The 115,343-nt window shown below is 35.3% G+C and carries 96 protein-coding genes and 15 pseudogenes; 88 read left to right on the top strand and 23 right to left on the bottom strand.

Annotated features, from left to right (window positions below; genetic code table 11):
• Positions 1–7 precede the first annotated feature (7 nt).
• On the top strand, positions 8–340 hold the full coding sequence (locus HUW50_RS23340; RefSeq protein WP_066339007.1) for a hypothetical protein: 333 nt from the start codon (positions 8–10) through the stop codon (positions 338–340).
• A 149-nt stretch (positions 341–489) separates the two neighbouring features.
• On the top strand, positions 490–960 hold the full coding sequence (locus tag HUW50_RS23335; protein WP_185653394.1) for a hypothetical protein: 471 nt from the start codon (positions 490–492) through the stop codon (positions 958–960).
• A gap of 296 nt (positions 961–1,256) precedes the next feature.
• Here the strand turns inward: HUW50_RS23335 and HUW50_RS23330 are convergent, their stop codons facing one another.
• The gene (locus HUW50_RS23330) at positions 1,257–2,075 is read right to left on the bottom strand and encodes a carbonic anhydrase (RefSeq protein ID WP_066339003.1); all 819 of its coding nucleotides are present in this window, start codon (positions 2,073–2,075) and stop codon (positions 1,257–1,259) included.
• 407 nt (positions 2,076–2,482) lie between these two features.
• Here HUW50_RS23330 and HUW50_RS23325 point away from each other — a divergent pair, with 407 nt between their 5' ends.
• The 11 genes and pseudogenes from HUW50_RS23325 (at position 2,483) to HUW50_RS27270 (ending at position 10,216) form a co-directional block, all read left to right on the top strand.
• Positions 2,483–3,148, top strand: coding sequence for an HAD family hydrolase (locus HUW50_RS23325; RefSeq protein ID WP_066338999.1), 666 nt, complete (start codon positions 2,483–2,485; stop codon positions 3,146–3,148).
• A gap of 266 nt (positions 3,149–3,414) precedes the next feature.
• Complete coding sequence (locus tag HUW50_RS23320; protein WP_066338995.1) at positions 3,415–4,236, top strand: squalene/phytoene synthase family protein; 822 nt, start codon at positions 3,415–3,417, stop codon at positions 4,234–4,236.
• Positions 4,237–4,625: 389 nt separating this feature from the next.
• Positions 4,626–5,102: a DUF2975 domain-containing protein gene (locus HUW50_RS23315; protein WP_066338991.1), complete on the top strand. Its 477-nt coding sequence runs from the start codon at positions 4,626–4,628 to the stop codon at positions 5,100–5,102.
• Positions 5,103–5,112: 10 nt separating this feature from the next.
• A complete protein-coding gene (locus tag HUW50_RS23310) occupies positions 5,113–5,331 on the top strand; it encodes a helix-turn-helix domain-containing protein (RefSeq protein ID WP_066338987.1) in 219 nt (72 codons plus the stop codon).
• 27 nt (positions 5,332–5,358) lie between these two features.
• A complete protein-coding gene (locus tag HUW50_RS23305) occupies positions 5,359–6,150 on the top strand; it encodes a DUF817 domain-containing protein (protein WP_185653393.1) in 792 nt (263 codons plus the stop codon).
• A 135-nt stretch (positions 6,151–6,285) separates the two neighbouring features.
• Positions 6,286–6,867 (top strand): hypothetical protein, encoded by a 582-nt coding sequence (locus HUW50_RS23300; RefSeq protein ID WP_260445588.1) that lies wholly within the window; start codon positions 6,286–6,288, stop codon positions 6,865–6,867.
• 352 nt (positions 6,868–7,219) lie between these two features.
• On the top strand, positions 7,220–8,689 hold the full coding sequence (locus HUW50_RS23295; RefSeq protein ID WP_083964779.1) for an FAD-binding oxidoreductase: 1,470 nt from the start codon (positions 7,220–7,222) through the stop codon (positions 8,687–8,689).
• An 11-nt stretch (positions 8,690–8,700) separates the two neighbouring features.
• Positions 8,701–9,222 carry a hypothetical protein gene (locus tag HUW50_RS23290; protein ID WP_066338985.1) on the top strand — a complete coding sequence of 174 codons (522 nt, stop codon included), beginning with the start codon at positions 8,701–8,703 and terminating at the stop codon, positions 9,220–9,222.
• 117 nt (positions 9,223–9,339) lie between these two features.
• Positions 9,340–9,744, top strand: a complete 405-nt coding sequence (locus HUW50_RS23285) for an HIT family protein (RefSeq protein ID WP_185653392.1) — start codon at positions 9,340–9,342, stop codon at positions 9,742–9,744.
• Positions 9,745–9,808: 64 nt separating this feature from the next.
• Positions 9,809–10,081: pseudogene (locus HUW50_RS27675) on the top strand (hypothetical protein); the annotation flags it as partial.
• Positions 10,082–10,084: 3 nt separating this feature from the next.
• Positions 10,085–10,216 (top strand): hypothetical protein, encoded by a 132-nt coding sequence (locus tag HUW50_RS27270; RefSeq protein WP_260445587.1) that lies wholly within the window; start codon positions 10,085–10,087, stop codon positions 10,214–10,216.
• Positions 10,217–10,225: 9 nt separating this feature from the next.
• On the opposite strand, the gene HUW50_RS27670 is transcribed toward HUW50_RS27270, so the two are convergent.
• A complete protein-coding gene (locus HUW50_RS27670; protein ID WP_083964777.1) occupies positions 10,226–10,462 on the bottom strand; it encodes a helix-turn-helix domain-containing protein in 237 nt (78 codons plus the stop codon).
• Positions 10,463–10,561: 99 nt separating this feature from the next.
• Between HUW50_RS27670 and HUW50_RS23270 the strand changes: the two genes are divergently transcribed.
• The 5 genes and pseudogenes from HUW50_RS23270 (at position 10,562) to HUW50_RS27260 (ending at position 14,282) form a co-directional block, all read left to right on the top strand.
• Entirely contained in the window at positions 10,562–11,206 is a 645-nt protein-coding gene (locus HUW50_RS23270; protein WP_083964776.1) for an extracellular solute-binding protein, read from the top strand.
• 75 nt (positions 11,207–11,281) lie between these two features.
• On the top strand, positions 11,282–11,446 hold the full coding sequence (locus tag HUW50_RS23265) for a hypothetical protein (RefSeq protein ID WP_157094508.1): 165 nt from the start codon (positions 11,282–11,284) through the stop codon (positions 11,444–11,446).
• Positions 11,447–11,485: 39 nt separating this feature from the next.
• Positions 11,486–12,436 (top strand): annotated as a pseudogene (locus HUW50_RS27665) (beta-L-arabinofuranosidase domain-containing protein); the annotation flags it as partial.
• Positions 12,433–13,137, top strand: a complete 705-nt coding sequence (locus HUW50_RS27660; RefSeq protein ID WP_185653390.1) for a glycoside hydrolase family 127 protein — start codon at positions 12,433–12,435, stop codon at positions 13,135–13,137. The pseudogene HUW50_RS27665 and the gene HUW50_RS27660, both read left to right, overlap by 4 nt.
• Positions 13,138–13,242: 105 nt before the next feature.
• Positions 13,243–14,282, top strand: a pseudogene (locus HUW50_RS27260) (glycoside hydrolase family 125 protein).
• Here the strand turns inward: HUW50_RS27260 and HUW50_RS23235 are convergent.
• Positions 14,192–14,989 (bottom strand): GxGYxYP domain-containing protein, encoded by a 798-nt coding sequence (locus HUW50_RS23235; protein WP_066338964.1) that lies wholly within the window; start codon positions 14,987–14,989, stop codon positions 14,192–14,194. The pseudogene HUW50_RS27260 and the gene HUW50_RS23235 sit on opposite strands and share 91 nt — an antisense overlap.
• 623 nt (positions 14,990–15,612) lie before the next feature.
• Here HUW50_RS23235 and HUW50_RS23230 point away from each other — a divergent pair.
• From HUW50_RS23230 to HUW50_RS23170, 13 genes and pseudogenes are all read left to right on the top strand, one after another.
• Positions 15,613–16,788 carry a GntR family transcriptional regulator gene (locus tag HUW50_RS23230; RefSeq protein ID WP_066338959.1) on the top strand — a complete coding sequence of 392 codons (1,176 nt, stop codon included), beginning with the start codon at positions 15,613–15,615 and terminating at the stop codon, positions 16,786–16,788.
• A gap of 705 nt (positions 16,789–17,493) precedes the next feature.
• The gene (locus HUW50_RS23225) at positions 17,494–19,551 is read left to right on the top strand and encodes a GxGYxYP domain-containing protein (RefSeq protein WP_066338956.1); all 2,058 of its coding nucleotides are present in this window, start codon (positions 17,494–17,496) and stop codon (positions 19,549–19,551) included.
• A gap of 151 nt (positions 19,552–19,702) precedes the next feature.
• Positions 19,703–21,880 carry a hypothetical protein gene (locus HUW50_RS23220; protein ID WP_185653387.1) on the top strand — a complete coding sequence of 726 codons (2,178 nt, stop codon included), beginning with the start codon at positions 19,703–19,705 and terminating at the stop codon, positions 21,878–21,880.
• Positions 21,881–21,952: 72 nt separating this feature from the next.
• Positions 21,953–22,915, top strand: coding sequence for an ABC transporter permease (locus HUW50_RS23215; RefSeq protein WP_066338950.1), 963 nt, complete (start codon positions 21,953–21,955; stop codon positions 22,913–22,915).
• 16 nt (positions 22,916–22,931) lie between these two features.
• Positions 22,932–23,828 (top strand): carbohydrate ABC transporter permease, encoded by an 897-nt coding sequence (locus tag HUW50_RS23210; RefSeq protein ID WP_066338948.1) that lies wholly within the window; start codon positions 22,932–22,934, stop codon positions 23,826–23,828.
• A 60-nt stretch (positions 23,829–23,888) separates the two neighbouring features.
• Entirely contained in the window at positions 23,889–25,544 is a 1,656-nt protein-coding gene (locus HUW50_RS23205) for an extracellular solute-binding protein (protein WP_066338945.1), read from the top strand.
• A 103-nt stretch (positions 25,545–25,647) separates the two neighbouring features.
• Complete coding sequence (locus HUW50_RS23200) at positions 25,648–27,693, top strand: glutaminase family protein (RefSeq protein ID WP_185653386.1); 2,046 nt, start codon at positions 25,648–25,650, stop codon at positions 27,691–27,693.
• A 96-nt stretch (positions 27,694–27,789) separates the two neighbouring features.
• Positions 27,790–31,641, top strand: coding sequence for a GH92 family glycosyl hydrolase (locus HUW50_RS23195; protein WP_185653385.1), 3,852 nt, complete (start codon positions 27,790–27,792; stop codon positions 31,639–31,641).
• Positions 31,642–31,850: 209 nt separating this feature from the next.
• Positions 31,851–32,051 carry a hypothetical protein gene (locus HUW50_RS23190; RefSeq protein ID WP_066338928.1) on the top strand — a complete coding sequence of 67 codons (201 nt, stop codon included), beginning with the start codon at positions 31,851–31,853 and terminating at the stop codon, positions 32,049–32,051.
• Positions 32,052–32,096: 45 nt separating this feature from the next.
• Positions 32,097–34,484, top strand: coding sequence for a beta-L-arabinofuranosidase domain-containing protein (locus HUW50_RS23185; protein ID WP_185653384.1), 2,388 nt, complete (start codon positions 32,097–32,099; stop codon positions 34,482–34,484).
• A 479-nt stretch (positions 34,485–34,963) separates the two neighbouring features.
• Positions 34,964–35,194: pseudogene (locus HUW50_RS23180) on the top strand (IS3 family transposase); the annotation flags it as partial.
• A 246-nt stretch (positions 35,195–35,440) separates the two neighbouring features.
• Positions 35,441–36,661 (top strand): annotated as a pseudogene (locus tag HUW50_RS23175) (amidohydrolase); the annotation flags it as partial.
• A gap of 17 nt (positions 36,662–36,678) precedes the next feature.
• A complete protein-coding gene (locus HUW50_RS23170; protein WP_066338913.1) occupies positions 36,679–37,899 on the top strand; it encodes an amidohydrolase in 1,221 nt (406 codons plus the stop codon).
• Between the two features lie 300 nt (positions 37,900–38,199).
• On the opposite strand, the gene HUW50_RS23165 is transcribed toward HUW50_RS23170, so the two are convergent.
• A complete protein-coding gene (locus tag HUW50_RS23165; RefSeq protein ID WP_066338901.1) occupies positions 38,200–38,961 on the bottom strand; it encodes a phytanoyl-CoA dioxygenase family protein in 762 nt (253 codons plus the stop codon).
• 118 nt (positions 38,962–39,079) lie between these two features.
• Between HUW50_RS23165 and HUW50_RS23160 the strand changes: the two genes are divergently transcribed.
• The gene (locus HUW50_RS23160; protein ID WP_066338899.1) at positions 39,080–39,994 is read left to right on the top strand and encodes an AraC family transcriptional regulator; all 915 of its coding nucleotides are present in this window, start codon (positions 39,080–39,082) and stop codon (positions 39,992–39,994) included.
• Positions 39,995–40,226: 232 nt separating this feature from the next.
• On the opposite strand, the pseudogene HUW50_RS23155 reads toward HUW50_RS23160, so the two are convergent.
• Positions 40,227–40,659 (bottom strand): annotated as a pseudogene (locus HUW50_RS23155) (MBL fold metallo-hydrolase); the annotation flags it as partial.
• 77 nt (positions 40,660–40,736) lie between these two features.
• Here HUW50_RS23155 and HUW50_RS23150 point away from each other — a divergent pair.
• The 22 genes and pseudogenes from HUW50_RS23150 to HUW50_RS23045 form a co-directional block, all read left to right on the top strand.
• Positions 40,737–40,847 (top strand): annotated as a pseudogene (locus tag HUW50_RS23150) (hypothetical protein); the annotation flags it as partial.
• Positions 40,848–40,916: 69 nt separating this feature from the next.
• Complete coding sequence (locus HUW50_RS27255; RefSeq protein WP_311774059.1) at positions 40,917–41,264, top strand: alpha-L-rhamnosidase-related protein; 348 nt, start codon at positions 40,917–40,919, stop codon at positions 41,262–41,264.
• Positions 41,265–41,525 (top strand): alpha-L-rhamnosidase C-terminal domain-containing protein, encoded by a 261-nt coding sequence (locus tag HUW50_RS27250; RefSeq protein WP_260445721.1) that lies wholly within the window; start codon positions 41,265–41,267, stop codon positions 41,523–41,525.
• A gap of 302 nt (positions 41,526–41,827) precedes the next feature.
• On the top strand, positions 41,828–42,613 hold the full coding sequence (locus HUW50_RS23140; RefSeq protein ID WP_066338876.1) for an arylamine N-acetyltransferase family protein: 786 nt from the start codon (positions 41,828–41,830) through the stop codon (positions 42,611–42,613).
• A 70-nt stretch (positions 42,614–42,683) separates the two neighbouring features.
• A pseudogene (locus HUW50_RS23135) lies at positions 42,684–43,229 on the top strand (DUF402 domain-containing protein).
• A gap of 209 nt (positions 43,230–43,438) precedes the next feature.
• The gene (locus HUW50_RS23125; protein ID WP_396652558.1) at positions 43,439–44,551 is read left to right on the top strand and encodes a GntR family transcriptional regulator; all 1,113 of its coding nucleotides are present in this window, start codon (positions 43,439–43,441) and stop codon (positions 44,549–44,551) included.
• 167 nt (positions 44,552–44,718) lie between these two features.
• A complete protein-coding gene (locus HUW50_RS23120) occupies positions 44,719–46,029 on the top strand; it encodes a glycoside hydrolase family 125 protein (RefSeq protein WP_066332987.1) in 1,311 nt (436 codons plus the stop codon).
• Positions 46,030–46,404: 375 nt separating this feature from the next.
• A complete protein-coding gene (locus HUW50_RS23115) occupies positions 46,405–47,160 on the top strand; it encodes a glycoside hydrolase family 76 protein (protein ID WP_066332989.1) in 756 nt (251 codons plus the stop codon).
• Positions 47,161–47,271: 111 nt separating this feature from the next.
• The gene (locus tag HUW50_RS23110; RefSeq protein ID WP_066332992.1) at positions 47,272–47,454 is read left to right on the top strand and encodes a hypothetical protein; all 183 of its coding nucleotides are present in this window, start codon (positions 47,272–47,274) and stop codon (positions 47,452–47,454) included.
• A gap of 129 nt (positions 47,455–47,583) precedes the next feature.
• A complete protein-coding gene (locus HUW50_RS23105) occupies positions 47,584–48,735 on the top strand; it encodes a glycoside hydrolase family 76 protein (protein WP_185653382.1) in 1,152 nt (383 codons plus the stop codon).
• Between the two features lie 204 nt (positions 48,736–48,939).
• Positions 48,940–49,929, top strand: a complete 990-nt coding sequence (locus tag HUW50_RS23100; RefSeq protein WP_083964633.1) for an ABC transporter permease — start codon at positions 48,940–48,942, stop codon at positions 49,927–49,929.
• A gap of 18 nt (positions 49,930–49,947) precedes the next feature.
• On the top strand, positions 49,948–50,856 hold the full coding sequence (locus tag HUW50_RS23095; RefSeq protein WP_066332996.1) for a carbohydrate ABC transporter permease: 909 nt from the start codon (positions 49,948–49,950) through the stop codon (positions 50,854–50,856).
• A gap of 213 nt (positions 50,857–51,069) precedes the next feature.
• Positions 51,070–52,671 (top strand): extracellular solute-binding protein, encoded by a 1,602-nt coding sequence (locus HUW50_RS23090; protein WP_066332999.1) that lies wholly within the window; start codon positions 51,070–51,072, stop codon positions 52,669–52,671.
• Positions 52,672–52,959: 288 nt separating this feature from the next.
• Positions 52,960–53,928: a Gfo/Idh/MocA family protein gene (locus HUW50_RS23085; protein WP_066333003.1), complete on the top strand. Its 969-nt coding sequence runs from the start codon at positions 52,960–52,962 to the stop codon at positions 53,926–53,928.
• Between the two features lie 33 nt (positions 53,929–53,961).
• Positions 53,962–54,831, top strand: a complete 870-nt coding sequence (locus HUW50_RS23080) for a sugar phosphate isomerase/epimerase family protein (protein WP_066333006.1) — start codon at positions 53,962–53,964, stop codon at positions 54,829–54,831.
• Positions 54,832–54,958: 127 nt separating this feature from the next.
• Positions 54,959–56,008 carry an oxidoreductase gene (locus HUW50_RS23075; protein WP_066333009.1) on the top strand — a complete coding sequence of 350 codons (1,050 nt, stop codon included), beginning with the start codon at positions 54,959–54,961 and terminating at the stop codon, positions 56,006–56,008.
• Positions 56,009–56,047: 39 nt separating this feature from the next.
• Complete coding sequence (locus tag HUW50_RS23070; RefSeq protein WP_185653381.1) at positions 56,048–56,881, top strand: sugar phosphate isomerase/epimerase family protein; 834 nt, start codon at positions 56,048–56,050, stop codon at positions 56,879–56,881.
• Between the two features lie 43 nt (positions 56,882–56,924).
• The gene (locus HUW50_RS23065) at positions 56,925–58,682 is read left to right on the top strand and encodes a glycoside hydrolase family 2 protein (RefSeq protein WP_185653380.1); all 1,758 of its coding nucleotides are present in this window, start codon (positions 56,925–56,927) and stop codon (positions 58,680–58,682) included.
• A 55-nt stretch (positions 58,683–58,737) separates the two neighbouring features.
• Positions 58,738–59,154, top strand: coding sequence for a hypothetical protein (locus HUW50_RS23060; RefSeq protein ID WP_066333019.1), 417 nt, complete (start codon positions 58,738–58,740; stop codon positions 59,152–59,154).
• A gap of 59 nt (positions 59,155–59,213) precedes the next feature.
• Positions 59,214–59,375 carry a hypothetical protein gene (locus HUW50_RS23055; RefSeq protein WP_185653379.1) on the top strand — a complete coding sequence of 54 codons (162 nt, stop codon included), beginning with the start codon at positions 59,214–59,216 and terminating at the stop codon, positions 59,373–59,375.
• A gap of 471 nt (positions 59,376–59,846) precedes the next feature.
• Complete coding sequence (locus HUW50_RS23050; RefSeq protein WP_185653378.1) at positions 59,847–60,989, top strand: enolase C-terminal domain-like protein; 1,143 nt, start codon at positions 59,847–59,849, stop codon at positions 60,987–60,989.
• Between the two features lie 250 nt (positions 60,990–61,239).
• A complete protein-coding gene (locus tag HUW50_RS23045; RefSeq protein WP_066333025.1) occupies positions 61,240–62,187 on the top strand; it encodes an aldo/keto reductase family protein in 948 nt (315 codons plus the stop codon).
• Positions 62,188–62,235: 48 nt separating this feature from the next.
• Here the strand turns inward: HUW50_RS23045 and HUW50_RS27655 are convergent.
• A pseudogene (locus tag HUW50_RS27655) lies at positions 62,236–62,699 on the bottom strand (DDE-type integrase/transposase/recombinase); the annotation flags it as partial.
• 824 nt (positions 62,700–63,523) lie between these two features.
• Here HUW50_RS27655 and HUW50_RS23030 point away from each other — a divergent pair.
• The 8 genes and pseudogenes from HUW50_RS23030 to HUW50_RS27245 form a co-directional block, all read left to right on the top strand.
• Positions 63,524–63,994, top strand: a complete 471-nt coding sequence (locus HUW50_RS23030) for a RidA family protein (protein ID WP_066333130.1) — start codon at positions 63,524–63,526, stop codon at positions 63,992–63,994.
• A 208-nt stretch (positions 63,995–64,202) separates the two neighbouring features.
• Positions 64,203–65,344, top strand: a pseudogene (locus tag HUW50_RS23025) (IS3 family transposase).
• A gap of 216 nt (positions 65,345–65,560) precedes the next feature.
• Positions 65,561–66,043: an NUDIX hydrolase gene (locus tag HUW50_RS23020; protein ID WP_066333032.1), complete on the top strand. Its 483-nt coding sequence runs from the start codon at positions 65,561–65,563 to the stop codon at positions 66,041–66,043.
• A 301-nt stretch (positions 66,044–66,344) separates the two neighbouring features.
• Positions 66,345–66,884 carry a histidine phosphatase family protein gene (locus HUW50_RS23015; RefSeq protein WP_311774005.1) on the top strand — a complete coding sequence of 180 codons (540 nt, stop codon included), beginning with the start codon at positions 66,345–66,347 and terminating at the stop codon, positions 66,882–66,884.
• A gap of 196 nt (positions 66,885–67,080) precedes the next feature.
• Complete coding sequence (locus HUW50_RS23010; protein ID WP_185653377.1) at positions 67,081–68,016, top strand: phosphotransferase; 936 nt, start codon at positions 67,081–67,083, stop codon at positions 68,014–68,016.
• Between the two features lie 114 nt (positions 68,017–68,130).
• Positions 68,131–68,268, top strand: a complete 138-nt coding sequence (locus HUW50_RS27450; protein ID WP_311774004.1) for a hypothetical protein — start codon at positions 68,131–68,133, stop codon at positions 68,266–68,268.
• The gene (locus HUW50_RS23005) at positions 68,265–68,969 is read left to right on the top strand and encodes an aminoglycoside 6-adenylyltransferase (RefSeq protein WP_311774058.1); all 705 of its coding nucleotides are present in this window, start codon (positions 68,265–68,267) and stop codon (positions 68,967–68,969) included. The genes HUW50_RS27450 and HUW50_RS23005 overlap by 4 nt, the downstream gene beginning before the upstream one ends.
• 116 nt (positions 68,970–69,085) lie before the next feature.
• Positions 69,086–69,244: pseudogene (locus HUW50_RS27245) on the top strand (MFS transporter); the annotation flags it as partial.
• Positions 69,245–69,502: 258 nt separating this feature from the next.
• Here the strand turns inward: HUW50_RS27245 and HUW50_RS23000 are convergent.
• Both HUW50_RS23000 and HUW50_RS22995 read right to left on the bottom strand, forming a co-directional pair.
• Entirely contained in the window at positions 69,503–69,910 is a 408-nt protein-coding gene (locus HUW50_RS23000) for a CBO0543 family protein (protein ID WP_185653376.1), read from the bottom strand.
• 705 nt (positions 69,911–70,615) lie between these two features.
• Entirely contained in the window at positions 70,616–71,836 is a 1,221-nt protein-coding gene (locus tag HUW50_RS22995; RefSeq protein ID WP_185653375.1) for a sugar efflux transporter, read from the bottom strand.
• A 238-nt stretch (positions 71,837–72,074) separates the two neighbouring features.
• Here HUW50_RS22995 and HUW50_RS22990 point away from each other — a divergent pair.
• Positions 72,075–72,404: pseudogene (locus HUW50_RS22990) on the top strand (DNA replication protein DnaD); the annotation flags it as partial.
• 184 nt (positions 72,405–72,588) lie between these two features.
• Here HUW50_RS22990 and HUW50_RS22985 read toward each other — a convergent pair.
• Positions 72,589–73,443: a DegV family protein gene (locus tag HUW50_RS22985; RefSeq protein WP_185653374.1), complete on the bottom strand. Its 855-nt coding sequence runs from the start codon at positions 73,441–73,443 to the stop codon at positions 72,589–72,591.
• Between the two features lie 945 nt (positions 73,444–74,388).
• On the opposite strand from HUW50_RS22985, the gene HUW50_RS22980 reads away from it, so the two are divergent.
• Complete coding sequence (locus tag HUW50_RS22980; RefSeq protein ID WP_185653373.1) at positions 74,389–74,550, top strand: hypothetical protein; 162 nt, start codon at positions 74,389–74,391, stop codon at positions 74,548–74,550.
• A gap of 187 nt (positions 74,551–74,737) precedes the next feature.
• Here the strand turns inward: HUW50_RS22980 and HUW50_RS22975 are convergent, their stop codons facing one another.
• On the bottom strand, positions 74,738–76,303 hold the full coding sequence (locus tag HUW50_RS22975; protein WP_185653372.1) for an MIR domain-containing protein: 1,566 nt from the start codon (positions 76,301–76,303) through the stop codon (positions 74,738–74,740).
• Positions 76,304–77,142: 839 nt separating this feature from the next.
• On the opposite strand from HUW50_RS22975, the gene HUW50_RS22970 reads away from it, so the two are divergent.
• From HUW50_RS22970 to HUW50_RS22960, 3 genes are all read left to right on the top strand, one after another.
• Positions 77,143–77,619 carry a hypothetical protein gene (locus HUW50_RS22970; RefSeq protein ID WP_066333057.1) on the top strand — a complete coding sequence of 159 codons (477 nt, stop codon included), beginning with the start codon at positions 77,143–77,145 and terminating at the stop codon, positions 77,617–77,619.
• 332 nt (positions 77,620–77,951) lie between these two features.
• Positions 77,952–78,347, top strand: coding sequence for a hypothetical protein (locus HUW50_RS27445; protein ID WP_185653371.1), 396 nt, complete (start codon positions 77,952–77,954; stop codon positions 78,345–78,347).
• 642 nt (positions 78,348–78,989) lie between these two features.
• Positions 78,990–79,367 carry a hypothetical protein gene (locus tag HUW50_RS22960; RefSeq protein WP_066333066.1) on the top strand — a complete coding sequence of 126 codons (378 nt, stop codon included), beginning with the start codon at positions 78,990–78,992 and terminating at the stop codon, positions 79,365–79,367.
• A 190-nt stretch (positions 79,368–79,557) separates the two neighbouring features.
• On the opposite strand, the gene HUW50_RS22955 is transcribed toward HUW50_RS22960, so the two are convergent.
• Positions 79,558–79,704, bottom strand: a complete 147-nt coding sequence (locus HUW50_RS22955; protein ID WP_157094400.1) for a BH0509 family protein — start codon at positions 79,702–79,704, stop codon at positions 79,558–79,560.
• 371 nt (positions 79,705–80,075) lie between these two features.
• On the opposite strand from HUW50_RS22955, the gene HUW50_RS27650 reads away from it, so the two are divergent.
• Positions 80,076–80,168 carry a putative holin-like toxin gene (locus HUW50_RS27650; RefSeq protein ID WP_396652654.1) on the top strand — a complete coding sequence of 31 codons (93 nt, stop codon included), beginning with the start codon at positions 80,076–80,078 and terminating at the stop codon, positions 80,166–80,168.
• Positions 80,169–80,647: 479 nt separating this feature from the next.
• Here HUW50_RS27650 and HUW50_RS22950 read toward each other — a convergent pair whose 3' ends face one another.
• On the bottom strand, positions 80,648–81,127 hold the full coding sequence (locus tag HUW50_RS22950) for a hypothetical protein (RefSeq protein ID WP_185653370.1): 480 nt from the start codon (positions 81,125–81,127) through the stop codon (positions 80,648–80,650).
• A gap of 100 nt (positions 81,128–81,227) precedes the next feature.
• Between HUW50_RS22950 and HUW50_RS27440 the strand changes: the two genes are divergently transcribed.
• The 4 genes from HUW50_RS27440 to HUW50_RS22935 all read left to right on the top strand — a co-directional run bounded on the left by HUW50_RS27440 (position 81,228) and on the right by HUW50_RS22935 (position 83,439).
• Entirely contained in the window at positions 81,228–81,536 is a 309-nt protein-coding gene (locus tag HUW50_RS27440) for a VWA domain-containing protein (protein WP_311774003.1), read from the top strand.
• Between the two features lie 12 nt (positions 81,537–81,548).
• On the top strand, positions 81,549–81,818 hold the full coding sequence (locus tag HUW50_RS27435) for a hypothetical protein (protein ID WP_311774002.1): 270 nt from the start codon (positions 81,549–81,551) through the stop codon (positions 81,816–81,818).
• 116 nt (positions 81,819–81,934) lie between these two features.
• Entirely contained in the window at positions 81,935–82,387 is a 453-nt protein-coding gene (locus HUW50_RS22940) for a hypothetical protein (RefSeq protein ID WP_066333072.1), read from the top strand.
• A gap of 602 nt (positions 82,388–82,989) precedes the next feature.
• The gene (locus tag HUW50_RS22935) at positions 82,990–83,439 is read left to right on the top strand and encodes a S1 domain-containing RNA-binding protein (RefSeq protein ID WP_066333074.1); all 450 of its coding nucleotides are present in this window, start codon (positions 82,990–82,992) and stop codon (positions 83,437–83,439) included.
• Positions 83,440–83,862: 423 nt separating this feature from the next.
• Here HUW50_RS22935 and HUW50_RS22930 read toward each other — a convergent pair whose 3' ends face one another.
• From HUW50_RS22930 to HUW50_RS22920, 3 genes are all read right to left on the bottom strand, one after another.
• Positions 83,863–84,675 (bottom strand): glycerophosphodiester phosphodiesterase, encoded by an 813-nt coding sequence (locus HUW50_RS22930; RefSeq protein ID WP_185653369.1) that lies wholly within the window; start codon positions 84,673–84,675, stop codon positions 83,863–83,865.
• Positions 84,676–85,320: 645 nt separating this feature from the next.
• Positions 85,321–85,809 (bottom strand): CBO0543 family protein, encoded by a 489-nt coding sequence (locus HUW50_RS22925; protein ID WP_066333078.1) that lies wholly within the window; start codon positions 85,807–85,809, stop codon positions 85,321–85,323.
• A gap of 494 nt (positions 85,810–86,303) precedes the next feature.
• Positions 86,304–86,720, bottom strand: coding sequence for a DUF1284 domain-containing protein (locus HUW50_RS22920; protein ID WP_066333080.1), 417 nt, complete (start codon positions 86,718–86,720; stop codon positions 86,304–86,306).
• Between the two features lie 879 nt (positions 86,721–87,599).
• Between HUW50_RS22920 and HUW50_RS22915 the strand changes: the two genes are divergently transcribed.
• Together HUW50_RS22915 and HUW50_RS22910 are read left to right on the top strand one after the other, a co-directional pair.
• Positions 87,600–87,773 (top strand): hypothetical protein, encoded by a 174-nt coding sequence (locus tag HUW50_RS22915; protein WP_185653368.1) that lies wholly within the window; start codon positions 87,600–87,602, stop codon positions 87,771–87,773.
• Positions 87,774–88,897: 1,124 nt separating this feature from the next.
• Positions 88,898–89,482, top strand: coding sequence for a YdhK family protein (locus HUW50_RS22910; protein WP_185653367.1), 585 nt, complete (start codon positions 88,898–88,900; stop codon positions 89,480–89,482).
• Positions 89,483–89,850: 368 nt separating this feature from the next.
• On the opposite strand, the gene HUW50_RS22905 is transcribed toward HUW50_RS22910, so the two are convergent.
• The 3 genes from HUW50_RS22905 to HUW50_RS22895 form a co-directional block, all read right to left on the bottom strand.
• Complete coding sequence (locus tag HUW50_RS22905) at positions 89,851–89,997, bottom strand: hypothetical protein (RefSeq protein ID WP_185653366.1); 147 nt, start codon at positions 89,995–89,997, stop codon at positions 89,851–89,853.
• Positions 89,998–90,176: 179 nt separating this feature from the next.
• Positions 90,177–90,866 carry a response regulator transcription factor gene (locus HUW50_RS22900; RefSeq protein ID WP_066333086.1) on the bottom strand — a complete coding sequence of 230 codons (690 nt, stop codon included), beginning with the start codon at positions 90,864–90,866 and terminating at the stop codon, positions 90,177–90,179.
• Positions 90,841–92,238, bottom strand: coding sequence for a sensor histidine kinase (locus tag HUW50_RS22895; RefSeq protein WP_066333134.1), 1,398 nt, complete (start codon positions 92,236–92,238; stop codon positions 90,841–90,843). Before HUW50_RS22895 ends, HUW50_RS22900 begins: the two co-directional genes overlap by 26 nt.
• Positions 92,239–92,365: 127 nt before the next feature.
• Here HUW50_RS22895 and HUW50_RS27645 point away from each other — a divergent pair, with 127 nt between their 5' ends.
• Positions 92,366–92,749 (top strand): AbrB/MazE/SpoVT family DNA-binding domain-containing protein, encoded by a 384-nt coding sequence (locus HUW50_RS27645; protein WP_066333089.1) that lies wholly within the window; start codon positions 92,366–92,368, stop codon positions 92,747–92,749.
• Between the two features lie 607 nt (positions 92,750–93,356).
• Here the strand turns inward: HUW50_RS27645 and HUW50_RS22885 are convergent.
• Positions 93,357–93,854, bottom strand: coding sequence for a hypothetical protein (locus HUW50_RS22885; protein ID WP_066333092.1), 498 nt, complete (start codon positions 93,852–93,854; stop codon positions 93,357–93,359).
• A 465-nt stretch (positions 93,855–94,319) separates the two neighbouring features.
• Between HUW50_RS22885 and HUW50_RS27235 the strand changes: the two genes are divergently transcribed.
• The 3 genes from HUW50_RS27235 to HUW50_RS22875 all read left to right on the top strand — a co-directional run bounded on the left by HUW50_RS27235 (position 94,320) and on the right by HUW50_RS22875 (position 95,660).
• Entirely contained in the window at positions 94,320–94,448 is a 129-nt protein-coding gene (locus HUW50_RS27235; RefSeq protein WP_260445586.1) for a hypothetical protein, read from the top strand.
• Between the two features lie 211 nt (positions 94,449–94,659).
• On the top strand, positions 94,660–95,127 hold the full coding sequence (locus HUW50_RS22880) for a hypothetical protein (RefSeq protein WP_232329037.1): 468 nt from the start codon (positions 94,660–94,662) through the stop codon (positions 95,125–95,127).
• Complete coding sequence (locus tag HUW50_RS22875; RefSeq protein WP_066333095.1) at positions 95,127–95,660, top strand: hypothetical protein; 534 nt, start codon at positions 95,127–95,129, stop codon at positions 95,658–95,660. The genes HUW50_RS22880 and HUW50_RS22875 overlap by 1 nt, the downstream gene beginning before the upstream one ends.
• Positions 95,661–96,189: 529 nt before the next feature.
• Here the strand turns inward: HUW50_RS22875 and HUW50_RS22870 are convergent.
• Complete coding sequence (locus tag HUW50_RS22870) at positions 96,190–96,534, bottom strand: hypothetical protein (RefSeq protein WP_066333098.1); 345 nt, start codon at positions 96,532–96,534, stop codon at positions 96,190–96,192.
• A 460-nt stretch (positions 96,535–96,994) separates the two neighbouring features.
• Here HUW50_RS22870 and HUW50_RS22865 point away from each other — a divergent pair, with 460 nt between their 5' ends.
• The 3 genes from HUW50_RS22865 (at position 96,995) to HUW50_RS22855 (ending at position 101,249) form a co-directional block, all read left to right on the top strand.
• Positions 96,995–97,516 (top strand): DUF4871 domain-containing protein, encoded by a 522-nt coding sequence (locus HUW50_RS22865; protein ID WP_185653365.1) that lies wholly within the window; start codon positions 96,995–96,997, stop codon positions 97,514–97,516.
• 996 nt (positions 97,517–98,512) lie between these two features.
• Positions 98,513–99,199 carry a response regulator transcription factor gene (locus tag HUW50_RS22860; RefSeq protein ID WP_185653364.1) on the top strand — a complete coding sequence of 229 codons (687 nt, stop codon included), beginning with the start codon at positions 98,513–98,515 and terminating at the stop codon, positions 99,197–99,199.
• Positions 99,174–101,249 carry a sensor histidine kinase gene (locus HUW50_RS22855; RefSeq protein WP_066333106.1) on the top strand — a complete coding sequence of 692 codons (2,076 nt, stop codon included), beginning with the start codon at positions 99,174–99,176 and terminating at the stop codon, positions 101,247–101,249. Before HUW50_RS22860 ends, HUW50_RS22855 begins: the two co-directional genes overlap by 26 nt.
• A 145-nt stretch (positions 101,250–101,394) precedes the next feature.
• Here HUW50_RS22855 and HUW50_RS22850 read toward each other — a convergent pair whose 3' ends face one another.
• Positions 101,395–101,886, bottom strand: coding sequence for a hypothetical protein (locus HUW50_RS22850; protein WP_083964638.1), 492 nt, complete (start codon positions 101,884–101,886; stop codon positions 101,395–101,397).
• A 621-nt stretch (positions 101,887–102,507) separates the two neighbouring features.
• On the opposite strand from HUW50_RS22850, the gene helD reads away from it, so the two are divergent.
• Together helD and HUW50_RS22840 are read left to right on the top strand one after the other, a co-directional pair.
• Complete coding sequence (helD, locus tag HUW50_RS22845; RefSeq protein ID WP_260445585.1) at positions 102,508–104,808, top strand: RNA polymerase recycling motor HelD; 2,301 nt, start codon at positions 102,508–102,510, stop codon at positions 104,806–104,808.
• A gap of 338 nt (positions 104,809–105,146) precedes the next feature.
• Positions 105,147–106,025 (top strand): choline/ethanolamine kinase family protein, encoded by an 879-nt coding sequence (locus HUW50_RS22840; protein ID WP_185653363.1) that lies wholly within the window; start codon positions 105,147–105,149, stop codon positions 106,023–106,025.
• Between the two features lie 297 nt (positions 106,026–106,322).
• On the opposite strand, the gene HUW50_RS22835 is transcribed toward HUW50_RS22840, so the two are convergent.
• Positions 106,323–107,423 carry a GerAB/ArcD/ProY family transporter gene (locus HUW50_RS22835; protein ID WP_185653362.1) on the bottom strand — a complete coding sequence of 367 codons (1,101 nt, stop codon included), beginning with the start codon at positions 107,421–107,423 and terminating at the stop codon, positions 106,323–106,325.
• Positions 107,424–107,686: 263 nt separating this feature from the next.
• On the opposite strand from HUW50_RS22835, the pseudogene HUW50_RS22830 reads away from it, so the two are divergent.
• Positions 107,687–108,953 (top strand): annotated as a pseudogene (locus HUW50_RS22830) (transposase); the annotation flags it as partial.
• Between the two features lie 216 nt (positions 108,954–109,169).
• Positions 109,170–110,446: pseudogene (locus HUW50_RS22825) on the top strand (IS110 family transposase).
• Between the two features lie 518 nt (positions 110,447–110,964).
• On the opposite strand, the gene HUW50_RS22820 reads toward HUW50_RS22825, so the two are convergent.
• The gene (locus tag HUW50_RS22820) at positions 110,965–111,846 is read right to left on the bottom strand and encodes a DMT family transporter (protein WP_066333119.1); all 882 of its coding nucleotides are present in this window, start codon (positions 111,844–111,846) and stop codon (positions 110,965–110,967) included.
• Positions 111,847–111,974: 128 nt separating this feature from the next.
• On the opposite strand from HUW50_RS22820, the gene HUW50_RS22815 reads away from it, so the two are divergent.
• The 3 genes and pseudogenes from HUW50_RS22815 (at position 111,975) to HUW50_RS22805 (ending at position 115,145) form a co-directional block, all read left to right on the top strand.
• Positions 111,975–112,574 carry a helix-turn-helix domain-containing protein gene (locus HUW50_RS22815; RefSeq protein WP_396652557.1) on the top strand — a complete coding sequence of 200 codons (600 nt, stop codon included), beginning with the start codon at positions 111,975–111,977 and terminating at the stop codon, positions 112,572–112,574.
• 207 nt (positions 112,575–112,781) lie between these two features.
• Complete coding sequence (locus HUW50_RS22810; RefSeq protein WP_185653361.1) at positions 112,782–113,648, top strand: PhzF family phenazine biosynthesis protein; 867 nt, start codon at positions 112,782–112,784, stop codon at positions 113,646–113,648.
• Between the two features lie 224 nt (positions 113,649–113,872).
• Positions 113,873–115,145: pseudogene (locus tag HUW50_RS22805) on the top strand (IS110 family transposase).
• Positions 115,146–115,343: the final 198 nt, after the last annotated feature.

Here is a 115,343-nt window from a genome sequence, read left to right as displayed (position 1 = left end):
AGATTTTATGAAAAAAATTAAATTGTGCACTTTAATTTTAATTTTGACAATGACTTTATTTGGATGTAATTCAGCATCTTTAAAGGGATTACTTTCAGAAAAGGAGGACCAGTATTCGCTTTATGTTATTGGAGATGAATTGGATGGTTCAGAATTTGAAGAAAGAGATATAAATAATGTGTATTCTATTTTGAACGCATCTTCTTTAGAAGTTGCACAAAAAAATTACCCGTCTTTAAAAATTGAAACATCACCCGAATATATAGTATTTGATCATAAAGAATTAAAGTATAGAACTAGTCATTTTGAAGAACTAGTTAAGTTTTTGGAATACAATTAGCAGCAACCGATCTACAACAAAACGAAGCGCGAATGTGTAATAACGTTCGTATCTTTTTTATGTAAAGGGATAAATAATTGAATAAAATGGATAGTCTAAGGAATTTCGGGAAAGGTATAACAAGATAAATTTAAAAGGAGACTTCATATATGGTAAAACTCGTCTTATGGGCTTTCTTTTTATTACCATGGCTTTCCTTATTCTTTTTAAAAAATTCGGCTATTCGTAGGTATATGCCTGTTGCTTTATTTGCAACGGTGATAAACACAATAATTTATCAAATTGCTTGGACGTATGATTGGTGGAAGTACAAGGAGACTCTTTTTTCGTGGGATAAAGTAGTACAAATACATACTGTTTATGGAGTTTTTTTGGTAGGGACTATTTGGATATTTTATTTCACATTTCGTAAATTTTGGCTTTATGTTATTGTTAATCTGATTGTAGATTGTATCTATTCATTTGGTTTCAGGGCTTTATGGAAAAAACTCAAAATTACAACTGCTACGGGAAACTTATCGCCTCTTGAAGGGATTTTAATAATGACAATAATTGCTATAACCCTTTACATTTATCAAATGTGGCAAGAAGGACTGAATGGTGGAAAAAATAAAATTTAAAAAAATAGAGTTCTTATTCACAAAAGGGGCTAGAGTTCAATAAATGCGAGCCAGCTTCAACAGACTTTGATCTTCAACAATCTAAGCGCGATTGCGGAATAAGGTTGAAAATGATCAAACATTTTTATAAAACGAAACTTAAAACTGCTAGATGAGAAACCATTTTGATCAATCTCTTTTTCAAAATGGATTCTCTTATTTACCCTAAAATATGAGTTTGTGAGGTATTTTCCTTCGAAACAAGATAATGACCACTTATTTTTATTTAGGTGGTCATCAATACATGAAATCATCATTTATTTAGTTTCATATAATTCACGCTCATTTATAGATTGAACAGGACGATGGTTGTCGGGGAAGATTTGCTGGAATGCCTGAATTTGTTCTTTAGACATTTCAATCGGATGCTCAAATATGACCCATTTCACCTCTTCTGTACAAGGAGGAGTTGTTAGCGATCCATTATAATGAAAAGACGTTTGTTCTTGAGGAAGTATACCCTGTAAATCAATCGGTTCTTTTACGGAAATATCTTCTCCTGTTTGTTCCTTGGGTAATACATCCCAAATAGATGCAAGTTTTTCATTTTTTTCCCCTTCTTTTATCATCACTCCAAGGACGGCAATTCTTCCATTCTCGTCTTTATGTACAAGGTGTAGCTCCATATCAAAATTCTGACCATTAAATTGATGTTCACTCGGAGTATGGAAATGAAATTGAGCGAGCTTGTACTTATTTCCTTCAACTAATATACTGTTGCTTTCTGTTGTGGCATTAGCCTGCACGGTATGACCGTTGTTTACAAGTGTAAAAGGTGTTGGCTCATATTGAATCTGAATGTTTTCTATTTTTTCATCGGTTATTACCTGTGAGAATTCAATATTAATTGGAGATTGTTCACTTCCGTTGACACATGCTGAGTTCGCTTGGTCCAATTCTCCCCAGTGTTCAGATCCTGTTTCCCCTTCATAGGACCAATGAACAGTCTGTATACTGTGAGTTTCTTCTCCTTCACTTTCATTTGAAACAGGTGTTTCTTTAGTTTTTACCGAGCAAGAGCCTAATGAAAAGCATAAAGAAACAGCTAAAAACGGATATATGAATTTCTTCTTCATTTTTTTAAAAACTCCTTTTCTAATTTTTTAGTATTCGTATAAAATAAAATACCAAAAATAAGATAAAGACAAGACATTATTATCCAGATAGCGCTTACAATATGTAATTGAGGAAAACAGACTAACGGTATACGAGTAAAAAGAACCAGTATGATAAAATTTGTCATACTTACTTGTTTTCATTTAAGATAATAGGAGAAAAAAGTTGAGTTCATTGGAGACTGTGTAAATTTAAAGAGTACATCTGTTTTATTGGTGAATTTTCCACAATCTGGATCGATTGCTGAATAATGGAAACCACTTTTCTTATTCGGCTAACGGTGTAGTTTTGTTGAAGAAGAGTTTGGTATGTTTTGAAATTTTTATGATAAAATTAGGGAGGTATTAGATAAAGATAGGAGGTTAATATGGACAAATACAAAAAAATCTTATTTGATTTAGACGGAACACTTTCAGACCCCAAAGTTGGTATAACTAAATCGGTTCAGTATGCATTACAGAAAATGGACATTATTGAGCCGGATATTGATAAACTTGAGTGTTTTATTGGTCCGCCACTACAAGTTTCATTTGCTGATTATTACGATTTTAATGAGGTAAATACAAAAAAAGCGATTGATTTTTATAGGGAAAGGTTTAAGGAAAAGGGGATGTTTGAGAATGAGTTATATACAGATATTCCATTATTATTAAAATCGTTAAAAGAACAACAATTTACTTTAGTGGTTGCAACTTCAAAGCCTACTGTATTTTCTGAGCAAATTCTAAAGTATTTCAATATTGATCAGTATTTTGACCTTGTTGTTGGAAGTAATCTTGATGGAACAAGAACATCAAAAACTGAAATTATTCAATACATACTAGATAAGTATAATGACTATAAACTAGAAGACTATATTATGATCGGTGACAGGAAGCACGATATTATTGGTGCAAATAATACTGGTATTGACTCTATTGGAGTAACTTATGGATATGGTTCATTTGATGAACTAAGTCATTTTAACCCTACTTATATTGTCAAAAGTCTTAACCAATTAAAGGATATTTTGTTGGGAAGTCAAATCAAATAAATAACATTTTGTTCTTGAGCTAACGGGCTCTATAGTTCAATAAGCGTAGGCCGGATAAGTTGCATTATTAATCGTCCTACAATCGGGCATAAAAATTGAACTACGATAGACAGTTACAGCTGTCCATTTTTTCTTAGTCATCATCAGTAAATGGCAAGGGCGTAAACTTTGTGTTAGAACTTTATTATTAAATATTTGATATAGTGGGGATAATACAATTAAAATTAAAGAGATTAGCATATTAACAAAAAAGGGGATAATACCAGATGAGTGAAGCAATCAATTTACATAGAAGTGCGATAGACATGTTAATGGCGACAAGTCGGACCTTCTTTATTCCTATCAGTCAACTACCTTCTGGATTACAAGAAGCAGTTTCATCCGCCTACTTATGTATGAGAGCTATTGACGAGATTGAAGACCACCCCCAACTACAAATGGAAGCCAAACATAATCTATTACGTTCAATAAGCCTGCTTTTAAAAAAGCCCTACAATAATGAGGAGTTAATGACTTTATTACAGCCATACAACTCCCTCCTACCAGAGGTTACCTTACGATTTGGTGAATGGATAAAACTTTGTCCACCGGCTATTGTAGAGAACATTTCGAATGCCACATCTACGATGGCGAAGGGAATGGCGGACTGGGTTTTAAAAGAGTGGCGGATTGAGAATGAAGAAGATTTGAATGAATATACATACTATGTTGCAGGTTTGGTAGGAGTTATGCTCTCAGATATTTGGAAGTGGTACGATGATGTTGAAACGGACAAGGATCTAGCCATTGCTTTTGGTCGAGGATTGCAGTCTATCAATATTCTACGCAATCGTACTGAAGATTTAGAACGAGGTGTAGATTTCTTTCCCGATGGATGGGAGTTAGAAGATATGTATATGTTCGCACGACGTAACCTAGCATTGGCTGACGTCTATTTGAAGGATATTAAACCAGGCCCGATTTATAATTTTTGTAAAATCCCAGTAGCTCTTGCTCATGGTACACTTGATGCTTTAACAGATGGGAAGGAAAAAATGAGTAGAGCTACCGTAACTGAAATAGTTAGTCGAGTAGTAGATAGAAAGTAGATACCACAATTTGGAAATAAATTTTTATTGTTATCCTTATCAACTAACGGATGAATGGAAGAACGAAAGCAACTTTTTAAATGCAACTTTTGAGCCATATTCTGAGTTAATAATTTAACAATTATGTTTTTAAATTTGAATACTTTTACCTTATTCAACAACCGGGCACAATTCTGCAACAAGAATTGTGCTCTTTTTTCATGCTTATGGCCAGATTGTGTTACAAGTTATAAATTAAATAGTTTAAAGTTTTAAGCATTTCTTTGTAATGGAAATGCTTTTTGTCTAAAAATAACAATAAAAAAACAACAATAAAAAATAAAAGTTTATTGCAAAACGATAAAAATATGTTAAAATCAAATTTATAATAAATAAGTGAGGTGCTTTTTATGAAACATGGTTCAACACTCTTTTTAAAGATAGCTGTTTTTCTTATTGGAACTCCAGTGCTTGCTTTATGTATATATGGGCTGCCGTGGTTAGCTAATAATCCAGCAAATCCAGATTATGCCTATATACTATATCCCATTTTAATAGGTATGTATGTATCAGCGATCCCGTTTTACATTGCATTGTATCAGGCGTTTAAACTTTTAAGCTATATTGACAAGAACCAAGCTTTCTCTGAGTTGTCTGTTAAAGCTCTAAAGAATATCAAATTCTGTGCAATGACAATTAGTGGTTTGTATGTGGTAATTATCCCATTTGTTTATCTCGTAGCAGAGTTAGACGATGCCCCAGGTCTTATAATAATCGGAATGGTCCCTATCTTTGCTTCAATGGTAATCGCAGTATTCGCTGCAGTTCTTCAAAGACTTTTACAAGAAGCGATTGATATAAAATCGGAAAATGACTTAATAGTCTGAGGTGATAACAATGGCAATTATAATCAATATTGATGTGATGCTGGCTAAAAGGAAAATGAGCGTAACAGAACTCTCGGAAAAGGTTGGAATAACAATGGCTAACCTTTCTATATTGAAAAATGGCAAAGCAAAGGCGATTCGATTATCAACTTTAGAGGCGATTTGTAAGGCTTTAGAATGTCAACCAGGAGATATTTTAGAATACAGAAGTGATGAAGACACCTACTAAACAGGACCTATTTTGGAGGGGAAAGTCATGAGAGCACTAAAACAACTCATTCGTTTTGGTTGGGAGCAGGCCCTATCATGTTTGTTTCCTGTCGTTATTTTTGCCTCTTTGGCTATTACACAAATCATGTCACTTCCCGTACTACCACGGTATGACTGGCTGCTCATCATCTGCCTTCTGATGCAGTGGTGGATGGTGCGTTCTGGGCTTGAGACACGAGATGAACTAAAGGTTATTACCTTGTTTCACCTTATTGGACTTGCTCTTGAACTTTTCAAGGTACACATGGGCTCCTGGTCATATCCAGAGGAAGGTATTTTTAAAATTTTTGGAGTGCCTTTGTATAGTGGATTTATGTACGCAAGTGTAGCGAGTTATCTTTGTCAGGCGTGGAGGAGATTAAAGGTTGAACTAATTAAGTGGCCGCCGTTTTTGCTCGTTGTACCTCTTGCAGCTGCGATTTATTTGAATTTTTTCACCCACCATTATTGGATTGACGTCCGCTTTTGGTTATCTGGACTTGTCATGATCGTCTTTTGGCAATCATGGGTCACATACGAGGTTAATGGAAGACGTTACCGTATGCCACTCGCACTTTCTTTTGTGCTCATCGGATTTTTTATATGGATAGCCGAAAATATCGCAACGTTTTTTGGAGCTTGGGAATATCCAAACCAAACCGATGCATGGAGTCTCGTTCATCTAGGAAAGGTGAGTTCATGGCTTTTATTAGTGATTGTTAGTTTTCTCATAGTAGCGACGTTAAAACAGGTTAAGGGAAAAAGTTCCACCAAGATAGATACTAGTCAAGTTTTATAACTGTTATGAACTATCTTTAAAAAAATTCCGATCCTTAGCGTAGTAAGGAATTTAAGTTTTCTAAAGAATTTGATTAGGTCTTTCTTATGTTTTTTTCTTTATATTAATCGTTTAAAAAGATTTAAGGTGAGGATTATGATCAGAGAAAAAAAGATTTATATCCTTTTAACTGATACTGGAACAATTTTAAATAGACTGATTAAATCCTATACTAAAAAACCCTATAATCATGCCTCAATCGCCTTTGATACTGAATTAATTGAGGTATATAGTTTCGGGAGAAAAACAGCGAAAAACCCTTTTATTGGAGGATTCGTTAGAGAAGATATTCATTCCGTCTTATTTAACCAAGCATATTGTGCCATCTTTTCGTTAACCATAACAAATCATGAATATCAAAAGATGTATCAATATATCCAAGAAATAGCAGCCAAGAAGGAACATTATCGCTATAATTTTATAGGATTATTTGGTGTGCTGTTTAAAAAGCCGATAAAAAGAAAGAATGCTTTCTTCTGTTCTCAATTTGTGGCATCTGTCCTAAAGGAAAGTAAGGTCATTGACTATGATAAAGATCTTTCTCTGGTTGAACCAAGTGACTTGCCCCATTCAGAAAATTTTCAATTGATTTTTGAAGGTAGATTAAAAGATTATCAAAATAGTGTCATGTACGAAAGAGTCCATATTCCTTGTCAAATAGTTCCGATTGAAATGTGATTCCGTATTACGACTTTCAGCAATCGGGCGCAATTCTGCAGAAGGAAATGTGCACTTTCTCTATGTTGGGCTGATATGCTGGAATATGTGTGTGCAACCGAATTAATCTTAAAAAGAGCATTGTACTAATTAAGAATGACACGGATTTATTTCTTGATTTTTAGAGGGATCTATAATTTTATGTGGAAGAATTATATCAAATCAACCTCAAGTGTTATTGACACTTTTTCTCTAGGTAATGAAGCAGAATGAGGAAATAATCCTAATTAATGGTAAAATTATAAAGATAGAACATGATGTTCATTAAAAGGGAATTTTCACAAAACAATACAACTTATAAACAGGAGTTAATATGCAAACGATAACGGAATTATCTAAAAAACCATGGTTTCTTGGGAGTCTAGTTTTTGTTATTGTTGTCGTAGTCTTATGGAGCATACCGATTGAGAAAAGAAAATATGGTCTCTCTAAAAGTAATTTAGCAACGGACTATACTGGTCTTCTTCCAGTACATATTGATCGAGTAGTTAAAGCTAAAAATCGCATTGATTTACAAAAGATTGTAATTGAAGCAAACGAAAAAGGTCAGCAAATTTCAGTTGCTGGATTACAGCATTCGCAAGGCGGCCATACTTACTTCAAAGATGGTGTTGTTCTTGATATGCGGACATTCAATGATGTTTTAGAAATTGATGAGCAGAATAAAACTATCCGTGTAGAAGGTGGAGCAACATGGGATGATGTCCAAGAAGCGATAACACCTTATGGTTTAGCCTTAAAAGTGACCCAATCACAGTCGATTTTTTCGATAGGGGGGTCCCTTTCAGTAAACGCTCACGGACGAGATATTCGTTTTGGTCCAATGTCAGGAACGGTAAAGGAAATGACATTATTAACACCTACAGGAGAAATCAAGAAAGTAACCCGAGATAGCTCAGACGAATGGATGAAGTACGTTTTTGGCGGATATGGATTATTCGGTGTGATTTTAGATGTGACATTGGAATTAACGGAAAATGAGGTGTACACCATCCATACAGAAGAACTAAAAACAGAAGAGTATGAATCCTATTTTAATAATTTATTAGATCATAAAAATACAGCCATGCACTATGCAAGGGTAAGTGTTGCTCCAAGTACCTTTTTGGATGAAATGTATGTGATTGACTACAACTATACAGGAAAACAGGATCAAAATTCTCCACTCAAAGAAGAACAAGGTGTGCGTCTAAGTAAGCTAGCACTTGATCTGGGAAGACAAGGTGGATTCTTAGAGAATGTTTTTTGGGAAACTCAAAAACTATATATTGATTCAATCGACGGTAATACGATAAATAGAAATAACGCTATGCGCTCGGAATCCACCTTCATGGAATTTACGAAACCTGGTCGTGTCGAGGTCTTGCAAGAGTTTTTTATTCCAGTTCATTCTTACGAAGAATACATAAATGATGTAAAGCAATTGCTCCGACCAAACGACAAAAATGAAGATTTTAAAGTACATAATATTACGGTGCGATATGCAGCAAAAGACAACCACACAAGTTTGAACTATGCCAAGGAAGAGATGTTGGGTCTAGTTATTTTGATCCAACATGGATTAAAAGAAAACGAGATTGCTAATGCCGAAGCTATTATCCAAGATTGGACCAATTTAACCCTCAATCATGGAGGAACGTATTACCTCCCTTATTATCGTTATCAAACAAAAGAACAATTCATGAGGTCTTATCCTGAATGGAAAAGGTTCCAGGAAGAAAAATTACGAAGAGATCCAAATGAAGTCTTTCGAAATCTATTTTATGACTATTACATCAAGTGAAGGAGCACAACATGAAGAATAAAAGTGAACGGTATATCCCTCTTGTTGTAACAGTTGGACAAGTCGCTATTTTCCCATATTATATCGTTTGGTTAAAAGAAGTTTCTTTGACCTTCACCTTATTTGCATGGTTTTTTGCCGCATTTTCTTTTGCTGCTGCTTGGGGCTATCGTGTCTTTCAGTCGAAAAAGAATAAGAACAATACTTATATCTCTTTTATTTACTCAGGGATGGGATTTGTTTATATTCTCGTAGGCTGTATAAAAAATTCGCTTGAATTTCTTCCCTATGCTGCACTTCTATTACAAATTATCTTAGGATTTTTACAGGGTTACTTTCGGGCATGGCATATAGAGCAGAAGACCTATCGATTACATAATGTTCATCACTATTTAATTGTCGGTGTTACTATGATTGGGTTTTCTTTTGTTAAAATAATTTCTCCTGTTGTCTTTATAACTGTTTTTGGAATCGTGTTGTTTGTTTGTGGCTTTTGGAGTTTTATTCGAAACAAGATAGCTGAAGTTATCTAAGTGGCAGACTACGTGAAATTTATATCTCACCGTGGTTCAGGTACCTTAATTAGAAGTTGTCTCTTTTTTTAACATTCGGGCGCAATTCTTCAATATATGGGCAGAGGGGATAGAAAAATGAAAGATTGTGTATTTTGTCATCCAAATTTTGATTCAAATCAAAACATAATTATTAGCAATGATTATTGTATGTTTTTACAGCTAGAAGAAGCTCAAATAAAAGGTAAGCAACTTGAAGGTTCGGGTTTAATTGTACCAAAGGCACACAGGGAAACAGCATTCGATTTAACAGATGAAGAGTGGAGTGCAACATACACTCTTCTTAAAGAAGTAAAAAGATATTTAGATGAAAAATATAAACCCCAAGGATATAACCTTGGTTGGAATTGTGGCGAAATTGGTGGTCAACATATTTTCCATTCTCACTTTCATGTGATACCAAGATATAACGATGAACCGATGGCTGGTAAGGGGATTCGATATATGTTCAAGAGTACGGAGAATAAAAGAATAGGTAATTAAACTTAACGAGGACGTTACATGATGGTTTGAGGCGCTTTTTTATAATCACACTCACGATAAGGAAAATTATCAGAACTACATAGATCGTGTATTACGTATAGCGAATCCTGGTACATTGAATGTTGGGGATAATGTTTTACATCGTGGACAGGTTGCCGACGCTTATCACAATGATGCGTGTACTTATTCCATAAGACACTTTAATCAGCGAATGGCGAGTGATTCCAAAGTTGGAATCGATCAATTTCCGGTAGGAGATGGGCTATCGATTTGTCGGGTGAAGCGAGAGAAATATATTTTATACCTTATTCACCTAATTTTGACTGAAGGCACTTAAAAAATGACGTTGATAACTGATTTTCTAAAAAAGACGATTTCTAGTTCAAGTTTTGGACTGGAAATCGTCTTTTATGTTGACTTAATTTGGTCTGATATTGATCATTTCATGACAATCATGTCTGCTAAAATTTAAAGCTATCAGTTAACGATAATTATTTCTAAAGTGTGAAGGAGATAATCCAATCTCTTTTGTAAAAGTTTTAGAAAAGAAAGATAAACTATTAAAACCACTCCTAAATGCAATCTCTTCTATGGAATCGTTTTTTGAACTTAATAAAGTTTTTGAGTAATTAATCCGTAGTTTAAGTAAATATTTTTTCGAAGAAACACCATATACTTCTTTCATACAAAGTGAGATATAAGATGGATGAAAATTCATTACGTTGTCTAATTCAACTATTGATACATTTTCATGGAAGTGTTTATTTAACCAAATAGCAGAAGATTCCGCTATTTGAATGACCTTTGCTGAGATTGCCTGCGTTTAACACTAGTAGAGCAAAATGGTTCAACCTTTTTTAAAGAAAATGGAGAACCAAATTTTAATTCAAAGGAAATGAAAGAGGCAGTTCAATTTGAACATGATCTGATTCATAAATATAATATTACTCCTAAAAATGACTATGATACAGTTGGTAATTTTCTAAGAGGAAATGTCGCTATGATTTTTAAAGGACCATGGACCGCACCGACATTTATGGATACAGATTTGGAGTGGGGAATGGCTGAAGTTCCTCAGTTTTTCAATAAAAAACAGGCAGTTACTAGCAAATCCCATCAATTTGTTATTCCTGTAACACTTCAAGAGAGTAAGAAAGAAGGAGTTAAAGCTTTTTTGGAATTCATGAATGAAAATTCTATGGATTGGGCGAATTCAGGACAAGCACCTGCTTCTAAAAAAGTTTATGAAAGTGCGGAATTTCAAAAAAAGCCACAACTTGCTATGGCAAATCAATTTGATAGGGCAGTCTTTACACCTCAAATTGATAGCGTAAGTTTATACAGTCAAATGCTTTATGCCCAAGTTACTGACGTTTTATATAATAGAAAAACAATTGATAAGGCTCTAGTTCGAGCTCAAAAAGATGCAATGGGGATGTATGAAGCAGAAAATGTAGAATGAATTTAATAATACAGGTATATCGATTTGATTAAGAAAAAAGCATACAATAATACGTTTAACCAGGAGGAACTAATAATGAAAGTAGACCATATTTCTGAATTATTACTAAAACCATTGACAACAAATGAAATAAAGCCAAAAGGATGGTTATTACGTCAACTTCAAATTCAGGCAGAAGGACTAAGTGGAAATCTTGATAAATTTTGGCCAGATATTAAAGAAAGTAAATGGATTGGCTGAGATAAAGAGGGATGGGAACGTGTTCCATACTGGTTAGATGGTTTTATACCTTTGGCTTATTTATTAGATGATGAGGATATGAAAAAAAGAGCGAAAAAGTATATAGATGCCATCATAGTAGGACAAGAAGAAGATGGTTGGATTTGCCCATGTTCGAAAGAGGAAAGAGACAGATATGACATGTGGGCCTTATTTTTAATATTAAAAGTCTTAGTTGTCTATTATGAATGTAGTAAGGATGAGAGAGTAGAAGAAGTCATATATAATGCTACGAAGAATTTTGATAGACATATAGATACATTTACTATTTTTAATTGGGCTTCCACAAGATGGTATGAGATGTTAATTCCTATCTATTGGCTATATGAAAAAAGAAAAGAAGACTGGTTAGTAAACTTATCCATTAAAGTGAGAGCTCAAGGTTTTGATTATAAGTATTTATATGAGAATTGGCCTTATGAAAATCCATCATCATTTGGACAATGGAGTCAAATGAGTCATGTTGTAAATCAAGCAATGGCTGTTAAATCTTTAACTTTATTTAGTAGAATTAGCAAGAACGATGAAGATAAAAAATTTTCAGAAATGATGATTCAAAAATTACATGATTTTCACGGAACGGCTACAGGGATCTTTACAGGAGACGAATGTCTTTCTGGTGACAGCCCAATTCAAGGAACGGAACTATGTTCAGTTGCAGAATTTATGTATTCATTAGAGCATCTCATTCAAATAACTGGTGATGTGAAATGGTCAGATCAGCTCGAATATATCGCGTATAATGCATTACCGGCAGCGATTAGTCCTGATATGTGGTCACATCAATATGACCAACTCGTTAATCAGGTTGAATGCAGTAAAATAGAAGAAGGAAAGCAACCATTTAGAACGAACAATGGAGAGGCACATTTATTTGGACTTGAGTCACATTTTGGGTGTTGTACTTCCAATTTCAATCATGGCCAAAGTTTGCATTATCTACATTTATGACAACGGACAAAGGAATTGCTTGCACAGCAATTGCTTCATCAGAAGTGGAAACAGTTCTAAATGACGGAACTGTAAAGATAAGTTTATCTACAGATTATCCTTTTAATAATATATTGAAATTTACTGTTAGTGTAGATAAACCTCTTGACTTTAATTTTGATATTAGGATTCCGGGCTTTTGTTCGAGTGCTAGAGTAAATGGTGAAGAAGCTATCTCTGGGGAGTATTATAACCTATCAAAAACTTGGATTGGTGAAGAAATAATAGAAGTCGTACTGAATTATGAGACTGTATTTATAAATAGACCAGAAGATATGGTAGCGGTGAGAAGAGGTCCACTTTTATATTCCATCGCTATTGAAGAAGAATGGAATATGATTGATTATGGTAAAGATGAAGAGTTACGAGTATACCCTCATTGTGATTATGAAGTATTACCCCATTCACAATGGAATTATGGATATGTTGATAAAAATATAGAATACATGTTTAATGGCATTGGTGATATTCCTTTTAATCCAAAAGAATCGCCAATTGAAGCTAGTGCAAGCGTAGTCGAAATTAATTGGCCAAAAAATAACGGAATTGTTGCAAGAGTGCCAGTAGATCGAAAACCGATCAGCGAAGTGAAAACAGTAAAACTATTACCGTATGGATGTACAAACTTAAGAATGACTGAAATTCCATTTATAGAGATATAACATCGAATATACATTCACTATCAGTTAGCTAATTAATCGTTGATTTAATATAGTTTATTAAAGAATCATTATTTTTTAAAATTAATTTACAGAGGAGAAATATGAATGCAACTAATGACAAACTACGTACCTAAATCTTTAATGAAAATAATAGAGGATGTAGAAACTTTTTTTTCTGGAAATGATAAAGTACACCAATTGTTTAAGAACTGCTTTATGAATACCTATCAGACCACATTAACGGAAAAACAGGATGATACAACGTTTGTGGTAACAGGTGATATTCCAGCGATGTGACTAAGGGATTCTGCTTCTCAAGTCCGCCCCTATTTAATGGTAGCTTCTGAAGATCAACAAATTGCGAGTATGATTAAAGGCGTGCTACGGAGACAATTTGATTATATTTTAAAAGATCCGTATGCAAATACATTTAATGAAACAGCAAATGGAAGTGGATATCAAGATGATGAGACAGATATGTCTCCAATAGTATGGGAAAGGAAGTATGAAATAGATTCCTTATGTTTTCCAATCCAACTAGCATACTTCTATTGGAAAGAAACAAATGATCTTTCAATATTTGATAACACTTTCTTTAATGTGGTGAGGACAATCCTGAAAACTTGGAAGGTAGAACAAAACCATGATGAACAATCGTCATACAGATTTCATCGTAAAAATGTAAGTTTAATAGATACTCTACCCAATGATGGAAAAGGTTCTGAAACTGCTTGGACGGGGATGACTTGGACTAGATTTCGCCAAGTGATGATGCTTGTCTGTTTGGTTATCACATTCCCTCGAATATGTTTGCTGTTGTTGTATTAGAATATGCAAAAGAGATAAGTGAGATAATTGGAGAACAAGAATTGTGTAAAGAATGTGATAAATTTGCTATCGAGATTAGAAATGGTATTGAAAAATATGGAACGATCAATCATCCTTTATATGGAAGGGTTTATGTTTATGAAACAGACGGTAAAGGTAACTATGTAATTATGGATGATGCGAATGTACCTAGCTTGCTGTCTATCCCTTATCTGGGTTATTGCAACTATACGCACGAAACATATCTTAATAGAAGAAAATTAATTTTGAGCAGGGAAAATCGTATTATTATGAAGGGAAGGAAGCTTGTGGTATAGGAAGTCCCCACCTTCACGACCACTTCGTGAACAGCTGGTCCCCAGCCATCTTGAGTAAATGCATCGTTGAAGCGAAGATACACGGCCTCATTTCCCAAATAAGAAGACAAATCGAATTCATGCGTTTTCCGATTACTGTCATCCCGCACTTGTTCCTTCTCGATCGCTAAAGTTTGAAACGATTCGTAATTGTCTGGTGGGATCGGGATTGATGTGTTTGGACTCAACCCGACTAACATTCTCTTAGTTGTTTTGTTCCAAAGGTTCTCATACTGCCATGTATACGCTTCCAATCGATTCTTAAATTTGCTTTGGAAATCTTCGATCACCTCGAGGTTATATGGTTCAGCGGTCAATTGCTTCGCCAGTTCAGGACCTGCGACAACGGCATTTTCTAGTCCAGCTAGAGTAGTAGCAACGTTGATCGAGTCAGGAATTTCTGGATCGTAGACAATTATACCTTCAATTTCGTTCGCATAAGCCTTGAAGACATCCATAGCATCGTCATGAAGCTTATAAGGAACCTTCAGATTGTTAAGCCAAGGATCAACTTTATTCTGTTGTACATAAATCCGCGGCTTCTCACGATTGACAATTCCTTCAAGAGTGGTTAGAAGCAGCTTGATGTCTCCGGGTTTGTCATGAACATTGGCAACATCTAATACTTCACATTTGCAAAGGTGGGGAGTTCCTGATGCATTGGCCATATAATTGAGCCATTGTTAGGTTTAGAGTCTGCAGAAGCGGATACTCCAAACGATAATGAAAGTGTGCATATCAGAACTAGACTTAAGATAATAAGCTTTCGAATCACGATTTTTCACATCTCCTTATGATATGTTGTGGTAGAAAAGCTGACACCTTCCTTATTCACCTCCTACATCTCCCATAGCGCAGTTATTCTATAAAGCAATTACATAATACCATATTAAATATATTTATATATACATATATATAAATATATTGATTGTTTTGACAAACGTTATCAAAAAATATTTTTCTGTCATTGATTTAGATTGAAAGGGGTGTCGAAATCGCGCTATTTCTCATTCTTTGTGCTACCTGATCATTGGTATATCCTTTATTTGCAATTTATAATGGGTAAGCTTTTGTGACAAAGGGTGTTTTATAGTTAAAAAATATTAAATATATAGGGTGGTGTTGGGGATAAGTTTAGACCAACTGGGTGGAGATACACCAGATGTTTCGTATATAGCCTTCCTTTTCAAACAAAAACTAATAATTCAATGTAAAATTAGGGATTTCTTGAAATAAAAAACATAATTGATATAATGATATAAAGACTCGAGTAGGATAGGAGTTATACTAAATGCAAAATAATTCAAGAACACCACTATATTTGCAAATTCAAGAGTATTATAAAAACCAAATTTCTTCAAAAAAGTTGTCGGAACACGAAAAAATTCCACCAGAACGTGAGATAATGGAGAAATTTAATGTCAGTCGGATTACTGTTGCAAATGCATTAGCCGAATTGGCAAAGGAAGGTTGGATTTATCGTATTCCAGGAAAAGGGAGCTTTGTCCAGGAAGGGATACTTAGTTTAACTAATGAAAGCACTACTAGTGATTTGGAGGGTAATACTTTGCTAAATGTTTCACCCCAGATTCCAATCGGTCGCAAAATGATTGGGCTAATCATGCCTAGTGTTGAGGACTTTTTTGCTATACGCTTAATAAGTGGCATAAATAAGGTTTTGAATCAAACGGATTATTATCTTGTGATCATGTTGAGTCATAACTCAAAAGAAACCGAGCGAGAGGCTATAAGGGAACTACTTCGTATGCAAGTGGTTGGTTTGTTTATTTTCCCTATTGACGCAGAAACATACAATGATGATATTTTAGAGTTGAAGGTTCGTCACTTTCCATTCGTGCTGATAGATCGCTATTTACCGGGAGTGGAAACGAATTATGTTAATTCTGATAATGTATATGGCGCTAAACTTGCAGTTTCTCACTTATGGGAACTGGGACATCGAGATATTGCAATTTGTTCAGATTCTGCACTTCCAACCATTACAGTAGGTGACAGAATTAAAGGATATATGGATGTACTTAAAGAGAAGGGAGCTATGATTAATCCCTCCCTAATTCTCACTGATTTTAGAGTGGATTACGGAAACCTGGACGATGATCACCCATTGTATCGATTTATTGCGACTCGCTATGCCTCCGCTTATGTCACTTTGAATGCAAAGTTGGGTTTGCATATTTCGAGAGTGGCAAAGCGTATTGGGTTGGATGTTCCTGAAGATATTTCCATCCTTACTTTTGATGATCCATCGTCTGGATATGACGAATTTGGTGTTTACACTCACATATCCCAATCGGAACAGGAAATGGGTCAGGAGGCTGCGAAGGTGTTAGTCGAATTACTTGATGATCGAAAAAATAAAACATTCTTAGATTATAAAAAGATAAACCTTACTCCAAAATTAATTGTTAAGGAGACAACTGGGGTTTTTAATGAATTAAAAAAATAATGAAATATATGTAAAAATACCCGATAATATTGGGTATTTTTTTGTTTTTTTATTGAGGATCTCTCTAACTGTGGAAATATTTTTGACTTTATAGTAGACGACTAACATTCACATTAGAATTTCTTTCAATACTTTAAAATTTCAGTCTGTAAGTGATATTTCAATTATCGTTCCAGTAAAAGGAAAATATTTTAAAATGTTCTATTGACATAAATGAATTATTATATATAATAAATATATATTAAATGAATTATTAAATAATTCAGAATATATATTTCTAAGATTTTAAATTTCCTTTTTCCTACTAAGTATACCTTTCTAGAATAATCTCCTTCATTGTTATTGAATCCTACAAGCCTAAAGTTAATAGATTTCTAACTTTCTATATAACAAATGAGTCATATAATAAAAAGTCTCAATCTGCACTGATTTGTTTCTGTTAAGCAAAAGGTTGCAATAAATAACTAACAGGAAGTTTTAATCATGGAAATACATAATGCAAACAAATTTTAGAAAGCGCTACCATTTGATTTTTAAGGGATTAGATAAAGGAGGATAAGATTCATAAAATCACATATAATAGCTCGATTTAAGGAGGTGATTCATTTAAAGATACATATATTTCTAGATTGTTTTATTGCTAAACAGGATTGATGCTCGATTCGCCTTTTTAAGATTCAGTTATTTTTATAGGGGGAGGAAAATATGTTCCGAAAACTTTTATTGTTAGGATTGACAATGGTCTTAGTATTAACTTGTACTGCTGTCTACGCAAAAAAACCGAATTTAGAACCTGAGAAAAATGGAAAAATTCAATGGCCTGACAGTCAGGCTCTACCTACATTTGCTAAAGCGAAGCATCTTGATGTTATTGATTTAAGGGCAAATAGCGGGGATGAGAAGTTGTTGTTCACTACACTTCAAGGAAATGTGAATCGCGAAATACCGAGAATCTATTCCATCGAAGTAGACTATGAGGAAGGGAATTATACTTGGTTAAATGATTTGGACGTGCCTTATACAATGATTGAAGAACCATGGAATCTCCTAATGAAATATAAGAAAGAGATAGCAGGTATCATCATCTATGATCCTGAAGTGGAAGATTCAATCAATGTCGCAACAACAATGGCCGGCATAGAAAATGCAGTAGTTGCCAGTCCTGAACTCGCTGAGAAACTTACAAATGCACCTTACAATTTGAAAGTGATTGAAGACTTGCGCGGGCAATTCAAAGACGGATTGGATGCATATAAATGGCAATTTGAGAATCTCTGGTCAAAGACGACTCACCGTATGTTGGTTGGATTGAATCCAAGCAGAGGTGTGGCTTTGCCTGAAGACAATTGGGATGATTTTCAAACAATCATTCAGGAAGAAGAACAGATTAGGGATAGCGAAAATCGAGATGTATATGATCTGGATTTATCGAACTTCCTTGGAAAAGAAGCTGTCTACCTTCGTTTTCAGGACGCCTTTTCGAATGATGGCTGGGGCCCAGCAGTGCATGAGGTAACAGTTAAAGCAGATGGAAAAATCATTGCACAGTTTATACCTGGATCATCAGAAGAAGAGCCGTTTTTATATGATCGTAACCAGTCAAACTCAGATGAACGCTTTGATGGGCATAGATGGGCAGATGCTGGAAATTACTTTGTGTATAAATTTACCCCACCTGCAGGAACTCAAGATCTAGATGTTTCGGTGGATATGTGGAATCAATTCAAATTATCAGCATCAAATGTTCAGCCTCAATCGTCAGAAAAGACAGAACCTTATGGTTATTTGAGAGATTATGCTGTTGCTAACCGTGCAATGGTCTTCTGGCTTGAAACAAATGTTCCGGAAGAAAAAGAATTGTTTGAGAGAATCCTGTCAGATGTAGAACCAAATACACCTTACTTAGGTTGGTTTGGAAACGATGTTGCTGGAGAGTTTAGTTCAACTGAACTTACTTCAAAGCATAGTGTCTATGTAGTACCTGCCGATTGGTTCAACAATATGACCGTCTTCTCAGGCACAAAGAGAAATTTGAAAAAACAGAAGCCTTTACCTGCACCGGAACTTACTAATAAAATTTACGTTACCTTTACTCTTGGAGAAGGCGACAACTTGCAGTATAACCAACATAAATTAAGGCAACTTTGGGATGATGAAGCAAGAGGAAGTGTGCCAATAAACTGGTCAGCAAGTCCACTTTTATATGATGCAGCTCCTTCGATGCTAAGCCATTATCAACATACAGCAACCGAAAACGATCTCTTAATTGCAGGTCCATCGGGTGCAGGTTATATTTACCCAACACCTTGGCCTGATGACACTTTCGAAAAATATGCGAAGCAAACAAACAAGTACATGAAACGCACGGGCATGGACATTATATATGCACTTAACCGTGTTGATGAACAGAACGTACCGTTGTCTGAATCAGAAGCTCAGGATTATATCGATTATATCAATCCAAAAGGAATTTTCCTCAGTTGGGAAAATACCAGTGGAACATCCATATTAAATGGCAAACTCCCACAGTCGATTTTGCGAGGTGCTAGTAGTGTAGGAGAAGCAAAAGAAGCCATTGCAGAATTATCTGCAGAATGGGATGGAAAGTCACCATTATTCATCTCAATGGGAATGTTGTCTTGGTCAGTTACCCCTTCAGATATTGAGGAAATTGCCAATTCATTAGGTACGGAATATGAGGTTGTACGTGGAGATCAGTACTTTGAACTCGTTAAAGAAGCCAATGGGCTGTCTAGCAACTAAGATTTCCACTCTCTTTAATTAAAATGAAAATGATAAAACAGGTGAAATTCCTCTAAGAAGTGGTAAACAGATGGAGGTAGACCACTATTAGAGGTTCACCTGTCATACATAACACTAAATCGTATCTAAAAAATAGGAGGGATTAACACCTATGGTTATCAGGGATCGAAAAGAAGAGAGAATCGGTTTTCAGGAATCTGCATCTTTTAAGCCTTCTTTTGATTTACAAACTGATTTTGTAATGGTTTATGGAATAGATAAGACGATGACAAAACGAATAAAAGAGTGGAAAGAAAAAGGCTATGTCGTTCATTTAATGACTGGTGTTGCATGGGGAGAATACAAAGATTATTTGTATGGTAAATTCGACGGTCTAAAGCATTGGGATGAAGCTCAAAAAAATAAACAAGGATCATATATTCAACATGGGGAAGATGTTCCATATATGGTACCGACCATTGCTTATACGAATTTTTTGACAGAAAGAATTAGAGCTGCAGTAGATTCAGGTGTCGAAGCGATTCATCTAGAAGAACCTGAATTTTGGGTCGATGGAGGATATTCTAAAGCATTTAAAAGAGAATGGCAAATTTATTATAAGGAACCATGGAATCCGCCACATGAATCTGTAGATGCCCAATATCGTGCTTCACATCTTAAAGCGTATTTATATAAGCGTAGTTTAGATCGGTTATGCAGTGAGTTGAAAGAGTATGCGTTAGTTAAATATAACCGTTTTATACGATTTTATGTTCCTACTCATAGTCTTATAAATTATACACAATGGAGAATTGTAAGTCCTGAATCCATGCTAATTGATTTGCCGGCCATTGATGGTTACATTGCACAAATTTGGACTGGTACCTCACGGACTAAAAATGTGTATGAAGGTGTCCGAAAGGAACGAACTTTTGAAACCGCCTTCTTAGAATATGGGATGATGCAGGAGCTTGTAAGTGGGACAGATAGAAGAATGTGGTTTTTACATGATCCTATCGAAGATAATCCAAGATATACGTGGTCTGATTATCGAAAAAACTACTTTAAAACAGTGGTAGCTTCACTTTTACATCCAGATATTTCGCATTATGAAATTTCTCCATGGCCTTGCCGGATTTTTGAAGGGAAATACCCTAATCAAGAAGGAACGGGTTTTGAAAAAATCCCTGAAGACTATGCAACGACCTTGCTGACGGTTATGCATACATTAGGGAACATGAATCAACAGGACATTCATGTTCACGGAATGTCTGAAAAAATCGGAGTTCTTTTATCTGATTCGATGATGTACCAAAGAAAGATTATTTCTAATGAAGAAAATGATTCCGATTCTCGTTATGATGGAACCGATGCGGATTCAGTCCAAAAAGAACAAGATATAGAACTATTAAATTTTTCTTCCTTTTATGGATTGACACTTCCACTTTTAAAGAGAGGATTGTGGGTTAGACCAGTTCAGCTAGATAATATACGACGCTTTCCAAATTATTTAAAGGATTACCGCTTATTGATTTTAAGCTATGAATTTCTAAAGCCGGAATATCCTGATTTGCATAATGCACTTGCTCAATGGGTGAAAGAAGGTGGAGTACTAATCTATGTTGGTGATGACAGTGATCCATACCATAAAGTCAGAGAATGGTGGAATACAGGAAAACACCAATACCATTTTCCAAGAGAACATCTTTTTGAAAGCTTAGGAATAGCTAGTGGAATTGAACAGGGTATCTATCAAATCGAAAAAGGAGTCCTTGGTTATTTAAAGTTTTCTCCTGACGAATGTGCTAAATCTAAAATAAGTGCAGATTTGTTAAGGGATATGATTAATAGTAGCTTAGAAAACTATGATCAAGAAATTACTTTAGATGAGAAAAACTATTTTATGATGCAACGGGGTCCTTATCGAATTGCAGCTGTTTTAGATGAATCAATTAGCCAAGAACCGCTAGAAATAAAAGGGAACTTTGTCGATTTGTTTGATCCATCTTTAAAAGTTCTCCATCATATTCAGCTAAAGCCTGATGAAAATACGCTTTTGTATGATTTAGATTATAAACAGACAGTACAAGAAGTGAAGGTAATCGCGGCATCCTCAAGAATAGAGGAACTGAATCAAAATGAAAATGGCTTTGAAATGATTGTCAGAGGGCCAGAAAAGATGAAGGCAGTGGCTCGTCTATACTGTCTTAGAAAGCCGAATGAAGCAAAGCTTGTTATAGGAAATAAAAGTGAGGATATTAGTTGGGAATGGCATGAACAATCTCAAACGATTTTACTCAACTATATTCATAGTTCGACAGAGATAACGAAATTAGTTGTAAAGTGGTAGTCAATAAAACAGATGCCATGTAACAAAGCATCTACGTCTTCTTATGTCACATTCTTTAGGAGTGGAGGAAAAATGAAGAACCATATTGAATCAAAACTAGCTTCCCAGCAAGTATATGTAACGAAAAACAAGAAAAACATCTGGTTAAAAATATGGCAGCATAGAGTTTTCTATCTTTTTTTACTTCCAGGTATTGTTTGGTTCTTTATCTTTTCATATATTCCGATGTATGGAATAACAATCGCCTTTAAAGATTTTAACTTTGTAAAGGGAATCTTGGGAAGTCCATGGGCAGGTCTTAAATATTTTGAACAGTTTTTCAACTATTATCAAGCAGGAGAAATTATTCGTAACACAATAATCATAAGTTTAATGAAACTCATAATCGGATTTCCGATGCCTATTATATTAGCGCTTATGTTAAATGAAGTAAGAGTTGCAAAGTTTAAAAGAACTGTACAAACCATTTCGTATCTGCCTCATTTTATCTCTTGGGTTGTCGTTGTCACACTTATGCAACGGATATTAAGCCCATATGGAGGACCGATAAATGAATTGATTGCTGTACTAGGACTAGACAAAATTCAGTTTTTAGGCAATCTTAATTATTTTTATCAGCTTATAATTGGGTCTGATATATGGAAAGGTGTCGGTTGGGGAGCCATTATTTATTTAGCAGCAATTTCAGGAGTGGATCCTCAATTATATGAAGCAGCAAAAATGGATGGCGCAAACAGGTTCAGACAAATGTGGCATGTAACATTACCATCAATAAGTGGTGTGATGGTCATATTGTTTATTCTTGCATGTGGCGGTATTATGTCTGCAGGATATGAGCAATTACTACTTTTGAATACTCCTTCAACGGCCTCGATAGGGACTGTGTTAGATGTTTATGTGATCAAGGCTGGTTTGGAACAGGGTCGTTTTAGTTATGCAACAGCAGTAGGGTTATTCCAAGGAATCATTGGATTAATTCTTATTATTTCAGCTAATCGGATTAGCAAAAAAGTCAATGGGACATCCCTATGGTAAAGGAGTGGAGACTTAAATGAGTGGGAGAAAGTGGTCGATATTTTCTATCATTAATTATGCATTATTAGCACTTTTTGCTTTTAGTACTCTTTACCCCTTTATCTATATTTTAGCTTATTCACTTAGTGATGGGGTGGCGGCAATGAAGTACCCTATTTATTTTCTTCCGAAAGGGTTTACATTTGAAAACTATATTCAGATATTTCAAGATACTAAGTTTCTCGAAGCCTATAAAATTACTATTTTTCGTACAGTGATTGGAACGGCCTTACATGTGTTTTTAAGTGCATTATTTGCTTATGCTTTAACGAAAAAAACACTACCAGGAAGAACTTTCTTTACCTTTTTCATCTTTATACCAACCCTGTTTGGCGGAGGAATGATACCTACATTTGTTTTGTTTAGAGAATTGGGATTAATCAACTCATTTTGGGTTTATGTTATTCCATTTTTATATAATTTTTTCAATATTATTGTGCTTCGAACCTTTTTTCAGCAACTGCCTAATTCATTAGAAGAGTCAGCGAAGATAGATGGTTGTGGGGATTTTAAAGTTTTTATGAAGATTATTTTGCCATTATCTACACCTGTACTTGCCACAATTGGACTATTTATAGGTGTATTTCACTGGAATGATTGGTTTACAGGAACCTACTTTGTTACAAATAAAGATTTATTGCCTGTGCAGACCTTACTTAATGATCTTTTGAGTCAATCAATAGCACAAGCTGATGCAGCAAAGAATGCTTCACAAACAGGAACTTCGATCGGACTACAATCAGTAGCGCAAACTACGCCAGAATCATTGCGTATGGCAACTTTAATGGTGGCGACTTTACCAATTTTATGTGTCTATCCATTTATGCAAAAATACTTTGTCAAGGGCGTCATGATTGGTTCAGTAAAGGGATAGGTCTTCTCAATAGAGGAGTTTATTATATGAAAGAAAATATATCATTCTAGGGGGAGTAAGATGAAAAAGAAATTTAGGCTATTAATGACTTTGTTGTTAGTTTTGTTGCTCGCAATTTTAGCTGCTTGTCAGGAAAAGAGTGAGGAAACGAGTACTGATGGTAAGGAGGGACCTATTACAGTAAAGGTTTTGCATAACTGGGCTGGTTCAGATGGAAATGAACCTAAAGATGCTGAAAATAATCCTGTTGCCAAAAAGATTTTGGAAGAAACAGGAGTGAAAATGGAATTTGACTATCCAAAAGGATTAAGTGAAGTAGAAAAAATCACTCAAGTTTTTGCTACCGGAGAATTTCCAGACTTGTATACAGGTCCTGCTTGGGGAAAAGAAAGTGAAACATTGTTAAAGGCAGCGAACGAAGGGCAGCTTCATGATTTAACTGAGTATATTGAAAAATATCCAAATCTTGCTGAACTAGTAAAGAAGGAAAATATGTCAACTTCTTTATACGATAGTATTATTAGTCAACAACAGGGCGGTCAATTTATGCTGCATGCTAGTTTTCCAGCTACATCTGAAGATGTCATTAACTGGTTATATGGATTATATGTTAATAAAGACATCGCAGAAAAAGTAGGGATTGATCCACAATCTGTACGTACACCGGAGGATCTTTACAAATTTCTGCAAGCTGTAAAAGATGAGAATCTAGAGGTTAATGGTAAACCAGTTTTTCCTTTGGGAGCTGGGGGAACTGGTTGGCCTTTAGACATTATGTCTGAGATGTTTGTACCAGTTGCAGGATCTTCTAGTTGGATGATTGATGAAGATGGCAATGCTGAATTGAACTTTTTAACAAAAGAATATGAAGATTATATTTTATACATGCAAAAACTACGTAATGATGGATTACTTGATCCAGAGGCATATACACAAACCGGCGCTATTGCGGAGGAAAAGTTTACTCAAGGGCGTTATGCAGTAGTTCCAAATCAGTTCCCTGGATTATGGTCTGGATTAGTAAAAGCAGGACTTCAAGATAAGTTTGTTCCATTAGGGCCATTAAATGATTTCAACGGGGATCCTTATCGAACAGAAGTGAATGTAACTGGTTCTCAACTCATTGCTGTTCCAAATACGGTTTCCAAGGATAAATTAGATGAAATCATGAAGATGTTAGATTATTTGGCATCTGATGAAGGGTTCCTTTTAACAAACTATGGTATCGAGGGCGTTCATTACGATATGGTTGATGGCAAAGTTCAAGCGAAAAAAGAATGGGTTGATAAATTAAAAGAGGACCCTAAAGCATTGCATAATGAAGGAATCGGTTCTTCTTACGGTACATTAGCAGGATTATATCGTGCAGTTTCATTAGCAGGTGGTGCGTTTGGATATCAATATGATGAAAGATATAAAGTAGAAGAAGAATTCAAGAAAATTATGTCCCCAGAAGGGATTAAGCCAATTGAAGGAAAAGATCCTTATAATGTGTTTAAGGGACATGAAAATTATGAGCAAATCCAGCCTGTTTTTGATACGTTAGGGGATGTAGTCCTACAAGCCATTCATTCAAAATCAGAAGAAGAAGCTCTAAAATTAATTAAGGAATCACAAGAAGCGTTAAAAAATGTAGGAATTAAAGACGTCGATGATGAGTTATCAAAACAAGCAAAAGAAGGAACAGATTTCATGAGATACCGGACATCAAACTAATTGATATCAATACCGTACTATACAGGCATAAAGGAGAGCAGTACGCTCTCCTTCTCACTTATGTGAATAGAACAATAAATTAGATAATAGGAGATGTGTTACTATGAAAAAAACATTTAGACCCCCTTCCGTTCCACTAGTTACGGTTGATCCATATTTCAGTGTCTGGTCAGCAGAAGATCATCTTTATGATGATCATACGGTGCATTGGACAAACAAACGTAACAGCATGGTTGGTTTGATTATGGTAGATGGTAAGCCTAGAAGATTCATGGGTAAAGTAGAGATGGCTTCTGATGCAGAATATAAAGAACCAGATATCTTGATTCAAAAAAGTTTAAAAGTTGATCCTTTAACTAGCTCATATTTATTTGAGGGTGACGGTATCGAGCTTGAAGTTAGTTTTACTACACCGCTGCTTCTTGATGATTTAGATTTATTGACAAGACCTGCTTCATACGTAACTTTCAGTGTTCGTTCTATAGACGGCAAGTCCCATGATGTCAAAATTTATTTTGATGTATCTGGCGAATTGTGTGTGAACACACCGAATCAAAAAATAGTTTGGTCTAGAAAAATGATTAATGACAATATCGTAGCTATGCGCATGGGTACTGAAGAACAGCCAATTCTAAAACGTATAGGAGATGATACGAGGATTGATTGGGGGTACTGTTATCTAGCGGCACCTCAAACAACCTCTCTAAAAACGGTTATACAATCATACAATGGTAGGAAACAATTTGTGGAATCCGGACAATTGCTAATGGAAGACGATGAACAGCAGCCAAGGCCGGTAATAGTCGATACTCCAGTAATGGCAGCTGTATTAGATATTGGTGAGGTTCAAGAGTGTCAATCTTCACACTATTTGCTTTTAGCGTACGATGATATTCATTCAATCGAATATTTTGGGAAACATTTGGGTGCCTATTGGCGTAGGAACGGTTTAACGTTCGAAGAAATGCTTGTCTTGGCAGTGGAGCAATATGAGGATATCCAAAATAGGTGTGAAGAATTTAACCATAAGCTGATCAATGACAGTAAAAGTGCGGGTGGTGAAAAATATAAGGATATGCTGTCACTTGCTTACAGGCAGGCGATTGCAGCACATAAGTTGGTTGTTGATGAAAAAGGAGAAGTTTTATTTTTATCAAAAGAAAACTTCAGCAATGGCTGCGTTGCCACTGTTGATGTCAGTTATCCATCTATCCCACTTTTTTTACGCTACAATCCGGAGCTTGTCAAAGGCATGATAAGGCCTATATATCGATATGCTAGTAGCAAAGAGTGGAATTTTAATTTTGCCCCGCATGATGTGGGTTGTTATCCGAAAGCAAACGGCCAAGTTTACGGTGAAAATAAATTAGAATACCAGATGCCAATCGAAGAATGTGGGAACATGTTGATTATGGCCGCTTCAATTTGTAAATATGAAAAAAATGCAGGCTTTGCAAAAGAGAACTGGGCCCTTTTGACCGACTGGGCGAATTATTTAAAAGAAAACGGACTTGATCCAGATAACCAATTATGTACGGATGACTTTGCAGGGCATTTGGCTCATAATGCTAACCTTTCCATCAAAGCAATACTCGGCATCGGTGCCTATTCGCTTATGTGCAATATGCTTGATGAAAAGGATGGAGAAGTTTATTTTCAAATGGCAAAAGAGATGGCATCTCAATGGGTAAGAATGGCCGCAGTAGATGATCATTACAAACTTACTTTTGATAGTACACAAGAGACATGGAGTCTTAAATATAACTTGGTATGGGATCGAATTTTCGGACTAAACCTGTTTCCAGAAGAAATCGTAGAAAAAGAAATCCCTTTTTACATTTCAAAACAGAACAAATTCGGAACACCTCTCGATAACAGGAATACATATACGAAGTCTGATTGGCTTGTATGGTGTGCATCAATGGCAAAATCGAAGGAAGATTTTGAACAAATGATCACACCACTTTGGGAATTCTTGAATGAAACGCAAAGTCGAGTACCATTTACCGATTGGTATGACACGGTCACTGGCAAGCAGATAAACTTTCAGAATCGGTCGGTTGTAGGTGGCCTCTATATTAAATTATTGAATCAATCCGATGGCGTAGTAAGTAACGGAGACGTAAATTCAACCGTAAGATCAAGTTGAGGACTAGATATCTAATCCTTCATATTTATAAGGAACTACACCAAAACTTAATCAATAACATGATGAGGAAAAAATCCATTGAGGAGACAAGTGTACATGGGTGAAAATAATGTTACTCAACCAGTTGTTTGTCCAGTCTCTGCGAGAGAAGTTGAAATAATAGACTTCTTTACTTCGTTTGAGGAAGGGGACAAACAACCTACCTGGGAAAACACTGTTGAAACTGATAGTGAAGGAAAAAAAATGGCCTCAGGTATCAAAGGTATTCCATATGATTCAATACAAGGGAATATCACTCATTTAATAGAAGAAGTTTCTGCAAGTGCAGACAAGCCGCCAAATGAAGAAGCTAATAATTTGGTGGACCACAATAAGCAAACAAAATGGCTGGCATGTGAAATTTCTAATATGAATTCAGAAATAGGGGATGGCCCGAACAGTAGTTATACAGGAAAAGCCAATGCAGGATGGACAGGAGGAAAAGCTTTACGGTATTCTGGTAGGCATGTTCCAGAATACCGAGCTTACTCTTATAATAAAGTATTTGACGTAAAGATTGCAGTTACTTCCAAGTCAAAACTTTCCTATTATCTTCATCCGCAGTTTATGGATGAGGAACAAAGGGATTATTCTAGTACCTACGTATCTATCGATCTTGCATTTACTGATGGAACATATCTTAGTGAAATTGGGGCAAAGGACCAGCATGGTATTGAATTAAATCCCAAGGCACAAGGGGAATCTAATACTTTATATCCGAATCAATGGAACTATAAATCATCTGTTATAGGAAAAGTGGCCGAAGGAAAAACCATTGATCGAATTTTAGTGGCTTATGACAATCCAAAAGGTCCTGGGGTTTTTGAGGGTAGTATAGATGATATTAAAATTGAAGGGGATTCGAAAGAGGAAACATATGAAAGTCCTGTTGATTATGTGAATATTTTGAGAGGGACAAACTCAAATTCCACATTTTCTAGAGGAAACAATTTCCCGGCAGTGGCGGTTCCTCATGGGTTTAACTTCTGGACGCCAGTGACAGACGCTGGTTCTATTAGCTGGCTTTACACTTATCAACAAGCGAATAACTCGGAAAATTTACCAGAAATCCAGGCATTTTCTCTCAGTCATGAAACAAGCCCATGGATGGGAGATCGTCAGACATTCCAAGTAATGCCCTCGGCGTCAGAAAAACCTAGTGCTAACAGAAATGAACGAGCGCTTCCATTTAAACATGAAAATGAAATAGCAAAGCCGCATTATTATAGTGTTACATTTGAGAATGGTATTCAAACGGAAATGACGCCCACAAACCGTGCCGCAATGTTTAGGTTTACTTTTACTGATGGAAAATCAAATTTGATTTTTGACAATGTAAACAATAATGGTGGCTTGTCTTTATATCCAGACCAAAAGACAATCACTGGCTTTACAGATGTAAAAAGCAACCTTTCTGACGGTGCTACTAGGATGTTCGTTTATGCATCATTTGATAAGAAAGTAACTGACAGCGGGAAGTTATCTGGAGAGAACAGGGATCATGTTGCAGGCTATTTTAGTTTCAATACCTCGGGTGAGGACAAAACAGTCACAATGAAAATAGCTACGTCACTGATTAGCGTTAAGCAAGCAAAAAAGAATCTTGAACAGGATATTAAATTTGATTCTTCTTTTGAATGTTTGAAAGAAGATGCAAAAAAAGCATGGGAAGAAAAACTAAAAATACTTGAAGTGGAAGGAGCAAGTGAAGACGAACTTACCACTTTATATTCCAACATGTATCGGTTGTTCTTATATCCGAATATTGGGTATGAAAATTCGGGCACTGAAGAAAAACCTAACTATCAGTATGCTAGTCCATTTTTGGAACAAACGGAAGAAAACACACCCACTGAGACAGGTGCCAAAATTGTTGATGGTAAGTGTTTTGTCAATAATGGTTTCTGGGACACGTACAGAACGACCTGGCCAGCATACTCCTTGTTTACACCAACCATTGCCGGTGAGATGATCGATGGTTTTGTACAACATTACAAGGATGGCGGTTGGATATCGAGATGGTCTTCGCCTGGCTATGCTAATTTGATGGTTGGCACAAGTTCTGATGTTGCTTTTGCTGATGCTTATTTAAAAGGAGTAACAAATTTTGATGTGAAAGCATTTTATGAATCTGCTTTAAAGAATGCCTCCGTAGCTAGTGATAATGAGAGTGTGGGCAGAAAAGGGTTGTCCACGTCTATTTTTAATCGTTATACAAGCACTTCGACTGATGAAGGGTTGTCGTGGGCAATGGATGGTTACATCAATGACTTTGCTATTGCGAATATAGCAAAAGAGCTGGCAAAGCAGACAGATAATTCGAATCCAGATCATAAACAGTATTGTACGGCTGCCAATTATTATTTAGAGCGAGCGCAGAACTATGTGGAAATGTTTAATTCTAATGTAAATTTCTTTATGGGAAAAGAGCCGTCAGGTGAATGGAGAACCCCTGCTGATAACTTCAATCCTGAAGTTTGGGGCGGTGATTATACAGAAACAAATGCTTGGAATATGGCATTCCACGTACCACATGATGGTCAAGGGTTGGCAAATCTATATGGAGGTAGAGATGGATTGGCGGAAAAACTGGATGCATTTTTCTCCACTCCCGAGACAGCCTCTCACCCAGGGCATTATAGCGGTGTAATTCATGAAATGCTTGAAGCTAGGGATGTAAGGATGGGAATGTACGGGCATAGTAATCAACCTTCCCATCATATTCCTTACATGTATAACTATGCTGGACAACCAGCGAAAACGCAGGAAAAAGTTCGTGAAGTATTATCACGACTTTATCTTGGAAGTGAAATTGGCCAGGGGTATCCAGGTGATGAAGATAACGGAGAGATGTCTGCATGGTATTTGTTCAGTGCTGCAGGATTTTATCCGTTGCAAATGGGCACACCTGAATATGCAATTGGAGCACCTTATTTTAAGAAAATGACGATCACCCTTGAAAATGGGGAGAAAATAATCATCGAAGCTCCAAATGTCAGCAATGAAAATAAATACGTACAAAACCTAAAAGTAAACGATAAAAATCATGATAAGTTAACGATAGCCCATGAAACGCTGAGTAAAGGAGCCACATTGGAGTTTGAAATGGGAAGCGAGCCGTCAAAATGGGGAATAGGTGTAGACGCCTTACCTAAGTCGATCACTGATACAGCAACAAACGGTACTTCCTTGCCACCTACTACAATGTTTGATTTAACAGATCATAATGAAGGGACATCTCTTCATTCCGATGAAGGTGATGCAGAAAGGCTATTTGACAATACCTCTCAAACTAAATTGTCAATAGTAAATAATAATCCGTGGGTACAATATCGTTTCGAGAATGGACCCGAGGAAGTGTTGATGTACACGATTACTTCTGGAGAGGATAAAAAACAGGATCCAAAAAGCTGGATATTAATTGGCTCCAAAGATGGTGAAAATTGGCATATTCTAGATAAAAGAGAACATGAAAGTTTCCAATGGCGTAATTTCACCAAACCATTCAAAATTGAGAACCCTGGTGCCTATTCCTACTATAGACTTGAGGTAAAAGAAAACGGTGGAGCCACCTCTACTACTATGTCTCAAATAGAATTACTTGGTTTTAATGATTTACAGGAAAAGTTTGATCAAGTAGAATCGGTTTTTAAAAGTTATGTTGAATCGGGAGAGATTGGTGAGGTTTTGAAAAAACAATTGGATGTCAACCTTTCTCAATCGCTAGAGCAGTATCAAAAAGGATATCACAAGCAATCAGTCAAGAAATTAGGAGACTTTTCAAAGGATATAAAAAAGAATGGCAGCATTTCTGAGAAAGCAAAAGAGCAATTAAATGCTGATATCCATACGCTGATTGAAGCTGTCACAAAAGTTATAAATGGTCATAATTCTGGTATAGGAAAATGAAAGTATGATGGAGAGGTTTTTTAAGTACTATCTTAGAGGTTTCTGGTTAGAGCTAACTTCTTTTAAAACTTGTTGAAGATGCTGACATTTCTATTCTAGTAGAAAATATCGGCTTGTTGGTTGGGTTTACGGAAATTGATTTTTCTTTCATGTGGAGCTAGTAGAGCCAAGGACAGTTGTGTTTACAAAAGGGAATAGAGGCTAACACAATGATACGAGGCTATTATGCTGGAATTAACGGTGATGGCAAAGTAACTCTTGACCAAATGAAAAACAACAAGTGGAAGGTCCTGAAAACATTGAAAGTGTTTGATCGTATCGATCCTAATAAGTTTTACCATCTGAAAGTCGTAACCAGCCAAAATACCATTAAGGTCTACGTAAACGATACTCGTACTCCAGTTATCTAATATAATGATAAAAGTCGAGTTCATTATGATAAAGGAGGAGTTAGATTGCAAATCAACCAATCTCAAGCTTCTTTTGATAATTTTATTGCAAGTGCGTTTGTGATTCCTGACAAAACATTCAAAGAACCTGTTGCAAACAAAAACCCGCTAGTTGAGACACCGTTTACTCCGTTGCCTCTTGGTTCAATTGAAGCTAAAGGCTGGCTTCTCAAGCAACTTGAGCTTCAGCGAGACGGAGCTACAGGTTATGCGGAGGATCTGTATAGCGAATTGGGAACAGATGCAGCATGGCTTGGAGGCACAGCGCCGGAATCTGATTGGGAAAGACCTGTTTATTATTTAAAAGGCTTGATTCCTCTTGCTTATACGTTGAAAGATAAGGATCTCATCGCCACTTCTCAAAAATGGATTAACGCCATTTTGGAGAGTCAACGTGAGGATGGATTTTTCGGTCCGGCTAATGACGATTGGTGGCCTCGCATGGTAGCGCTTTATGCGCTGAAAGATTATTACGAAGCGTCGGGTGATGAACGTGTTCTTCCGTTTATGACAAACTATTTTAAGTATCAAGCCACTCATTTGCCTACTCAGCCTTTAAAGGAATGGGGGAAAATCCGGGTTGGAGATAATATAGATACTGTCTTATGGTTGTACAACCATACGGGTGACGAGTTCTTACTTGACCTGTCAGATTTGCTGGCAGGACAGGGTTATCCAATTGCAGACCTGTTTAACAATAATAAGTTACAGGATTTTGGGGATGATTTCCATCCTACTCATACGGTTAATGTGAATGAAGCAATTAAAACGCCTGCCATTTATTACCAGCGTTCGCATTCCAAAAATGATCGTGATGCTTTTCAGGCCGGAGTGAAAAATTTATCTAATCATACTCAGATAACCGGTATGCCTTCGGGTACTGAAATGCTTGCTGGAATTTCTTCCACACAGGGAGTCGAACTTTGCGCCATTACAGAGCGGATGCAAAGTAATGAAGAAGCTGCAATGATTCTTGGCGATCCGCACATTGGAGATGCATTGGAGAAAATTGCCTTCAACTCTCTTCCTGGAGCTATGGATAAGCAAATCAAGAACCATCAATATTATTCCTTAACTAATCAAGTAGAGAGCAACTATGCAGATCATGGCTTTAAACAAAACCATTCTAACGGTATGATGCCTTCGCCAACTTCTGGTTTTGCGTGCTGCCGCTTCAATATGCATATGGGCTGGCCATATTTAGTAAAGAATATGTGGGCAGCATCTGCTGACGGAGGCATTGGGGTTATTACATACGGGCCGAGCAAGGTATCAGTGAGGCTGAAAGATGCAAACGTTATGATTAATGAGACCACAAATTATCCGTTTGAAGATCAAATAAAATTTGACATAACAGCTTCAAAAAAGGTGCAGTTCCCACTCAAACTCCGTATTCCAGCATGGTCGGTTAATCCTACCGTAACTGTGAATGGAGAGCCTGTGAAAGCTGTGAAAGCAGGAGAGTATGTAAGCATAGACAGAAAATGGAAGAGCGGTGACGAAATGGTTCTTCAAATGCCGATGAAGCTGAAAACGACAACATGGGTCAATAATTCCATTGGTATTGAACGCGGTCCACTTGTGTATTCCCTGCAAATGAATGAGAGCTGGCAGGTTGAAAACAAGCCGATTGCTGAAGTGCCAGGATTCAATGCGTCTGCTTTAGGCTTCAATGAGTATAGTGTAAAGGCGGAAAATCCATGGAACTACGGTTTGCTTATTGACCGGCAGCATCCAGAGAAATCTATCGATGTGATTACAGGACCAATGCCTGAGAATCCGTTTGAGCAAGAAACGACACCAGTTAAGCTGGTAGCTAAAGCGAAAAAAATCTCAACATGGGGTAAATCAGCTAATAACGTAGAAGCTGCCGAACCGCCTGTTGGACCAATTCTTTCAACAGAGCCGACTGAAAATATTGAATTGATTCCATATGGAGCGCAAAACCTGCGTATCACCTATTTCCCTGAAGTGACGGAGAGCTTGGCAGATACGGGTGCAGCCAAATATGAAGCGGAACAAGCCGACATATTCCGTGCAGAAGTAAGAACCAACGCAGCCCATGCATCTGGGAGAAGCTATGTAGGCGGAATTGATTTTGCTGAAAGCTATGTGAAGTTCAATCAAGTTGTTGTTCCTAAAGCGGGAAATTATAATGTCGATATTTGGTTTGCCAATGGAAATGGATACAATGCCTCGACAGGCAAAATGATTGTCAATGGCGAAGTACACTCGTTGAAATATCAAGGTACACATGGCTGGGGGCGCTTTATGGCCACGAAAATAGAGGTTCCTTTGAATAAAGGCACCAATACGATCATGTTCATGAAGGATCAAGGATCTTATGAACTGGATTATATTGTCGTAAGGCCATTGCAAAATAATGGCTCTTAAATAGACAAAACAGTCAGTTGCAAATATAAATGGTATGGATAGTAGTAGAACCCAGTAATTTTATTACTAGTTCAAAGGCTGTCGAGAATCCTCGGCAGCCTTTGATTTGTCTGCCTGGAAGAAGGTGAAGGCTATAAGGTATTTCCTGAAATATGAAGGCAATAGTAACCTGTAGCTTAAGATAAGGATAAGAAGGTGACTCTTTTATCTGAAGGAAGTCAGCGGAAAACTTCCGCATAGAGGGGCACGAACCTCATACAAGACTAGGTGACATTAGGTGAGTTTGAAAATCAACATTAAGACCTAACTGCAGAATGCGCTTAAAGTGGGTAACTTTTCATTGTAAATCTACACTCATATTATCATACATGCGGACATAAGCCTGAGGAAACTGACGTTGACTGCTCTTTGATTTATGGTGATTATTATTTTGCAGAAGGAGTAGCAAGAATGCTTGGAAAAACTACTGTTTATTGGTAAGGGGAAATTTATTGGTTGACGATAATGAACCTCAAGAGTCTTTCTTTGGACACTTTAAAGATGAAGCCTCTATTAAAATTTGTACAAATATAGACGAACTGAAAAAGGAAATTAAGCAATATATGACTTATTACAATAATTATAGATATCAATGGAATTTAAACAATATGACCCCTTCACAATACAGGGATCATGTATCCATTACAAATGGAGTAGTTAATAAACGCTAGTTCTCCCACAAAATGTCTATATTATTTTTATAATAAATTATTTTAAGATGATTATGAATAGTCTTAGGTATATATTGAAAAGAGTCCTTTCTACACAACGTGTCCTTCTTTAAGTTTTAAGCGTTATGGTTAGAGTCAAATGCCAAGAGATAGAATATCGCTAGGATTCGTCATTTGCTTGTGAGAACTAAAAAGGAGCTTCTTAATTTTATAATAGAGGAGAAAAAAGATATGAACACATTCTGATTAACAAATGTTGTATTAGAAACAGGTTTTGTAGAGGAAGTAGGGCAAGTAACGAAAACGCAAACAGAAATCGCATATATTAAAATTGTAGACGGAAAGATGGTTGAAATTGCACAAACCGAGCCAAATGATGAGTTTCCAACTGTTAATGGTGAAGGGAAATTATTAATACCATCGTTACGAGATATGCATATTCATATTGATAAAACGTATTATGGTGGACCTTGGAAAGCAGTTAAACCGGCTCCAAAAGGAGTTCAATCTCGTATTGAAGAAGAGCAAACGATCCTTCCACAGCAATTACCATTTGCACAAGCGCGCGCAGAGAAAATGATCGAATTGCTTCTTCGTAATGGTCATACTCACATTCGTACACATTGTAATGTGGATCCTGTTATTGGACTGAAAAATTTAGAAGCAACAGTCAATGCTCTAGAAAAATACAAAGATTCCTTATCGTATGAAATTGTCGCTTTCCCACAACACGGGTTGTTAAGAAGTGACTCTGTACAGCTTGTAAGAGATGCTATGAAAAATGGTGCAACACTTGTTGGAGGAGTCGATCCTGCCACAATTGATCGTAACATTGAGAAATCATTACATACCATTTTTGATATTGCAGTAGAAGCAGGTACTGGGGTAGATATACATCTTAATGATTTGAATACTCTTGGTGCTTTCACATTTGAAAGAATGGCTCACTATACGAAGGAAGCAGGATTAAAGGGAAGAGCCACTATTAGTCACGGAAGTGCATTGGCTGATTTAGAAGGGGAAGCATTAATTGAAATGGTTTCTCTATTAACAGAGCAGCAAATCGATGTGACGACAACTGTTCCTATTACACGAGCAACCATTCCTATTCCAACATTAGACCGACTTGGTATGAACGTTTCACTTGGTCATGATAGTATTACCGATCATTGGTCTCCATTTGGTACGGGAAACACGATTAATAAAATGTCGGTATTAGCAGAGAGATTCCGTCAAATGGATGAAAAATCATTAGCTTCTATTGTAAAGTACGGTACTGGCGGAATCTCTTTACTGAACGAAGATGGAAAACGTAATTGGCCTAAAGTGGGTGATGAGGCGTCTATGATTCTAGTAGATGCTTCATGCTCTGCAGAAGCCGTTGCGAGAAGAGCAACAGTTGACAGTGTATATATTAAAGGAAAGAGAGTAGAAAGTAAGCTACATGAATATGTTCTTTTTTCTTAAAAGAGAGGGATTATACAATGAGTGAAATAATATGGTTGAGAAACGTTCGTTTAGAAATGGGTATTGAGAAATTTGAGGATGGCTTCATTGAAACTCAAACAGGAAGCTTTGATTTAAAAATCCAAGAAGGAAGCATTGTAGAAAAGCATTCCCATCCATATGCTATTCCTTCTAATGAGAAAGTGTTGGATGCTAAAGGGCTTCTTGCTGTACCAACCTTTAAAGAAATGCATAATCATTTAGATAAAACGTATTTATCACTTGATTGGAAATCGTGTAAACCTGTTAAAAATCTTGAGCAACGACTGTATTATGAAGCATTGGAATTAAATGAACTTGTACCTACTACAAAACAACGTGCGAGCAAGATGATTAAACAAATTCTTTCTAATGGATCTACACATATCCGTACACATGTGAATATTGATCCTTATATTGGATTGAAAAATCTTGAGGGTGTTCGTGAATCGTTAGAAGATTATTCTGACAAGCTTACTTATGAAATTGTTGCATTCCCTCAGCATGGTCTTTTGCGTGATGATATGGGCTCATTAATGAAGGAAGCAATGCGATCAGGAGCACATATTGTGGGAGGTTTGGATCCAGCAGGTATTGATAAAAATATTGAAAAATCATTATATGAAGTCCTGAATCTAGCAACAGAATTCGATGCAGGTATTGATATTCACCTACACGATCACGGACATGTTGGATTTTATACGATCGACAAATTTGCTGAAATGGTTCGAGATGCAAAATGGTATAATAAAACCGCTATATCACACGCATTTAACTTAGGTGACGTTCCGATTGAGCAAACAGCAGAATTAGCTGAAACTTTAAGTGAGGTAGGAATGTCTATTATGTCTACTATTCCGATCACAAGAAATATTCCTCCTCTTGAACTTTTAGATCAAAAAGGAGTGAAGGTATATTTAGGATGTGATGGATTTTATGATTCATGGAGTCCATTCGGAAACGGTGATGTACTAGAAAAATCAATGAGATACTGTGAACGTTTCAATCGTAAAGATGAAAAAACGTTAGCACATTCATTAAAATGGGCAACAGGTGGTACTACTCCACTAAATGAACAAGGTGAAGTAGCATGGCCTTTAGAAGGTGATGAAGCGAGTCTTGTTCTATTAGAAGCAGAATGTTCCGCTGAGGCAGTGGCAAGATTGCCTAAAAGAGAAGCTGTTTTATTTAGAGGGAAAGTAGTAGCAGGTTCAATGTAATCAAAGAGATGAGGATGCCCACTGCCATAGTTAGTGGCAAAAACACATCCAAAAGAGTCAAAATCTATAAGTAAACATAGGAAAATGTACTTACTTATTACAAAAAACACCTAAAAACAGGAAATTTAATAAAGAAAAGAGATAAGGCTGACTCAATAGCCGTTACTAACGACCTTTTGAGTCAGCCTCCTGTTTTGCAAATCACACAAATGAAAAGCAAAGAGAAAGATGAGTAATCGAGTTTGAACTCCAAATATATGGTGTTATTATACCAAGTGATTAGAATCAGCTATAATTTTACTATTTTGCCTGATATTCACGGAACGTTGGATTTTCTCCACAGACCATTAAGCCTTGTCCCCAGTTCACGTGTACATCGGCAGACGGTTTATCATCAGGGTCGCGATATTGGAAAAGTACGTTTCTACGTGGACGATCGCTCCGATTACTGTCAGAGCCGTGTATTGTTAAATAATTAAAAAACAGAACGTCTCCTGCTTCTGCAGGGCATGGAGTTCCTATGGAAATCGGATATTCCTTATGATTTAAATAGTGACGCCCTACATGAGGAATAGATCCTTCTTTATGAGATTTTGGTATGACTCTTAGACATCCATTTTCCAAGTCTGCATCATCAAGATGAACACTGGCTGCCATCATGGTATGACTTTCATGAGGAAAATACGGATGATCCTGATGCATAGGAAAAGCAGCTCCCTTTTCAGGTGGTTTAACAAGCATTTTGGAGTGATGTAATTGAACATTCGGTCCGATTAACTTTTGTAAAATAGAGACCATATTTGGATGGATAACGGCTTTAGTGAAAGATGAATCATGATAATGAACGTCATGAAACCCTTTCAAAACAAGTTTTTTTAACTCGTTTGGTGGAATGTACTCCCCTTGCCAAGCGGCATTTCGATCAAGTTTTGCATTGGCTGCACGCTGAATAATTTGTTCAACGGCATTTTTCATTTCTTCTACTTCACCTTTGTTAAAAACCCCTTTAACAAGTAAGTATCCATTTTCTTTGTAAAATTCAGCATCCTTTAATGTAATCATAATATTTACCACCTTTAAGTTTAATAGTTTACTTGTTATCATAATAATGAATTATTAGTTTCTAGTCTTTATCATAAGAGGCTACTTTTTTGTCTTATGAAGACACGGAGGGATATTTATGATAATCCAATCTTGTAAACGCAGTGAAGGAATATTGAATCAATATGCAATGGGGCCATTTGGAGAAGAAGTTACCTTTAAGGTGCTTTATTGGGGGGTTAATCCAAAACATTATGACAATCCGTTGCATAAGCATTCATTTTTTGAAGTTTGTTATGTACTTAGTGGAGAAGGATTATATAAAGACATGGATGAACAATATCCATTAAAGAAAGGTACTGTTTTTTTATCACGTCCAAACAATCAACACCAAATTTTAAGTGAAACTGGTCTTTTTCTCGTGTATATTGCTTTTGATATCTTACATGAAAACTCAAAGGATGATGCCAATAGTATGATTAGTCAATTAGCGGGAACAAATAAATTTTATGTCTGTGGTGCGGATGATTCTCCGACAGCGTTAATTTGGAGAGCGTTGGTAGCCCATACGTCAAACGGTGGTGCAGACGATAATAACTTCATTTCCAATATGGCACACACACTCATCCTGTCTTTTACCTCTATGTTTTCCGAAGCTAGTCAGAAAAGTCAGGAAAAATTGTTTGCAAATAGTTCTTCAACACTTTTATATCAAGCAAAGTTGTTTATTCAAGATAACTTATCAGAACCATTGAAGCTAGAACATGTTGCCAACTATCTTCACATTTCCAGTCGTCACTTATCAAGGCTCTTTTCCAATGAACTGACTGAAAGTTTCTCCAACTATATTCGTAAGGAAAGGGTAAGGGAGGCGACCCGTCTGCTTGAAACGACAAGCATGTCAATTAAAGAAATAGCTGATGTTACCGGCTTTGGATCAGTGCATTACTTTACACGTGTATTTACGACGATGATGAACGTCTCACCTGCAAAGTATCGCAATGATTTCGAAATAATCGTTGAAAAGAGAGAAGTTCTGGAGAGGAATGTATAAAAATTCTTTTACCTGATAATTCCAATAGATTCGAAAAACTTTTGAAAGTGTTTTAATTAACTGTTACTATATTACTTAACAGTTAATATTTCTTATCTCCCTCATTTTTACATTATACTCTAGTAGAATAAACTGGTCCTAGCAACAGTACAAAATGTGTATGAAAATACTTGCGAATTAGTTCTCGCATGAAAATAACGTTTATGGTCCAGTTATTAGTAGTTCAGTGTTTTTAATTAATATATCGTCCATAATCTGGGATTGCGTTCTGATCAAATTCCTTCACTAATTTCTTGAGACCTTTTGAAAGTTTGTTACAGGACAATGGTTGTCCGTGCCCTGTAATTGCCAATGCAGGCTTCAATGCTTCTAATTTTATAACGGATTCCTTCGCAGCATCCCAATCTGTAGTTAAATATCTCGGACGGCCACTGATTTCTAATTCTTGAGTTAATACATTGAACAGCGACTCTTGTTTCACCATAACAAAAGCATCACCTGTAATAAGGGAACGGTCCTTTTCTCGGAACAGCGAAATCGGAAGGAATAGTCTCTACATGGGTTCCTAATTCAATAGGTTCATTCGGAAATAACGGCGATATTTTGGCAACTAGTCCTACCTCAACTGACCCATCATGCTCTGGATAACTTAATTCCCCAGTTAAAATTCTTGTCAAGTTTTTCAAAACTTAACTAAGTTGTGTCCATGAAACTATACTAGCATCATGATGCATACTTAAAGGCAATTGAAATAAAGCTAGATAGACACTTTATTGAAATGTTAAGGAATGAATTAGAACATAGAGGCATTTATGAACACTCGATTAGTGCTCTTTTTGTTGAACTTAGTTGAAGGGTATAGTGGATAGTTTCGGTAGTAAGTGATTAGAGGGGGTGTCAATATGAAGGTGGTTCTCACGCAATAAACCACCTCATTAGGCTACTAACAACTGGTTTCGTTGGTACACCATATCTATGCATAGCGTTATCGGAAAATGGTTATCACTGTACCGCGGAAAAGCTGCTTCTTCAGGAAACCTATCCTTCTTGGTTGTACTCGATTAAAAAAGGTGCAACGACCATCTGGGAGCATTGGGATGGTATTAAAGAGGATGGTTCATTCTGGAGTGATGATATGAACTCGTTTAATCATTATGCCTACGGTGCTATAGGGGATTGGATGTACCAATATGTTGCAGGGTTAGACATAGATGAAAAAGAGTCAGCGTATAAGCGAATTCGTATTAATCCAAGAATGGGTGCTAAATAAATAACATATGCACGTGCTACACTTCAATCGATGTATGGAAGAATTGTCTCTGCATGGAATATTACCCATAATGAAGTTACAGTTGAAGTGGAGGTACCAGTTAACACAACTGCATATATTACTCTACCAAATGCTAAAATTAATGGTGTAAAAGAAAATGGTATAGAATTATATCAAGCAGAAGGTATCCTTGAAATAACTGAAAATGAAGATGGTGTACAAGTTGAAGTTGGTTCAGGATCTAATCGATTTGGCTATTGATAAAAGTAATAAACCATATTGACTTATATCATTGACTTGATAGTTAATGAAAAACATTAATCTAAGATTGGAACCGTATGTGTTTAGCAAAAATAATGATGAAGATAGAGAAATCCCTTTTCATTGATTGAAGATCTCTCTTCCAAGGGCCCATTCATTTTAGAATGGGTTTTTGTTCTTTTTCTAACTGAATGCTTGAGAAAGTGCTGCTTCATTTGAAAAATTACCAGTGTAAGCCTATAATTGCCTAGCAAATAATCACAATTATTTGTAGATTCAAGGAAAAAAAGGAGACACCATCTATGAAAAACGTCAATGCATTATTTCGGAACAAAATTGGATTTTCTGAAGATGAAACAATAACGTTTGAGAAGTTAGATGAAATACTAGAAAAAACGGCTAAAGCCATACCATTTGAAAACTTAAGTATTCTCTCAAAAAAGTCTAAAACATTAACAAAAGAAAATTTGGTAGATAAAATCATTATAAGAAACGAAGGTGGGCTTTGCTATGATCTAAATTCATTGCTCTATTTATTCTTAGTTGAAAATGGTTTCGATGTATCCTTAATTCGTGGAATTATCTATGATCATGGCGGCCAACGATGGAATACAATTGGGAACACACATGTTGTAATCATTATGACTTATCATGATCAGCTTTACTTAATAGATACAGGCTTTGGGGGAAATCTCCCATTAAAACCAGTTCCTTTTACTGGAGAGATTGTCAACTCTAAAACCGGAGAATTCCGAGTTGAGAAAATCGAAAGCGAGCATGGCGACCATATGTTGTTCTTGAAATTACATGACAAAGATAAGAATTGGAAGATAGGATATGCTTTCCAGTCAACAGAAACGATTAAAAACATTTCAGAATTAGATGAAGTTCAAAGGATAATCAAAGTGCATCAGGATTCCCCATTTAATAAACAGCCTTTACTTACCATGCTGACAGACAATGGGAGCGTGACCTTAACTGAAACCTCCTTTACCAAATGGGTGGAAGGAAAAGTGGAGAAAATTGAAATTGATCAAAATGATTTTAAAGAAATTTCAAAGGATTACTTTGGCATTGAGATTGATTGATGACTTCAAGAAAATCCTATAAAAAGTCACTACTTAGGATTGAACGAATTGGTATGAGGAGAACCCATAAATGAACAAGCGTTTTGGAAAAATAATCGAAAGAAAAATACGATACGACTCGACCATTATAGAACACAAATGTTTGTTATTGAAAGCACAAAATCAACAGATCGTGCTTTTTCATAAAATACAGAATTCCTTTACTATGACTGCCGAAAAAGCAAAATTAACCATTCCTAAAGGTAGTTATACTATTGCCCATTACTGGATTCATCGTCCCTATAATGTATACATTTGGAGGGATAATAAAGGGAATTACTTAGGTTCCTATTTTAATCTCGCAAGGAATACATTTATGACTGATCAATTCGTATCCTTTGAGGATATGATTATAGATATAATGGTCCTCCCTAATGGAGACTATTTTATTCTTGATTAGGACGAGGTACCTGTCCCATTGGACCAATTTGAGAATGGATTTGTTCAACAATCATTAAACGCCTTAATAGAATGTCTTGACATTCTTCATACTCAATTGATTTTTGATACGGAAACTACCTATATACATGAAGAATTTCTTCCTTTTTTGGATATCGATGAATCTTCTGAGGGGTAGTAAAACAACCTCCCAATTATGTTTTAATATATCCCACTTTCCCTCTTCTTTATGTTATATAAGTATATATACGTAATATGATATTTGTTTTTGACAACAATGGTGAAAGTGTAATAGTAGATTTTGCTTAGATAATATAATATTATATATTTTAACCGGTTGCTGATTAAAAAGTTAACTACTATGATGATTATTGAAAGTGGAAGAAGGTGTTGAAATCGGCAAAACCGATCTATGAACAAATATATGAAACAATTAAGACAGCCATTGCTGAAGGGAAGTATAAAGAAGGTGAACGTATTCCTTCTGAAAAGGAATTGGCTGATTCATGGAATGTGAGTGTAATTACTCCTAGAAAGTCATTAGAAATGTTAGCATCTGAAGGATTAATATTTCGACAGGTTGGAAGAGGTTCATTTGTGAAGGAACCTGCTAATAATGAAATGAAGGTTGTACCTTCCTCCCGAAATAAGCCAGTTATTGGAGTGATAATGACTGACTTTGATGAAAGTTATGGGATCGGACTGTTAAATGGCATTGAGCATGCTGCGGAAGAACGGGCATTTATTCTATTACGACGCTCATTCGGAAGCGTTGATAAAGAACAAGCCGCCATTCGTGAATTTATGGAGCTTGGAGTGGATGGATTAATTATTCTGCCATCACGGGCAACCTTTTTTAACTCGGAAATTTTGAAGTTAATCGTTGATCAGTTTCCATTTGTTCTTGTCGATCGTTATTTAAAAGGCGTGGCAGCTGCAGCAGTGGGTACGGATAATATTGGAGCAGCTAAAAAAGGAACAGAATATTTATTTGACCTTGGACATCAGACAATAACTTTATTAAGTCCTCCACCTGTAAGCGCTACAGCTGTCGAAGATCGCATTGAGGGTTTTATTCGAGCACATGTGGAAAAAGGTTTAACCAAAACCCCTCTCATGCTAACTGAAGTTATTTCAACGTTGCCAGATTCCTTCAAGGAGGCCAATATTGCTAAAGACCTAAAAATGATTAAGGATCATTTGCAGAAGCAAAAGAATATTACAGCGTTTTTCGCGATAGAGTACAATATTGCTCTTCTAGCAAAACAAGCGGTAGAAGAACTGGGGTTATCCGTTCCTAGGGATATTTCGATTCTTTGTTTTGATAGTCCTCCATTTAAACCAGGTGCTTTTACTTTTACACATTTGCTTCAGGATCAAGAAAAAATGGGGCAGCTAGCTGTAGAACAATTACTAGGTTTAAAGAATAGTGTCAGGAGCTTACAAACGACTTTATTACACACTAAATTAATCAATGGTCAATCAACTGGGAAAATATAGAAAATTAACCAAAAAAAACGAAAGCATAGGCGAAAAAGCCTATGCTATTTTTATATATAAAATATATTAATATATATGAATATATATATATTATATATATAAAATATATTGACCTTTATGATTAATATGTATATTATTATAGTTAATTCTAACAGTGGAGGAAACACATGGAAAAACAACTATTTGATAAAACAGCGGTTGAGTTATTTACACGTAAAATTGAAGAGCAGCTATCTGCTCGTCCGAAGGCGGCTGAATTATTCAGAAATTGTTTCAAAGATACACTTGATCGTACATTGAATCGCTTAGATAATGGCGGGGTGTTTGTGGTTACAGGGGATATTCCGGCAATGTGGCTACGAGATTCATCTGCTCAGCTGAGACCATATATAAGATTAGCTAAGCAAGATGTGCAGGTAAGCTTATTGATTGAAGGTGTGATTAAGCAACAGATTAAATATATTTTACATGATCCTTACGCGAATGCATTTAATGAGACTGAAAATGGAAATGGTCATCAAGATGATCAAACAGATATGTCCCCGATGGTTTGGGAAAGAAAATATGAAATTGATTCATTGTGCTACCCTATCCAGCTAGCTTATCTATATTGGAAGCAAACTGATAACAAAAATCTATTTGATCATGCATTTCTAAAAGCACTTTATTCGATCATTGAGGTCTGGATCACGGAACAGGATCATGAAAATCGATCAGCCTACAGATTTGAAAGATTTCATTGTCCTGACTCTGACACACTTTCGAGAAATGGAAAGGGGACAGAAACAAGGCCGATTGGGATGACGTGGTCAGGATTCCGTCCAAGTGATGATGCGTGCAAATATGGGTATTTAATTCCGTCTAATATGTTTGCGAGTGTTGTATTAGGTTATATTGCAGAAATTGCAGAAGATATTTATAACAATACCGCCTTAAAAACGAAGGCTAACGTACTAAAAGCTGAAATCGAGCAAGGCATTAAAAAGTATGGAATATATGAACACCCTGTATACGGAAAAATGTATGCGTATGAAACAGATGGGTTGGGGAATTACAACTTGATGGATGATGCAAATGTTCCAAGTTTACTATCTATGCCATTTCTAGGTTATTGTAAAGCGGATGATGAAATCTATCAAAATACTCGAGCTTTTCTCCTCAGTGAACAGAATCCGTATTATTATGTTGGGAAAGCGGCATCAGGTATTGGAAGTCCGCACACCCCACAACACTATATATGGCATATTGCCTTGGCAATCCAAGGTTTGACGGCTGTTTCACTTGAAGAAAAGGATAGGATATTAAATTTGTTGGAAAAAACCGACGGAGATACAGGGCTTATGCATGAGGGATTTCATGCTGATGACCCGACGGAATTTACTCGCTCTTGGTTCTCATGGGCTAATGCTATGTATTGTGAGTTTGTCATTGATTTTTGTGAAAACTCTCTTAAAAAAGGCGAAAAAGTAGAATTGTAGTTTACTAGACATCATTCTATAACCTGTAGTGGATCGTCATTTTGCGGTGACGATCCAGAAAAAAATTATTTCATGACTACCTTGATACTTGTTATCTTGCTTAGAAGAAAAATGAAAACTTTGTAAATCCTGATCTATTTTGCTTACATATTTTAAATCTAAACATGGGGTTTTAATATCCAATAAGCTGATTTTTCAAAATGGATTAAACAAGTTGAAAACAAAAATGCAAGCGTTTACTTATGGGTTTTTACTTATTGACTATAGTACTGTCGCAAAACCATCTAGTCACTAATGTGAAATTTTAATTCCGCTAATATAGGAGGGTTTTAAACGAATGGAATTAGTAAATGGAGAAAAAATGAATTATCAGGAATGGCTGAACAAACGTACCATGCTTTACTAAATAGGTTTTTCCTTAAACACGAGGGCCTTTATCTTGAACATTATCAAAAGAAGGAAGAGGATCAAGAAGTTTCATTTTTATGGCCTTATTCCGGTGTTATTTCTGCAATTAATGCTCTTGCAAAGATGCCTAGTATTGGTAAACAGTATTACCATGATTTAATCAATGTCCTCGATGGACTTGAAAAGTACTGGAATGAACAAAGTAAGCCTGAAGCGTATGATTCATACGTGATTAAATATGGTGGTGGTCAGCAGTTTTATGATGATAATGAATGGTTAGGGCTAGATTTTATTGAAGCATATCACACATTAGGTGATAAGAAATATTTACAAAAGGCGAAAATGATGTTTGATTTTGCGATCAGCGGATGGTCGGAAGATAAAGGGGGTGGTATTTACTGGAATACTGATAAAAAAACAAGAAATACTTGTTCCAATGGTCCTGCAGCAGTATTAGCTATTCAGCTTTATGAAGTAACGGGTGATATGAAGTATCTTGATTGGGCCATAAAAATTTTGAAATGGACAAAGCAGTTAGAATCACCAAATGAAGGGATATACTGGGACAACATTCGAGAGGATGGGAGCATTGATCAAACGACGTACACTTATAACGTAGGAACTATTATTCATTCCAATGCCTTGCTTTATAAACTGACAAATGAAGATATCTATTTAATAGAAGCATCTCGTTTAGCTGAGTCAAGCTTAGAGTACTTTTAAAAAAAGAAAAATGATCTTTCATTTGCTGTTTTCCCAGATTCTCCATGGTTTAATGTAATTTTATTCAAGGGATACTTAGCCTTATATCATGCAGATCCTAGCCGTAATCGTATGTATATTAATGCAATACAGGCAAATGTCAATTATGCATGGAAACACGCAAGGGATGAGAATGGACTTTTCAGCAAGGATTGGACGGGGGAAAAAGGTGTTTCACAAGAACATAAATGGTTATTAGATCAAGCTCCTATGATTGAATTTTATGCACTGTTAACCCTTACTGAATTGATATAACTGAATATTCAATTTTATCTATTAGGGAAAGGGATTTAGAGGTGTAAGAGAATAGAATTCTGTGAAAAATTTTATTGCATGTTTTAAAACGGATACTTACAATCGAACCATACTTTAGGGGGAATAAAAATGAAGAAACCGTTGTTCATTTTAACCATCTTATCATTTTTGATCGTTTCCGTAGCATTTCCCAATTCGGAAGCTAATGCTGCATCCCATCAAAAGAAAAATATGGAGCGTGCCATTGATTCATATGAGGCGCTGCAAAAATACTTTTATCAGTCAGACTCTAAGCTTTACCTTGAGGAATACCCGCATAATGGCGGTAACCCATACTCTTATGTATGGCCATTCTCACGTGCGATGGCAGCAACAATTGATATGTCTCAATTAAAAAAAGTTGGAGAGAGTTACGAGGATGATGTTCAGGATCGTTTGCAGGGTCTTGAGCTGTATTGGAATAATGAAACAGACCCAGTTGGTTATGATTCCTACGTCCGCCCGCCTTTTGGCAATGGTGGAGATAAATTTTATGATGACAACCATTGGCTTGGACTCAATTTTATTAAAATATACGATGCGACAGGTGATGAAGCAGCATTAAATCGAGCGAAACAAATATTCGACCTTGCTGTCCATGGATGGGATGACAATCCTGCACATCCTTGTTCAGGTGGAGTATTTTGGACACAAGCTCCATGGAGTAATGATAGAAATACTATTTCAAATGCTCCAGCTGCTGAGATTGGATTGTTGTTATACGACATTACAGGGGACACGTATTATTTAGATTGGTCTAAGAAAATGTATGACTGGGTAAATGGTTGTATGTTGGCGCCGAATGGATTGTACTGGGATCATATTGATCTTGAAGGGAATATCAATAAAAGACAGTGGACCTATAATCAAGGAGTCATGTTAGGGGCTAGTGTACTGTTTTACAAGGCGACTGGCGACAGCTCTTATTTGGAAAGAGCAGAAGATATCGCTGATAAGGCACTCGAACATTATGGGAATTCTCGTATTTATTCCGATCCACCATACTTCAACTCTATCTTTTTAAAGAATCTTTTACTGTTAGAAACAGTAAATCACAATAATAAATTTCGTAAATTTATGCAGGCATATGCAGATGAAATGTGGGAAACGGTTCGTAATCCAGATACTGGCTTGTTTGAATTAGACCCTAATCGTTCTGTCTCACTCTTAGAACAGTCTGCAATGGTTGAGATTTATGCAAACCTCGCTACTAAGGGATCAATATTGAATATTGACAAGTAACCTATATTTTAGTGTTTAGAATAGAATCTACTTCAGTACAGACATTGGGGTATACGGAAACGAGTATCCCCAATGATTGTATTTTAAGATTTTACATAGAATTAAGACATGTTACTAGTATTTTTGAGAAATCTATGAATCTACTTGGCGTCGCTGAGTTTTAGCTTACCTTGGTATTGAATGCTCTAAAGAGGGAGGGATCTTATGAAGTCAGGGTTGAATACATCATCATCTAATAATGCACCACTTTTTTCATCAAAAAGCAAGAAAGAAATCAGAAGAGAGAAACGAAGAACTACATTGAAAAATATTGCCACAAGCTGGGAATTATATGTTTTTCTTTTACCTGCTTTTCTATATTTTTTAATTTTCCATTATGTTCCTTTATATGGACTTCTAATTGCATTTAAAGACTTTAACCCTGCGTTAGGGGTTTGGGATAGTCCGTGGGTTGGATTTATGTGGTTTGAAGATTTCTTTAGTTCTTACTATTTTTGGGATTTGATAAAAAATACCATTGGAATCAGTCTTTATTCGCTTATTGTTGGCTTTCCAATGCCGATTATTTTAGCATTAGCATTTAATGAAGTGAAGGACGGCTTATTTAAACGGGGATTACAAACAATTACATATGCACCTCATTTTATTTCCCTCGTTGTTATGGTGGGTATGATCATTTCATTTCTTTCACCTCAAACTGGCTTAATTAATCATATCCTAGGTTTGTTTGGAGTTGAACCGATTGATTTTATGCAGGATCCAGGTTGGTTTAAGACAGTTTTCGTGTTTTCTGGTGTATGGCAAGGTATGGGATGGGGAGCAATCATCTATATAGCGGCATTGTCTGGTGTAGATCCACAACTTCATGAATCTGCAAAAGTGGACGGGGCATCAAGGTTGCAACGAATTTGGCATATTAACATTCCTGCATTACTTCCGACGATTATCATTTTGTTTATCCTAGATATGGGGAGTTTATTGTCGGTAGGGTTTCAAAAGATTTTACTTATGCAAAATGATTTAAATATGGAATCCTCTGATGTCATTGCAACCTTTGTCTATCGTACTGGTATTCTTAACGCACAGTATAGTTACTCTACTGCTGTTGGATTGTTCGATGCAGTCATTAATGCAACAATTCTCGTCATCGTTAATCAGATTGCTAGAAAACGAAGTGAGACAAGTCTATGGTAACCAGAGAGGGGATTAAAAATGACTGCGATTAGAGAAAGTCGAACAGATCTTATTTTTAAGTATTTTGTTTATTGCTTTCTATTTGTGATATTGATATTAATTCTTTACCCATTAATCTATATTATAAGCGCTTCAATAAGTGATCCAACCCTAGTCAATCAAGGTAAGATGTGGCTTTTGCCCAAGGGGATTACCTTTGTAGGATATAAGCTACTTTTTCAATACGATGAGATTTGGATTGGTTATCGAAATACAATTTTTTATACCTTGTTAGGTGTGGCAATTAACCTATTTGTCACATTGCCAGCTGCATATGCTTTATCCCGAAAAAAGTTGGTTGGTCGCAATTTTTTTATGGTGATGTTTGTATTTACAATGTTTTTCAGTGGCGGTCTGATCCCCTCATATTTGCTAGTTAAAAATCTTGGGATGATTAACACTGTATGGGCATTGGTTATTCCCAATGCAGCTTCGATTTGGAATATTATTTTATGTCGAACGTTTTTCCAAGTGACGATTCCTAAAGAATTAGAAGATGCAGCAAGTATTGACGGTTGTACGAATACAAAGCTGTTTTTTAAAATCGTGCTACCATTATCAATGCCTATTATTGCAGTGATGGCATTATTTTACGGTGTCGGACATTGGAATGAGTACTTTAGTTCTTTGATCTACTTAAATGATGAAGCTAAGTATCCGTTGCAAATGGTCTTGAGAAAAATTCTTGTCCTGCAAGAAATCTCCACTGAAACAATGGATCCAGCGATGGCCATTGCCAATGCAGAGGTGATTAACCAAAAAGCAGATCTTTCAGCAGTTTTAAAATACGCGGTCATCCTTGTTTCAACTCTACCAATGTTAATCGCTTACCCTTTCTTGCAAAGATACTTTGTCAAAGGGGTCATGATTGGTTCAATCAAGGGGTGATTTTGCATTTTCTGCTACTTGAAAGGAGGGGGGACAAAAGGTTTTTCGGTGAGTGGTTATTAAAATAAAAGGCTTTGTTAAACTTAGCTGTTGATATCCGCTGCAGGTGCTCTCTTTCCGCTCCAATCAACTGTGTGGCAAAATCAACAATAACCTTTAACATTGCTAAATAAGAAATCTATTTTCTAATCACATAGAGGGGAGTTTTATTTAATGAAAAAGAAGGTACCAATGTTCCTGATGACAACCATGTTAATGTCAAGCGTTTTATTTGGGTGTAACTCTAATGAGACTAGCAAAGAATCGTCAAAAAACAATCCTAAAGTATCGGTAAATGAAAGTGGTTTTCCTATCGTTGATGACAAGATTACATTAACCATGGTCGGCCCTCATGTGGGAAAAGGGGAATGGAAAGAAAGAGAATATTTCATAGAAATAGAGAAATTAACAAACATAGGATTTAAGTTTCAAACACCTCCACGCGATGACTTTCCAACAAAGAAGCAATTATTATTAGCCAGTGGGGATTTACCTGATATTTTCTATGCATCTGATATCAATCATCAGGAACAGATAAAATACGGTGGCAATGGAATTCTTATTCCACTAGAAGATTTGATAGATAAGTACGCGCCAAATATCAAAAAATTGCTGGAAGAAAGACCTGAAGTTAAGAAAGCAATTACGGCACCTGATGGACATATTTATGCATTACCATCAGTTGATGATCAACCATCCTATTGGCATATGTGGTACAACGGAGAATGGTTAAAAAATCTTGGTGTAACAGAATTACCGAAAACGATTGATGATTTTTATACCCTTCTTAAACGATTTAAAACTGAAGATCCAAATCAAAATGGAAAAGCAGATGAACTCCCTTTAAGTAATCATGGTGGTGTTGGAGAACTTGACTCCTATTTACTTGCTGCCTTTGGGTTAACAGGCAGCGGCATATCACTCAATAATGGCAAAGTTGAATACAGTCCAGTTCAGCCCGGCTATAAGGCCTATTTGGAATTTATGAATAAACTTTGGGAAGAAGATCTATTTGATCATGAATCGTTTTCACAAACGAATCCTCAAAAAAAGGCAAAAGGACATGAAAATTTAATTGGTGTTTTTGCAGACGCACATCCAGCTTTTGTGCTTGGAGGTTCCACTGAAAGTACAGATAACCCAGTGTTTCACCCTTTGACAAGCGACTTAACGGATCAACCGATTGTTCCTGAATCAACCGGAATTGGTGGTGGAACTTTTGCTATTACAAAGGAAAATGAAAATCCGGAAGCAACAATAAGATGGGTTGATTATTCTTATTCAAAAGAAGGTGCTGATCTTCTTCATAATGGTGTGGAAGGCACCTATTGGGAATGGAAAGACGAAAATAAAAAGGAGGTAAGGTTAATAAAGGATGCTCCTGAAGGCTTTGATAGCCCAGAGGATTTTCGCTCTTCCATCTCTCCAGATTGGGGGATTGGCGTTCCAATTCGAAGATTTGCACAAGATCAATTAGGTTGGAAATGGGGAAATGACAAATTCGGTGAATGGTTACGTGAAGAAGATAAGAAAAAATTGATCCCATTTGAAACTCCAATCTACCCAGGTGTTTATTTTGAAGATGATGAATTGAAAACGATTACCCGTATCGAACGAGATTTAAAAACATACGTCGATCAAATGAAAGCAAAATTTATTACGGGTGAAGCTCCATTATCTGAGTGGGATGAATATGTCAAAACTATTGAAGAGATGGATCTAAATAAGCTTGTTGAAATTTACGAGAAGGCATATGAACGTTATCAACAGAATTGAACATGGGTTTAAGTATAGGATAAAGCCCATTGGTTTATTTTTATCTTTATCTTTATCTTTATCTTTATCTTTATCTTTATCTTTATCTTTATCTTTATCTTTATCTTTATCTTTATCTTATTTTATAAAATGTGTTGTTCGAGAATAAAAGTTTCCTATAAATACAAAGCTTTGCATACTATCAAAAAGGACAACTCTTGTATCAATCCTCTTTTAAAAAAACACGACTCTTTAATAGGTGGATGACAAGAAGTTGATTTAAATTAATGACAAGGGAGAGAGTAATCGATGAGTAAAATTCGTATTGGATTTATCGGAACGGGTGGTATAGCCCACCTTCATGCTGGGCAGTTATTGGAACTAGAAAACGTGGAAATAAGTGCAATCACAGATGTAAGTCCTGATGCTAGGGAACGATTTATTACAAAATATGGGCTTCTGAATACGAGACAATTTTCTGAGTATCACGATATGCTGGAGCAAGCGAATCTTGATGCAGTTGTCATATGTTCTCCGCATACCTTGCATTTTCAACAAGCAACAGATGTCCTGAATAAAGGACTTCACGTCTTAATTGAGAAGCCGATGACGTGTTCATCAACAGAGGCCAAGGAATTAATTGAAAGCGCTAAACAATCGGGTAAGGTCATGCAAGTATCCTATCAGCGTCACTTTCAGCCTGAATTTATTTATATCCGTGATGCGATTGCAAATGGAGAAATAGGGAAACTAACCTCAATCACTGCGTCGTTATATCAGCAATGGTGGAGAGGCCAGGGACAGAACATTTCATGGCGACAAGTCCCGAATTTATCAGGTGGTGGTTTTTTGATGGACTCAGGTAGCCATATTATTGATGTTCTGCTATGGACATCAGGATTAACACCAGTAGAAGTGAAATCTCAAGTTTCTAACCAGGGAGCTCCAGTAGAAATAGATACGTTTACCTCTATTCGCTTTGAGGAAGGTGCAGTGGCTGGATTGAACCTCGTAGGAAGTGCTCCAATATGGCATGAAACCTATGCATTTTGCGGTGAGAATGGTGGGATTTTCTATGACAATGGCAAGATCACGTTGCATCTTTCAAGTCAGGAGCCGATCGTTCCAGAATTACCAATACAAACAACCAATCAAGATAAAAGCTTTATCGATGCAATACTAGGAAAACACGAAGTGAAAGTACCGGGGGAATTTGCATTAAAAGTGGTCAATCTTTCAGAAATGGTTTATGAAGCTGCAGGCTATAAACCCTACTAAGCAATGAATTTAAAAAGAGGAGGAACTACCGCAATGATTTTTAATATCGGAATGCGCATACCACCTAAAATTGGTGCAGAAGGAATTGAAAAGGTAGCGTCATGGGCTGCTCAGGTTGGATTAAATACACTAGATGTCCCGCGTTTAACACCTGAAGTAAAGGATGCATGTCAAAAAGCTGGTATTGAAATCGGTTCTGTCGATGCAGGAAGCGGGGCTCGTCTATTAAGTCGAGATGAGAAAAGGCAAGCAAATGCTGTAGAAGCGTTAAAAATGCAGATGACAGAAATATCCCAATTAGGAGGACGCGTGTTATTCATGTGTCTAGTACCTGAGGATCATACAATGCCACGTAAGGAAGGGTTTGCTATTTGGAAAGAAACATTTCCTGATATTGTAAAGCATGCTGAGCAAACTGGAATCTATATTGCTATTGAAGGCTGGCCTGGTCCAGCACCGCATTATCCAACAATCGGTTGTACACCTGAAATGTTGAGAGCTATGTTTGATGCGATACCATCAAAACATTTCGGTATGACCTACGATCCCTCACATCTCGTACGTTTAGGGATTGATTATGTGAGAGTTCTAAATGAATTCGGTGAAAGAATTAATCACTGTCATGGAAAGGACACCGAAATTCTTCATGATGAGCTATATGAATGCGGCGTTATTCAGACTACCTTTGGCGAAAAGTATGGATTTTCTGAAGGCTCTTGGCGCTATACGATTCCCGGCCATGGTGAGGTAGACTGGGGAAAGGTGGCTGTTCGATTAGAACGTCTCGGCTATCACGGGGCGATCAGTATCGAGTTAGAAGATCATAGGTATTGGGGATCTTTAGAAGCGGAAAGAAAAGGGATCGTAAAAGCGAATGAACATTTAAGAAGGTACTTTAAATAGTTTCATAGATTGATAAAGCTTTTATGAAGCCGATACATCGATTTGTTAACACTTTTAGATTTTTGTATCGGCTTGTCTTTTAAGAATGAACATTTACTTCTGTATATTCATGAAAAAGGAGAATGATATGAACAAAAAGGTCCGTATCGGTATGATCGGCTATGGTTTCGCAGCTAGGACGTTTCATGCTCCAGTTATATCTGCGATTCCTAATTTGGAATTAAGGAAAATCGTCCAGAGAAACGGGAAAAGTGATAAGGAACGCTATCCTTCGGTGGAATTCGTTAATAATATTCGGGATCTATATCAAGATAAAGAGATAGATCTGATTGTTGTCACGACCCCAAGTACTGACCACTTTACATTTGTTAAAGATGCATTGTTAGCAGGTAAGCATGTCGTTGTTGAGAAGCCATTTACTACAACGACTGCTGAAGCAGATCAATTAATTGCCTTAGCGAGAAAAATGAACAAGGTGCTTAGTGTATTTCATAATCGTAGATGGGATGGCGATTTCCTGACCATTCAACATCTGATAAAAGAAAACATACTAGGCCAGATTTACGATGTTGAATTCCGTTGGGATAGGTTTAGTCCAATGGCGAACACAAACTGGAGAGAAAGCAGTTCCATTGGGTCAGGCCAGCTTTATGATTTAGGTGTCCATTTTCTTGATCAAGCCCTTTGTCTGTTTGGAAAGCCAAATACGATTCGGGCCGAAATTCGCACGTTGCGGCCAAATACCCAAGCAGATGATTATTTCGATGTTACGTTAGGTTATAAAAACGGATTAAGTCTAAGGTTGAAATCTTCTTTGCTTGCTCGTGAACCTGGTCCGCGGTATTCGCTTCATGGAACAAAAGGATCTTTTGTTAAGTACGGAATAGATCCACAAGAGGAATTATTAAAAAAGGGACTAACTCCTGATTCTCCGGGGTGGGGAAATGAACCAAAGGAATGGTGGGGGAAACTAAATACGAATGTTAATAAGCTACATATTGAAGGTCGTATTGAAACGATTCCAGGATCTTACCAATCATTCTATCAAAATATTTATGAACATATTGTGGATCATAATGAACTTGCGGTCAAGCCAGAAGAAGCTCGGTTAGCTATCTACTTGATCGAAATGGCAATACAGAGTCATTTGGAAAAGAGAACTTTGGAAGTAATTTGATAGCAATAATAGTCATTATTTGGAAGGAGAGTATAATCGATGGTTCATTTTAAACTAGCATTGAATACGTCAACTTTGTTTCCATTTAGATTGGATGTTAAAGAACAGGTAACTGTGGCTGCTGAAGCAGGTTACGATGGCATAGAACTATGGGTTAAAGATATTGATCAATATCTTAAAACTGGAGGTTCAATCAGAGAACTAAGAACTTTTATAGAAGATCGCGGTATTTCAGTTGTAAATGCCATTACATTTTTTAAGTGGTCTGATGCTGATGAGCGAATTCGTAAAGAGGGGCTGGGTCAAGCTGAAAGAGAGATTTCATTACTAAAGGAACTCGGATGCCATGCTGTCGCAGCTCCACCGAGTGGAAATGTAGAGGGTGTTACATTAGAGACGATGGCGAGCCATTTTTCTCAATTAACGAATCTGGCACGAGGTATTGGAGTTGAACCATACCTTGAATTTTGGGGGAAATCGCAGAGACTCTCCAAATTGAATGAAGCCGTTTTTGTAGCCATGGAAAGTGGAATTAAAGATGTCAAAATATTATTAGATCCTTTCCATATGTATACAGGGGGAAGCAGTATTGAAAATGTGTCCTATTTGAATCCAAAAAACATAGGGATCGTCCATGTCAATGATTATCCATTTTCTCCACCTAGGGAACATATTGCTGACCATGATCGTGTGTTCCCAGGTGATGGGATTGCACCAAATAAAAAGCTTGCAAACCTCTTAAATCAAATTGGTTATCGTGGCTATTTATCATTGGAGTTGTTTATTGAAGACTTCGGAAATCAAACGCCAATAGAAGTGGCGTCCCTTGGGATTGAAAAAATCAAAAAAGCGTACTTTATAGAAGGCTCATAATTGTGTAAATGTTCAATTAAAATAGCAATGTATGGAGGCATGTATGAGTTATCGAAATGAATATCCGCGACCGCAGTTTGTAAGGAATACATGGTTAAATCTAAATGGAGAATGGCAATTTGCATTTGATCATGGAAAGAGTGGAATTGAACGTGAACTATATAAACATGGTTCTTTTAATGAAAAGATTCAAGTGCCTTTTTGTCCAGAGAGCAAGCTTTCAGGGATTGGTTATACCGATTTTATGGCTGCCGTCTGGTATAAGAGAAGCGTCCGAGTGCCAAAGGGTTGGCTAGAACAGCGAACAACCTTGCATTTTGGAGCCGTTGACTACCATGCACATGTTTGGGTAAATGGGAAAAAGGCCGGTGAGCATAAGGGCGGCTATACTCCTTTCTCTTTTGATATCACAGATTTACTAGATGGTGAGGAAGCAACGATCGTGGTTTATGTAGAGGATGACAATCGCTCCGGACTACAGCCCCGAGGGAAGCAAAGTGAAGGGTATTATTCAGCTGGTTGTGATTATACGAGAACAACAGGTATTTGGCAGACCGTCTGGATGGAATCTGTTTCATCTACATATGTTACACACGCGAAATTTAAGACGAATCCGAAGGATGGGAGTGTAGCTGTTGAGTTGTACCTAAATCAATATGACAGGGATGTAACAATTGATCTTGAAGCAACATTTAATGGGAAAATCGTTGCCGAAGAAACAGCTATAGTTGCAGGACAAAGTGTTCAATCCTTCCTTCATCTATCTGAAGTCCATCTTTGGGAACCTGGACAGCCCAATTTATACGATGTAACAATTACTCTTAAAAAGGAAGAAAATGTGATCGATCGCGTGGAAAGTTATTTCGGGGTAAGGTCTGTTTCAATCAAAAACAAAGTGATCCTTATAAATGATAAGCCGATTTTTCAACGATTGGTTTTGGATCAAGGCTTCTATCCTGATGGAGTGTACACAGCACCGACGGATGAGCACTTAAAAAAAGACATCAAAATATCAATGGATATGGGGTTTAATGGCGCTCGCATGCATGAAAAAATCTTTGAGCCGCGATATCTTTATTGGGCTGATCAGCTAGGCTATCTCGTATGGGGAGAGCACGGAAACTGGGGACTGGATATAACGGGATCTAAAGGACTAGAACAGTTTTTACCTGAGTGGATGGAATCAATCGAACGAGACTTTAATAGCCCTGCACTAATAGGCTGGTGTCCATTTAATGAAACATGGGATCGAAATGGAACCCGCCAAAATGATCAGGTGCTCCGTATAACGTATGAAGTGACAAAACGGTTAGATCCAACACGCCCAGTCATTGATACGAGTGGTAATTTCCATGTCATAACCGATGTATTCGATATTCATGATTATGAACAGAATGTAGAAAAGTTTGCAGCAAAGTTTGAAGAGATGAGTAAAGGTGGGAATGTTTATGTGACATTTGAGGATCGTCAGCAATATGAAAATCAACCTTACTTTGTAAGTGAATATGGAGGAATATGGTGGAACCCTGACGAAAAGGATGGTTGGGGGTACGGCGAAAAGCCTCAATCAGAACATGAATTCATTGAAAGATATCAAGGGTTAACAGTAACCTTGTTGAATAACCCTTCTATTTGTGCATTCTGTTATACACAGCTTTATGATGTTGAACAAGAGGTCAATGGATTGTATACATATCAAAGAAAAGCAAAATTTGATCCAAGCCTCATTCGAAAGATTAATAGCCAAAAAGCTGCAATTGAAAAGGATTTTGCATTTGCTGTTAATCGTTCCAAGGAATGAAAGATAAAGCCAATGACAGATGATTCATCCACATAAAAATCAGGAGTGATTAATAATGATAGGAGAGAATCTTTCCGAATTATCATTGAAACCTTTTACCACAAATGAAATAAAGCCTATAGGATGGCTTTTACGCCAACTACAAATACAGGCAGAAGGACTAAGTGGAAACCTTGATAAATTTTGGCCGGATATTAAAGAAAGTAAATGGGTTGGCGGTGATAAAGAGGGGTGGGAACGTGTTCCTTACTGGTTAGATGGTTTTATTCCTTTGGCAAATGGGGTTGGTGATCAAACTTTAGCTTTCATTTTCCCAACACTGGAACAATCGATGAGGAAAAAAGAATATTTAAACGAGGTAGAAGAAGATGGGAAAATGAATTTTCGATCATTTAAACAGTTTAAAGGATCATGGAGTGTTCATGCAGCAGCAGATGGACAAATGGGAACGATTACGCGAGTTTATAGATAATGAAATTAACTGGAAGCAGCGAATTTTTACACGAACTATGGCCATCAGTAAAGTAAACTTTGAACTATGTGTTTCTTAAATGGGATACCGATGATGATTTTGTTGATAGTGAACAACATGTTACGTATGACATCGAATTATATGGTCCAAATCCTTTAACTACTATACTTATTTTAGGTGCTGTAAAGGCGGCAGCTGAAATGGCCTTGTATCTGGGATAGGAACATTCGGCATCTCTTTACCAGAAGATTTTTGAAAAAAGCTTTAATCAAGTAGACAAAATTCTTGGGAATCAAAGCTATTACGAACAAAAGTTAGATGATGTAAATAAGTATAAATATCAACATGGACAAGGGTGTCTTTCCGATATCAATTGTTTGGTCAACAATTAGCACATTTTTATGGTCTAGGGTACCTTTTGCCAAAAGATCATGTAAAAAGTGCGATTACATAGTAAAAAAAAGCAAATGAAATTTAGCACTGTCATCATTAAAGATGAATTTCAATGTTTTTGGAGTACAGGGATAGCATGGGGGACATATGAGCAGAAAAAAATCGAGAAACAGGTAAATATGAAGTCGAAGTTAATGTTCTTTACTGTGATGCATCCGGAGTGAGAGTCAGTGCATGTGGGCAAGAGATTGTATTGTAGACTTTTCAACAGTCTCTTAGTGTAGAAAGGGGATAAATTAATGGACTTATCAAATATTTTAACAAAAAAAATTGAAAAGATTGAGTGGTGTAAATTACCAGGAAAAAGAAATCGAGCTGCGGGTAGTAACGCTAGGCTTGGAGTACACGGTGATAACGTTCCACTAGATTTAGTGCGTGTCACAATTGATGGCAAACAAGGTTTTGGTTGGTCTCGAATAAAAGAAAATAGAGGTAAAGAACTATTAGGAACGACAGTCAAAGAATTATTTAGAAGTAATGGTGAAGTGAGCGAGCATTACTATGATATAGAGTTCCCATTGTTAGATTGGCTTGGAAATGAGCAAGGAAAGCCTGTTTATGAACTTCTGTTAGGCAATACAGATGAAAAAATTAGTATTCCATGCTATGATACTTCGTTATATTTCGATGATCTCCATTTAGAAAATGATAGTGATGCAGTTGAACTTATTAAATCAGAAGCTTTGGCTGGTTGGGCGTTAGGTCACAGAGCTTTCAAAATTAAAGTTGGGCGTGGAGCTATGCACATGCCTCTAATCAAGGGTACAAATCGTGACATATCAATAATAAAAGGGGTCCGAGAAGTAATCGGACCAGATGCAAAGATAATGATTGATGCTAACAATGGATACAACTTAAATATAACAAAAGAAGTTCTTTCAAAAACGGAAGATTCTAACATTTATTGGATAGAAGAACCATTCCATGAAGATCCTGAATTTCTTAACAACTTGAAGTACTGGATTAAAAAAGAAGGTTTAAATGTAATGGTTACCGACGGTGAGGGAAATGCTGCTCCTCAAATCGTTGATTGGGCCAAAGAGGGTAAAATTGATGCTATTCAATATGATATTCTACATTTTGGATTCCATAAATGGAAATATCTCGGTAAAGATCTTGACGAAGCAAATGTAAAGACAGCTCCTCACAACTATGGATGTGTGTATGGAAACTTTGCTTTAGGGCACCTGGCACCTCTCATAAAAGGGTTTTTGTTTATAGAGTGGGATGAAGTGAAAATTGAAGGGTTAGATGGATCTGATTACGTAATCAATAATGGCTATGTTGAAGTTCCTAAGAAACCAGGTTTTGGACTTGAACTTGATGAACCTTTCTACTCATTATTAGTAGAAGAAGAAGGATGGTCTGTTCAAGATATTTAAAGAGTTTAATTCGAAAAATGAATGTAATTTAAAGATTAATATTTGCAGCAAGTTTTGCAAACAAGCTGATCCATAAATTTACTTAGCGGCACATCGATTAAAAGCTATAGTGAAATTGGACATGAAAATAATATTTCAGTTCTTGTAAACAATTTTTGAAAAGTTTATTTTTTTAGTGAAGATGGAGGATCTATCTTTGATGGAAAACAAAATGCTAGATTTTCTGTATATATTAAGGAGGATGGGGTAAATGAAATATCGCCGTTTAGGAAGATCCGGATTAAAAGTAAGTGAGGTAAGCTTAGGAAGCTGGTTAACGTTTGGGGCTTCAACCGAAAAGGAAAAAGCCATTCAAACAATTGAGACTGCTTACGACTTAGGGGTAAATTCTTTTGATACAGCCAATATGTATGAGAGAGGTGAATCTGAAAAAGTAGTTGGTGAAGCGCTTAGCAAATATGCCCGTGATTCTTATGTGCTGGCAACAAAAGTGTTTTGGCCAATGGGAGATGGTCCAAATGATCGGGGGCTTTCAAGAAAGCATGTATTTGAACAGCTTCATGCAAGTTTAAAGCGATTAAAAACAGATTATGTTGATATCTATTATTGCCATCGCTATGATCCAGACACACCTGTGGATGAAACATTAAGAACCATTGATGATTTAGTTCGTCAAGGAAAGATTTTGTATGCAGGAGTCAGTGAATGGACTGCACAGCAAATCCAAGAAGCCTTAGGTACAGCTGATAAATATTTATTAAACCGTATTGTTGTCAATCAACCAAGCTATAGTATGTTACAGCGCTATATTGAAAAAGAAGTCCTCCCGGTAAGTGAACAGCATGGCATTAGTCAAATTGTGTTTTCGCCATTAGCACAGGGAGTTCTAACAGGCAAATACTGCCTGAGCAATCGTGCACCAGAAGGAAGCCGTGCAACAGATACGAAGGCAAACATGTATATGGGGCAACTTTTAACAGATGAAACATTGTTAAAGGTGGAAAAATTAGGTGGAATTGCAAAAGATCTTGATATTAGCTTATCACAATTAGCCATTGCCTGGATTTTACGTCAGCCTGGCGTTGCCAGCACATTGGTTGGTGCAACAAAGCCTGAGCAAATCATTGAAAATGTAAAAGGGGTTGAAATGACATTAACGGAGGAAGTCATTTCAAACATTGAAGAAGTTCTAAATTAAAGGGAAAAAAGCTTTAGAAGTTATATGGGTTGGTGAAAAAATCACTCGTTAGAAACATAGAGTGTGAGTTTCCTTTAAATTGCAAACAAATGAAGCTAATCCAAACATTTTATGGATGAATTCTTTTTGACTTTGGACAGACTTCACCTTTTGTTGAAGTTGTCCTATTTTCAGCATATGCATCACCTCCACTCCACAGATGATTTGTTTGGCTGTTCGAAACGTTTTTAATCCTTGCATAGAACGGACTCGCTTCTTTATAAAGCGATGATCTTGCTCTACTATGTTATTTAAGTACTTCTGTTGTCTAAGTTGGGGCTGTCCAATAAGTCAATTTTTCGGCTATTGGACTCCCCTTTACTTGTTTATAAATGCTGATATATCAACATTCTTGAATTTTAAGTTTTTAGCGAGATTGTACTTTTCGGACTGCTCCTTTTCTCTTTTTTTAACTCTTCAATTGCTATAGGATAAGCCGGATTCTTATCGACCGTCATGACACGAGGCTTAGAAAACAGTTAGCATTTTAATCATGGTTGATTTTCCAGCACCATTCGGACCAAGTTACCCTACAGCTTATCCTTTATTAATTTGAAAAGATACGCTATCAACAGCTTGTCAAACGGTGTGCTCCCTTGTAACTAAGCTTCTAAGTAAACCGATTAATCCGGAGAATCTACGATATTGCCTAAACTCTTTCACCAAGTCTTTTACTTCTATCATTTCCAATAATAATTCCTCCCGTCCTTTGTAAAAATAAATAATTGAAGTTGTTATTTCGAAATAAACGTCCAAAATATAGTTCATATTAGAAAAATTTGTTAACCTGTAAGATATTTTCGATAATTGTTTTTTAAAGCCTCTTTTATATTCAATAATTCTTTAATTTATCTTATTTACTTATTGAGTAAGTGATAACAAAATTACCGTTTTAAATTTACCTGTTAGTTTATATGCAATCTTTATGAATTTGTTGTGGGGGACTATCATTTAGGGATTCTTGTAATAGCAGTATGAGAGATGAAATAGAACAGATTTTTAGTTCAATAATTAAACAGAAGACCTTATAAGGCAAGGCATAAATAGCATTAGCGAAAAAGGATACAATTTAAATATTGTTCTCAATCAACCAGTGCTTTTAAGAATCTTTGCACAACTATTGTATTTTTAATTATTCTCCAATCGGCCACTATGCTTAAGTACAGAATCATTTTTGTTTTGTATAAGAGTGCAGGATCAAACAGAGAAATATAATTTTAATTGGAGTTATATGTTAAAAGTTAATGAATTATGGGGGTTTTTATGGAGATATAAATTGGATATTTATACCAATTATATGGAGATTTTAGTGACAGAAGTTACTGCTACAAAAAAACTAGAGAGCTTGGGTATTAATTTGCCTGACGCAAGTAACCCTCTAGCTAAGTATACTAACTTTGTTATAGTAAACGGACTGAAGTTCGCTTCTGGTAAAGGGCCTACTGGTAATCCTAAAGGAAAGTTAGGTAAGGATTTCTCGACTGAAGAAGGTTATGAATATGCACGTGAAACTGGGATTGAAATCCTTGCTGTATTAAAGCAGGCTTTGGGCACTTTAGATAAAGTTAGAAGAGTAGTGAAAATTCAGGGATTTGTAAATGCGGTGCCAGAGTTCGAAGAGCATCATAAAGTTTTAAATGGATGTTCTGAATTAATGTTAGAAGTATTCGGAGATAGAGGTAATCATGCTCGTTCGGTATTAGGTGCAGTTTCTGTTAGAGACAATCTTCCAATAATCATTGATTCTATTTTTGAAATAGAGGAATAGAGACTTTAAGTTTAAGGTGATAGATGCTATCACATTTTTTATGAAATAAATGAAGATAAAATCCCTTGCTTAACAATAGAGCGCTTTTATTGAAAACGTGTCTTTTTTTTATAGACCAGATTTGGAGAAGATTGGATAGGTTACACTTAGTTGGACAATAAAAATAAGGGCATGTAGAATAATACACAATAAGTGAGGAGAATCTACTATGTCCAGAAAAAGAATAACGTTTACAACAGAGTTTAAAAAGCAAGTCGTTGCTTTATATGAAAACGGAAAAAGTCGCCAAGATATTGTAAGTGAATATGAATTAACTGCATCTGCTTTAGACAGGTGGATTGTTCAATTCCAACAGTCTGGATCTTTTAAAGAGAAAGACAAGCGAAGCCCTGAAGAACAAGAATTGATTGAGTTAAGAAAAAGAAATAAGCAGTTAGAAATGGAAGTCGATATTTTAAAGCAGGCTGCGCTAATCATGGGACGAAAATAGAAGTGATTGAAAGCAATCGTCTCAAATATTCGGTATCAACAATGTGCAGAGTCCTACAAATTGCTCGTAGTACATTTTACTATGAAACTGAAATATCAGCTCAAAAAGAACAAGAAAAAGCTAATACAGAACAAAAGCTAAAAGTAGAAATCCAAATGATTTTCGACAAGAACCGTCAAATATATGGAACTCGTAAAATTAAAAATGACCTTTTAAAAGCAGGTCACACTGTCTCCAGACGGAGCATAGGTCGTTTAATGGGTGAGCTTGGAATCCAATCGAAGTATGCACAAGCGTCCTACAAGCCAATGACCTCACCACCAAATGAAGAATCCATTCGAAAATGTGTTACATCGAGAATTTCAAGTAGACGAAGAGATGTCTGTATTGGTCAGTGACTTGATTTATGTCAAAGTAGGTAAGCATTGTAACTACGTCTGTTTTTTAATAGATTTATATAATAGAGAAATAGTTGGTTACGGTGCTGGAAAGCACAAAGACGCAGCTCTGGTTCAGTGTGCCTTCGCATCGGTCAAACGTCCTTTAGGAAATGTGAAGATATTTCATCAGATTGTGGATCTGAATTTAAGAACGTTGATATTGATGAATTATTGAGTGAATAACAGATTAAACGCTCTCTGAGCAATAAAGGAAATCCTTATGATAATGCAGTGGCAGAAGCGACATTTAAGATACTAAAAACAGAATTAATTAACGGAACGCAGTTTAGCACCCTTGAACAACTCGCTCTTGAACTTTTCGATTATGTTAATTGGTACAATAATATCCGATCGCACAGCACACTTGACTACTTAAGTCTGGTGGCTTATCGAAACTTTGCCCTTAAAAAACTTGTTTGATTTAGTGTTGACATACCAGTTTGTTAAATGATGATATTCTACGATCAGGCGCATTTCATAATTTGAAATGTGCTTTTTAAGATTTTAAGAAAATTAGATTGTATTAAAAGGTATTAGAAGTGTGTTTAAGACTAAACTTAGGCTAGTACAGGAAGGTAATTAATTATCCAAACTAGAAATATATATTTATCTAATAGATATTTAGGAGGTTAATTTATGAACTATATATCCGAATTAAGGAAATTAATCGGTAACCACCCTATTATTAGTGTTGGTGCAACTGTACTTGTAGTAAATGAGAAAAAGGAAGTTCTCTTCCAACTTCGTTCAGATACTTATGATTGGGGACTTCCTGGCGGTTCAATGGAACTAAGGGAAACCTTAGAAGAAACTGCTTCTCGTGAATTAAAAGAAGAAACAGGTCTTGAAGCTAAGACCTTTGAATTAATAAATGTATTTTCAGGTCCTCAATATTATTTTCGTTATCCAAATGGGGATGAAACATATAGTGTAATTAACCTATACCGTGCTTTAGATGTTAGTGGGAAAATTGAAATGAATGATGGAGAAAGTATAAGTCTTGAATATTTTAGTAGAGATAATCTGCCAAAAAATCTTGAAAAAAGGGCAAAAGCTCTGATTGATACTATAGGAGATTACTTTTGGGAATTAGATTCATCATTTAGTACAAGTAAATAGACCAGGGAAGGAGGAATTAAGTAGAATACATTAAATATATAAGAAATATGGTCGGAAATAATTATGTCATTTTAGTTGCAGCAGGTGCAATAGTTAGACTGTGGATGAAAAGATTGAAGTGTTAAAAGCTCAAGGTTTAGAGGTAATAAAAGCGAAAAAAATAGTATCTATTCATATGAATTTAGTTTTCTAAGGGAGATTCATTAAAATTAGAATATTTAAAGGAAAGCATTGAACACGCTGAGGCATTGATTCAAATTCATTCGTCATAATATCTTTATATATATTATTGGAGTGGTTTATGTTGAAGAAAATTTATGTTATAAGGCATTGTGAAGCAGAAGGACAGTCACCTGAAGTGCAACTTACAGATAGAGGACTTGAACAAGCTTTAGATTTATCTGAGTTCTTTTCAAATATTAAAATTGACCGTATTATTTCAAGTCCATATAAACGTGCAATTGATTCTATATATCCACTTGCAAAGAGATTAAATATAGACGTTGAGATTGATAGAAAATTGACAGAACGTATTCTGAGCACCAAAAATCTTTCTGATTGGTTTGAAAAACTAAGAAGTACATTTGTTGATTTAGAACTAAAATTTGAAGGCGGAGAGTCAAGTCGAGAGGCGATGAAACGAATTGTTGAGGTTGTAGAAGAAGCCTATAGCAGAAACAATAATACAGTCATTGTTACACATGGAAATTTAATGTCCTTACTTTTAATGTATTTTAACAAAGAATTTGGGTTCGATGATTGGAAAAGTCTTAGTAATCCTGACGTATTTCTCTTAATAAACGAAAGTAATAAGGTAACTTTTCAACGTATATGGAAATAAAAAGGATACACATTAGGCAGAATTGTGAAGTTTTATGCTTTAACGAAGAGGCGTTATTCTTCAATAACGAAAGATCGTATTTCATATTTAGCTAACGTAGAGGTTAATTGAAGAAAAATATTAAAGAAGTAATTGAATAGTTACATTAAAAATGTCTTGCAGTAAAAAATCACATAACCTATTTAAGGAGAACTTAATGAAAGAATTAGTTGTTATGAAAGCAGAACGAATCACAGGGGATTTTTTGCAAGAAAGGGTAAAAAAATCATTTCAAATACTAGGTAAAGGAAACGTAAATAAAGTTTGCGTAGCTGAGACAGAAAACAGTAAAGTCGTCGTCCGTATGAACGATAAAGGTACATATTCGAATTTTGTTAAAGAAAATTGGTGTATCGAGCAAGCACGATCAGTAGGTATTCCAAGTCCTGAGGTTTTGTCTATTGGTATAGCTGATGATACAGCATTTATGATCCAAACCTTCGTAGATGGAGAGAACGGATTAGATAGTACAAAACCTAAGCCCGATATTTGGAGACAACTTGGCGTTTATGCCAAACTTATTCAAACAATTCAAGTTAAGGGATACGGGGAAAACTTGATTGATCCGATACATGGTGTGTTTCAGTCCCCTCCTCATGCAGGGTCAGATGGTAGTTGGCTAGGTTATGTAAATTATAATATCAACAGTTTAACTGAGAATGATCAGTTTATAGAGCTTGGAGTAATCAATCAGACTGAATCTGGAAAAATCAGAAAACTGTTCGAGGGATTGAAGAGGGAGAATTTCCGCTTTGGTTTAAATCATGGGGATGTCTCATTGAAGAATACCATCGTCAATAATGAAGGGCAGGTAGTTTTGCTAGATTGGGGCAGCGCAGAAGTAAGTGTGGTTCCCCATGGAGACATTATTGAAATAATGAAGTGTCAGATCCTTGGTGGAGGACCTAATATTGAGGAATTTAAAGCATTTTTAGACAGCTATGGTTTAAAGGAAAAAGACGTTGCTAGTATGAGACCTTTGTTGCTGTTAAGAGCTTTCGATAAACTTAGATGGACAATAGACCAAAGCCCTGACCTAATTGAACCCTTTGCTAAGTTTGCGAAACAAGTTGTTGACAGGACTTTGGATTAAACAAATACCGTATTTTGCTTCTTCAACTAAAAGGGCTTTAGTTGAAGAAGGATTTCTTCTTTCCTTAACGAATTTAATAATTTGAAGCTACTGCTAAATTAAGGAGATGGTTAGTTGTGTGTGGGATTAGAAGCTAAACATAAAGAAAGAGATTTAGATATTCCAAAACATCGTCAAAAATTAATGACAGGAATTGAACAAGATTTAATAAATGATATTAATGTTTTGGCTGTTTTTACGGAGGGTCAATAGGAAATAAAAATACTGACTTATATTCAGATATTGACCTCCGCATCGTTGTAGAGGATGAAGTGTTTGAAGAATATAGGTTAAACAAAAAACAAAGAGCAAAAAATTGGGGTAATGTTCTTTTTTTTGAAGACTACCCTTGGGCAACTCACACTATTGCTCACTACGATTCCTTTATAAAGATTGATTGCTTTTATTATAAAATGAAAAATATACAGCCATCCGTGTGGCTTCAAAATAGTAGAATTGTGTACGATATTACCGGATTTATGAAGAATATATTAGAAAAATCAACTAGTTTGTCTTATCAGCCAACTATCGAAGAAGTAGATATATGGAGAACGAAATTCTTTGCTTATGTTCACGAAGTATATAGAAGAATGATGAGAAAAGAAATATACTATGCTCTTCATTGTTTAGATAATTTGAGATTATCAATGACAACAGCTTGGTATATGGAAGTAGGAATTCAACCTAACACTTTTGGAGATTGGTCAAAATTAGAAGGTAAACGAAGTAAACTATCAGATTGGCAATTGTCACTCTTAGAGCAATGGTTTAGTAATAGAGAACCAAATGAAATTATAAATGTGATACAAAGCATGGTCCCAGAATTTAAAAGAGTTCATAAAAGTTTATGTGAAAAACTTGGTATTGAGGAAAATCCTGAACTGGTAGATGAAATTATTAATATGGTTATGTGATATAACGTCTCAAACCCATGGTATTAAAGGGTCTGAGATGTTTTTTTGTTTTGCATGGAATTTACGATAAGGAAAATTATCAATCCGTGCATAGTAAAAGAAGTTCTACTTGACATCTTGGATATGGCCCTTATCTGCTTGGATTTATCATTCCATTCACGGGCTACAGTACCCTGTATGCTATCTTAGGTGTTGTAGTCTTGGCATCTTCTATTTTTTACTTTTTACTGCACGGCAAGAAGGAAAGTTCTAGTATCAATGCTCTAGCTCGATAATAATAAATGAGAAGGACATCTCGTATAAGGGATGTTCCTTTTTTAGTGTGCCCCCCTCAGTCCCAAAATCTAGATGGTGCCTTATATCCTTGCCATTATTGGGTTTGGGCTTACAAAGAGGAAGGATCCACGACAGTTCTAAAGTGAATAAAGGACTAAAAAAGATGCGAGTGTTCAATAATATATGGCGAATTACCCTAATGAAGAAGTGGAGGAAAATATTAAAAGCTAGGAAGGGAGTCCTAGCTAACAATAATATTATATTGCTAAACGATGTAACTTTTTAATAATTGACCAATTAATGAAAAGAAGTATATAGAGTAGAGGATATATTAGCATGGAATACCATAATTTCCAGCCATTATATTGGAATATACCTGTTTGAACAGCTGTCCATTCATAAGCAATTGCAAATGTACTCCATCCAAGAATATAGATTAATTGCTTTCTTAACAGACTTGTTCCTATTGGATAAAAGTTTAAAAATATAATGTTTACCGCTGGATAAATCCAGAAAACAAACCAAAGTGTTTCATTATCAACTTCAGGACTGAAATACCAATATAAATGGAACTTAAATTCTAAATAAATATCAGTTATTAATTGTAAAACTGTTGAGAATAACGAAGTTGTATACATTTCAAAATATGTCATTTTCTTGGGCATAAAGTAAATAATTAACCCAAAAATCAATACAGAAATTAATAAAAAGATAATTATACCCACCGCCTTAAATTAATTTTTACCGAAATTCTCAAAATTAATAACATGAGGGTGTGGATTTTTGGAGAAAAAATACTGAGTGGTAAATATATCCATAAAGATAACTTGAATATCTACTTTTTCACTTTTCGCACAAAACGGCACAAGGTCATGGAAGTGACAACCAAGGTGAATTTGGAATCTTGACCCTGTACCTAGTGATAAAGTTCCCTATTTATGAATTTTTATACCTTGTAAAGTACGTGTTGTAATTGAAACATACATGAAAATACAGAATTATTATAATCTCGCATTCCACTTAAATTGCGAAATAAGAAAAAGGCGTTTTTCATAAATGAGTAAAATAAAAGAAAATCTTTTGATAGTTTTTGTGTTTTGTTTTAAAAAGATGATTAGTTCGTTATTGTAGCTAATTAGATACAAAATGAGACAGAAAAGGAGTAGAAATGATTTGTATAAAATAGAGAATGGTAGAGTATTCACCATGCAAAATTTATTGCCTCGGCGGCTACCGGGGCTTATTATCGTTTATTAATAGATCACTGTTAAGAGATTTAATGATCTTCTTTGTTCGTGTCTCTTTTTTGTTGGATACCAAGAGATCTTTTTTTATTTAATAGTCCTTAGCAACCGTAAAATGATTATAATCTATACGGACCGAGATTGTTTTGTAATTACTTCCATTTTCCTTTGAGTACTTGTTCTCCAAAATATTAGAAAAGAGAAACTCACAACTACCAGGCACACCCAATAAACATGACGAAACCCTACAAATTGGGCGATTGCGCCACCGCCAAGAGTTCCTACTAACCTTCCAATAATGGTGGCATTGTAATAAATGGTTGTTGCAAGTCCTGGTGTTTTAGGTAGCAGTTCATTAAAATAACTTAGACCATTTCCCATAACAATAGCCACAAACGATGCCTGCAAAAGCTGTGCTACAATAATCTGCCAGGAATGGGTTGAGATACTTAAAATGGTGTAATAAATTATAGCGATAGAACAGCCATAAATAATCAGTGTATGGTTTGAGATCTTTTTACCAAGGGCACCTAGGACAAGCATAATCGGAATTTCCAAACCAGCACAAATACTAACCATCAATCCGATATCCCTATGCGAGCCCTGTAGCTCATTAACAATAAATAACGGCGTGATTATCAAGTTAATAGCATTGACCATAAACAGAAAGATAAAGGCGATGAACGGGTGTAAGATCTGCTTACTTTTGAGCGAAAAGGTACCCAAACTTTTGCTATTATCGTTATTGTTTTTAACTACTTTTCGTTTCTGTAGAAAAAAGAATACAAGAGAAGCAACAGTAAGATAAATAAACACTGCCCCAAGTAAGATTCCTTCGTATCCAGAAATTCCTAAAATAAGTGTTCCTACCAATGGTCCTACTAGGAATCCGAGAGAGATAAGAGAACGTAATGTAGACATAGCGAAAGTCTTGTCATCGGATTTGCTAACATTTGCTGACTCCTGTGCGTAAGCGTAGATCTGTGGTATGGCTGGGGCAGCTAAACCATTAAAAAGGCTGACGACAATTAGCAGAATAAAGAAGTTATCAAACACTAAATACGATGCATACCCAAAAGCAGCTGAAATTGTAGCGATTATAATAATCCATTTTCGATCAAAACCGCTATCTGAATGTTTAGCAACGAGTGAGTTCACCACCACACCGCCTATTGAGCTTACCGCCATTAAAACACCAAAGGCTCCCACACTTATTCCAAAATCCTCCGTTAAATAGAGGGGCAGAAACGGCATTGTAATTGAAATTCCTATACCAACCAGTAGTAAACAAATAACCAATAAGCTATATCCCTTGATCTCAAACAGTCTTTTTAATCGAATATACAAATTTTAGACCTCCTTGGAAAATTAATGATATCTATCTTTCAACATATCTGTAATTGATTCCATTATTTCAATCATAACTGCTAAAGGTGAGATAATAGTTGGACGAAGATTATTAACTTATTCTCTCTACGTATTAATTTCGATATCCTTATTTCCAACAAACGAGAAAGTAACCGCTATCACATTTTTCTCAAATGATTGCCTAATCCTCTCACAACCATTTATTGTTTCAGAAACGATGACTCCGGAGGATAAATACTTTTACCTCTATCTACTTACGAATCCACATACGACTCAAATTGGAATCTATCGCATTACGAAACAACAAATGGCCTTTGATTTGGGTTATACGATTGAGAGTGTTCATTCGTTAATGGAACGATTCATCGAACATCACAAATTGATTCGCTATAATCCTGTAACGAGAGAACTCCCCATTAAAAACTGGGGGAAGGATAACCTTCATAAAGGTGGGAAACCGGTTATGGATTGTATTAATTCTGAATTAAAAGAGGTCGAGGATCTCTCGCTTATTTCATATGTTTCGGAGACCATTCTTACAGAGGAAAAAAACATTCCCATCACATTGGAAATGCTCTATATGTACCTGTATAATCAATGATTTCTACGCTGAAAAGTCTGGTAATATCGTAGAAGTAAATAGGTATTGGTTCTCTAAAAAATTTCACGTGTAGACAGCTTACGAATAAACAGGGGGGAAACGATTAATCATTGCTCCCACCCCCGTCCCTTTATACTTCTAAACCTGCAATTCCAAAGCCCCCAGGTCCGGCATGGGTAGAAATCATAGCGCCGGCTTGAATCCATATTACATGTTTGAAGCCATATTCTTTTGCAATTTCATCCATCCGCTGTTTGATCGAATCATTAAGTCCGATTGAGTACTGAAAATATAGTTGATCTTTATTAATGTCGTATTGATTTAAAAAATCGTGTATAAGTTTTTCGGAAACGTCACTCATTTGGCCACGATATTTTTTGGTTGAAACAAGCTTTCCATTTATTAATTCGATACGGGGCTTTATTTTTAACAATGCACCACCGAGATAAGCTAGATTACTTACCCGTCCGCCTGCTTTTAAAAAATCTAAGCTGCCTGGAACGAAGGCAAGTCTTGATTTAGGAACAATCGATTCAATTTTTCCTATTAATCGAAGAGGATCAATCGTAGGTTCCTTCTCTAATAGAGATACAGCATACATGACAATAGCTGCTAAACCACCAGTAACGTTCAGAGCGTCTATAAGATAAAGGTTATCAAATTCTTCCGCTGCGATTAACGCATTTTGGAAAGAAGAAGATGCCTTTGACGTATAACCAATATGAATCATGATGCAATCAGGAAAATCCGTTTTGATCTTCGTAAAGAAGGCTTGATATTCGTATGAATTTGTTGCTGCTGTAGAGGGTATTTGCTTTGTCCGTTCATAATAGTCATAAATATCCACTACGGGTAACGAACCATCTAAATAATCCTGACCATCCATAATGACATGCATCGGTACCACTTGCACAGAATGCTTGTCAGCTAAGTCTTCTGGTAAATCTGCTCCACTCTCTGTAGATAAAATAATTCTTCTTCTCATAGAATAGCCCCCTCGTATAAAAAAGCAAAACTGTTCGTATTTATTAGCAAATTCTACTTTAACTATACATGAAAAGGGGTCTTATTGTTGAGTTATTATTCAAAATCCAAATCGAATTGAGCTTGAACAGTAGTCATACTTCTCTTTGCTAGTTTACGACATGGCCGAGTTTAAAACACCAGGAATTACTGTGTTAGATGGTCAAAGAGATGAAATTCCCTACTGTTGAGTTGGGGGTTTTTTATTGTGTAGTTAGAAAGTGATTCCAGCAGTTGGTTAAGTCCAATGGAATTGTAGGATTTCATCTAAAAGACAAATATTAGCTTTTATAACGGTTTATTAAGGGAAGTTAACAGTCTATTTACAATTAAGTGAATGTACAATGGTTCGACATATTTTTAAGAATTACTTGTTATAATGACCTTTGAAAGGAGCTGACATCCATTAAATAGAAATAATTGAAAACGCTTTAATATCCTCTGCTGATTGCCCCGTATGTTATGGATCAGCATTAAGCAGCAAGTACCCTCACTACTTTTTGAAGGTAGTTTGAATTAATTTTAAAAAAATCCAAGTTAAAACGTTATGAGGAGGAATCATGATCGAGATTTTCCTTTATATTGGTACATATTTATCGGGTGCTCTTGCTCTGGGCTGGCTGATTACAATCGCATTCAATTTGTTTAGTGAATAGGTTAATAGTCGCTAATAAAGGTAAATAATTGATGAAAATATATTGGATAAGAAAAGAAATGTTTTCATCGAAGGAAGTTTTTAATGATCCCAGAGATAACAAACAGAGAATCGATAAAGAGATACGTTACGAATCTGTTTTTATATACTTAATAAATAAAGCCAGATTATTCAAGAAACGGTTAATTGATTTTGAGGTGGTTCGTTCTTAAAAATTCTTCAGTTAATCTTACTATCTAGGGAGGAATTGATATGTGGATTTTAACCCTTTTTTTACAAGACAGCATAAAAATGTTTGAGTATGACAATAAGGATGAAGCCAGAGTAGAGTTTGAAAAAGCAGATGAAAGTAAGGTTCTCTCTGAAATTATCCATTATAAGGATTTTGAAAAAAGTGGGAAGTTAAAAAGGTGAAGTCAGAAATCCTCCTTGGAAATGTTAAGATAAATGGATATGAAGCTGTTCCGATAAAAAGATCAGTAAGGGAAGAAGAGTTACCCATATCATTTTCTGCTAAGGTAAAATGAAAAGGTATGAGTCCAGTACAATTTTGGACTCATACCCAACAAACAGCCTGATAAAATAACCGTGTCTACCCTTCTCAGCGGATTTCGAGGAGCCACCACCAGTCATTATCGTCACGACCACCGAAGCCGGTTACCTCTTGTTGGCCTGCAGTCCATTTGTCATGGCTGTGCTCGAGGTGGGAGTGGAGGGCATGGTTTGTATTCTGGTGGACAAGGCGGACTCGCCGCTGCGCTGACCACAGGCCGCCACCTACGAACTCGACCCGCCAGTTATCGTTGTTGTCTCCCTGGCCATCAGAGCCAAAGCAGGTAACCTCCTGCTGACCAGTGACAGGGGAAGGGTGTCCCGAGTGGCTGTGCAGGTTGCGTTTTGTGAGCACGTGCTCGAGCCGGATCACATCGCCATGCTTGACTACTTCATTGATCTTATAGTTTGCATCCGTACCATCTGGCCCCTTGATTCTCCAAAGGTCATTGTCATCGGCCCCTCTGAAGCAAGTTATCTGCTGTTGACCTGAGCTGCCTCCATGGCAATAGTTAAGTGCATGCGAATGAAGAGTCAGGCCTGTCATGAGATGACTTACCTTAATGGTCTGACCGTATCGAACCACAGCATTGGCTGCCGGTGGATTGGTCGTGAACACAGGCGGATTCTTCTGGGTGTAGTCGACAACGAAAAAGCCTCTCCATGGGTCAGTATTCGTGGCGTCAAAGTGTTGGTTGCCTGGTTCAGAGGATAAAACCACTTCTCTTCCTACCGTGTTGTTATCGTACACGAATACTTTCATAATGTTAGCCTTCGAATGCCACTCATATCCATAGGCTAGAACTTGGTGATTCTCTGATCCGATCTGCCCAAGGTTGGTTGCATCTATCATACCGAGGACAACAGGTTTACCGGAGTCGATGCGCGACCGAAGCTTTGGAAATTCCTCCTCCTTTGTCCAGCGACTGACTCCCTTTCCTCCAAAAACGGTAGAATGATCTGATGCGACCGTCCAATTAATATACTTGATGGAGGAAGGTACAAGGAAGCTGTCCATAAGTCGACTGTATAGATAATCCGCAAGCCAGTGTCCATCCGGCGGAACCTCCCCGTTGAACAGGCTCCCGGTGTATTTTGGAACCGGAATACCCTTGAGAAAGTAGTCGAGAGCGGCAAAAGCCATTCCTCCGCACCGTCCCTGTGTTTTCACTTGACCATATCCCGGGATGTTAGCTACATTATTGACGAACTTGTTTCTAAACAAAAATCCATGCACCGCTGGATCGAAACCAAGCTTTCGACTATGGCGCCATGTTCCTGTGTCCCAGAGTGCATTTCCTTGGTTACTATAGATTACCGCGTTCCCATCGTCCTGAAGGGATAGGTATGTTCCGCTGTTCCCATCTGTGCCAGAGGCCCAGACCGCCTGGCCATTAGCCTTGTAGACGACAAGATTGCCATCACCCTGCATGACTGCTTTCACGGCACCACTACCATTGGTGTTAGACGCCCAAACCGGGATATTTTTGCCCTTATGTACTTCGTAGAGAACAAAATTTCCATCTTCCTGCATAATTAAGAATGCTCGCCCATTGTTTGCAGTGAGCTGTTGGTTTGCCAGAAGTTGCTGCCCTGGCTGAAGTTGGTTAGCCATCTTTTAATCACTCCATTCTCAATATCGAACAATACTTAAAATGGATATGTGCATATTTTTCGTTTTATGTTAATGCGGACAGTCATTGGATGAAAAAAATATGACAATACATCAAACAGGAATTAGATGAACGAAGCGATTTAACCGAAACATTCGAAGTTAGTCATGTTGATGATGAGTATAATAATAAGGTTTTAAATAATGCTGATAAACTTATAATCTTCGAATAATTGTTAACTAACTTTATACAGGATTTTTATAAAGGGTTGATATAAAAGAGTATATTGAGGATTTTTAAGTTTACATAATGAGACGTTATAAAAAAAAAAGCCTGTTCAGAAATCCGATATATTATGGTTTCTGAACAGGCTTTATGCCTTCTGAAATGGCTGCAGTTGCGAATGCCTTTTTGTTTCTTTGGTCACTTTTCATATTTTTCTAGTAAGTCAACTAATACTAAATGAAACACATTAGCAATGATGAATCAATCTTATCGACTGCACAATCATTTACGGTTAAAACAATTCTATTAAACTAAATTACTTGTCTATACGTAAATATACTCACATTCATATAATAGAGGACATCATTAGAAAAGAGGTGAAAAATACAGGTCAATTTCTAGACGCAAAAGTTTCACAAAATATTAGTTATAGTGGAGGAATTGCTGCTCCAGTTACCTCTACACATATTTCAGGTTGTTTTTAATATAAAGCTCTGTTAAAGCTCACTGTTGATTTTGGTACCTTGTTGATTGGAGCGGAAAGCGAACGCCTGCAGCGGAAATCAACAACCAAGTTTAACAGAGCCAATTTATAAAAAAAGAAAGAGGTAAGAGAATGTGTAAATGTAGTAATTGTAATAAAGAGGCACAGTTAAATAAATTAATTAAACAGGTGAAAGAACAAGAATCAATGTTAAGACAGTTATTCCAGCAAATGGAACAGCAGCAAGAACTAGTGAATGATGTGTTATTGGAAACTAGAAAAGGTCTACAACCACCTCCATCTTTTAGTATATTGGAAAAACTAGATACGGAGAAACTTGCACAGATTGCGGCGTTTATAGGAAGTTTATATAGCAATAATAGCAATGAAGATCAAGATCAAGAACAAGAATCAACATTGAAACAGTTATACAGTCAAATGGAACAGCAACAAGAACTATTAAACAGGGTTTTACGTGGAACTGGTCTACTACCACCTCAACCATCTTTTAGTATATTGGAAAAACTAGATATAGAGAAACTTGCACAGATTGCTGCATTTATTGGAAGTTTATTTACCAATGATAGTGAAGAAGCTGAAGATCAATAAAAAGAAGCTGGGACATAACTAAATTGATCATTCTTAAAGCCGAATAATTTCTAATCTTCGTTCAACTTATTCAAACAAATAAAGTTATTGTACAGAAAAAGCCTAATATTAGGGGTTTTCCAGTCTTAACGTTCGTATTCCACGTTTTTCTGGCAAGACCCCAAATTCAGCAATATAAGGTGGTAATATCAGCGAAGTTGTCACCAGGGACAAGGAAAATTCTATTTTATGTAAATAAAAAGCCATCCCAATTTATAAAAGGAATGACTTAAAATAATTAAACCTAACACTATAGAACTTTTATAATATTTGATGGAATAGCAATAGAAGCCATGGTAGGAGATACCCTACTTTTATTTAACAAACTACCATTTATCGTGATCGTCGTAGCATTTTTTCTTCTTACAGCAAAAATCTACGTGATCGTCGTAGCATTTTTTCTTCTTACAGCAAAAATCTACGTGATCGTCGTAGCATTTTTTCTTCTTACAGCAAAAATCTACGTGATCGTCGTAGCATTTTTCCTTCTTACAACAATAATAATCGTGATCATCGTAGCATTTTTCCTTCTTACAACAATAATAATCGTGATCATCGTAGCATTTTTCCTTCTTACAACAATAATCATCGTGATCGTCGTAAGATTTTTTCTTCTTATAACAACAATATTTATAACAGTAATATTTATAACTGTAATAAGCCATATGAATATCACTCCTTTCTATTAAATCTGCTATCAATATATGAAAAGCAAATAAAAAGGAAAGTATCTTTGTCTATATTGATAAAAAAAATCCTTATTTTTGTATGTATTCATTATTAATTTACATAAAGCTGCTTCTTTACAACAGGTAGCAGAGCAACAGTAGGAAAAACTATTAAAAGATTGCCTATATTTTTGCATGAAAAAGTGTGGTTTTATGCAAGTAGGATTTTTCATCTAAGGTTTTCGGAATAGGTGTCTTTGCTATTGCGTGGATATGGGATATGATTATTTGTTCCAACTATATATATATAAATCTCCCCAACTTTTGAAATTCTTCTGTATCACCTTCTTCTAGGTCATTCATTCTATTCAAACAGGATAAACGAAACGTTCGATTATTTAAGATAAGCTTTAAGGTTTCTAAATTTGTATAATGATATAGATACTCACATTGCTTTTTCCCCTTTCATATTAGTTATATAGTAACCGAAATCAAAATAGTCTACATTATATCTCGTTCCGTAGTCCTGTATCTTTCAAAAAAAATCAAAAAAGGTAAGGATTATATACTCTTACCTTTGAAGGATGTAAAAAAAGTAATATTTTGGTAAAGTTATATGAGTAATAATATTTTTCCAATCAAAACGGGAGAGGAGGAATGAGTATGAAAAAGTTTAAAATGAGTGTCGTGGCATTAGTAGCTGCGTTGTTGGTCCCTTCTTCTACATTTGCTAGTGGCTGGGATTACTTAGGAGAAGAAAGTCTTTATTCTAATGGTGCTGAAAGTCATGTGTATGCCTCTGGTGGTGGAGATTATAAGATTTGTAGGGATGCTTACGTGGGTCCAGCTGGTGAGGTAAAAGTTGAATTGTGGGAGTACGATCCTGAAAGTTATAATGATTATGTAGGAGCAAGATATATAGGACGAGGCAAATGTGGGTATTTTTATAATATTGGTGGCTTTGTTGATGGAGGAAGTCAAGCAGAATTTTTTGCGAAGTCAAGGACTAGTAGTACGATACATTTAAGCTTTTGGGATTAAGTCGTAAAGGCTAAAATGAAGGTTGATTAAACTATATTTTAAAGCTAAAGAAGTTGAAAAATAATATTCAACTTCTTTTTTTTATTTTTGGAAATAACAAAAAAAGAGTGAACCAAAGACTCACTTAGAATAAAGCCTTTGTAGTATGTACAAAGGCTTTAAGCTTAATTATTATCCATATATTTTTAAATTACATATAATCGTAAACAGAATCTTCAAAATAGAGCCAGTGATAATATTCAATCTGTGAATCTGTCATTTGGGAAATTTCTTTTTGATTGAATTTTTGTTTTTCTAATAAATTTTTCACTTTAGATTCTCTTGCTAATTGGCTCATAGGTAAGTCCTCCTTATGTATAAGAAGTAACGTTGAAGTTACAATCTTGAAAGCGTTTGCTTTGTTTTCTTGTTTTTATTATATATCTCAAATCGAGATGAAACAAATATCAATTTGAGATTACTTTTCAAAAATTAATATAGAAAAGTTATCTATTGCTTCTGGTTTTAAAACATAACTAAAAAAGTCAGAGATTTGTTAAAGGTATCTTTAAAAAATGGAAATATTTGAAAAAGGAGTAAGTCCTCGTTAAAAAATAGCAAATAAATGCATCTTTAATACAGAACATGAGTTCTATTTCTGTTATAATAGTTATGCAATAGTCAGGAAACTCAAGGGTGGTCATCGTTACCCCAGAAGGAAAGTGGGTGATGCATATGATGACAGTAGATCAGACATTAATGCTTATGATAGCATTTGCAAGTTTGGTATTGTCCATCATATCTTTTAGAGACAAAAAATAACCCACCCTTGAGCGTTGGAGTGCAATAGGGTGAGTTTTTTACCTTAACACGCTGATCCCCTTTGAAGGGAACCTGCTATTGTATGACTGTTTGGTGTTCTAGCACCGAGCAGTCTTTTTTAGTTTATGTTTTTTCTACTATTAGTATAACCAAAGATTCAATGATTGAAAAGCAATGAAAAGAAAAGCAAAAAAAGTGTTCATGATGGTATTTCCTAGTTTGTGTTGTCAGTTAAATCCTTAAGATCCAAATATAAACCTTACCGTGGTAAGCTTTGAGAGAATAATTGGTTTATTAGGACAAAAATTGGCGATTTGTTAAAAAATTAATATGAAGTAGCTTCAGGAAAAACGATTATTCAAAGCTACAAAGAGAATACGAAAACAGCGTCTTTTGGGCTAAAATCCTTTTTTTGTTTTTTTGGATTTGTCATCCAATCGTTTCTAGAAAAAACTTATTTTAAGACGAATACTAAACTATTACTTAATTAAAGGCTTTAAATGTAAGTACTCCAGAGCTTGATTAACTTCATCTAGTTCATATATTCTCTTTTCTAAACAAAATAGAATAACTAAATCAAACGTATCACTATTTGATAAGGAGAAACCGGCAGAACCTAACAGTTGATCGGTTTCTTCTTCGTTAAGTTCAAGTGCAAGGGCCAACGCAATCACTGTAGGTTTACCTGGACGATAATCGGATTTAGAGCGGATTTTCGAAAAATGCCTGCGGTCAATACCGGCCTTTTTGTAAATATCGGAGTCATTGCAGCCTTTTTTATCAACGAAACTAAACAAAACTTGAGCAAATGATGGTTCACGATGAATAGTAATAAATTCTTCTAATGCGTTATGTTTTACATCCTCAATAATAATTGGTTCAGAACTAAGAAAATCCAATACCACTGTATTTAGCTCAATATACTCCAGTAATTCTCTTAAAATCTTTTTCTCAAGCATAAAATAGCCCCTCCAAAAATGTCGCTTAACAAGCGACCAAAACAAGTTTGAACTCCACTAAAATTATAGCATAAACACAATTGAAAGGATGTTGATCTATATGAATACGAATATGGCAGAAATTATTTTTCTTCTTGACCGAAGCGGTTCAATGGCAGGTTTAGAGAGTGATACAATTGGCGGATTTAATGCTTTTATTAAGAAACAGAGTCAAATAAACACTGAAACAAATGTTACGGCTGTTCTTTTTGACGACACCTATGAAATACTATGGAATGGTATTGACGTACAGCATACTTTTCTAACGGATAAGGATTACTTTGTAAGAGGAACTACCGCCTTACTGGATGCAGTGGGCAAGACGATCGTTGATGTAGGGAATAGGCTTTATCATACAAGCGAAGAGTAAAGACCAGGCAAGGTGATCTTCGTTATTACAACAGACGGTCTAGAAAATGCCAGCCGTGAATTTACTTATGAAAAAGTGAAACAACTGATCGCACAACAGAAAGAAAAATACAACTGGGAGTTTATCTTTTTAGGTGCAAATATGGATGCAGCAGCAGAGGCTGGTAATATTGGAATTGAGGATGAGAATGCATATAACTTTGATGCTTCAAATAAAGGAGTTAAAAAAATGTTTAACATGGTATTTGAGGCAGTGTCTGAAATACAAGGGAGGAGAATATAAACAGAAATATCTTGCTTTACATCTATCAATTAAATAATGATCCAAAAATTCCATCTATAATATATGAGTAACCTTTGCTTATTTTAATACGTCTTTAAACATAAAGGGGGAAGTTTATGAATAAATGTCTTTATGTATTATTAGTTCTTTTTGGCTTTATCATTATTGGTTGTTCAAAAGAAGAAATGTCAGGAGAAAAACCTCCAGAAGTCTATATACAAATTGGTAATGAAAAGTATGAAACAAAGCTTGGCACTTATTGTTGGAAAGGTACATGTGTTGATATGGCTGGACCTGTTGAACTTTTAGAGGGAAAAGAACCTATAAAAGTAAATCCTGGTGAGAAAATATCTTTTATAATGGACTATGAACCAAAACCTAACGAATTCCATCTTACACAAATTAGTGAAAATAATGAAAATGAAGTCTTGGTTAAAGAAAATAGTTTTTTAGCACCTACACAAAAAGGTGTTTACTACTATTCTTATGGTGTATGGTGGATGGATGAAAAGGAAGCGAACCTATCTCATGGAGATGCTTTTTATGCATTTGTTTTAGAAGTTATGTAGTTTTATTTAAACTATCGATTTATCACTTCAACTTCAGAAACAATCGTTGCAGCGATTTTCTTTCTGATTCCAGGGGATAGATTGAAGTTGCTTATATACTTCAATCTCACTAGCGAGGGCATCTATTTCAACCGAAATATTTGATAGGTGCTCTTGGTATTGAAGAACGATGTTAAAATCAATTTCAAGATTAAAGATATGACTTTGCAAATGCTCCATTTCTATAGGAGTAGTAAGTATATAGTCGTTTTACACATCATCTATTTTTTTCTTTTTTATTTCCTTCTTAATAGCCGGTATTACTTTTTCAGTTACTGCTTCTTTTACTTTAGGATTTTCTAAAATTTTTTTAATTTTTTTCACAACCATAGTAGAACCTCCATTTATATTATGATTTAACCAACTTTTACCCTCTAATAAACATTCTAAACCTTCTTATTTTTACTATTATTTAATTCTACTCAAAGAAAAAACTGAATTAAACCCGCTTTAGTTAGAAGGATGAATTAACAAATAAGAGGAAAATTACTCTAATTAGTATTATTTGCTTCAATCTGTTATAATAAAGTGTTTTTACAATATTAAGGGGGAACATTATATTTATGTCAATTGAAGTAGGAAGCAAGGTACAAGGTAAAGTAACAGGCATCACTAATTTTGGAGCATTCGTAGAATTACCAGGAGGTTCGACAGGTCTTGTGCATATCAGTGAAGTAGCAGATAGCTATGTAAAAGATGTAAATGACCATCTAAAAGTAGGCGACCAAGTTGAAGTAAAAGTAATTAGTGAGAAAGACGGAAAAACGGCCTTGTCCATCAAAAAAGCTATAGATAAACCAGAAGGACAAACCTCTTCTTATTCCCAACGCCCAGCACGCCAGGGAAGAACTGACAGCAGATCCAAAGACTTCCGTTCAAAAAGCAATTTCAAACCAAAGGAAAATTTTGAAGATAAAATGTCTCGTTTTTTAAAGAGTAGTGAAGAGAATTTATCCACTCTTAAACGTAGTACAGAATCAAAACGGGGCGGTAGAGGCGGAAGACGCGGATAACTGTTGTTTTTTTGATACTTCATTATCTAGATAAGTGAATTTTTCATTTGAAAAAGCATGGTTAGCCATACTTTGAACTTTATCCCGAATAATCGACACTTTTAAAAAAGTCCATTATTCGGGATTTTTATATGTTTTATTTATAAGGTGTACAGGCTTCTTTTGAGAGCGATATGTTTTATAAGTTAACTGTTTATAATCCATCTGGTTGGAACTTTGATAAGTCTTCTATTTGATTTTTAATTGATCATCTATCCATCATGGGAATATATAGGAAAAAGGTATGGCGAACAGATGCGTATGAATTTTATTGTGAAATTTACACACTTTTTCTGCCAATTCACTATCGACTGACGAGATTTTATATTTTTAAAAGTACCATTACGAAGGGACAAAAAATATTCATTTATTCCATCAATGATATTAAGGTATAATCACATCAGTTTCAATCAATCGTGGATGAATACTTTTCGCTTTTTCATATGTTTCAGCAGTGTTAACTGAGTATACATGCAGTTTTAGGCCTGCTTTTTTAATTTCTTTGGCAGTTTCTTCATCTACATTGTTAATCGATGTTGAGTAAATGGCATTATCATATTGTTTTAATTCTTCAATATCAGCATCTACATTCTTCAATGCATTTCCAAGGAATGTCAGAGTTGCTTCTGGGTACCATTCGTTAAATTGATTTCGGATATCATCATTACTTAGTACAAAGAATGAATGATTTAATACTTTAGCTTCCTCAGCTTCTTCCATAATATCGTCTACGAATTCCTTATCATCCCAGTCGCCTTTTGAACCATCAAAATTGATACCAATATTGTATTTATGAGCTTCCTCTAACACTTCCTCAAGTGTTGGTACTTTATAATCTGTTACTTTTCCTTCTATATCTACAATATCAAAACTTTGAATTTCTTCTAATGTTAAATCTTTTACCTCTCCAGAGCCTGTAGTAGTGCGGTCAACCGTTTTATCATGCATTAATATGTATTGGCCGTCCTTTGTTTTTTGGACATCAATTTCAACAAAGCCATATCCTAATAGTCCAGCCTGAGTTATCGCTTCTAATGTGTTTTCAGGAGCGGCCACTTGTGCACCACGGTGAGCACTTAACTCTGTTTTACTGCTTAGTAACCAGTTATCATTGGGGGCTGCACTTGCAGCACTTCCAAACAAAGATGTTGCCAACATAATCGGTACAGACAATGACAAAATTCTTTTCTTCTTCACTGTTCTCCACATCCTATTCTTTAATATGTACTACGATTTAACAATACATAAACAATGTAAATAGAACATTAATTTTTTATTAATTTTTAAGATGATTTTGTTATTTTTTGTCGTCACATAAAAAAACACATTTTAGGGATTAGATTATGTTAACGGGTAGAAGAGATTGTGAAGGTTTCTATAGGGTGCTTTAATAAAAAGTGTAAGGCCATTTAGTAGAATAAGAGGAAAGGGTCTCTATCTCAATTTTAATAGAAATTTGGACTTGCATACTGATAGAATAAAGCAGAAATATATTAGAGGTGGAATGGAATTGAAAAAAAAGATTAGTATGCTTACACGCCCATCATTCGAATATAGAATATATAGAAATGCACTTTCCCCATTTAACATCGAATTATTACATTTTGTTGACACAGCATTAATGTATCGAGTTACATCAGATGAAAATTAAGAATCAGATGCTCAAATTAAAGTTAAAGAGTAAATAGAATGGATTGCCAAATGTAATGTTGATGCTATCCTTAGAGGTCTTAACTAAAAAACGATCTTAACAATAATAAAGCGCGATCCATGAACAAGGATACGCGCTTATTTCATTTCAGACATTACAGAAATCACACAACAAGCGACATAAACCAGCCCCTAACTATTTTCTTGAACTGGTTTATTAGAAAGTTTTCTAATAATAGCAATAAATGTTCTTGAAATTAAAAATGTAATTGTTAACGAATAAAAACTGGTAAAGGAAGTCCAGCCCTTTTTAAAACGAATTAAGCTTGTTCTAGTTTCAAAGAAATACTCGATTAATGCCATTGGTACACTAAAAAAGAGTGACTTAATTAAAATACCAAATAAGTTCGAAGATTTTGTTGCTTGGTTAAAATATACACATGCAATTGGATAGAGCAAATAATCAAATATAAAACTAATGTCAAACGACTTAAATAACTTAACTGGATATGAAACATAGCCTTTTCTCACAACTAACTTATCTAGAATTGAGGAAAGATATCCTTTGAATAAAAAAATTAGCATCCAGTCTTTCACGGGAGGTTTTCTCATTAAATTTAAAAAAGAAACTATACTGAATAATAATAAAAATCTAAGTGTATTTTTTTCGAACTTATTCATAAGGTGTCCTTCCATTAATGTTATTTATAAATTTAATTTCCGGTTAATGATTAATATTTATTCATGAAAACTTATTACTTTTTTGATTGAGGATAATTTATCTTAATACGCAATTCGCTTATGTAGTGAAGGAGTGTTCTTCGGTAAACAAGGGCTGCTGCCTGAGAAATACGAGTAATAAATTGGAGACATTAGAATTAGATCAAATTCACATTTTATACAAATTAATATGAGTGTAGGAACAGTTGTGGACTTACTCGGCTACTTAGTCCCTATCGTTATACCAGTTCTAAAATTAATTTGTATTATAGGATCCACTAGTGAAGTGTTTAAGAAGAAAGGTTAAAAACTCAAACTACCTAGTTTATTTACAGCAATATGTCTTCAACACTAAAGCGCAATTGTTCAACATGAGTAATCGCGCTTTAGTAACGTGAAGGTTAATTTAAGGAATAAATAATAAATTAGGAACTTTTTAATAAAAGGAGAAAGGCTTATTTAACTTCCCTTAAACCCTTTCCTTCAAGAATCTCTTGAATTCCTTCCTCACAAACACCATATGAACGCCAGGAACAATTTTCACACACTGTTTTAATATCAGAGGGTACGATATACTTTCTGATTTTTGACTCAATGTCCTCCCAATTCAGAATTTGTCCGATTTTGAGTCCCAATTTTTCTAATATAGCGGAATCTCTTTCATAAATATTGTTGTCTTTGCAGTGGTATTCACCTGAGTTGGGATACTTTTCACACAACTGATCAGGTCCCTCTACAAGATAAATCCACGTTTTAGGGTTGTCTCTCAAGGTTTGATGCAAACGTGTCATATTTTCAATGTATTCTTGGGAATAGCCCATTCCCCGATAGCCTAGAAGGCAAAAAATATGATGACCTCGCAGTTTATACACAAAATTCCCCCAGTCGACAGGTTAATTAAATTTAAATGTTAACTGAAATGATTAATTAGTTAACGTACTTTTTTATGATAACATATCACACCTGATCAATTGGGAACTTTTATTTCACTAAAGGGGGGGCAGGTTAGATAAATAAGAATGAAGTGATTTTATGAGTGATTTCAGATTTTAGTTATTCAATTAAAGGGGCTAGAGTGAAATAATAGAATTGATTATTAAAAGGAACTTTTTTAATTAACGATGTTCAAGGTAACATGCGTCGAATATCAATAAGATAATGGAAGATACACACATCACTAAAAAGAGGTGATTAAGATGGTGGCTTTATTAATAGTTATTTGTGTTTTTTCATATAGTTTTATTGTTTTTAAATTGATCGAAAACAAAGTCATTAAGTATTTATTGATATTTTTATTTGGTCCTATATACGGAATTTTGTTATTTTTTATTGGAATGAGCTTTGGAGCTTTTTATTTTATTCTCTGTGCAATATTACCGATTCTTATTGGTGTATTTATTAGGGTTAGAAGGACATAAAAGGTTGATATTCTATTAATAAGGATTTAAATGAAGAATCGTAAAAAGTTCGACGTTTGATGGAATTTATTGCATAGTTAGCCAATTATGTAGCAGCTTATCCAATAATTGGGCGCTTAACTATAATAGGGTAAGCCTCTTTATTGATTTTAAAATAACTGGTACTAAGCATTAGGGAAGGCTAGCTTAAGAAAAAATATACTTAATTCCAATATGTGTTAATATTTAAGAGGAGATTATTAATTAATGAGGTGGGAATGTAATGAAACGAATGCCTTTTGAACGACCGACCGAGTATTATGATGAACGGTTAACTCCAATCGATGAGCGAATATGTTCTTTGTTAAAAAAAGAAAGGAAATTTCAAACAATAACCCAGGCTTTCCACTACTCGAAGATATTTCATTGTGGGCAGAAAAATTTGATAACTATGAGGATCTATTAAGGTCTATATTCGGTGTGCTAGAAAATGATGATCATTATCATAGCATGAAGTATATTACATAATGCTGTAATTCCATGAGTTTAATAATTCCTCATTTATATAAGAGTAACTAATCCGCAAATGATTATTTTTTTCCCGGACGTAAAACATGCTGTTCCCGGTAAAAATGTAATCTGTTACAAATTTTCTGATCCTTATTATTAGTAAATCAGAAGATACTAGCAGTAAGTCGTAAATGATCTCGTTTATATTAAATGTCTCCTGGTTGACGCAAACATATAGAAAGAGCAATCACCTCAGGTAAAAGAGCAATTTTCGATATTCCTTCATGATTTGACGATCATAGCATCCGCAATGCTGTCAGTAAGTTCCAATTAGGTAAAGACTGGTGTAGGATGGATTTAGGCGGGTTACCAATTCCAATCTAATTAGTTGCCTTACTGTAGAGAATCGGTTTCTTAACCTGTGTAATTCCTAACGTTTCCGTGTCTTGACAGCTAAGGAAGACCATTTCGGTTTTCATTCGGTACATTTTCAAAAGGACGTAATTTTTTTATGGGAACATTTCCAGTAGGTTAGTAACTGTGACTGATAATAATCTGGATGAACTTGACAGAACAGTTGATGGATTTACAGATGTTTTTGTAGATTATTATTGGAGTTCAAGCAAAGCAAAAGAGGTAAATGGAAATGGTTAATATCTTACCACATCATTTAAATGGTTATTATTCACGTTCATTACAACCTTAACATCAAGTTATCTAACAGGTATTTCGAAATTTACTTTATCTTTGTTTGTTACAGTTTTTTTTATTTACAATCGGATATTTTTATAAAGAACATTTATTAAATTAGACTTTTATAAGCATAAGGGGCTTTCTATTTGAAAGTCCCTTATGCTTATGCAATAAATACAACCATGTATTAATAACAAAGAGTTTTATATAGCATTGATCCTACATAATTTCTGCACAATTATATAAAAATCTAAAGTCAAATTAGGAACTTGTAAAACATTTGATAATTTAAAATAGATAATATGCATATTTTCTGCAAATTTTTTTGTTAATCTTTTGTTAGACCCATTAGAAGCGAAAGAAAAGGGTATGTTAACAGTAAAGAAAGCATGTTAAAGTAACTGATTAGTTAGAAATGTTTATTTTTATAAGTCGATAGGAGGAGAATAATGAGTAAAAAAATTGGACTAGGAATTGTTTCAATGATTTTAGCATTAGCGTTATCAGCATGTGCAAGTGATAATGAGGAAAATGTACCTGATCAAAACACTGACATGAATTCAAGTTCTGAAGAAAATATGGAAATGGACCATTCTAAAATGAACCATTCTGGCTCAGGCGAAGTTCCGGATGGTTTGAAAGTGGCAGAAAATCCTACCTATAAAGTCGGAAGTCAAGCTATTCTTGAAACAGACCATATGGAAGGGATGAAGGGTGCTGAAGCAACAATTGTAGGAGCCTATGAAACCACCGCATATGTTGTTTCCTATACCCCAACAACTGGTGGAGAAAGAGTAGAAAATCATAAATGGGTTATTCACGAGGAAATTGAAGATGCTGGGGATGAAACCTTCGAGCCAGGAACAGAAGTTATCATAAATGCAGATCATATGGAAGGGATGCAAGGAGCAACAGCTGTAATAGATTCAGCTGAAGCAACAACTGTATATATGGTCAATTACACTCCGACAAACGGAGGAGAAGAAGTTAAAAATCACAAATGGGTAACGGAAAGTGAACTTTCACCAAAATAAATTTAAAGGCTCTTTTCTAAAAGATTGTTGTTTTTGAACAAAACTGATTGGTGCGGAAGGTGCGAGACTCCTGTGGGAATAGCGGGACAGATGAGACCCCGCAGGCGCTTCGCGCTGAGGAGGCTCATCGCCCGCCCCACGGAAAGCGAGCATCCTCTCGCTGCAATCAACCAACCCAATACTATTTTAAAAGCAACAAAGTTTGCGAAAACAGCCAATTTAAATTAATAGAAAATCTAAAAAGGGCTTATCAAAAATAGATAAGCTCTTTTTCTTTTAAAATAAAGTTCCACATAAAAATAGTGTTCAAAAAAAGTTCTGACTACATTGACACATGCTTTTTCGTAGAATTTCACGTTGTTCTTAATTTAAGATTTAGTATCATTCTTGGACTTATCGAAATCGTTGTGGGATCTTTCCACTATATTATTTATTTCCCCTGTGTCTCCTTTTGCATTAATGATTTCTAATATTTGATTTAACCCTTCGCTAATTTGATCACCATTATCTTTCATTATGTAACCTCCTCGTAAAAAGTACCATTACCATTTGGCACTTTACATTAAGTGTGTTTCTAATTAGGTAATAATATAAGGCTACGTCCATTAGACAGAACTACCAATACAAGGAAATGCGCTAGTATATTGAAAGCTCGAGAAAGAACATTTTCACGTTTAGTTAATTGTCTGAGTCACTAGTATGCATCTGAACTCCATTTATATCCCACACCCCAAACGGTTTTCATATGTTTATCAACTGGAAATCCTGCATGACGTAGTTTATCTCTGATGTTTCTAATATGAGAATCAATTGTTCTGTCTTCTGTTTCGGCTCTTAGTCCCCATATAGTTGTAAGGAGATGCTCCCGTGAGAAAACCTTATTAGGGTAGTTCAAAAATAATTCTAATAGGGCAAATTCCTTTGGCGTCACTGTAATTCCTTCATTAAGATATCGTAATTCAAAGGTTGATTTATTTAAAGTTAAACCTTTAAAAGTAACATGCCCTTCTTCATTTTTATGCCTACTAATCCGACGAATCAAAGCTTCGATTCTTGCTAGCAATTCCTGTTCGTTAAAAGGTTTTGATAAATAATCATCTGCACCAGTTTTTAATCCCTTAACGATATCTTCCTTAGCACTTCTAGCCGTTAACATAATGATGGGAACATTCGAAAAGTCTCTTATTTTTTTACAGATTGTCCAACCATCCATTTCTGGTATCATGACATCAAGAATGACAATATCGACATCTTCCTTCTCCAAAAACTGTATACCATCTTTTCCTGAGACTTTCTTTATACACGTGTAACCATAAGGAGATAAATATAAAGATAATAAATCAAGCATTCTTTGTTCATCATCGATCAGTAAAACGGTTTTCATTTAATTGCTCCTTTAATACGATTTTAAAACATGTTCCTTTACCATCTTGACTATCAACTGAAATTTCACCATTATGAGCTTCTACTATTTCTTTTACAATAGCCAAGCCCAATCCATAACCACCAGTCAATCTGGATCGAGATTTGTCAACACGGTATAAGCGGTCAAAGATATAAGGTAAATCATCATAAGGAATTCCTTTTCCTTGGTCCTTGATAAAAATAATTATATTTTTATTTTCCTGCAAGACTTCAATCGAAGTAGTTGTATTTTCTTTAGAGTATTTTAGAGCATTGTCTAATAGGTTTAAAAAGACTTGTTCAAAGCGTATAGGATCAATTTCAACGAAAAAAGCTTCCTTACAATTTAACTCCAAATGAATTCCCTTACTTTTAAATGCAGGTAGTACCTTTCCAAAAATAGATTGAAGGAATAAACAAATGTTAGTTCGTTCTTTAGAAATGGAAAAGGCATTTTGGTCCATCTTTGCAAGTTCAAATAATTCTTTTAATAAAACACTTACATGATCTGCTTCTTCATGAATGATGTTTAAGTAATTAATTCTTTCTGTTTCATCTAAATCGTTTCTTCTTCCAAGATCGGCATAACCTTTTATATAGGTTAGAGGAGTGCGAAGTTCATGAGAGATACTTGCTAAAAATTCATTTCTCTCCTTTTTTAAATAATTCAAATCATTAGCCAATGTTTGAATAGATTTTGATAACTCACCAAGCTCATCATTTGAAGTAACAGGAAGAGAAACAGAAAAATCTCCATTACTTAGTTTTCTAGTTGCTTCTTTCATCGAAACAAGGGGTTTTGTTAAAGCTCTAGATAAAAAGAAAATCGTTATAAACATAAAAAATAGGATCAGTAATGCAGCAAGTATGAAATGGTTATTTAATTGTGAAATAAAATGATGAATCTGATCTTTGCTTTTGAACATGTAAACATATCCTTGATTTTCTTTTCCTCCATCAAAAGATGAAACCGTTGCAATGTACTTTTCCTCTTGTAAGTCTGATTGTAATATGAGTCCATTTCTTGGTATATCTTCAATCGCTTCACTTATTATTTTTTCAATATCATCGTCGATCGACTTAGATGTTTCTAATATTTTACCGTCTGTATTTGTAATCACGACTTCTGTATCTGTTTGGGATTCCATTAATCCAATGTGATGTAAAGTTGTACTATCAAATGACATTTCTAGAACATCGCGATGGCTATTTCCTCTAGCCTTTAATGATGATAGTTCTTCATTGACAAGAGAATGCACGACATTACGATGTAAATAGATCATTGAACAAGTTTCAATGATAAAAATGCAAATAAAGAACCATAAGCCTAATTTAATTGAGATTTTCATAATCATTCACCTTTACGAGTATAGAGATATTTTACAGTGGAAATGTTGAGAAATTATGCAGATTGAATATTTTAATTTTTTCTTTAACATTACATAAAATCTTTCAAAATAAAAACTTATAGCTTAAAAAATGCATATTTTCTTCACACTTTTTAATTATTCTATTCAAATAACCATTAATCCTGAGGTGATTGAACTGAATAAGCTAACATTAACCAAGACTGGACAGATATATATACCAAGTTTTATACGAAATGAAATAAATCTCGAACCTGGTGATTTTATTAATATTTTTTTAGAGGGTAAAGAAATCGTAATGACAAATAAAGAGCACTATATAATTGAAAATCAATGTGTGTTCAGTCAAAACGGTACTGTTCATTTACCTATTGAGATTAGAAGATTATGTAATATCGACTCAGAAGCTGTTTTTAGATTCACCTTAAATAAAGAAGAACAGAAAATCAGCTTAATTCATGACAGTAAAAGATATTTTAAAGATAATATTGAGTAAAATACTTCAGTATAAAAGGAAGATAAAACCTACATTATCTAAAGAGATTAGCAAAAAACAGGAACTTTTGTCGTGATTAATTTAGAACCATTATAGCAGCAAGATTAACTAAGTCGAGTTAGTGATATATATTATCTGTATTCAAAATATACACGTGTTTTTTGAAAAATGTTATTTGAATTAAACTGCCCCTATATATTGTGGGAATAAAATCCGCTAAAAGGGACGTTCATATGAAGCCATTAAGAAGCTTATGGGCTTACAGGCGAAAACAGTCACAGTATTAAGAGACGGGCAAGAAATGAATTTACCAATTGAAGAGTAGGTTTTTTTATGTACAGGGGAACACAGGGACAGGTTCATTGTCCCTGTGAATGTAATGCATATGGGAAAAAGGTTATAAACTTGTATTGGATAATTAGGCACTTTAATTGGTACCAATAAATATTTGTATTTGAGCAAATGTCAGTGAAATAGAGAAACAATGAGTTGCAAGTAAGGTATGTCTCTCTTTATTAAACAAACGCTAGCTAGATCTTTCTATTAATATCCTAAAAGATCAATTGTTGGGACAAATGACCTGTCCCTATGTCCCTCCCTATGTCCCTCAAGTCAGTTCTTGGTCATTTATGAGTTTCGCTTTAGGCTGTTTGAAGACTTCGTCCTGCCACAGTTGATACAGATAAATGATAATTGCAAAACCGACCATCATAGCAACAATAGCTATTGTAGACAAAGTCGATTCACTCGAAACAAGCCCCATCCGTTGCCATACCGGGTAAACGATGTACATAAATAACCCGTCCAAAAGTATATTGACAGTTAAATACATCCAAAATTTCCCGAAAGTAAAGCGGAATATCCAGATAACTATAACTAAATATGCTCCATACACCCAAGGAACCGGGACGACTTTATCCCACCCGAACAGACTGGAACCTGTCTCTTTCCACCATCCGTAATGGTAAGCCGCTTGATATGCCAAGGTATGAATAACGGTCATAAAAAGAGCGACCGGCATGTACCTGCGTACAGTATTCATTTTCAAAAAAAGCAAGGACGCCCAAGGCAATATCAAGAGTGACCAGAGAATAATCTGTTTCATGTCATTAATACCCCATATTAGTTTTATGTGTAGTGTTACTCTCGATTCATAAATTTATTAGATTTATCCGATAAAAGTAACTGAAACATTGACTTGGTTAAGCAGAATAACATTCTAATTGGAATAATGTTTGGGGTGGCTACCGGTTTAGAAGGTTTTATCTCATTCTTTATATACCATTTAAGCTTGGTGCTTTCTATATTCCATTTTCTAAGGCTCTCTCTTCTTTTGAAAGTTCCCTCATTTTTTCATTTTTCTTATCGTATATCAAGACGTGACATTCACTTTCTTTGCTTCCTCTATAAACATTCAATTTGACATTGAGAATTTTGAACAGAAGGTTAAGCATCAAAAAAGAGAGATTGAAAAGCTATCTAGTTCAAATAAAATAGATAACGAAATAGTAATCGCTGCTCTGCTTAACTTTATGACTTGTTCCATAAAGCAGATGGTGAAGAGAAAAAAATGTTCGTTCGTGCTTTAATCAAGGAAATACAAATGGAGGAAAATCGGAAGGATATAAAGAAAATTGCCTTCTGGTTTTCTTCAGAAAATGCTTTACCATCTAATAAGGGGAGCAGAACCGTATCATAAAAAAAGCATATTTATTGTTGGAAGTGGGTGGGAAGGTGTGAGCAAATTTATGAATTAATGTGATGTTTAAATCACATTAATTCATATGCTAATTTTTGAAATGTCACGGATAAACATATTACGCTGATTATGGATAAGCTGAAGTATAAGGGGGATTATAAAAATACACAATATACTACATGTAGGAAGGGGGAATTTTAAATTGATAGTAGTGATATTTATTTTTTTTGCATGGTTCTGTATTATGGTTCAAGTTAGTCTCTCAAAGAAGCTGCCATTGTCTGTTAACCTCCTTTTGTTTATGGCCATTGATGTTATCTTAACAAACAAACTGACGATTTCCGCGTTCAATCTCAATTTATTCAAAATTAACACAAATAGCATCCCTCACTTCCTGTCCATGATCCTACACAACGATTTCACAGTTACTTTTGTTCTTCTTACCTTTGCTAACGTGTTTCTAACGACCTCTAAATCCAGCATCCGCTGGGGAATATCGATCTATACGTTTTTGTTCCAAATATTCATCGGAGCGACGCTTCGATGGAATCACGTACTTACTAATAAGGATTGGAATTTCGTTATGGAGTCAGTGATGATCGTGATTGTTATGACTTATACATTGCTTTTAGGAAGACTCTTTCAACGTATGGCGTCTAAGGAAGGATGGATTCGGTGATGGAAAACATCGTTTATGATAATCAATTCAATGGGAATGAGTGGTTCGTTATCGGTGTAGGTGTCATTGGTTTTGCATCGATTTGGTTGTTTCCACAGCGATATTCTCCTTTACAAACAACCTTTAACATACTTATAGGCGTTGCATTCGGACTCGTTTTTGATCATACTTTAAAGATACCTCCACTTGAACTTTATGATTTGGGAGACCAATCAAAATATCAATTGATTGATTTTTTTTCTTATATGATGTATGCGCCGTTTGGATATTGGTTTATTTATTGGTATGAACAGATGCGAATGTTTAAAATAAAGATGATTGTTTATATTCTATTTTGGGCTGCAGTAGCTGTTGGGTTAGAATGGCTGGGTGTACAGATAGGCGTATACCATTACAAACACGGTTACAAATTAATTTATTCCTTTCCCATTTACTTGTTCTTGATGAGTATTCATATTTTATTGTATCGTATGGCGTTTGCACAAGATCGAAGGCAGTTTAATAGCAACCGTCCAGTTTTAAAAAAAAAATGATTTTTCTAAGACGATAATGCGCAGTAACAACAGGTTCAGTACTTTCGTAGAGTTAGATATTGATTTGTTGGTATGTAACTTTATTATTTTGATCTAAATGTGTATCATCACCAGAAATCTTCTTTTTTCTTCAGGATTTTCCTCAACTTTGTTTTTGTCAATGTTTAACATCATGTAAATGATAACGCTGATCGGTTGACATCAACGGGTGAATTATCTGTAATATTACACCCAATACTACTGTCAATTTGGTCAAAGGCACATATTGTATTGAAATCTTTATTCTAGTGTAAGTATTCCTTAAATAGGTGCGGGAACAGTATCAGTAAGTAAATAACTATTAAATAATATATAATCTTCAACAATAGTGCGCTATTGTGGAAGAACCCTTAGATTTAAACTACTTTGAAGTTTCTTACATCAAAAATTAAACAAGTTTATTTTAACCCCGTACTAAAAATCAGAACGGGGTTATACGTGTTTGAAGTTTTAAAATTAAGTAACTTTATTGTCACTTTACAACTCTTTCTTATTTTCCTTTTAATATCCAAAAACCAATTAATATAATTGTGATACCGATCCCTGTACGCCAATTGGGAATTTCTTTAAGAAATATGTATCCAATTGCTACACTAACTAGGATCTCCATTCCTTTAGATACAATAAGTGAGAAGGTTAAGTCATCTACAATTTTTGTTAAATATTTTACTCCGTATCCAATCATCATACTCGCAGACAGGAAAAAAGGTACAAGTTTAATATAGTACCATAAAGTATGTAAAAAATTAGAGTCAATGTGCTTAGTCTGGTAAGCGTAAATAGCATTAATAATTAATAACCCACCTAACATTAAGAAAAGAGAAAGTAAAATCATAAATGTTGTTCTCCAATTAGATTTGTTTCTATAATTTTGCCCAAATGCAAAATATTTATGTAAGGTGAAAACAAGTTACTCATTTTGTATGAACTATATTCAAGAAACGGGCGCAATTCCGTAGCAAGAATTGTGCTCTTTTTTTATGTTAATCGAGTGAGACTTGAATAATGCGAAGCTTTGTTGTTAGTTTAAGAAGGAAAGTATATTCATAAATGGAATTATATGTTAAATTTAAAGGAGGGTAATTTAAGGAGGTCTTTTATGGAGACAGCTGGTTTTATTATAATTATAGGAGTGCTATTCAGTTTTGGAGCATGGTTATGGTACTATGCTTCAATTAAAAAAGAATAAACAAAGAAGAAATTTATAAGGGTTAAAAGGTTAATCATTTAATTTAATAGCAGGTCTTTTATCTATTATATCGAATTATTTATGAAAAATTTGTGAGAGGTGACATGTGAAGAATATATTTATATCTATTTGTACATTTTTGCTACTAACAGGCTGTTCAAGTGAAAATTCATCTGCAGTTAAGGAAAACAATACGCCTACATCATCAGAGACTAAAATGGATGAATGTAAAGTTAGCCCTACCTTTACAATCTCCAAACCAGGTCCAAATGGAAAAGATGTACCTTATGGTTTGCGTGGAGTTAAAGGCAAGTTTGCTATTGTTGATGCACCAGTTAATGCTGGCACAAATAATAAACAATTACTTCATTTTTGGGGAGGATCTACAGAAAAGACGGAACAGTTATTCAAAAAGCAAGTGAAAATAATTGGGACAAGTAAAGAGGACGGAAAAACTGTTACAGCATTTGAAAGCTATATTGGTGTACCAAACGAAGAGATAGTTAAACCCCCACATCACTATGGTGAATCCGTAGGATATTTGAATTTACCAGCAAAAGGAATTTGGAAATTGGATGCTTATATTGAAAATAACCTGTTTGGTAGCATTATAATTGAAGTCCAATAAGAGTTTTATACAGGCGTACGGCTAACGAGCCAGTAAAACCTTGTTAGGAATCAAAGTTATTTTTAAATTTATTGATTATTTGCTAATAACGATATTCAACAAAATGGCCCTTATCAACAGTATCAGCTCAAAAAAGTTAAAAGAATGCACCTTTTATCGTTGATTACATGTAGTCATAGATACACGTTTTAAGGGCATGACTTGAGCCTCCTGTGAGTACAATTGATCCTGAGGCTGTAGCATTTTCCCATCAGGCAACGAGCTTATCTATCACACCTACCGCGCTATCGCTTAACAACCTTGAAGTTTAGTGTGGAAGAAGTACTCTTCCACACTAAACTTCAAGGTTGTTTCTTTCTCTAGTTACCCAAGTCCATTTCCTCATACCTTTGAATACGTTAAATACTATAAAAAATAACTGTATATAATGTTTCCACAAAGATAGAAATCTGGTCGTTTTTGTATCATTACATACGTTAAATACGGTAGAAAAACATACTGTAGATAAAGGCGCGTTTGTTGAAAAACGTAAAAAGGAATGCCCTTTAGTTTTGGACATTCCTTTTTCAAAGACCTGTATCTGTTAAAAGTATATATACCTTTTTTTCTCTTATAGTCATTCTCCCTCGAAGTGAATCTAACCCTTTATGTTATTAATATAATTAAAAGAACTTAACAAAAGCACAATTGATTTCTTAAGAATAACTTAATTTGTCTTTTATCAATTCATTTGAGAGAGGTTCATATTGAGTGAAAAATATATCTAAAGTTAATAATAATTCATATATGAAAATTGATTTAAAACGCCAAACTAATTTAGTTTGGCGTTTGTCCTATTTCCATTATCACGTTTGTTATTAGTAAACATATTAAATCACTAAGAAAATCTTAAGAATTACATAAAGTGTTTGTTAAGATATGATTGGTATTATTCCCTTAGTAGAAATAATAAAGGGAAGGGATATCTATTGAAATCACATTTAGGAGTGAACTTTCATGAACATATTGGTTTGTGATGATGATAAAGCCATTGTAGATGCTATAGAAATCTATTTAGCAAACGAAGGCTATATAATATTCAAAGCTTTTGATGGAGTAGAAGCCATAGAAGTAATCAGGGATCATGAGATTCATCTTATTATCATGGATATTATGATGCCTAAGATGGATGGGATTAGAGCTACTATGAAAATTAGGGAAGAAAATAATATCCCATTGATCATGCTTTCTGCCAAATCAGAGGATTCGGACAAAATTTTAGGATTAAATTTAGGGGCAGATGACTATATCACCAAGCCATTTAATCCCCTGGAGTTGATCGCAAGGGTTAAATCACAGCTGAGACGATATACAACATTAGGCAGTCTTGAAACCAGAAGCAATGTATATCATACTGGGGGACTTATGATTGATGATGAAAGGAAAAATGTCACCATCGATGGGGAGGAGGTCCATCTGACACCAGTACAATATAAGATATTAAAGCTTCTAACTGCAAACGTAGGTAGAGTATTTTCCATCGAGGAAATCTATGAAAAGGTTTGGAATGAAACATCTTTTAGTCCGGAAAATACCGTAACTGTTCATATTAGAAAAATCAGAGAGAAAATAGAAATAAATCCGAGAGAGCCAAAATATTTGAAGGTGGTGTGGGGAGTTGGATATAAAGTTGAAAAAATTTAGTCATTCCATTATAACGAAAATTATTGTTTTTATGATTGCGATCGTATGTTTTACGGGTGTCATTAGAGCATTTATAGAAGTAGAGATCGTAAATGATGGCGATTTTAATAGCGTAGTTGAAAGCAATTATTTAAAGAGTAGAACATATATACAAGAAAGTGAGAGGATCATAAGTGATCTCACAAGACTAATTGGGGAATATAAGAATGAGGAACATATTTTAAGTGGCGAAACGATTAGTGAAGAGGAATGGAAAAGTACAGAGGAAAACTTATTTTCAGATTATCAACATAATTCCAGAAAGTATAATCCTGAGTTAAGTGAAGAAAAAAATTATGAAATGTTTAAAGAGGAATATGAAGACAAAATATCACAGGCAAAGGATGAGCTGATTAAGGAAGATTTAAGAGAATTTCATTTGTTAATGCAAAATCTTGAAACGTATGAAGCGCCGTTGTTTTATGGCAGTGATGGAACAAATGTGTTTACAAATAATACAAAGATAGAAAAAGAGCAGTTTAAAACTTACCCTGCTTATATGATTTTTGAGGGGTACAAACGAGATTTTTATCCAAAAGAAGCGAATGAAAATGAATACTTGTATCGGATTACTGAACAAATAGATGAATTGGATATAGAAAACACGGTAATCTCCGTTGCTTTTACGGAAGAATTTTTAGATCGAAAAACGAAAGAATGGCAAGAAAACAAAGCCATTGCTACAAAAAACTTATATAGTTTAGTAGGATTTTTGGCAGGATTTATCCTTTCATTTGTTTATCTTGTACTCGTAATAGGAAGAAAGTCATTTAAGGATCAAGAGCTGCACTTATTTGCAGTAGATAAATTATATAATGATATTAATATAGTGATTTGTATATGCCTATTACCACTTTGGGTTACATTGGTAGATGATTTGTTTGAAAATATCGTAAAACTAATCATACCAATAACAATTCCTTTCGCCATTCTGGGATTCGTGCTGGTTTTGTCTCTCGTAAAGCATTTCAAAAATAAAACACTTATCAAGCATACATTGATTTATACAATCATCTACAAATTAGTTAAATTTATAGGAGATGTATACCGCAGCGGAAGCATTGGCGTAAAGACTGTACTAATCGTTATCGGTTATCCGATATTAGTTGCTTTAACGTTTTTCATGTTCCCGGTAACGATTGGCGTAGCAGCCTGGTTTGCCTTTAAAAAAATCAAGTCCTTTAAAGCAATACAGGATGGGGTAGAGAGAATAAAGGATGGGAATCTTCATCATCGACTTGAAGTTGCTGGAAAAGGTGAGTTTGGAAGTCTTGCTGCCGGTATCAACAGTATTACTGATGGTTTGAAAAAATCAGTGGATAGCGAACTAAAAAGTGAGCGGTTAAAAACGGAGTTAATAACCAATGTATCGCATGATATAAGAACCCCCTTAACCTCCATTATTACCTATGTGGATTTATTGAAAAATGAAAAGGACCCATCAAAAGTAGTAGAATACATCGAAGTTCTAGATCAAAAATCAAAAAGGCTAAAAATATTAACAGATGATTTATTTGAAGCTACAAAGGCGTCCAGCGGAAACATGCCAGTTAATTTTGAGAAAATTGATATCTTGTCTTTAATAACCCAGGGGCTAGGGGAAGTGAATGACAAAATTGAAGCATTAGATTTAGAATTTAAGATGAATTATCCAAAGGAGAAGGTATATATTACAGGAGATGGGAAATTATTGTGGAGGTCCATCGAGAACTTATTATCCAATATATTTAAATATGCGTTTAAAGGCTCAAGGGTATATATTTCTATCGAGGATTTAGGCAGTGATATCCTACTTACCTTCAAAAACGTCTCAGCTTATGAGTTAAATATCTCAGCAGACGAATTAATGGAGCGTTTTAAAAGAGGCGATGAATCCAGATCTAGCCAAGGTAGCGGGTTAGGACTATCCATTGCGAAAAGCCTAATTGAAATACAAAAAGGGAAATTTAACATACAAATTGACGGAGATTTATTTAAAGCAATGATCTATCTACCTAAACATAAATCTTAAAAGAGTGATTGATACTGTTTTTTGCAGGGTTGGAATAGGACATCAAAGGGATGTCCTATTCTTATCTTGTTAAAAGAATTAATAGATCTTCTTATTCTACTACTTAGTTTAGTATTTAATTGAGAGGGCTTCTTCAAATAACACTCTATTCACGTCGAGATCGCTGGAGGTTCTGGTAAGGAGTAAAATCCTCTAGAGATGATTCAGGCGCAACATGAATAAAATCCTCATTCCTTTCGTATTCGGAATGTTTCTGTTTCCCTAAAGACTTATATCTTATATGAACTTCTTCTACAAATTCAGGTTTCTCTTCTGTTAAAGATGACTGTTTCATACCTGATACCCAAGTCTCGAGTCTATAAGTTCCTCTATCAATGATTTCACACAAATCTTCAAGGGATTGAACCAACTCCAATAAACAATCCAACCCATTCCTTAATACGATAAGACCTTTTCTTTTTGCCTTTTGAATTGAGTGTTCCATTCTGTACGAATTTTCATTATATTGAAATTCAATATAACAGCTTGTACGATCCCAATTATAATTGAATTCTACAATATCTAAACGCTTCATAATCTTTTTAAGCTTTCTTTCACACATAATATCTTGCTCTTTATATCTGATAAATTTGAACATACCAATCACCATCCCTCATTATTGTATCTAGATGTGTAATGCCGTTCTCCTAATACCAATGATTTCTACAAAATGTTTTAAATTCCTGTTTTAAACGTTTTACAATTGTCGACTTTTTTTGCGAAATTAAATTAAAGATATTAATGAGCTTTATGCAATTAAAGGGGAGGAATGAAAGAATATAAGGGGGATTTAAAAGTATCAATAGGAACTTTATTACCTTGAAATATTTTAAAAACTTCAGAATAAAAATAGTGATGGAAGAAAATTGCAAATATTAAAGGGAACATTTATAATTGGAATTCCGACAAGACTGAACTGAATATATTTACTGTTTACATTTTAGAAATACTTATTATTACCATGGATTGGGTTCGACTGCCTTCTTCATGGTATTTTGTACTCGTTTAAGGAAATTATAAAATTCTTATATTGTGGATAAGCGCACGACATCCAGCTCCAGCGCCTAGCCCCTCGAGGTCATAAGCCACTTATGAATTGAAGGTAAAGAACACCTTCTATTCATGAGCGTCTTATGCTTGTCGGGGCTGATCAAGGCGCTTGCGCTTTTGTACTTTTGCCTTAAGGAAAATACTCGGTTAACTAGGAGAGTGGGGAAATTTGGGCCAAAAGCAGCATCCTGATTTTTACGAAGAAATTGAGCGGCTAAGATTTACCAAAAAGTATATGGAAATGTTAATTCAAGCAAGAGAGCTTGATGAAGAATCCTTTAAGAAAAGTGCTAAGGAATCTTTGGAAGGAATTGACTTAAAGGATAGTAGTTTAAGTTACTTAAACATGCTAACAAATTCGAGTATGCTTCAACGAACTGAAGAAGAAATACGTAGTCTAAAAAAAATCTATCATAAGCCATATTTCGCTCGAATTAATTATAAGGCGAATGATAAAAGTGATGAAGAGATTTTATACATTGGCAAGGCGTCTCTATTTGATCGTGAAACTCAAGATCCTATTATTGTTGACTGGCGTTCTCCTATTGCAAATCTTTATTATGATGGACGGCTTGGTGACGTAACATACGAAGCAGAAGGTGAAATATATGAAGGTAATCTATCATTAAAGAGACAATATATAATTGAAGAAGGAGAGCTTAAAGCTATTCGAGATGTTGATTTAACAACCACAGATGAACTGCTTCAAGAATCTCTTTCAGCTAGTTCAAGTAATCGGTTAACAGATATTGTTTCTACAATACAGGAAGAGCAAAATAGAATTATTCGAGCAGATTTAAATAAACCTATTATTGTTCAAGGTGCAGCTGGATGTGGAAAAACAACGATTGCTCTTCACCGAATCTCTTATTTTATTTATACATATGCCGATTATTTCAAGCCAGAGCAGCTCATGATTCTTGCTCCAAACAATTTATTCATTGATTATATATCAGAGGTCCTACCCGAACTTGGGGTAGACCGCATCTTACAGATGACGTTTAGTGATTACGTCAAAAGCTGTATCTCAAAAAAAATAAAGCTAACATCCCCATCAGAAAAGCTTGGAAAATTTATTGATCGAACCTATGAAAATCCTGAAATGATACAATGGATTTCTAGCTTTAAGGGGTCATTAGATATGAAAATCATCATTGACCGGTATTTAGAAGATATATTGGAATCTCTTATACCTAAAAAGGACTTTTATTTATCAAAATTTAAACTTTATAGTGCCGGTAAAATGAAACATCTCATGCAAAAGGAATACACGTACTTACCTTATTATCGACGTTTGGAAAAGATAGAAGATGTCTTGCAAAACTATGTGCGAACAGAAAAGAAAATACTATTGAAAAAAGTAGAAGATTTTTACGATGAAAAGATAGAAAAGGCTTTATATAGTACGAGGCTAGATCCTGAAAAAAGAAAAAGCTATGTTACAAAGGCGATGGACAAAAAAGCTGAACTTATGGATGACATTCTCAAGCAGTCCCGAGTAGGGGTACAAGCATATATTAGACAGATTGAGAAGTATGATCTTATTCATTATTTTGATGAACTATTTACAAATAAAGACCAACTAGTAAAATATGCTGGAGATATATTAGATCAGAATCAAATAGACTTTTTTTATGACTATCAAGTAAACCTTAGAAAAAAACGGCAATTTGAAGTAGAAGATTTGGCGAGTCTATTATACTTACAGTATCATCTATTTGGTATTAAGAAAGAGCTTCGTGCTCGTAATGTAGTCATTGATGAAGCCCAAGATTATAGCTATTTTCAACTGTATGCACTTAAGAGTGCTTTGGAAACAGACATGTTTACAATTGTAGGAGATCTAGCTCAAGGTATTCACTCGTATCGAGGGTTAAACGACTGGAGCATAGTAAAGGAAGACATTTTTCCAAGAGCAACGTATACCACTTTACAAAAAAGCTACAGAACAACGGTAGAAATTATGCACGCAGCTAATGATATTCTTTCATTATTGCCATTAGATCTTCCGAAAGTTGAGCCAGTCGTTCGACATGGTGATAAACCCGTATTTCATTATTGGAATGATGAAATAGAAGCAGTTGAAAAGATTAAAGCTGAAGTTCAGCGTTTTTATAGTGAGGGAATGAAAACCATTGCAGTTATTGGGAAAACAGAGAGAGAATGTGTGAAAATAGAAAAATTGTTTAGGAAACATGCTAGCGGGGAGTTACGAACCCAATTACTTCGTGAAAATGAAGAAATCAACCAAGAAGACTTAATCATTGTTCATTCACAGCTAGCCAAAGGATTGGAGTTTGATGTTGTCCTACTTTTTGCTCTAGACGAACTGTTTGAGCTTAGTGAAATTGAATTGAAATTACTTTATGTGTCCATGACCAGACCATTGCACCGCTTAATGTTTTTCGGAAAAAGTCCTTCTGTTTTTTTGTTAGAACATATTCGTGATGATTCGGTAACGATATTGTAGGTAATAGAAATATACAGCCTGTGTTCGTAAATTTAGAACTCAGGCTGTATTTTTTTTAACTTTCCTGAAGTGATGCCACTTTCTCTTCCTATACAGTAAAAGATGTTATAACCACTTTTTGTTCAAGAAAATAACAAAAAAATTCAAATATACTAAACCAAAAATTTAGAACTAATGCTTAATGGTTTATTGTTAAAATAATAATCAAATAAATAATAAAATATCAACAAGTCTTCCATTCTTTTGTTAGATAGCACATAGAATCTCTAAAACGTATTTATCTTCTGTACTCGCACTCTAGTTCTAAGAAATATGAGGTAAGAAAGTGGGGAAATATAATGTTTATCCAAGAGATTATTCAGGAAAATCCTATTCTAAAGAACGGATTGGTTTCGTTTGAACCGCTAAATGGTGGATTAAATAATCAAACATTTAAAGTAATTACAAAACAAAGATCGTTTGTAGTAAGAATTAATGGCAAACAAAATGAGTATTTAAATGTCACTAGAGAATCAGAAGTAAAAATTATGAAAAAAGCAGCTCAAGAGGGTTTTGCTCCGAAAGTCATAAGCGCGCACAACCAGGGAAGGTATGTGATTACCGAATTTATTGAAGGTCAAATGATTTCATCGGATGATTTGAATAAAGAAAACTTAAAAAAATTAATTATTAGTCACTTGAAAAAGATACATGCAATGAAAGATAACGAGCGTCATTGTTCCCCCTATCATTTTATCGAACGCTATTTAAGTGGTGCTCACGAGTTGAAAGTAGACTATCCAAAAGAGTTGAGTCCCTTTCTAAAAGAAGCTGAAGTAATCGCTCAAAAAAGAAGCGATGATAAACAATTCAATGGAAGGTTTTGTCACAATGACTATTTTACTGTGAACATGATATCATCGGGTCAACTTCTTTATATTATTGACTGGGAGATGGCTGGAAGTGGAGATGTTTTCTTTGATTTAGCTACCATTCCTTTTTCGTGCAGGTTCTCGAACGAACAGGAGAAAGAATGGTTAAAGCTTTATTTCGAAACCTATGAAGAAGAGCAATTTCATATTTTACAAGATCTAAAGTTCATGCATATGGTAAGAGAATGTGCTTGGGGATTGTTTTACAGTGGAATAGATGAAAAAAAGGTAAATCATAATTTTAATTATTTTAAACATACACTTTATGTGCTCGAACGTCTGCAGAGAGGTATTAATTACTTATAATAATGTATCGGAAAGAACAGATAAAAAAATTATACCAACATCAAATGCCTTTTACATTAAATCGTACACCCTAATCACCCGGTTAAAAGCTTTCTTTTCTAGGATTCAAGATAGTTAAATTCATATGAAGATTTTAACACTGGGTTTGTTTCAATTCCTTTTTCTAAGTTACTAACAGAAACTTTTTTAAAAAGAAAACACAAATACTATTTCCAATTACAAGCTAATAGGTACTTCATGTTTATTCAAGAAAAGGCGCTTTTCTTTAGGAATAAAAAGCGTCCTTTAGGTTGTAAATTAAGAGTTTTCAGGATTTATCTTTTTACGGATAAATGCGATACAAAGTAGTATGATCGGCACGATTATTTGTAATGGAACATGGAAATATGGAACAAAGTAATTAAATCCAATTTCTAAATGTTCAACAAAATCTGTTCCAATTAATAATGATAAGGGGGTAATTAAAGTACCCAAAGCAAGGAGTATCGATTTAGTATTATTTATCTTGAATAATTGAGAGATTGCAACAGATGCTCCGAATGTCCAACCTCCAACTTTAAAAAATACACCTGCTACCATCATTAAAATAATTAATGCATCAAAGCGTTCAAGAAAATCTGCGATAGAAACCATTCTGGTAGCTCTAAGAAGGGGAAACTCACTCGTACCATAAAGTTCAGGTCCTAAAACAGATAAAATAAAAATAAAATTAAGTGCAAGTAATAACCCTCCGCATAGTATTACTGACATGCCTACCGTTCTGATTATTCGTTTATTGTTTAAAAAAGGAAAAAACATCATCATGATAATGGTTTCTCCAAATGGGAAGTTTATAATATTAGGGTATACCTCATTCAATATTGGTTTTATCCCGTTTCCTAATACAGGGGTAAGGTTTTTAAAATTGAAATCTTCAACACTAAATAATAAAATCCAAATCACAATCATTGACATAATGTAAATTGGGAATACCATTTCCCCCATTCTGCCAAAAGTCTCAACTCCCCCTCGAAGACAGTAGATCATTAAAACCATAAAACTTCCGATCACAAAAACAATTGGGGTTTCAATTAATATTGTCGAGACAATTAATTCCCCGAAATCACGACAAGCTCTTGCCGCAGAATAGATAAAATGGATTATATAAATTATTATAACTGGATAAGAAAGATATTTTCCAATAATTTTAGGTAGCATGGAAACTAATGTATCATTAGGATAATAAAGTGATAATTGCGTAAAAACACCCATTAAAATTAGACTGCTTAACATACCAATCACAATAACTAACCATGCATCCTGCTTAGCTTCCGCACCTAATCCAAAAAGCATTGCTGTTCCAAATTCAAATCCAGCAATTACATAAAAAAGTTGGAGTCCACTTATTTTTTCCTTCACTATTTTCTCCTCTTTGAAAAGCTCTATATTAGTTATTATTTCCATTTGTAGATCCTATAAACGATAAAGCAAAAAAGTAAATTCCATTTACCAAAAGGTTGCATTTTTCGTACTTCCTAAATGGAGATTAATATTAAACTAAATATATTCTTGTATGCTCTATATCTTAGAATTTTTTAAACAGCTGATCCGATGAATTAAATTAATAATCTTTAACAATAATGCGCTTTTTTGTAATAAGAGAAGTGCCTTTCTTCAAGATGCTTAAACAGGAGATTAAGAACCGTTGGACCGAAATTAACCTATTGGATTTACTAAAAAGAAACAGATTTTCACACGCAGTTTACCAAACACTTTAAAACAACAGCCAATCGAGAGATTTTAGATCGAGAAACCGTCCAACGACGACTTCTTCTAAGTTTATTTGGATTGGGAACAAATACAGGTTTGAAAACTGTTTCTGCTGGGAACCATCTAGATAGTTATCGGGAACTTCGGTATATACGTCAAAAATTTATTAATAAGGATCATTTGCGAAAAGCCAACGCAGAGGTTACCAACCATATCATCTACAATCGAATGAAAGAGGTATGGGGAGAAGCTACCACTGCATGTGCTTCCGATTCAAAACATTTTGGCTCTTGGGACCAGAACCTGCTTTCTGAATGGCATCCTCGCTACAAGAAACATGGAGTCATGATCTATTGGCATACTGATCGCAAGTCAGCTTGTATTTATTCTCAGCTAAAGTCCTGCCTTTCTTCGGAAGTGGCAGCAATGATGGAAGGGGTTCTTCGCCACTGTACGGACATGGAAGTTGACAGGAATTATGTGGATACACACGGACAAAGTGTCGTTGCTTTTGCTTTTTGTCATCTACTTGGATTTAAACTGATGCCACGCTTTAAAAATATCGGGTCTCAAAAGTTATATCGTCCAGAAGCTGGCATGAATGAGGAATATCCTCACCTGCAACCGATTCTAAGTAGACCGATTAATTGGGATCATATCCGTCAACAGTATGAACAAATCATTAAGTACGCAACTGCCTTACGATTGGGAACCGCATCAGCAGAAGCCATTTTAAAGCGATTTACAAGGGATACGAAACATCCAACCTATCTGGCTTTATGTGAATTAGGAAAAGCGATTAAAACAATCTTTTTATGTGATTATTTAAACTATGAAGAGATTCGTAGGGAGATCCATGAAGGATTAAATACAGTGGAACAATGGAACTCGGTGAATACCTATATTTTCTATGGAAAATACAGTGAGATTCGTTCCAATTCGATAGAAGATCAAGAGGTGTCCGCCTTATCACTTCAATTGCTGCAAAATTGCTTAGTCTATATGAATACCTTAATGGTACAAGAAGTACTTTATGACAATAACCAATATTGGTTGAAGAAAATGACTTCAGAAGATTTTAGGGGATTAACACCTTTATTTTATCATCATGTCAACCCATACGGAACCTTTGAACTCGATATGGATCAGCGAATACCTATTAAGTTGAGAGTTTCATAGTTTTCATCATTTTGAACGGTGATAAAACCAGCTAATCTCCCGTCAAGATATTAGCTGGTTTTCCGTAATGAACTAGAGCTTAATCCTTCCTTCAGAAATGCGCCCGATAGCATTCCTGTAGAGAGTTAATTATTGACTTTGATAAAAAAAGAGCTCCTCAGTATGATTGAATATAGACACCACTCTAAACTCAAATCTTAAGGAGGAAACTCTACTATGAAGTATAAAATGCAAGACAAACAAAATCAACTTATTGAAAGAATCTCAGACCGTCATCTCGTTGTCGGTGTTGATATTGCACAACAAGTCCATGTAGCTCGAGCTGTAATTATCGTGGTATTGTGATTGGTAACCCTCTCTCTTTCGAAAATAATGAAGTGGGCTTTACTAGGTTACTAGAATGGATCAACGGATTAAAAGCTTTAAAAAATTATAATAAAGCAATAGTTGGTATGGAGCCTACCGGACACTACTGGATTAACTTATCAAAATGGCTATATGAACAAAACATTGATGTCGTAACAGTTAATCCTCACCTTGTAAAAAAGAATAAGGAAAACCGAGATAACACCCAATCCAAAAGTGATAAAAAAGACGCTCTCGTCATCGCTGATATGGTTAAGAATGGATACTATGCCTTTATTCGCCCCTCTTCAGAGCCTTTCGAAAAACTTCGAGTATTAATGGCTAACCGCGACGTGATTGTTAAACGGCTCGTCAGTTCCATCAATCAAATAAATCGTTGGGTAGATGTTGTCTTCCCTGAACTTCGACAGGTATTTAAAGACGTCAAAGGTAAAGGGTCAATCGCAACTCTTCGCTTATTTCCTACACCAATGGAACTACGTTCCATGGAAGCACAGGATATAGTTAAAGGTTGGAAAACAGTGATGAAGAGACACGCTGGGTTAAAAAAAGCACAGTTACTAATAGAATTAGCCAAACATTCTGTTGGTAGTCACCAAGCACATGATGCTTATAAACTACACTTAGAACAATTACTTGAAGAATTTGATCTCGCTACAGCTCAACTCGAAAGAGTCGAAAAAGAAGTTACTGGTGTACTTAAACAAATTCCTTTCGCAAGGAAATTACTTGCCATTAAAGGAATTAGTGAAATTACACTAGCAGGCATTTTAGGAGAAGCAGGAGATTTAAGTGGTTTCGCCCATGGAAACTCTCTATTAAGACATGGAGGATTACATCTAGCAGAGGCTAGCTCGGGTAAATGGAAAGGACAAATCGTCATCTCTAAACGTGGGAGATCTAGACTGCGACGTTTCTTGTATTTAGCGACAATGAGTCTTGTCAAGAACAATCCCGAGTTCAAGGAGCTTCACTCCAACAATGTTAAAGTGAAAAAAATGAAGAAAATGAAATCAATTATGAAACTGATTGGTAAGCTTGCAAGAATATTAGTAGGAATTGCCCGACGTAATGAATCTTATTGTCCTGAAAAAGTACAACCTTTAACACCCTCAATAGCAGCATAACTAGGACTTTATTAAAAGAGTTCATATCAAAAAATAACTAGCAGATAATATTTAGATTAATATTTTTTCGAATGTTGCCTTATTCGTAGGATCTCAAAGAAAGCACGGAGTACTGGATGTGTTCAACCAAAGGGCACCGACCCGTTCCGTTAGCAAAACCGGCCTCCACCCCTTGGATAGGCATGACGAAGGAATGAGAGGGCTTAGACCCGTTGAGACATGGGAGGGATAGCCTCCAGGGGCGGCGTGGAGAATGCGTGCATCATATGGTAATAATTGGAGTTATTTCTACCTCCTCTATTTCCGCATGCCTTCATGTAGCCAAAAGTATCAAAACTCATTCGATTCATCCGTTATTGTTCCATCAAGTGGTTTGAAATCCTGCGAATAAGTGAGCATTCGAGAGATAAATGTATCTAACTGAGGGAGTTGAACAAGGAATACATTTTAAAAGATATTCTTCTAATAAATGTTCTTCAATTAAATCTATTCTCGTACCGCCAATTAATCTCTATTATTTATTCGTTATTTCTTTGCTGTATTAAAAATAATGCTAGACCGATTAAGATGAGTGCAATACCTATACCTTGTTGTAAAGAAATAACCTCATCCAGAATTAAATAAGCGAGTATACAAGTTCCAATCGTCTCTCCTAATATACTCATTGAAATAATTGAAGTACTTAGCCATTTCAACAACCAATTGAAAATTGTTTGCCCTAAAATTGTTGCAATAAACGCTAATCCAATAAAGAACCACCATGTTTGTACAGAATAATTGAAGAAGGGTGTTTGCTGACTGAATGCAAAAACACCTAAAAGTAATGTACTGCTCCCATAACTAATAACTGAATATGGGATAAGAGATAGCCTTTTACGAACATGCTGGCCAATGAAGAAGTAGGCTGTTATGATGCCTGCCGCAATAAAAGCAAGTATATCGCCAAATAATGCCTGTCCACTAATTTGAAAATCTTGCCATCCAATGACAATACTTCCGGCAATCGCGACGAGACAGCCCATTATAGCCCCTTTGCTGAAGCGCTCTTTGAATAGAAAATAGCCGCCAACCATCGAAAAGAGAGGCTGTAATGTGACGATAACCGTCGAGCTTGCTACAGATGTGTAATTTAATGATTCAAACCACAATACATAATGGGCTGCTAGAAATACGCCTGATAATAATCCAAGTCCCCATTGTTTTTTTGACAACAAACGTAATTCTTGTCGGTTCTTTTTATTAACTAATAAAAATGGCAAAAGCATTACTGCTGCAAAAAGCATCCGATAAAATGCTGTAATTGTCGCAGGTGCATCTGCTAATTTCACAAAGATCGCTGAAGTCGATAATGCAAATACGCCAAAAAATAAAGTCATATAAGAAATAAGTGGTGATTTCAATTCTGTTTCCCCCTAGATGTTTGTTTACAATAATAAAATTAATACATTATAATGTACAAACGTAAGTATAAAATATTTATGTAATCGATAAAAGTACTAATTCTCCATGTTTAGTATGTCAGCACAAAATGAATGAAACATACATTATTTTAGAAAGGATCTTTACTATGAACAATCATCGCCTCGGGCAAACGGTATTAAATTATCGTAAAAAGAATGGTATGACAATTCGTGAGTTCGCCGAATATACAGGAATTAGCACTTCACTTATTAGCCAAATAGAAAGAGGACAAGCAAATCCCTCGTTAAGTGTACTAAAACTGATTGCGCAAACATTAAATGTGCCACTCTTTACCCTCTTCATTAATGAAATTGATACGGATTCGCTCATTTCGAGAAAACATGATCGAAAGAAAGTATATCGTGAGAATAGTGATCATATTGTCTATGATGTTTTAACACCAGACTTCATGAAAGCGCATATTGAACTCTTAATGATGGATTTAAAGGCACACGCAAGCACTACGGAAAGTCACTATTCACACGACAACCAAGAAGAAATTGCTGTCGTCATGAAAGGACAAGCGTATGTCGAACTGGAAGGCACCGAATATTTTTTAAATGAAGGAGATGTCGTACGCATTCCACCAAATGTTAAACACCGATTTTTGAACAAGAGTGATGAACCGAATCATATTTTATTCGTACTAACTCCATCATTAGTTTAAATAGCCCCTCCCCATGTAAGTATTAAAAGGGGTAGCGTCAGGAAAATGCGGATTTACAACGTTAAGCAAATTACAGCATAAAAAATCGATTCCCTTACAACATTAGGAATCGATTTTTTTAATTGAGCTTATTCAGCTAACGCATCCGTTAGTTGAATAATCAATGATATAATATACTACAATTAAAAATTAGGAGTTGTAATATTTATGGATTTTTATATTGTTGATGTATTCGCAGAAGAAAAATATCAAGGTAACCAATTAGCTGTACTTATTCCCTCGAGAACTATATCTACTGAAGAAATGCAAAGGATCGCAAGAGAGATAAACTTTAATGAAACAACATTTATTTTATCTGGCAAACAAGACAACGGAGGATACGATGTTCGAATATTTACTCCTGATGTAGAGGTTCCTTTTGCTGGTCATCCAACATTAGGAACAGCATTTATCATTCAGAAAGTTATAGAAAACAATGAAAGTAAACAAATAACTCTAAACCTTAAAGTAGGACAAATACCTGTAAATATTGAAGGTGAACAATTAATAATGAAGCAAAACCCACCCGAATTAGGAACGATTATTCCTGATCAAGATATTTTCACCGAAATATTACAGATACCAAATGAAGATATTGATTCCCGTTTTCCAATTCAAATTGTATCAACTGGATTACCAGCAGTAATTGTTCCTCTTTGTTCATTGGATGCTGTAAATCGTTGCAAGATCAATCATAATAATTATCAAAATTTCATTGATAACGTTATAAAAGCAAATATCCTTGTCTTTACTCCTGAAACCAAACTAAAAGAAAATGATTTAAATGTAAGAGTATTTTTAGATGACACAGGATTCCCAGAAGATCCTGCGACTGGAAGTGCAAACGGAAATCTTGCTGGATACCTTATCGCACATAACTTTTTTGAAAGTAAAAACATAGTGTACAGAGTTGAACAAGGATTCCAAATGGGAAGACCATCTATTTTAAATATACAAGCTAAAAATTCCCAAAATTCCATTCAAATCATTGTAGGGGGTAAAGTATTTTTAATCGCAAAAGGAGAATGGTATTAACATAAGAAAGTCCAAATTCGGGCTTTTTTTAGACTAATATTTTATAATTTTATTAATAAACTTGCGATTCCCTTCAATAAGAAGCACTCACTACTTATTAAAGGATTCTGCCCAGTTAGCATTCCTGTAGATCACTAATTTTCAACTTTGATAAAAAGAGAGCTCCCCAGTAAGATGAGAATAGATACCACTCTAAATCTCAAATCACAGGAGGAAGCTCTACTATGAAGTTTAAAATGCAAGAGAAACAAAATCAACTAATTGAAAGAATTTCTGACCAACACCTTATTGTCGGGATAGATATAGCGCAACAATTTCACGTTGCTCGAGCTGTCAATTACCGTGGAATTGTTGTTGGAGAACCGATCACTTTTGAAAACAATGAAGTAGGTTTTGCTAGTTTGCTAAATTGGATGAATGAATTAAAGTCTACCAAGAGATTAATAACAGAAATCGTTGGTATGGAGCCTACAGGGCATTACTGGCTGAGTTTATCGAAATGGCTATGCGATCAAAATATTGATGTAGTAACTGTTAATCCATACCTTGTAAAAAGAAATAAGGAAAACCGAGATAATACACAATCAAAAAGTGATAAGAAAGACGCTCTCGTAATTGCTGATATGGTGAAGAATGGCTATTACTCATTTATTCGCCCTACAACTGAGGCTTTCGAAGAGTTAAGGGTATTAAATGCTAATCGTGATGTTATTGTGAAACGTGTTGTCAGCGTTACCAACCAAATTCATCGCTGGGTAGATATTGTCTTTCCGGAACTAAGACAAGTCTTTAAAAATGTAACATGTAAAGGAGCAATTGCCACTCTTCGGTTATTTCCCACACCATTGGAACTACGTTCCCTAGAAGTTCAATTTGTAATAGATAGTTGGAAATCGTTGATGCAGAGACAACCTGGGTTGAAAAAAGCCAAACTATTAATCCAATTAGCTAAGAATTCTGTGGGTACCACCCTAGCTATTGATGCTTATAGACTTCATCTAGAAGTATTACTAGATGAATTGGACTTAGCATTAGCTCAACTCGAAAGAGTAAAAGGATATGAAGGCTGCACTTAATAAGATTTCATATACAGATCATCTATTAGAAATCAAGGGATTAACTGAAATTACATTAGGGGGCATTTTAGGTGAAACTGGCGACTTAAGTAACTTTGCACATGGTAATTCCCTACTCAGGCATGCAGGTTTACATCTAGTTGAAGCTAGTTCCGGAAAATGGAAAGGCCAAATTGTCCTCTCAAAACGAGGGCGATCTAGGTTGAGGAGATTTTTATTTTTAGCAACTATGAGCCTTGTAGCCAATAATCCTGAGTTTAAAGAACTGCATCATTACAATGTTCATGTGAAAAAAATGAAAAAGATGAAATCCATCATGAAACTAATTGGAAAGCTTGCGAGAATTATAGTAGGAATCGCCCGACGTAATGAAGCTTATTGTCCACAGAAAGTCCAGTCACTACCTTCATTAGTGGCATAAAAACTTCTAAATACATTCTTGAAAGTAATTTCATGTATTGTTGAATGCTGGCTTATTCGTAGGACCTCAAAGAAAGCACGGAGTACTGGGATACTTAAACAAAAGGGCACAGACCCATTCCGTTAGCATAACCGGCCTCCACCCCTTGGATAGGCATGACGAAGGAATGAGAGGGCATTGACCCGTTGAGACATGGGA

The sequence above is a fragment of the Metabacillus sp. KUDC1714 genome (assembly GCF_014217835.1).
Classification (GTDB): Bacteria; Bacillota; Bacilli; order Bacillales; family Bacillaceae; genus Metabacillus; species Metabacillus rhizosphaerae.
The sequence above is the reverse complement of the archived record's forward strand: the minus strand, read 5'-3'. Positions and strand labels throughout refer to the sequence as shown.

Coding starts and splice junctions, on each gene's coding strand:
- HUW50_RS23340 (WP_066339007.1), top strand. CDS start 8: ATGAAAAAAATTAAATTGTGCACTTTAATTTTAATTTTGACAATGACT.
- HUW50_RS23335 (WP_185653394.1), top strand. CDS start 490: ATGGTAAAACTCGTCTTATGGGCTTTCTTTTTATTACCATGGCTTTCC.
- HUW50_RS23330 (WP_066339003.1), bottom strand. CDS start 2,075: ATGAAGAAGAAATTCATATATCCGTTTTTAGCTGTTTCTTTATGCTTT.
- HUW50_RS23325 (WP_066338999.1), top strand. CDS start 2,483: ATGGACAAATACAAAAAAATCTTATTTGATTTAGACGGAACACTTTCA.
- HUW50_RS23320 (WP_066338995.1), top strand. CDS start 3,415: ATGAGTGAAGCAATCAATTTACATAGAAGTGCGATAGACATGTTAATG.
- HUW50_RS23315 (WP_066338991.1), top strand. CDS start 4,626: ATGAAACATGGTTCAACACTCTTTTTAAAGATAGCTGTTTTTCTTATT.
- HUW50_RS23310 (WP_066338987.1), top strand. CDS start 5,113: ATGGCAATTATAATCAATATTGATGTGATGCTGGCTAAAAGGAAAATG.
- HUW50_RS23305 (WP_185653393.1), top strand. CDS start 5,359: ATGAGAGCACTAAAACAACTCATTCGTTTTGGTTGGGAGCAGGCCCTA.
- HUW50_RS23300 (WP_260445588.1), top strand. CDS start 6,286: ATGATCAGAGAAAAAAAGATTTATATCCTTTTAACTGATACTGGAACA.
- HUW50_RS23295 (WP_083964779.1), top strand. CDS start 7,220: ATGCAAACGATAACGGAATTATCTAAAAAACCATGGTTTCTTGGGAGT.
- HUW50_RS23290 (WP_066338985.1), top strand. CDS start 8,701: ATGAAGAATAAAAGTGAACGGTATATCCCTCTTGTTGTAACAGTTGGA.
- HUW50_RS23285 (WP_185653392.1), top strand. CDS start 9,340: ATGAAAGATTGTGTATTTTGTCATCCAAATTTTGATTCAAATCAAAAC.
- HUW50_RS27270 (WP_260445587.1), top strand. CDS start 10,085: ATGACGTTGATAACTGATTTTCTAAAAAAGACGATTTCTAGTTCAAGT.
- HUW50_RS27670 (WP_083964777.1), bottom strand. CDS start 10,462: ATGAATTTTCATCCATCTTATATCTCACTTTGTATGAAAGAAGTATAT.
- HUW50_RS23265 (WP_157094508.1), top strand. CDS start 11,282: ATGAAAGTAGACCATATTTCTGAATTATTACTAAAACCATTGACAACA.
- HUW50_RS27660 (WP_185653390.1), top strand. CDS start 12,433: ATGACAACGGACAAAGGAATTGCTTGCACAGCAATTGCTTCATCAGAA.
- HUW50_RS23235 (WP_066338964.1), bottom strand. CDS start 14,989: ATGGCCAATGCATCAGGAACTCCCCACCTTTGCAAATGTGAAGTATTA.
- HUW50_RS23230 (WP_066338959.1), top strand. CDS start 15,613: ATGCAAAATAATTCAAGAACACCACTATATTTGCAAATTCAAGAGTAT.
- HUW50_RS23225 (WP_066338956.1), top strand. CDS start 17,494: ATGTTCCGAAAACTTTTATTGTTAGGATTGACAATGGTCTTAGTATTA.
- HUW50_RS23220 (WP_185653387.1), top strand. CDS start 19,703: ATGGTTATCAGGGATCGAAAAGAAGAGAGAATCGGTTTTCAGGAATCT.
- HUW50_RS23215 (WP_066338950.1), top strand. CDS start 21,953: ATGAAGAACCATATTGAATCAAAACTAGCTTCCCAGCAAGTATATGTA.
- HUW50_RS23210 (WP_066338948.1), top strand. CDS start 22,932: ATGAGTGGGAGAAAGTGGTCGATATTTTCTATCATTAATTATGCATTA.
- HUW50_RS23205 (WP_066338945.1), top strand. CDS start 23,889: ATGAAAAAGAAATTTAGGCTATTAATGACTTTGTTGTTAGTTTTGTTG.
- HUW50_RS23200 (WP_185653386.1), top strand. CDS start 25,648: ATGAAAAAAACATTTAGACCCCCTTCCGTTCCACTAGTTACGGTTGAT.
- HUW50_RS23195 (WP_185653385.1), top strand. CDS start 27,790: ATGGGTGAAAATAATGTTACTCAACCAGTTGTTTGTCCAGTCTCTGCG.
- HUW50_RS23190 (WP_066338928.1), top strand. CDS start 31,851: ATGATACGAGGCTATTATGCTGGAATTAACGGTGATGGCAAAGTAACT.
- HUW50_RS23170 (WP_066338913.1), top strand. CDS start 36,679: ATGAGTGAAATAATATGGTTGAGAAACGTTCGTTTAGAAATGGGTATT.
- HUW50_RS23165 (WP_066338901.1), bottom strand. CDS start 38,961: ATGATTACATTAAAGGATGCTGAATTTTACAAAGAAAATGGATACTTA.
- HUW50_RS23160 (WP_066338899.1), top strand. CDS start 39,080: ATGATAATCCAATCTTGTAAACGCAGTGAAGGAATATTGAATCAATAT.
- HUW50_RS23140 (WP_066338876.1), top strand. CDS start 41,828: ATGAAAAACGTCAATGCATTATTTCGGAACAAAATTGGATTTTCTGAA.
- HUW50_RS23120 (WP_066332987.1), top strand. CDS start 44,719: ATGGAAAAACAACTATTTGATAAAACAGCGGTTGAGTTATTTACACGT.
- HUW50_RS23115 (WP_066332989.1), top strand. CDS start 46,405: ATGGCTGAACAAACGTACCATGCTTTACTAAATAGGTTTTTCCTTAAA.
- HUW50_RS23110 (WP_066332992.1), top strand. CDS start 47,272: ATGTATATTAATGCAATACAGGCAAATGTCAATTATGCATGGAAACAC.
- HUW50_RS23105 (WP_185653382.1), top strand. CDS start 47,584: ATGAAGAAACCGTTGTTCATTTTAACCATCTTATCATTTTTGATCGTT.
- HUW50_RS23100 (WP_083964633.1), top strand. CDS start 48,940: ATGAAGTCAGGGTTGAATACATCATCATCTAATAATGCACCACTTTTT.
- HUW50_RS23095 (WP_066332996.1), top strand. CDS start 49,948: ATGACTGCGATTAGAGAAAGTCGAACAGATCTTATTTTTAAGTATTTT.
- HUW50_RS23090 (WP_066332999.1), top strand. CDS start 51,070: ATGAAAAAGAAGGTACCAATGTTCCTGATGACAACCATGTTAATGTCA.
- HUW50_RS23085 (WP_066333003.1), top strand. CDS start 52,960: ATGAGTAAAATTCGTATTGGATTTATCGGAACGGGTGGTATAGCCCAC.
- HUW50_RS23080 (WP_066333006.1), top strand. CDS start 53,962: ATGATTTTTAATATCGGAATGCGCATACCACCTAAAATTGGTGCAGAA.
- HUW50_RS23075 (WP_066333009.1), top strand. CDS start 54,959: ATGAACAAAAAGGTCCGTATCGGTATGATCGGCTATGGTTTCGCAGCT.
- HUW50_RS23070 (WP_185653381.1), top strand. CDS start 56,048: ATGGTTCATTTTAAACTAGCATTGAATACGTCAACTTTGTTTCCATTT.
- HUW50_RS23065 (WP_185653380.1), top strand. CDS start 56,925: ATGAGTTATCGAAATGAATATCCGCGACCGCAGTTTGTAAGGAATACA.
- HUW50_RS23060 (WP_066333019.1), top strand. CDS start 58,738: ATGATAGGAGAGAATCTTTCCGAATTATCATTGAAACCTTTTACCACA.
- HUW50_RS23050 (WP_185653378.1), top strand. CDS start 59,847: ATGGACTTATCAAATATTTTAACAAAAAAAATTGAAAAGATTGAGTGG.
- HUW50_RS23045 (WP_066333025.1), top strand. CDS start 61,240: ATGAAATATCGCCGTTTAGGAAGATCCGGATTAAAAGTAAGTGAGGTA.
- HUW50_RS23030 (WP_066333130.1), top strand. CDS start 63,524: ATGGAGATTTTAGTGACAGAAGTTACTGCTACAAAAAAACTAGAGAGC.
- HUW50_RS23020 (WP_066333032.1), top strand. CDS start 65,561: ATGAACTATATATCCGAATTAAGGAAATTAATCGGTAACCACCCTATT.
- HUW50_RS23015 (WP_311774005.1), top strand. CDS start 66,345: ATGTTGAAGAAAATTTATGTTATAAGGCATTGTGAAGCAGAAGGACAG.
- HUW50_RS23010 (WP_185653377.1), top strand. CDS start 67,081: ATGAAAGAATTAGTTGTTATGAAAGCAGAACGAATCACAGGGGATTTT.
- HUW50_RS23000 (WP_185653376.1), bottom strand. CDS start 69,910: ATGCCCAAGAAAATGACATATTTTGAAATGTATACAACTTCGTTATTC.
- HUW50_RS22985 (WP_185653374.1), bottom strand. CDS start 73,443: ATGAGAAGAAGAATTATTTTATCTACAGAGAGTGGAGCAGATTTACCA.
- HUW50_RS22980 (WP_185653373.1), top strand. CDS start 74,389: ATGTGGATTTTAACCCTTTTTTTACAAGACAGCATAAAAATGTTTGAG.
- HUW50_RS22975 (WP_185653372.1), bottom strand. CDS start 76,303: ATGGCTAACCAACTTCAGCCAGGGCAGCAACTTCTGGCAAACCAACAG.
- HUW50_RS22970 (WP_066333057.1), top strand. CDS start 77,143: ATGTGTAAATGTAGTAATTGTAATAAAGAGGCACAGTTAAATAAATTA.
- HUW50_RS27445 (WP_185653371.1), top strand. CDS start 77,952: ATGGTAGGAGATACCCTACTTTTATTTAACAAACTACCATTTATCGTG.
- HUW50_RS22960 (WP_066333066.1), top strand. CDS start 78,990: ATGAAAAAGTTTAAAATGAGTGTCGTGGCATTAGTAGCTGCGTTGTTG.
- HUW50_RS22955 (WP_157094400.1), bottom strand. CDS start 79,704: ATGAGCCAATTAGCAAGAGAATCTAAAGTGAAAAATTTATTAGAAAAA.
- HUW50_RS27650 (WP_396652654.1), top strand. CDS start 80,076: ATGCATATGATGACAGTAGATCAGACATTAATGCTTATGATAGCATTT.
- HUW50_RS22950 (WP_185653370.1), bottom strand. CDS start 81,127: ATGCTTGAGAAAAAGATTTTAAGAGAATTACTGGAGTATATTGAGCTA.
- HUW50_RS27440 (WP_311774003.1), top strand. CDS start 81,228: ATGAATACGAATATGGCAGAAATTATTTTTCTTCTTGACCGAAGCGGT.
- HUW50_RS22940 (WP_066333072.1), top strand. CDS start 81,935: ATGAATAAATGTCTTTATGTATTATTAGTTCTTTTTGGCTTTATCATT.
- HUW50_RS22935 (WP_066333074.1), top strand. CDS start 82,990: ATGTCAATTGAAGTAGGAAGCAAGGTACAAGGTAAAGTAACAGGCATC.
- HUW50_RS22925 (WP_066333078.1), bottom strand. CDS start 85,809: ATGAATAAGTTCGAAAAAAATACACTTAGATTTTTATTATTATTCAGT.
- HUW50_RS22915 (WP_185653368.1), top strand. CDS start 87,600: ATGTTCTTTGTTAAAAAAAGAAAGGAAATTTCAAACAATAACCCAGGC.
- HUW50_RS22910 (WP_185653367.1), top strand. CDS start 88,898: ATGAGTAAAAAAATTGGACTAGGAATTGTTTCAATGATTTTAGCATTA.
- HUW50_RS22905 (WP_185653366.1), bottom strand. CDS start 89,997: ATGAAAGATAATGGTGATCAAATTAGCGAAGGGTTAAATCAAATATTA.
- HUW50_RS22900 (WP_066333086.1), bottom strand. CDS start 90,866: ATGAAAACCGTTTTACTGATCGATGATGAACAAAGAATGCTTGATTTA.
- HUW50_RS27645 (WP_066333089.1), top strand. CDS start 92,366: ATGCATATTTTCTTCACACTTTTTAATTATTCTATTCAAATAACCATT.
- HUW50_RS22885 (WP_066333092.1), bottom strand. CDS start 93,854: ATGAAACAGATTATTCTCTGGTCACTCTTGATATTGCCTTGGGCGTCC.
- HUW50_RS27235 (WP_260445586.1), top strand. CDS start 94,320: ATGTTCGTTCGTGCTTTAATCAAGGAAATACAAATGGAGGAAAATCGG.
- HUW50_RS22875 (WP_066333095.1), top strand. CDS start 95,127: ATGGAAAACATCGTTTATGATAATCAATTCAATGGGAATGAGTGGTTC.
- HUW50_RS22870 (WP_066333098.1), bottom strand. CDS start 96,534: ATGATTTTACTTTCTCTTTTCTTAATGTTAGGTGGGTTATTAATTATT.
- HUW50_RS22860 (WP_185653364.1), top strand. CDS start 98,513: ATGAACATATTGGTTTGTGATGATGATAAAGCCATTGTAGATGCTATA.
- HUW50_RS22850 (WP_083964638.1), bottom strand. CDS start 101,886: ATGTTCAAATTTATCAGATATAAAGAGCAAGATATTATGTGTGAAAGA.
- HUW50_RS22840 (WP_185653363.1), top strand. CDS start 105,147: ATGTTTATCCAAGAGATTATTCAGGAAAATCCTATTCTAAAGAACGGA.
- HUW50_RS22815 (WP_396652557.1), top strand. CDS start 111,975: ATGAATGAAACATACATTATTTTAGAAAGGATCTTTACTATGAACAAT.
- HUW50_RS22810 (WP_185653361.1), top strand. CDS start 112,782: ATGGATTTTTATATTGTTGATGTATTCGCAGAAGAAAAATATCAAGGT.